The following is a 109,715-nucleotide window of genomic DNA, read 5'->3' as shown; positions in this document are numbered from 1 at the left end:
CCCTCGGCGCGCCGCCCGTCGACCGCCTGCTCGGGCGAAGCCCGCACTTCACCGGCCGCCTGTCTCAGGTCTACGACGGGTACGCGTTCGAGGGCGTGCGCCTCGAGGGCGCCCAGATGATCGCCCGCCTCGACGGCCGCGCCACCGCGCGGCTCGCCGACACCCGCCTCAACCTCGACCTCAAGGATCTCTCCGCCCTCGACCGGACCCTCGCCGGCCGCGCCACCCTGGATGGCCGCCTCACCGGCACCCTGGCGCGGCCCGATCTGGCGGCCACGCTGAGCGCCGCCGAGGCCACCGCCCTCGGACGTCCGATCCGCGACCTGCGCGTCGACACCACGATCCGCGACCTGACGGGTGCCCTCGACGGCACCCTGCGCCTCGGTGGATCGATCGGCGGGAAGCCGCTCCAGGGCGATGTGCACCTCGCCCGCCCGTCCGCGCAGAACTGGTCCCTCGATCGTCTCGCCGTCCGCCTCGGCTCGGCCGTGATCGACGGTCACGCCGCGATCGAGGCCGGGACGGGACTGGTGGAGGGGCTGCTCACCGTCGCGGCGGCCAATCTCGACGACCTGTCGGCCGTCGCCCTCAGGCCGATGGCCGGCACCGTCGAGGCCGGCCTCACCCTGACCCGCGCGGGCGGGCGCCAGGATGCGGTCCTCCGCGCGAAGGCTGGGACGATCCGGGTCGGAGACATCGGGCTCGCGCGCCTCGACGCGGACCTGCGGGGGCATGACCTCCGGAAGGCTCCGGTCATCGACGGGCACCTCGACGCCGACCGCGTGGTCGCCGCGGGCGAGAGCCTCGACACGGTGCGCCTCGCCGCGGTCGGCACGCCGGCCGCGAGCGACGTGACCGTGAGGGCCAAGGCCCGCGGCTTCGACCTCGACGGGGCCGCGCGCCTGATCCCGGCGGAGCGGATCCGGATCGAGCTGTCGCGGTTCGTGGCGGCGCGCGGGGGCGACCGGTTGGCGCTCGCGGGGCCGGCGACGATCACCCTCGATCAGGGGAGCGCCCTGATCGAGGGGCTGAGCATCAACGCCGGCGGCGGGCGCCTCGACCTCTCGGGCCGGGCGGGCGACCGTCTCGATCTCAAGCTCGGCATCCGTGCGCTTCCCCTGTCGCTCGCCCGCATCGCGAGCCCGGGCCTGGCCCTGAGCGGCACCCTCGAGGGCGAGGCGGAGATGCGCGGCGATGCCAGCCGCCCGGAGGGCCGCTACGCCCTGACGGTCAATCGTCTCGTCACACCGGAAACCCGCAAGGCCGGCCTCCCACCGATCGAGGCGCGCGCGAGCGGCACCCTTGCGGATGGCCGCGCCGGCCTCGACGGACGCGTCTCGGCGGGGCGTGGCATCGAGATGACGGTGAGCGGCTCGCTGCCGATCGAGGCGGAGGGCGCCCTCGCCCTCAAGGCCCGCGGCACGCTCGAGGCGGCACTCGCGAACAGCTTCCTGAGCGCCGGCGGGCAGCGGGTTACGGGGCGCGTCGTCTTCGATGCCGGCGTCACCGGGACGCTCGCCGCCCCCCGCGTGGAGGGCGGCGCCACGCTCACCGGCGGCAGCTTCACAGACCCGCTTCAGGGGATCCGCCTCACCGGGATCGAGGGACGGGCGACCGGGCGCGGCGACACGATCGTGCTGGAGCACCTGACGGCCGCCACCCGCAATGGCGGGACGTTGCGGGCCGCGGGCCGCGTCGCCATCGCCCCCGAGGCCGGCTTTCCGGGCATGCTCACCCTCGTCGGCGATCGGGCGGAACTCGTCGCGAGCCCGCTGATGACGGCCGTCGCGAGCCTGAACCTCGCGCTGAGCGGGCCGCTCGCCCGCACGCCGCGGGTGACGGGACGGGTCGACGTGGTCTCGATCGATGTGTCGGTGCCCGATCGCCTACCCGCGACGGTCCAGCCCTTGCCCGGCATCCGCAGGGTCAACACGCCGCCGGAACTCCGGGCCAAGCTCGGCCGGTCGTCGGAGCGCGAGGCGCAGGTCGCCGCGATCGGGCGACGCCGCGGCGTTGCCGCCGCGCCCTTCGACGCGACCCTCGACGTCGCCGTCCACGCGCCGAACCGCATCTTCGTGCGCGGGCGCGGCATCGATGCCGAACTCGGCGGCGACCTGCGGCTCACCGGATCCTCGCGCGACCCGCGGGCGATCGGCGCCTTCGAGATGCGGCGCGGGCGCCTCAGCATCATCGGCCAGCGCCTCGATTTCACGCGGGGACGCCTCACCTTCGGGGGCGAGCTGACGGCGCCGGACCTCGATTTCGCGGCCGAGACAAAGGCCGCCGAGGTCACGGCCCGGGTCGCCGTGACGGGACCGGCCAACCAGCCGGCCTTCGTCCTCACCTCGGATCCGAGCCTGCCGCAGGACGAGGTGCTGTCGCGCCTGCTGTTCAAGAAGGCGGCGGGCAAGCTCTCGGCCTTTCAGGCGCTGCAGCTGGCGCAAGGGGTGGCGCAGCTCTCCGGCGGCGCCGGCGGCATCGACGTCTTCGAGGAGGCGCGCAAGGGGCTCGGCCTCGATAGCCTCGATGTCTCGACGGGGGCGAGCGGCGGTCCGGCGGTCGGTGCCTCGCGCTACCTGAGCGACCGCCTCAGCGTCGGCGTGAAGGCCGGCGCCAAGCCCGCCGATACGGCCGCCACCGTCGATTACGAGGTGACCCGCCGGGTGAGGATCCAGGGCGAGGCCGGCAGCGATGGGCGCACCGCCGTCGGCGTCGGGGCGGAATGGGAGTACTGAACCAGAACGCGCGGTGCATGCGCCCAGCAGAAAGCCCGCTTCCGCTCGTCGCGGAAGCGGGCTTCGTCCCGGGGGTCGATCGGATCGCGCTTAGCGGATGAGCGCGAGCAGGGCCTTGCCGGCGGGGGTCTGGAGTTCCTTGGCGTCGAGGGTGCCATCGTTGTCCGGATCGGCGGCCTTGAAGCGCGCGGCCACGGCCGCGAGGTATTCCTTCTTGTCGAGGGTGCCGTCGCTGTCCGGGTCGGCCTGCTTGACGCCGGCCTTGCTGAGGCGGCCCTTCAGCTCCTTGGCGTCGAGGGTGCCGTCGGCGTCCTTCTCGAGGCGATCGAAGGTCGCGGAGGCCACGGCCTCGACTTCCTTCATGTCGATCGTGGCGTCGTTGTCAGTATCGATCATCTTGATCGCGCCGGCGCCGCTCACCGGCTTGGCGAGGACGGCGGGGGCCGCGAGGGTCGACACGGCGATGATCAGCGCCGCGAAGCTGCTGGAAACACGAAGGCTCATTGCCACTTTCTCCCGACTGGTTTGCGGGATTGTCCCTATCCCTGTCTGCCGCGTTGCACAAGGGGGAGGCGTCGGGAGAGATCGGGGACGGCGGGGAAAATTTCCGCCGCGCCCTGCGATGACACGGGAACGTGATGACCGGCCGCAAGAAGAGGGCCGGTCGCCCGGCCCGTCTCCGATCTGGTGGCGATTCGGCGTCCTCGAATCAGTAGCCGTAGCCGCGGCGTTCGTTGCGGCCGCGGCGATCGTCGTCGTAGCGCTGCGAGCGGTAGAGGCGGCGGTCGTCGTCGCGGTCGCGGCGGTATTCCTCGCGGCGGTAGTCGCGCTCGCGCTCGCCGCGGGAGCGGAGGTCGACGCTGGGGCCGCCCGGGCCGATGTCGATGCGCTGGGCGGAGGCCGGGGCGAGGCCGGCGAGGGAGAGGGCGATCACGGTTCCGGCGAGCAGGGTCTTCATGCGTTTCTCCTCGAAAGGTTGCCGTCCCAACACCGCCCGGCGACGATCGTTCCCGGAACAAATCATATGAATTGTTCATGCTGAACGGCCCTATTCTGTTGAACAAATCCAGATCAGGCCTCCCGCGTGGATGAAATCCGCCGGAATGCTTTCCCCGCTGCGCCGCAGCACGACCCCTGAATCGATCCCCGCCTCCCGGAGCCCCGTTTCGTGCCCGCCCGACCGCTGATCTACTTTCCGGATCCCCGCCTCCGCGCGCGGGCCGAGCCCGTCCTGGTCTTCGACGAGGCCCTGCGCGAGCTCGCCCTCGACATCCGCGACACCCTCGACGCCGCGCAGGCGGTCGGGCTGACCGCGCCCCATATCGGCCGGCCGCTGCGGCTGGTGGTGCTGCGGCTCGAGCCCGGCGCGCCGCACCACGTCTACGTCAATCCGGAGATCGTCTGGGCCTCGCCGGAGCGGGCCGCGGGCACCGAGGGCAGCGTCCTGATGCCGGGCGTCGCCGAGACCGTGGAGCGGGCCCGCGCCGTCCGGATCCGCTACCGGGACCTCGCGGGGGCGGAGCGGGAGGACGAGGCGGAGGGGTTCCGCGCCGCCTGCCTGCAGCACGAGATCGACCAGCTCGACGGCATCTTCTGGCTCGAGCGCCTGTCGCGGCTGCGGCGGGAGCGGGCGCTGAAGCGCTACGCCAAGCTCCGGCGCGACGCGCGGCCGGAGGCGCCGTGATGGGGCGCGGGGTGATGGCGGGGCCGCGACCGGGCGTGATAGGCAGGCCCATGCGCAGCCTCCTCCTCCCGGCGACCGTCCTGGCTCTCGCCGCGGCCTTGGCGGGGCCCGCCGCGGCCGAGGCCCAGAAGGCGGCCCCCGCCAAGGCCGCGGCCGCGCCCGATCCGAGCCCGGTGGTCGGCTGCCCGTCCCTCGCCAACCTGCGCCTGCTGCTGCGCCAGTCGCAGGGGGATGCGGGCCTCGCCGCCGCCCGCCTCGCCGACGAGAAGGCCGACCACCTCGGCTGCGGCGTCCTCAGCCGCGACAAGGTCTCGGCGCTCGCCGACCACGTCGCCCTCGACGGGCAGGCCTATGATTGCATCGGCCTCCAGGGGACCCAGGTCTGCCAGTGGACCCGCGCCGGCGCGGTGACCCCGGTGAAGCCGCCCCCCGCCGAGCCGCCCCGGCGGCCGGCGCCGGACAAGCTGCGCCGCTGAGCCCGGCCCTTCTGCCGGCCGGCGCGCCCGGTCTATGCTCCGCCGGAGGCGCGGCGCCCGAGGGCGCGCCAGGGAGGTTCCTCATGCGCAGTCCGATCGTGCCGACCATCCGGGCCGGTCTGGCCCGCCGGGCCGTGCCGGCCCGCCAGGCCGCTCTGGCCCTCCGAGCAAGCCTCGCCCTCCGAGCAAGCCTCGCCCTCCGGGCCGGCCTCGCCCTCGCGGCCGGCCTCTGGCTCGCCGGCCTCGCCGGGCCGGGCGCTCCGGCGCGGGCGCAGGACCGGACCGCCGGGCAAGGTGTCACAGGGCAAGGGGTTGCCGGGCAAGGGGTTGCCGGCCAAGCCGGCACTGGCCAAGTCGGCACTGGCCAAGTCCGCATTGGCCAAGGCGGCACTGGCCGGGTGGTCGCCGGAGAGGTGGTCGCTTGTGACTCGCTCGTCGCCCTGCGCCAGCTGATGGCGCGGGCGGCGGAGGATCGCGGCGCCGCGGCGGCCCTCCTGCCGCAGGAGCCGCGCTGCCGCGCCCTGCCCCGGTCCGGGATCGGAGCGGTCGAGCACCGCGCCATGGTGGGGGGCGCGCCCTACGAGTGCCTGAGCGTGCAATCGGCCCCGGCCTGCCTCTGGGTGCTCCCCTGATCCGGTGACCCCGGCCCTGCGGTGACGGCGCAGCGCGCCGCGGGCGGTTCGAGCTTCGCTGTGGCGCGCGGGCGCCCTATCTGTCCGGAACCGGGCCGGCGCCGCGCCCGGGCCCGCCACACCCACGCGACCGCGAGGAACCGACCTGATGCCGCCTGCCGCTGCCCGGAGCCGCCCCCAGGGTCCCGCCGATGCCCGCTCCCTGTCCCGTCGTCTGGCGCCCGCGCTCCTCGGCCTGATCCTCGCCGGCCTCGGCGGCGTCCCGGGAGCCTCCGCCCAGGGCGAGCCGCCGATCCAGAGCCCGCAGGACGCGGCCTGCCGCAACGAGGCCCGCGCCCGGGTGTTCTCGGCCCCCGACCCGCAGGGGATCGGCCTGCGCGCGGTCGGCCGGCAGATCTACACGGCCTGCATGCAGCGGGCGCAGCACCGCGCCCGCAAGCCCGCGCGGCGCCCGCGCCGGGCCCGCTGAGGCGGCGCGGATCCGCGCGGCCGGCCGGAGGCGGGCCGGCCGCGGGCCCTCGGGGGCCGGTCCCCCGAGGAGGGCCGGCCGAAGCGCCCTCAGCCGCCGAGGGGGGCGCCGATGCGGGCGCGGAGCTGGTGGCGCAGGTTCTCGTTGGCGCTGGCATCGGCATCGAGGGCCGACATCAGGCGCAGCAGGTGGCTGATCGGGGCCGCCCGGTTCTGGACGGCCTCCGAGATCTGCTGCTGCAGGGATTTCGAGGGAGACATGGACTGGGACATCGACTGGGCCGGCTGAGACATGATCCGCGCTCGTCCTCGTGGGATCTCGGGCTTATCCGCGCGGCTCGCTACGCCGTTCGGAGGCCGCGCGCCACCCATCTCGTCACCGATTGGTAGCCGGCACGTTACTGATGTCACATCACCGCAACAGGGCCGCGGGAAGACGGGGATATCGTCCCGCGCGGGCGTCTTTTCCCTGGACGTCAGCCGGAGACGGCGTGGCCCCGTGCCAGCGGCGAGGCGTCGTAGCCGTCGAGGAGGTCCTGTGGGTCGCGGTAGATCGCGATGCAGCCCGCTTCCGAGAGCTCCGCCTCCGGGAAGCCGCCGCAGAGCACCCCGAGGGTGGGCAGCCCCGCCTTGCGGGCGGCCTCGGCATCGTAGGGCGTGTCGCCCACCACGAGCATGTCGCGGGCCTTCAGGGGCGCGAGCTTCCGGAGCGCCGCCTGGAAGATGTCGGGATGGGGCTTCGAGCGGTCCGCGTCGTCGGAGCTCGTCGCCACGTCCACGAGGTCGGCGATCCCCAGGATCTCCTGGTAATGCTCGACCTCGGACCTCTTGCCCGACGAGGCGAGCGCGATGGTGTGCCCGTCCGCCCGGATCCGGGCGAACAACTCGCGCACGGCCGGGAACGGCTTCACCCTGGGCAGGTAGTCGCGCTTGAACAGGTCGGAGCGATAGGCCTCGATGGTCTCGCCCTCCCGCTCGACCCGCTCCTCGGGCAGGAAGACCGGCATGAGCTGGTCGCCGCCCTTGCCGATCTGGCCGCGGACGTCCGCGGGCTTCACCGTCACGCCGAAATGCCCGAAGGCCTCGACCCAGGCGGCGGCGTGCAGGTCCACGCTGTCGAGGAGCGTCCCGTCGATGTCGAAGATCACGGCTTTCATCGGTCCGGCCCCTTCGCGCCGATCCGCGGCGCGGGGGGCGAACGGGTGGGCGGCCCGGCGGTTCCGGCGGTCCGCCTCAGCGCGGGAACAGGTGCAGCCCGTCGTCGGGCAGGAGGTTGCGGGCGGGGCCGCCGGTCTGCTGGCCGCGGCCCTGCTGGTAATAGTCGAGCTCCGGACGGCGGTCGTTGTCGCTGCCCGAATCGTATTCCCAGGCGCGGTTCCAGGGCGCGCGCCCCCCGACCGTGATCGGGGTCTCGGGCCCAAGGAGACCCTGGGCCGGGCGCGCATAGGCGGCGGAGCCGGCCTGCGCGGCGGCGGGCGTCAGGACCGCCAGGGCGGCGAGAAGGAGGGTCGATCCGGGCCGCATGACGGGGTGCCTCGCTGACGGGGTGGGCCGGCGCCGCGGCGGCCGGGTGAAAAGCTTTGCCATACAATGGCCCGGGAGGCCGGCCTGTTCCAACGGATCCCGCTTCCAGGGATCCCGCGTGCAAGGTCCTACTTGCAAGATCCCGCCGGCGGGCGCGGCCACGAACGCCGAGAGCCCGCCCCGGCGGCCGGGACGGGCTCTCGTCGCAGGTTCGGGCGCGGGCGGGCGTCTCGGTCCGCGCCGCCGGGGCGCTCAGTGCACCGCCGGGCGGGCGCCGGCCGGGCTCTTCGCCTTGTTGCCGGCGGCGAGCTTGGCGACGGTCGCGGCCGCGGCCTTGTCGGCCTTGGGCGCCGCGGCCTTGGGCGCCGCGGCCTTCGGGGCGGGCTTCGGGGCGGCCTTGGCGGAGACCTTCGGGGCGGCAGCCTTCGGAGCCCCAGCCTTGATCGACGCAACCTTGACCGATTCAGCCTTGGCCGATTCAGCCTTGGGCGCCGCGGTTTTGGGCGCCGCGGTCTTGGCGGCGGCCGGCTTCACGGCCTCGGCCTTCGCGGACTTCGCCGCCCTGGGCTTCAGCACCTTGGCGGGGCTCGGGGCGAGGCTCGCCTCGGCGGTGGCCTGGACGACCACGGGGCCCGCCGCGCGGAACTCCGCCTCGGCCTGGAACCAGTGCGCCGCGGCGCGGCCGCAGACCCGGCCCTCGCCCTCCCAGATGTAATAGGCGCGCTCGCGCACGCGTTGCTCCAAGCGATCCATCGTCCACCTCTCCTGATCCGGCCTGCCCGGAACGATGGAAGGGCATGGTTAAGGAGAGGTTAACGCCAATCTGGGGTTGTCTTCCGCCCGGTCCGCGCCCTCCCTACGCCTGGGACAGGCGGCGGGCATTGGCCCGGACCTTCCGGCGATAGCCGGCCACCACGCGCGCGGTGGAGCCCCCGGAGGCGAGGAGGAGCGCGGTCTCCCCCGCCGCCATGATCTTCTCGTTCACCATGCGCTGCGCCTCGACCTGCGCGGCGGACCCGCCGGCGGAGAGCATCATCAGACGCATGCCGATCACCTGCTGGGATTCGATCGCCAGCATCGTGGCGTCCATCCCGAGCTTCCACCATGCACCGAACATTCAGTCACTCCACGGCGACGGCCCTCGACAAGCTCGCCGCGGCCCCGGGGTTCCGGGGCCGCGGCGGGGCATCCTCGATCGGCGCGTCCGACATCCCGGACGAAGGCCGGGCCTCAATCGAAACGGCGGCCCTTGGCGGAGGATCCGCCGAGGCTGATCTTCTTCGGGGTGCCCGGGGCCGCCGGGGTCGGGGCGGCCTTGGCGGGCTTGAGCCGGGACTGGCCGTAGATCACCGCGCCGATCTCGTCGGCGGCCTGGATCAGCTCCTCGCGCTCGCAGGCCCGCGCCACCGTGAGGCCGAGCTGGTGCATGTGGCTCTTGCCGTACAGGTAGGCGGCGAGCTTCGCCCGGGTCAGGGGCGGGATCCGGGCCAGGATCTCGGGCAGGTCGTACTCGTCGGCCCGGTAGACCGCGCCGAGGAGGTCGAGGGAGACCGGGCAGTTCGGGTCGGGCGTGGCGCCGCTGGTCGGATGGCTCTGCGTCATGGGTCACCTCGCGTGGTCGGACTGGGGGATGGTGGATCGGAGAGGGCGGCGAGGCTCGCCGGCAGGTCTCGCGATGCGCCCGACGGTTCGCCCCGCGGTTCACTCTGCGGCGCTTGCGGTCCCTCGGGCCCCGCATCCGCACGGGTCGCCGCGTTGCGCTGGACCGCCGCGGCGGGCCGCTCCGGCTGCAGGCAGCCGGTGCAGACCGACGCGATGGCGATGCGTGCCCGCACCGCCGCGCGCTCCCACACGGCCTCCCGGGCGGCGCGCGCCTGCCGGGCGGTCTCGGCATCCGAGGGCCCGTCCGGCAGGGTGCCTCCGCTGCCGAGGGCGGCGGAGGGCTGGGGCCGGATCCGCAGGAACAGGGGCGCCTCGCCGCCCCGCATGCCCGTCTCCTGCGCCCCGGCCGGCAGCGCCCCCGCGAGGCTCGCGGCGGCGGCGAGGCGCAGGAGACCCCTGAGCCGGGTGCGCATGAGCCGGGCGCGCATGGACGGGACGATCTTCGGGCAGCCGCGCGGGCGATGAGTCATCTCTGACGTCCCTCGATCCTGGGTTGCGGCTGGGTGGGGGCGGGCAGGATCGCGGCCTCATGGTTAACCGGCGCTTAAGCGCGGGGCTCCCGGTCTAGGCGACTCGCGGCCGGATCGGAAGCCGCCCGGCCCCGCGCCCGACGCCGGACCGACCGGGCGCGAATGACGGGAACCGAAGCCGGCGTCTCGCGATGGGCCCCCCGGGCCCCGCCCGCGCCGGCCATCCCGCGCCGGCCATGCCGGGCCGAACTCCGTCCCGCCGGAATCGTGCCGCCGGAATCGTGCCGCCTTGCGCCTCAGGGAATCGTGGCTAAGCTTCACCCCGCGCTCCGGCACCCCGCCTCCGATTCGTCGGTCGGGTGGTCCACGGTCCCGCCCAGCGATGGCGGCCGGTGGCGCCGGCATCCCCGGGTGCCCACGGGTCTCGATCCAGGCTGTCGAACCCAACCCGCCACAATGAACCCGTCGCCGGCCGCCACAACCCCTCCGGGGCGTGGCGCCTCAACCCCCACGCGCCGCAGCGCCCCGCCGCCGCCCGCTTCGTCACGTCGAGGGCGGCCGTTCGGCCGGCCCGGCCGCACGGCCGAACGGCTGCGCGGCGGCCCTCCCCGATCCCTGCCCGTCGCCAGCGTTTGTGCGAGAAAGGAATTGCCCATGCAGCGTCACGAGCGTCGTCTCCTCGGCAAGGCCGCCATCTCCGTCGAGGGCCGCATCTCGATCAAGCAGACCCCGGACCGCGGCTGGCCGCGGGACCATGCGCGCCTGCGCCTCCTCGAGCGGGCGGGCAGCCTGCAATGGGTCGGCACGCAGGCCGGCCCCCATATCGGCGGCACCTTCGCGACCTGGGCGATCACCGATCAGGGCCGGGCCCGCCTCGGCGACCTGGAGCCGGAGGATTCAGGCCCGTTAACGATGCGTTAACCATGCGGGCGCAGTCTTGTCTCGCTGATCGGAGGGCTGACCCATGATGATCGCCGGCATGGTCGTCGAGATCGCCGAAGCCGTCAGCGACGGCCTTGCCGGAGGCGCGGTCCTCGCCTCGATCCTGCTCGCCGGCTGGGCGCTCGGCGCCCGGCACAGGCCCCGGGTGGTGCCGGTCCGGGTGCGGGCCGGGCGGCGCTGAGCGCCGGCCTCAGGCCCGCGCCTGCGCGGGCTTCGCCTCCGTCGCCGTCCCGTCGGCCGCCCTCGCCTCGGCCGCCTCCCCTTGGGCCGCCTCCCCTTGGGCCGCTTGCGCCTCCGCGGCGGCGGCTTGCGCCTCCGCGGCGGCCGCGCGCCTCTCCTGCGCCCGGCCGAGCCAGAGGCTGTTCAGGAGCCAGGCCAGGGAGAGCGGCACCGCGGTCGCCGCCACCGCCGTCGCGCCGAGGCCGAGGGCCGCGATCCCCGTGAAGGACCAGGCCCCGACCTGATCGCCGAGGCGGTAGACCACGGTGTCGATGAAGCCCTTGGCCTTGTAGCGGTCCTCCCGCGGCACCACCGTGAACAGCACCTCGCGGATCGGGCGCGCGATGGCGAAGTTGCCCGCCCGCCGCAGCACCTGGAAGCCCACGATCGCCGCGATGGTGGGCGACAGCGCGAGCGCCGCGAACCCGGCCGCGCTCACCGCGGGCAGCAGCGCCAGGGTCCAGCCGACGCCGATCCGGCGCACGATGCGGCCGGTGAGGAAGAGCTGCACCCCGAGCGTCAGGATGTTCACCAGGAGGTCGACCTGGGCGAAGAAGGCCGTCTGCGCCCCCCGGTCCGGGAAGCTGCGCTTGGCGATGCCGGCCTGCTCGAAATACAGGAAGGTCGAGGTCACCGAGAACAGCAGCAGGAACAGGCCGATGTTCAGGAGGTAGGGGGAGGCGAGCGTCCGGGTCAGCCCGGCCCAGATGCTGCCGCCGATGGCCTCGCGGGCCTCCGCGGCCGGCACCTGGTGCAGGCGCTCCGACAGGCGCGCGAGGCCGCGCATGCTGAACACCGCCGTCTCGAGGAGCCCCACGGCGCAGAGCAGCAGGGCCCAGCTCGGCACGCTGCGCGCCAGGATCGCGGTGGTGGCCGAGCCCGCGATGGCCCCGAGGGTCGCGCCCGCCGCGATGAAGCCGAACAGGCGCTTGCCCTGCTCGGTGGTGAACACGTCCACGATGGTGGCCCAGAAGATCGACACCACGAACAGGTTGAAGATCGACAGCCAGACGAAGAACACCCGCCCGATCCAGATGTCGGCCCCGGGGGGCGCCAGGAACAGGGCGAGGGCGAAGAGCAGGATGTTGAGGGCGAAGAACCGGTAGGTCAGCGGCACGAACCGCGCCCGCGGCAGGGTCTTCACCAGCCAGCCGAACGGGATGTTGAGCGCCAGCATCCCCACCAGGGTGGCGGTGAACAGCCAGGGCAGGTTCTCGAGGCCGCTCGCCACCCCCATCTGGTCGCGGATCGGGCGCAGCACGTAATAGGCGGCGAGGAGCGAGAAGATGTAGGCCCAGGACCAGGCCAGCGCCGGCCCCTCCCCGGGCCGGATCCCGATCAGGCGGCCGAGCGCGCCTCGCCCGGCCGGCGCGGCGGGGTCCGCCGGGGCGTCCGCCGCGGGCTGCGTCACGGGGCGAGCCCGAGCATCTGGCGCAGCTCCGGCGCGGAGAGGTCGTGGCCGAAGCCCGCCGAGCCCATGGCGAACCGGTCGGCGTCCTTGAGGGGGCCGACCAGGACGGGGTCGAAGCCCGCATCCGAGACCAGCCGCCTGGCGAGCTCCAGCGCCGCCTCGTCGTCCCCCGCGATCGGGATCGCCATGCGGGGGGCGTTCCGGCCCGCGTTCTTGGCGAAGATCTTGTAGTTCGCGGCGTTGAAGGCCCGCACGATCCGGGCGCCGGGGAAGTACTTGGCGCTCGTCGCCCCGATGCCGTTGGTCTTGACCTCGGTGTAGAGGTCGCCGTCGCGGGCCTGGGTGGCGTTGCCGGCATCGATCACGACCCGGCCCTTCAGGGCCTCGCCGTAATCCCGCGACAGGTCCGGATAGGCCTTGTAGGGCACGGCGATCAGCACCGCCTCCCCGAACGCGACGGCCTCGGCCGGGGTGCCGGCCTTGGCGCGGGGCCCGAGCCCCTCGACGAGGCCCTTCAGCTCCTCGGGATGGCGGGAGGAGAACATCACCTCGTGGCCGCCCTTGACCCAGAGGCTGCCGATCGTGCCCCCGATATTGCCCGCCCCGATGATGCCGATGCGGGCGGGCTTCGCCCCCTCGGCTTGGGCGTTGCCGGTCAGCAGGCCGGCGGAGAGCGCGAGCCCGAGCCCGAGCAGGCGGCGGCGGTGGAAAGCGTCAGAGCGCATCGATCAGAGCCTCCATCTTGGCGCGGGTCGCCGCGTCGGGCAGCCGCCCGCGCGCGGCGCCGAGGTTGTCCTCGACATAGGCGGCCTTGGCCATGCCGGGGATCGGGCAGGTCACGGCCGGGTGGCCGAGGACGTATTTCAGGAAGAATTGCGGCCAGCTCGCGCAGTCGAACTCCTCCGCCCAGGGGGGCAGCGCGCGGCCCTGCACCGCCTTGAACAGGCGGTCGCGCCCGAAGGGCACGTTGACCATCACGGCCATGCCGCGTTCCTGCGCCAACGGCAGGATGCGCTCGGCCGCGGCCCGGTTGTCGATGGCGTAGTTGACCTGGACCGCGTCCAGCGCCTCCCGCCGCATCAGGGCCTCGAGGTCGGAGAACTGGCCGTCGCGCCAGACCGTGACGCCGACGTAGCGGATGCGCGTCTTCGCCTTGAGCTCGCGCAGGGTCGCGAGGTTGTTGCCGGGGTCGATCAGGTTGTGCACGGCGATGAGGTCGATCACCGGCGTGCGCAGGCGCTCGAAGGAGCGCTCGATCTGGGCCGCCCCCGCCTCGCGCCCGCTCTCGCTGACCTTGCTCGCCAGGAACACCTTGTCGCGCAGGGCCCCGGGCAGGATCATGCCGAGCACGTCCTCGGCGGTGCCGTAGCTCGGGGCGGTGTCGATCACCGTGCCGCCGAGGGCGACGAAGCGCTCCACCGCCTCCCGCAAGGGGGCGACCTTGTCGGGCACGGGCTCGACCTCGTAGCGGCGCGAGGTGCCGATGCCGATCGCCGGCAGGGTCTCCCCCGACGAGGGGATCGGCCGCCGGATCAGGCCCGCCTCGGACGCCGCGCCGGCGGGCGGCGTCCGAGGCCCGGCTTCCTGCGCCCGGGCTTCCTGCGCGCGGGACTGGAGTGCGGCCGGGAGCAGGGCGGCCCCGGCCAGGATCGTGCGTCGGGTCGGGAGCATGGCGGGCCTTCTCGCGCGATGTCGGGCCCGCTCTCAGCTAGGGCGCAACCGTCGGTTTGAAGCCTCGGGGAGGTGCCGCGGGACGGGATTTTTGTCGCGGATTGTTTCTGGTCGGCCACATCCGGTCGGCCGAGGCCGGGCGCCCGGATGCGTGCGCGGCCCGGGCGCGCCTCAATCCTCCTCGGGCGGGTCCTCGAACTCGGCGCCCTCGGTGTCCGGGGCGATCCGGTAGCGGTACTCGTCGATGGCCAGGAAGGCCCGGTGGGCGGCCTGCGGGTCGATGCCGTCGCGGACCACCAGGGTGTTGAAGGCGACGAACAGGGCGGCGATGCGCTGCGCCTCCGGCATGGCGTGGAGGGCCGCGGCGCTGGCCCCCGCGCGCATCATGAAGCGCCTGGCCGCCCCCTGCGTGTCGGGATGGGGCAGGACCGCGACCTGGCCGGCGGTCTCCGGGCGCAAATCCGCCCAGCGGGCCGGCGTCCACGCGATGATGGCCTCAAGCTGCTTCATGCCCGGTTTCGTGCGCGATCGGGCGGCGCGGCGCAAGATTCTTTCGCCCGGGTCCGGCGCGCGGGGCCTGCGCCCAGGGCCTGCGCGCGGGTCCGGGCGTCCCGGCTCAGGCCCCCTCCGTCCCGGTCGGCCGCGGCCGGAGCTGGACGACGTTGTCGGGGCCGGCCGGCTCCGACCCGGCCTGGCCTTCGCTGCGGCCGGACCCGAACGCGATCCAGCGCACCGCCAGGATGCTGCCGCGGCGCGCGATGTGCCGCTCCAGCCGGCGTGCGGTCCAGGCCGGCGGCTTCACGAACTTCTTCTGCATGGATCGGACCCCCTCGATGGCGTGACCGGACCCATCGACCGCGCCCCCGGCCCTTCGGGCTTCAGGGGGGTGCGGCGGCCGCGGGCAGACCGATCCGGCGCAACAGAGCCGCGCCGCGGAGACCGGCGCATCCCCCAAATGGGTGACGGGTGCGGGACCGGCCGGGACAACCTCAGCGAGTGACGACGAGGCCGGAGAGCAGGCGGGCGAGGTCGACCTGCCGCGACACCCCGGTCTTGGCGAAGGCGGCCTTGACCTGGCTGCGTACCGTCGCCTCGAGCACCCCCTGCCCCCGGGCCAGGGCCGCGATGGTGGCGCCCTCGGCGATGCCCCGGGCGACCCGCGCCTCCGCGGCCGTGAGGTCGAACAGGCCCTGCAGCAGCTCGGCGCCGGGCACCTGCCCGGGCACCACGGGGGTGAGGGCCAGGATGGCGGCGCTGCCTGCGAAGATGTCCCGCGCCGCGCCCCGCACGGGGACGAGGTGGGCCACCGCGGCGGGATCCTCGCCGGAGGCCGGGATCGGGATCGAGCGCGCCGCCCGGCCGGCCCCGCCGCCGAGGGCGCGGGCGAGGAGCGCGTCGGCGCGCGGATCCGCGAAGGCGACCCGGCTCTGCCCGTCCCGCACGATGCGGGGCATCATCGCCTGCAGCAGCGCGTTGGCGGATTGGAGCTTGGCGCCGTGCGTGACGAGGCCGGCCGGCAGCCCGAGCAGGGCCAGCGCCTCGACGGCGGCCCGGGCCCGCTCCAGCTGAAGCCGGGCCGAGAGCAGGGCCGCGCGTCCGAGATGCGGGCGCAGGCCGTCGAGCACCGCCACCGCCGACCGGGGCACCGGCCCGTCCGCGTGGCGCCGCTCGACGCTGAAGACCAGGGTGTCGCCGGTCGGCATCGGCAGGGCGGTGGCGGTGGCCCAGCCGAGGCCGCGCGGGCGCAGGAAGCCCTGGATGATCGGATCGCGCGCGATCTCCTCGGGGCTGTAGACGTCCTCCTCGAGGAGGAAGCCCGCATGCTGGGCCGCCAGCACCTTCGGGGTGCGGCTGTTGCGCTGCGCCCAGCCCCCGGCCAGGAACTCCTCCACGAGGCCCTCGAGGCCCGGGCTGCTGAGCCAGCGCAGGTTCTCGATGTCGGAGGCGAGCAGGATCGTGCCGGCGCCCCCGGCGATCCCGGTCATCAGGTCGAGGACGTCGATCCAGCGCTCCGGCAGGAGGGAGGCTTCGTAGATCGTGTCGACGAGGTGCGCCGTGTCGATGGCGCGCGTCATCACGCCGCCGGCCCGGCGGCGGGCGGCGGACCGGGTCTCGGCGGGGGCGCCGCGGACGGGCCCGGCTCCGGGACCGCGAGGGCCGGGCCCGGCCGGATCGACGCTCTCACCCTCACGCTGCGGCCTCGACTTTAGTACACACTCATACGAAGACTACCATAAGTTGTAATATTACCAAGAGGGCGATGCCGGACCGGGCCATCTCAGCACTCTTCCGCGGGGGACAACCGCGAGCGGCCCTGGATGCGCCGCCACCCCGGGCGGACCGGACGCCGAATCGTCGCCGCCCCGGAGGGCGGTCGCCGCGGAGAGGGGTCTGGGGCGAGTGCTCGGGGAGGCGGCTCGGGGACCTGAAGGGACCGGCCCCAGGCTTCGGCCGGCGATCAGGGATTCCGGGACTTGTCCTTGGACTGATCCCTGGGCTGGTCCCTGGGCTGATCCTTGGAGCGGCCCTCGGAGGGCGTCACCGCGAAGGGCGTCGGGCGCGGAGCGGCGGCCTGGCCGGCGTCGACGCCGGCATCCTGCGCGAGCTGCGCCTTGGCGCAGATGGCGCGCGCCGTCAGCGGGCGCGGGCTCGCGCCGAGGCCGAGGCAGTAGATGCTGGTCTCGTCCATCCCGGGCCGGTCGCCGCCGCTGCAGGTGCCGCTGACGGCGAATTCGTCCCCCGCGCAGGTGGCGACGCAGCGCCCGCCCTCCGCGCAGCTCGTGGCCTGGATCCGCAGGGCCCCGGCGGCACCGGACCTGCCCTCGGACCCCGGCTTGCCCTCCGGCCCTGCGGGACCCGCCGGGCCCGTCTTGCCCTCGGGGCCGGCGGGTCCCGCAGGGCCCGCCTCGCCGCGCGCCCCAGCCGGCCCGGCCGGCCCGGCGGGTCCCGCCGGCCCGATGGCGCCGACGGGCCCGATCGGTCCCGCAGGCCCCGCCGGTCCGGTCTCGCCCTTGGCGCCCTGCGGCCCTTCCGGACCCTGCGGGCCGGCGGTGCCCTGGGGTCCGCGCGGGCCGACCTGCGGGGGCGCCGGCGGGTGCGGCGTCGGGGCGGGCTGGACCTGCACGGCGGCCCGCTGCACCGGCGCGGCCGGCGCCGTGCCCTCGGGCCCGCGCTGGCCGCAGAAGCCGACGACCGCCTGCCGGCTCTCGTTGCCGGATTTCAGGGTCACGATGCAGTTCGCCGGGTGATAGACGAGGCGGAACAGGAAGCGCCCGTCCTTGTCGGGGGCAACCGGGTTCTTCTCGTCGAGGAGGATGGCGGCGGTCTGCCCCGGGCTGACCCGCCCGCTCACCCGCAATTCGCCCCCGGTGATCATCGCCTGGTCGATCACGAGTTCGGCCCGGGCCGGCCCGCACACCAGCACCATCAAGGCCACGAGCGGGACGAGAAGGGTCATCTGCCAAGCTCTTGCTGAGCGAAATCTATACAGCGAAACTATAGCGAACGCTCAGAACCGTCCATGAATGGTGCGGATTCATACCCTGACGGGGCCCCGGCGCGGGCGCGCGCCTCGGGGCCCGGCACGGACCCGGACATCCCGGGGCCGCGACCGCCGGCATGGGCGATCGGCCGGGACGGAGGCGGGCCCCGAGGGCTTGCCTATTGCAGGCCGCGGGCGACCACCCAGCCGACCCAGAGCAGGATGGTGACCGAGGCGAGGTTGAGGATCAGGGCGCCTGCGAGCGGCCCCTGCGTGCGGGCGAGGAATTTCCACCAGCCGAGCGTGTCGCCGTGCAGGTGGCCCGCGGGTTGCCGCAACGACCCGGCAGGCTGGTGATGGTGAAGCTTCCACATCGTCGGCGTCCCCCTGACGTCAGGAGAGAGGCCACGATTCATAGCATAACGCCGCAATGTCCGGCGAGGGTTTTCGCGGATCCTGCGAAAATCGCGCACGAAGGCTTGCGCGGCCGGTGTCGAAGCTCGGTTCCTGGCGCGAAAGGCGCCGATCTGTACTGCCGAAGACCTTGCTCAGTGCTCAGTGCTCAGTGCTCAGTGCTCAGTGCTCAGTGCTCAGTGTCCGGAGCTCAGTGCTCCGTGTCCTCGGGCCCGCGCGGCACGTAGGTGCTGAGGTCCCGCGGCGACAGGCCGAGGACCGCGCCGACCGCCTCGACCACGCGGGGGTCGAGGTCCGGCGCGCCCTCCTCGATGGCGCGGATCATGGCGGGCTCGACCCGGGCGAGACTCGCCAGGGTCTGGACGCTGAAGGCGCAGTCGAGCCTGCGGGCATGCAATCGCTTGGCGAGGCTGACGGCGAGCGGGGTCGGGAGATCAGGGACGTCGGTCATCGCATTGTGTACGGAATGATACGCTTCAGGGTTTCATATTGCGTCATGAATGCAATCGCGGTTCGCGCATCATCACTGCGTCAGTTGGCCCGCGCTGAGGATCGCGCCCCTGACGGAGAGGATCAGGCCGCCGACCAGGCCCCCGGTCGCCACGGTGACGAGGGGGGTCGGCAGGATCGCCAGCGGGCGCGGCCCTCGACCTGCCAGCGCAAGAGGTCGTCCAGGACGGCGCGGACCGCGTCGCGGTGGTCGCGGGCCGGACCGCGGCGGTCAGCCTGGACCCGGCGCGGCCGGCTCTTGCCGGCCCAGATGGTGAGCATGCTTCGGACGATCTCCGGCGAAGGGCCGCGCCGCGACACTCGAGGCCATCCGCTTAAACCAAATGAAACACCCGGAGCGTTAAGATTGCGTCTCGGGATATCGACCGAATACTGCAACAAAAAGTAGATGATGGGCGAAAATCCATCGAGGCTCGCGGGAAAGTCCATGCCGCCCCTCGCCGCCTCGGCCCGGGCCGCGCTGGCGTGGTGGCTCGCGGGGCTCGCCTTGCCGGAGGCCCGGATCGTCGGGCTCGACGTGGCCGGGGCCGGCGGCATCGCGCCCGCGGCCGCCGAGGCCCTGCTGCCCCGGATCGCGGCCTGCGCGGCGCTGCTCGTCGGCCCCGGCATCCTGGCGGACCTCGCCCCGCCGATCTGATCCGCCCCGCGGTCCGGTCCCGTGCCGGCGGCAACGAAACGTGGCCGTTGGCGTTGACGAAGTCCGCCCCACGGAGTCCTCCCTGCCCATGGCCCTTCTCGCCCTCCTGCTCGCCGGCAACATCGTGCTCGCGGGGACGTTCTCCGTCGCCGCATGGCTTGCCGACTGAGCCGCGCAGCGAAGCGGGGGAGGCCGGTGCCAGCCTGGATCGAACACGCCCTCTGGTGGCAGGTCTACCCGCTCGGCTTCCTCGGGGCCGAACCCGAGGCCGCGCCCGAGGCGCGCATCGTCCACCGCCTGCCCCAGCTCCAGGGCTGGCTCGACTACGCGGTCGAGCTCGGCGCCTCGGGGATCGCCCTCGGGCCGGTCTTCGCCGCCTCGAGCCACGGCTACGACACGGTCGACCATTACCGGATCGACCCGCGCCTCGGGGATCTCGGCGATTTCGACGCGTTCGTGGCGGCCGCCCACAAGCGGGGGTTGCGGGTGCTCCTCGACGGGGTCTTCAACCATGTGGGCCGGGCCTTCCCGGCCTTCCAGGAGGTCCTGCGCGAGGGCGCGGGGGCGCCCCTCGCCTCCTGGTTCCGCCTCTCCTGGCCGCGGGGCAGCGGCCCCGGAGCGGTGCCGGACTACGCGAATTTCGAGGGGCACGGCGCCCTCGTGGCCCTCAACCACGACGAGCCCTCGGTGGCCGATTACGTGGCGGGCGTCATGGACCACTGGTTGCGGCGCGGCGCCGACGGCTGGCGCCTCGACGCGGCCTACGCGGTGCCGGACCGGTTCTGGGCCGCGGTGCTGCCGCGGGTGCGCGCCGCCCACCCGGAGGCCTATCTGGTCGGCGAGGTCATCCACGGCGATTACGCCGGCATCGTGCGGGTGGCCGGGCTCGACGCGGTGACGCAGTACGAGCTCTGGAAGGCGATCTGGAGCGGGCTCAACGACCGCAACCTGTACGAGCTGGCCCACGCCCTCGAGCGCCACAACGGATTCCTCGACAGCTTCGTGCCCATGACCTTCGTGGGCAACCACGACGTGACCCGGATCGCGAGCCGCCTCGCCGATCCCGGGCACCTGCCACACGCGCTGGCTGTGCTGTTCTGCTGCGGCGGCACGCCCTCGATCTATGCCGGCGACGAGCAGGCCTTCCGGGGCGTGAAGGAGGAGCGCGCCGGCGGGGACGAGGCCGTCCGGCCCGCCTTCCCGGAGAGTCCGGCCGGGCTCGCCCCCTACGGCTGGCCGGTCTACCGCCTGCACCAGAGCTTGATCGGCCTGCGCCGTCGCAACCCGTGGCTGCACCGGGCCCGCACCACGCCGCTCCACCTCGCCAACGAGAGCCTCACCCTCGCCTGCCACCACGGCGGGGCCCGGCTCCTCCTCGCGCTCAATCTCGGGTCGGCGGGCTCCGACCAGCCCGCCCCCGGCGCGCGCGGGATCGAGCTCGGCGAGGGCGAACTCGTCGCCCCGGGCGGGGACGCGGCCCGGATCCGCCTGCCGCCCCGGGGCTGGGCGATCCTCACCGCCTGAGGACGGCCGCCTGCGCCGTCCGCCGAGGCTTCCGCGGCCGCGTTTACGCTTTCTTAACCCTGCGGGTGCATCCCTGGATTGTCGGAACAAATCATGAACGAATGATGATCCAGATCCAGCCCATGCCCGTCCCGCCGCTCTGCCCGGACGCCATCGCGGGCATCGGCGCCCGGCTTCGCAGGACCTACGCGGACAGCGCCTTCGCGGGCCTGCCGCGGCGCCACGTGGAGCTCATCCTGCAGTTGCGCGCCCAGGAGCGCGCCCAGGAGCGCGAGCGGGCGCGCGAGCGGGCGCGGCGGTGAGGAACCTGCCGCGCCGGCCCGCCCCAGGCCGCGCCTCTCGCGGCGTCAGGCCGCGACCTTGCGCTTGCCCCGCGCCTTCGGGGCGGCTTCGGCCGTCGCGTCCGCGGACGTCTCAGCGGCGGTCCCCGCGGCGGTCTCCGCGGTCTTGGCGCGGCGCGGGGCCTTGGCGGGCTTCCCGGCGGCGGGCGCCTTGGCGGCGGCCTTCGGGGCGCGCTTGGAGGCGCCGGACTTCGCCGAAGCCGCCTTCGGGGCGGATCTGGTGGCGGATCTCGACGCCGCCTTCGGGGCGGCTCCGACAGCCTCGGCCTCGGGGGCCTCCGGCGCCTGCACGGTCTCGGCGGCGGCGTCCGCGCCGGCGTCCTTGGCGGCGGGCTTGCGGCGCTGCTGGCCGAGGCCGAGGCTCTTGGCGAGGGAGGAGCGCTGCTCGGAATAGGCGGCGGCGACCATCGGGTAATCCACCGGCAGGCCCCACTTGGCGCGGTAGGCCTCGGGGGTGAGGTTCCGGATGGTCAGGTGGCGGCGCAGGGTCTTGTAGGGCTTGCCGTCCTCGAAGCTGATCAGCGCGTCGTGGGTGATCGACTTGCGGACCTGCGCGCCCGTCGCCTTCGGGGCCTCGGTGCCGGCGGTTCCGGTGGCGGCGGAGGCCAGGCCGGACAAAGCCGCGTGGACATTGCCGAGAAGTGCCGGGAGTTCGGCGACCGGCAGGGAGTTGTTGGATACGTAAGCGGAGACGATTTCAGACGCGAGATCGATGTAGTCGGTCTGGAAAGTGGTGGCAGGCTCTTCCATTTTTCTATTCCTCAGCCGGGGGCCTACCGTTCAGTTCATTGCCGCAGCTTGTCCGTCAATAGGCGCAAAGCTGAAATCCACTGCATCTAAGCACAATTCGCCTGAAAACCGCCATGTAACGCCGAAGATTGTCGCCCGCGTCGCCGGTTTCGCGCAACGCCGCGGTTACGCCGGCGGCGAAAACAGGCGGCGCCCGGCTGGAACCCGCTCCGGCCTGGGCGGTTGCTTCATCGGAGCCCGGCTCCAGCGTGAATCCAACCTCGGAGGTGAAGCCATGCCGCATCACGATCGATCCGACGGTGAGGAGGCTCCGCCGAATCAGGCCCGGGCATAGGGTCTTGCGCGATCGCGCATGCGGAGGCGGGACGGGAAGTCCCGCCTTTCTCGCGTCCGGGTGCCTGCGCCCGCTCTCCCGCCCTCCGGCACCCGGTCCGAGCGCTTGCGGACAGAGGCGTCCCGTCCGAACGACAGGGCGCCGCCCGGCCGGTAGGATCCGGCGCGCCGAACCCGGGCGCGCGGACGCGCAATCCCGTTCACCGCGCTTGGCGGCCGATGCCGCCGAAGCGCTCACGCGCCGCCGCGGCCGGTCCGGCCGAGGGGCGGTTTCCCACCCTGCGGCGCAGCCCCCTGCCCCGCGGGCCAACACCGAAGGACCTCCGATGAAGTACGCTGTCGCCGCCCTCGCCCTGGCTTTCCTCGCCACCCCCGCCCTCGCGCAGGGCAACGCGCCCTACAACAGCTCGGGCTCGCAGGCCGGCGGGCCGCTCGCCGGACAGGAGCGCGAGATGGGCGCCCGCGGCGGCACGCCGAGCGTGGATCCGGCCACGGGCCGGCGCTCCATGGCCAAGCCCACGCGCGCGAGCCGCAAGGCGATGAAGCGCCGCAGCAACCGGATGTGATCGGCCGCCCGCGCCGCTGAGCCCGCCCGCGGGCGCAAGAGAGGCGGCCTCGTCCGCGGGCGCAAGAGAGGCGGCCCCGTCCGCGGGCGCGAGAGAGCCGGCCCCGCCCGCTGCGGGGCCGGCTTTGGTTTGGCGACGACCCCGAAGCCAGGTCGGGGGAAGCGTTTCGCGCTCACCCGGTCTTGCGCGCACCACACGTCCCGCCATCGCGAAAGCAGGCGCGCGGTCACGGCAGGGCGTCCCGCTCGATCCTCAGGAATTCCGCGAGCCGCCCGGCGAGGTGGCTCGGCGGCCGGCCGGCCGGGCGCAGCAGCAGCGTGGCGATCGGCAGTTCGGGCCGGAACGGCCGCAGGACCACCGGGCCTCCGCCCGGCCGCCCCGCGAGTTCGCGCGCCGGCAGGGGATCGACGATCGCGATCCCGAGCCCCTCCGCGACGAGGCCGCAGCGCGCGGCCGTGTACTGCGCCGTCAGGACGAAGCGCGGCGCGACACCGGCCCCGGCGAGGATCGCCTCGAGCGCCTGCTGGAAGGCGCCGGCCCCGCCCGAGATCAGGGGCTCCCCCGCGAGGTCTTGCGCCGAGATGCTGCGCCGGCGCGCCAGCGGGTGCCGCCGGGGCAGCGCGCAGACGGCAGGGAGCGTGAGGAACGGCTCGGCCACCACCCCCGTATAGCCCGGGCGCGGCCGCACCAGGCCGATGTCGCACTGGCCCGACGACGCCCAGGACCAGATCGTGTCCGGGCTCGGCACGTGCACCGCGACGCGCACGCCCGGGCATTCCGCGTCGAGGCGCCGGATCGCCCGGGGCAGGAGCCGCGCGGCGAGCGAGGGCTGGCAGGCGACCCGCAGCGCCCCGGTGCCGCGCTCCCGGAACTGGCGGGCCGCGTGGCCGAGCTGCGCCAGCCCCGCATAGGTCTGCGCCACCGCCTGGGCGAAGGCCTCCCCTTCCGGCGTCGGCAGGGCGCTGCCGTGGCCCCGCACGAACAGGCGGAAGCCGAGATCCGCCTCGAGCTGCGCCATGGCGCGGCTGACATGCGGCTGCCCGATGCCGAGCGCCGCCGCGGCCCGCGTCATGCCCCCGTGCCGCAGCACGGCCCGGAACAGGTCGAGATGGGCGGGATTGATCATGCCCCATTCGCATGGAAACGCGCGGATGCGGCATTTGACGGCATGACCCTCCCGTGGTTGTCAAGGCCGTGCGACCTTCGAGGTCGTGCGACCTTGGAGGTCGTGCGACGGGGCGCCGGCGGCCCGAGGGCCGCCGGCGCCCCGTCCCTTGTCGTCCCCATGGGTGTGCCGGCCGATGCTCCCGATCCTGATTCCCTCCGCCCTCGCCGCCCTCGCGGGGGTCAGCATCGTGGTGCAGCAGGCCCTCAACGCAAACCTGCGGGCGGCCCTGAACTCGGCGGCGTGGTCCGGCTTCGCCAGCTACCTCGTCGGCCTCGGATGCATGGCGCTCCTGACGATCGTCCTGCGCGATCCCGTGCCGTCCGCGAGCGTGGCGCTGCGCGTCCCCTGGTGGGCCTGGAGCGGCGGCCTGTTCGGCGCGGTCTTCATCGGGCTCGCCATCCTGCTGGTGCCGCAGCTGGGGGCCGCGACCTTCATCGCCCTGCTGGTGGCGGGCCAGCTCCTCGCCTCGGTGGCGGCCGACCATTTCGGCCTGCTGGGCCTGGCGCAGCGCGCCGCCGACCTGCCGCGCCTCCTCGGCGTCGGCCTCCTCATCGCCGGCGTCGTGCTGATCCGGCGGTAGGGCCGCCCGCGAAGCCTTCCGGTGAGGCTCAGCGCCGCCCAAGGATCTCCGGCAGGCCGGTCCAGCGCAGGCCGGGATAGCGGTCGTTGTCGAGGGGCGCGAGGCGGCCCCGGCCCTCGAACATGTCGCGCAGGTATTGCAGGCCCTGCCAGGGCGGGAACACCTGGCCGCGCCCGGGCGCCAGGACCTGCGCAAGGCGGATCAGCCCGTCGAGCCGGGCGGGCGCGCCGAGCCTCAGGGTGCGGAACTGCCGCCCCGTCGCGGCGCCGGCCATCGCCGCGAGGTCCCGCGGGCTCGCCTGCGCGCCGGCGACGCGCAGGATGCGGGGCGTCTCCGGGTCGAGGGCGGCGGCCGCCGTGAAGGCCGCGACGTCGTCCATGGCGGTGAAGTCGAGCGGCTGGTCGGCCTCGCCCCAGTGGATCACCCGGCGGAGCCCGAACAGGATCAGGGGCATCGGCCCGGTCAGCAGGTCCGCGAAGGCGCCGTTGAGGATCGAGGTCGCCCGCAGCGGCGCCCGGTCGAGCTGCGCGTGGAAGGCCCGGCGCAGGTCGAGGTTGCGGTTGCGCCCCGGCGCCGTCCCGGTGAAGTCGAGGGAGAAGTCGGAGGGGATGAAGCGCGGCACCCCCGCCGCCACCGCCCCGCGCAGCAGCGCCCCTTGCGTCCCCAGCATCGTCGGCTCGAGCCCGTTCAGGGCCGAGACCACGCAGGCCGCCCCCGTCGCGCCGGCCTCCGTGCAGGCCGCCGCGACCTGACCGACATCGTCGAGGTCGAGGGCGGCCACCCGGATCCCGTCCGCCTCCAGGGCGGCGACCCGTCCGGGGGGCGTGCCGGTGCGCACGAGGGCGGTGACGGCGGCGCCCCGGCCCGCGAGCGCGCGGGCGATGCGGCCGCCGAGGGCGCCGGTCGCGCCCGCGAGGACGACGGTGTTCGCCGCTGGCCCGCGCAAGGCCTGGCCGCCTTCGTGCCCGCCGGTCCCCGTCATGGCGCCGCTCCCTGGTTCCCGCGCAGCGCCAATGGCCGGCGTGGGGCCGCGGTTCCGGGCGGCCCCGTCATCGCCCAGCGCCGCGTTCCTGCGGGGCGCCGCGTTCCTGCGGGGCGGGCGCCTCCAGGGCGCTCCGCGGCATCGGCCTGTGCACGCCGTTGTTGCCGTCGACGGTCCGGGCGATGCGCAGGTTCCGCGCGCGGGAGCACGGCATGGAGGCCTGGTTGGAGGCCTGGTTGGAGGCCTGGTTGCGGGTGAGGCGCGTGCGGGCGCAGACGTGACGGACCATCCGGGGGACCATCTGGCGCATCGCCTCGTCGAGGCTCTCGTGCAGGCCGATGCTCGTCAGGTCGGTGGGGGTGGTCGTCGCGGGGGGCGTCCCGGTGCGCTGTCTCGGGGCTCGGACCCCGATGTGCCGGGTCAGGGCCGCGCGATCGAGGCATCCCGGTCGCCGCGCTCGACCGGCCGAGCTGGCTGGCCGAAGTGGCGGGGTGAGGCGCACGGCCTCGTCGCGCGCCCGGGACCTGGCGCCGGCCTCAATGGTGCGCGACGGCCGTCCAGGTCGGCAGGAAACGGGCGTGCACGCCGCGGTCGCGCGTCCGGGCGCTGCCGCGCGCCTCGAACACCCCCGACAGGTACCCGCCCGCCGCGACCGCGAGGGTCGCGAGGCTGCCGCCGAGGGGGGCGGCGAGCAGGGCCTCGACCGCGCCGTGCGACCACATCAGGGCGGTCGTGCCGGCGGCGCCGAGGAGCGCGATGGGGATGTATCCGACGAGCATGCCTTGGCCTCGCGAAGAGTGACGTTGGGGGGCCAATGCGGGGCCCCGCCCGTCGTTGCGGCCAAGCCTCTGCACAAAGTTTCGGCAGGCGCGCGGATGCGGCGGAATCGGGCCCGCCCGGCGCCGATCGCGCTGGGACGGCCCTCCTCCCGTGCGGTCGCGTACCCGGGGCACCGGCCCGGGGCCGAAGGGCCGGGCGCGCAGGAAACACCCCGCGAGCCCTGAGGCCGCGGGGTCGAGGTCGCCCGAGGACGTCGCAGCCCCGCCGGAAGACGGGTCAGGATCGCCGGCGGAGCCCCGCCCGGGTCGGGGAAACCCGGGCCTCCGGGAAGCTGGCGCCCGGGCCCCGCCCCGGACAGGGCCGCTTCGGCAAAACAGGATTCCGTGTCCGCCCGGTCTGCCCGCGGCCCCTCAGGCCGCCCGCGGCCTCCTTAGGCCGCCCGCACGGTGGCGAGGAAGCGGGCGACCTCGGCGCCGAGATGCTCGGACTGGCGCGACAGCTCGGAGGCCGAAATCAGCACCTGGCTCGCCGCGGCCCCGGTCTCCTCGGCGGCCGAGGCCACCCCCGCGATGTTGGCCGTGACCTCGCCGGTGCCGGCCGCCGCCTGGGAGACGTTGCGCACGATCTCCTGGGTCGCCGCCCCCTGCTCCTCGACGCCCGCCGCGATCATCGTGGCGACGCTGCTGATCTCCTGGATGCGCGCCGCGATGCCGCCGATCGCCGTGACGGCCTGGCCCGTCGAGCCCTGGATCCGGCTGATCTGGCTCGTGATCTCGTCGGTGGCCCGCGCCGTCTGGTTGGCGAGCTCCTTGACCTCGGCGGCGACGACCGCGAAGCCGCGCCCCGCCTCGCCGGCCCGCGCCGCCTCGATGGTGGCGTTGAGCGCCAGCAGGTTCGTCTGCCCGGCGATGGTGGAGATGATGGCGACCACGTCGCCGATCTTGGCGGCGGCGTGGCTCAGGTCCTGGACCAGGGCGGCGGTCTGGCCGGCCTCGGTCACGGCGACCTGCGCGAGGCCCGCCGAGCCGTCGACCTGACGCCCGATCTCGGCCACCGACGAGCCGAGCTCCTCGGCCGCGGCCGCCACCGTGTTCACGTTGGAGGCGGCCTCCTCGGCGGCCGCCGCCACGGTGGTGGATTGGCTCGCGGTCTCGGTGGCGGTCGCCGTCATGGTCTGGGCCGTCGCCTGCAGCTCGGTCGCCGCGGAGGCGACGGAGCCGACGATGCCGCTCACCGCCGCCTCGAAGCCGTCCGCCATCTCGCGCATCGCGGCCTTGCGCTGGACTTCGGCCCCCGCCCGCGCCAGCGCGGTCTCGGCCTCGAGCGCGCGGGCGCGCACGAGGTTGTCCTTGAACACCTGCACGGCCGCCGCCATGGCGCCGATCTCGTCGCGCCGGCCGGTGCCCGGCACCGCCACGCCGGCGTCGCCCTCCGCCAGCCGCCCCATCGCCCGGGTCATCCCGGTGATCGGCCGCGAGATCCGGAACAGGCCGAACAGCATCGCCCCGAGGGCGACCGCGAGCGCGAGGCCGACCGCGACGGCGGTGGCCGAGGAGGCCGCGTCGGCATTCGCCACGCCCGCGTCGGCGTCCCGCTGCGCGCCCTCGCGGTTCAGGGCCACGTCCTCGGCCAGGATCTTCGAGAGGCCGGTGAAGAAGGTCACGGCCTCGGGCTTCGTCAGCTCCGCCAGGGCCTGCGCCTGCTGGCCGGCATCCACGAGCTCGATCAGGGTCAGGCCGTCCCGCTCGAACCGGCTCCAGGCCGCCACGAAGCGGTCGTAGAGCGCCCGCTCCTCCGGGGAGGAGATCAGCGGCTCGTAGCGCTTGCGGGCGCCCGCGACGCTCTCGAGGGCCTCGAGATATTGCTGGCGATAGGTGTCCTGCAGCTTCGGGTCGCGCGGCGAGGTCGTGGCGAGCCGGTACTGGCGCAGGCGCGCCTTGTCGACCGCGGAGCTGATCTCGTTGATGGTCGCGACCGAGGGCAGCCAGTTCGTCGCCACGGAGGTGACGCCCTGCCGGATCGCCGCGAGCTTGGCCAGGGTGAGGGCGCCCTGCCCCGCCACCACGAGGGCGAGGAGCGCGAACAGCGCGGTGAGGGCCGTCTTGATGGAGATGCGCATGGGGAAATCCGAGAGCCGCCGCCCGCCACGTGCGGGTCGACCGCGCCGGATGCTCCGCCATAATGGTTAGCGCATCCTGAAGTTGAATTTTTTATTCCATCACGCGACCGCTCCGGGCCGCCGCCTTTTTTCGGGGCCGCCGCGCCTCAGCGGATCGCCGCGAGGTAGCCCGAGACCGTGAGGACCGAGAGGATCGTCGAGACCAGGACCACGCGGGCCGTGACCGCCGCCTCCCGGCGGTAATGCTCGGCCAGCATGAACGGCCCGGTCCCGGTGGGCAGCGCCGCCATCAGCACCGCGTCGTGGAGGAGGAGCGGCGGCAGGTCGAAGACGAAGCGCGCGAGCAGCCAGGCGAGGACCGGGTGCACCGCGAGCTTGAGGCCGACCAGGAGGGCCGCCGCGCTCCGGTCCCCCTCCGGCCTCGCCCGCCCCTGCGCCAGGAACAGCCCGAGGCCCACGAGGGCGCAGGGCGAGGCCGCCCCGCCGAGGAGCTTCAGGAAGGTCTCGGCCGGGAGCGGCACGGCGAGGCCCGCGGCCGGGACCAGCGCCCCCAGGGCGGGCGCCACGAGGAGCGGGTTGCGCACCAGCGAGCCCGCGACCTTGCGCACGAGGGTGCCGCCCCGGGCCCGCCCCTGCAGGCCGATCTCGATCAGCACGATGGCCGCCGCGAACACGACGCAGACCGTCATGATGGCCGCGATCGTGGTGGGCGCCAGGGCGTCGCGGCCGAGCGCCACGAGGGCCAGGGGAAAGCCCATGAACCCGGTATTGGGGTAGCCGGCATTGAGGCCGTCGATGGCCGCGTCCGCGAGGGGCAGGCGGCGACGGCGGATCAGCACGGTCAGGCCGAACACCGCGAGGCTGCTGAGGCCGAAGACCGCGATGAAGCCCGGCTGCCAGATCTCGTCCCAGCGGGTGTGGGCCATCACGTCGAAGAGCAGGGCCGGCAGGGCGAGGTAGACCACGAAGCGGTTCAGCTCGGTGGTCGCGTGGGCGCTGAGCAGGCCGATCCGCCGCACCAGCCACCCGGCCAGGATCAGGGCGAAGATCGGGAGCACGACCATCAGGGTCGAGAGCATGGGGCCGACACCGCGTGAGGGAGCCGCCGGGCACGGGCCCGGGATGGCGGGAGCCCCGGAACCCCGCGGCCGGGATGTCCGCAGGCGGCTCCGGCGGTCCTAGCGCCCCGCCCCGCCGGCGCCAATGCCGAGGGCAGGACGCATCCATGCCGGGCCGGCATCACCCCGCCTCGCACGCGGCCCGGCCCGGCCGCGTCCTTGCATCGCGGCCCCGGGCCCGGCGGGGGCGCGATCCCGGCCTCCGCCGGGTCCGGATCCCGGGCGGGCGGCCCGCGGTTCCGGGTTGGATGGAACCGGTCGGACGAAACCCGGTTGCGAGGTGACCATGCACGGCTTTCCGCTCGCTGCGGCCCTGTCGATCCTCCAGTTCGCCCATTCCTGGTATCCCCTCGTCTGCTGCTCCGACGAGGATTGCGCGCCCGTCGAGGATGTGGAGCAGGTCAAGGGCGGCTACCGGACCCACGGCTACTTCATCCCGACCGCGGAGGCCCGCCCGAGCCAGGACGCGCGCTACCATCTCTGCCACCACGCGGGGCGCCTGATCTGCTTCTTCGTGCCCCTGAACGGCTGAGGCCGGCCCCGCCGGCGCCGGGTCCCCGGCGCGCCGCCCGCGCGTGGCTAGAGCCCTAGAGGGCGGCGAGGCGCGCGGCCTCCCGGGCGATGCCGCCGTCCGGCCGCATCAGGCCGTCGAGGACCGAGAAGTGCTGGGCGCCCGGAACCGCCAGGAGCGGCCCCGCGAGGCCCGCCGCGACGCGGGCGGCGTGATAGGCGGTCGATTGGCGGCGCAGCTCGGGCAGCTCCTCGGCGCCGTACACCACCGAGACCGGCGGCCCGCCCGGGGCGAGGTGGCGGATCGGCGAGAGGGCGGCGATCTCCTCCGCGCTGAGGCGCAGGGCGTCGTCGAGGCCGGTGCGGGCGATCGGCGCGAGCTCGAAGATCCCGCTGATCGCCAGCCCCGCATCGGCCGCGTCCGCGGCCAGCGCGGCGAGGTGCCCGCCCGCCGACCAGCCCGAGACCACGAGGCGGCGCCCGCGCGATTCCGAGCGCAGCAGGCGCAGGGCCGCGCGGATCTCCGCCGCGATCTCGCTCAGGCTCGCCTCGGGCGCGAGGGTGTAGCCGATCATCGCCACGTCGAGTCCGAGGGCGAGGGGGCCCGCCGCCATGCAGGAGAAGCCCTCCTTGGCGTTGCGCTGCCAGTAGCCCCCGTGGATGAAGGCGAGGAGCGGGGCGCTCGGGGCGCCGCAGCGGTAGAGGTCGAGGCGCTGGCGCGGGCCCGGCCCGTAGGCCCGCTCCGCGTCGAGCCGGGCCTCCCGGAACGCCGCGCTCTGCGCGCGCCAGGCCGCCACGGTCTCGGCGCTGCCCGGGACCGCGCCGGAATTGTCGTAGGCGCGGCTCAGCGCCGCGCGGTCGAGGCTGCGCCAGTCGGCGGCCCCGGTCTCGGGGGCGTCCGGAGCGGTGTCCATTCAGGCTGCCTTCGGGGCGTGGTGGCTGTGGAGCTGGGCCGAGAGCATCCGCCGGACGTCGTTGAAGGCCGGGCTCGACACGTCGCGCCGCCGGGCCAGGTCGATCGCGTGCACCGCCTCGATCCGGCCCGGGCCCGGCGACATCATGACGACCCGGTCGGCGAGGAAGATCGCCTCCTCGATGGCGTGGGTGACGAACAGCACGGTGAGGCCGGTGCGGCGCCACAGGTCGAGGAGCTCGTCCTGCAGCCGCTCGCGGGTCATGGCGTCGAGCGCCCCGAAGGGCTCGTCCATCAGGACGACCTCGGCGTCGTTGGCGAGGACGCGCGCGATGGCGACGCGCTGCTTCATGCCGCCCGAGAGCTGGTGCGGGTGGGCGTCGGCGAAGCGCTGGAGGCCCACGAGATCGATGTAGCGGTCCACGGTGTCGCGGATCTCCGGAGCGGGGCGGCCGCGGGATCTCGGCCCGAAGCCGATATTGTCCCGTACGCTCAGCCAGGGGAAGAGGCCGTAATCCTGGAAGACCATGCCGCGGCTCGGGCCCGGCCCCGGGATCGGCTTGCCCCACATCAGCGCCTCGCCGCCGGTCGCGGCCTCGAACCCCGCCACGATGCGCAGGAGCGTCGACTTCCCGCAGCCGGACGCGCCGAGCAGGCAGATGAACTCGCCGCGCGCGACCGTGAGGTTGGCCCCCCGCAGCGCCTCGATGCTGCGCCCGTTCGACACGAAGGTCTTCGCGACGTTGCGGATGTCGAGGATCGGGACCGTGGGGTCAGCCATGGGGGGCGTCCTTCCTGCTCATCGGTCTCCCGCTCCTCGGCTTCCCGCCCCGCGGCGCCCCGCTCCTCGGCTTGCCGCTCATCCGTGGGACGGGCTCCAGGCGAGGAGGCTCCGGCCGATCCGCATCACGATCCAGTCGGAGACGAAGCCCGCCACCCCGATCACCGCCATGCCGCAGATCACGATCTCGGTGCGGGAGAGCTGGCGGGCCTCCATGATGATCGCCCCGAGCCCGGTCTGCACCCCGGTCATCTCGCCGACGACGATCACCACCCAGGCGAAACCGAGGCCGAGGCGCAGCCCCGTGAAGATCGACGGCAGGGCCGCGGGCAGGACCACGCGGGCGAACTGCGCCGTCCCGGTGCAGCCGAGCATCGCGGCGGCCTCGAACAGGCGCGGCTCGACCGAGCGCACCCCGAAGACCGTGTTGACGAGGATCGGGTAGAAGGCGCCGAGGAAGACCAGGAAATAGGCCGAGCGGGGTCCGAGCCCGAACAGGATCATGGCCAGCGGCAGCCAGGCGGTGACGGGGATCGGCCGCAGGATCTGCAGCGTCGGGTCGAGGAGCGCCCGGACCACCGGCACCCGCCCGATCAGGAGCCCGAGGGGCAGCGCCGCGGCGGCCGCGAGGGCGAAGCCGCCGTAGACCCGCGCGAGCGAGGCGGCGAGATGCGCCCAGAGCGTGCCGCTGAAGGCGTCGTCGTTGATGCCCCCGAAGGCGAGGTCGCGCAGCTCCGTCCAGACCTCGGCGGGGGGCGGGATCAGGCTGTAGGGCCGCCCCACGGTGGCGAGGTGCCAGACGAGGCCGAGGCCCGCCGGGATCAGGAGGGCGAGCCCCGCGGCGCGCAGGCGCGCGAGGCCCGGGCCGGCCCGGCGCGCCGGCGGCGCGGCCGCGCCCGCCGGCAGGGACCCGGCCGCGAGCGGGAGCGCGCCCGCCTCCGCCCCGGTGCTCACGCGTCCCTCATCGCGTCGACGAAGCGGGTGTCGATGAAGCCGGGCCCGGGCAGGCGCTTGATCTGCTTCAGGGCCAGCATGTGCTCGGCATAGGCGTGGGCCTGCTTCACCTCGTCCGGCCCGAGCTTCCACTTCAGCTCGACGTTCGGGGCGGAGCGCTCGAGGGCCTCGCGCTTCTGGCCGAGCTTCGACACCGCCATGGCGATCATCGCCTCCTGGTCCTTGCCGGCGAAGTCCGAGGCCTTGCGGTGGATCTCCAGCATGGTGCGCACGAGGTCGGGCCGCTCCGCCAGGGTATCCCGGTGGGCCCCGAACACCATGTTGAGCGCCCCCATCTCGGTGCCGTAGGGATACTCGACGAGCTGGCCCACCCCCGAGGACAGGCTGACCCCCGGCGCCGGCTCGGCGCCCACATAGGCGTCGATGTCGCCGCGGGCGAGCGCGATGTGCATCTCCGAGAAGGAGATGCGCACGGGCACGATGTCCCGGACGCTCAACCCCTCCATGCGCATGCGCTCCAGGGCGAAGACCTCCTGGGTGCTGCCGGGCCAGATCGCCACGCGCCTGCCCTTGAGGTCCTTGATCGCCCGGATCTCGGAATCCTTCCGGGAGATGATCGCCATGCCGCGGTTGCAGGTGGAGGCGATGACCACGAGGGGCTCGCCCGCCGCCGCCCCGAGGGTCGCGGCCGCGATCCCGAAGGTGCCGAAATCGACGGATTTCGTCACGACCGCGTTCTTGCACTCGGTCGGGCTCTCGAAGGGGACGACCTCGACCTTCACCCCGGCCGGGGTGAAGCGCTCGTAGAAATGCGGCGCGATCGAGTGGATCAGCTTGAGCGAGCCCATCCGGATCAGCGTCGGGGCGGTCTCGGCGGAGGCCGCGCGGCCGACGAGCGGGGCGGCGAGGCCGGCTCCGAGCCCGGCCAGGAGGGTGCGGCGGCGGATCATGGGCGGACTCCGGATCGGACCTCGAAGTCCCGGAGGCTAGCCGCCCGGGCTGTTGCAAACGAGTGCTGATTTTCGAAGGACCCGTTGCGGTTTCGGCAACGGGCAGGCACCTTGCGCCGGTCCGTCGCCGCCCGCGCGGCGCGTCGATCCGTTGGGGCAATCCGGGCCGTGAAGCATCTGCGCACCCTCGGCTACGTGGCGGAGATCGCCCGCAGCGGCTCGATCCGCCGCGCCGCCGAGCGGCTGAACATCACGCCCTCGGCCCTGACGCGGCAGATCCAGGACATCGAGTACGAGCTCGGCACGCCGATCTTCGAACGGCTGGCGCAGGGCATGCGCCTCAACGCCGCGGGGGAATTGCTGGTCCGGCACATCCGCGACCAGATCGCCGACCTCGAGCGGGTGCGCTCGCAGATCGCCGACCTTTCCGGGGTGCGCCGCGGCCTCGTCGCCCTCGCCTGCAGCCAGGCCTTCGTCACCCGGATCGTGCCGGAGGAGGTCGAGGCCTACCGGGCCCGCCACCCGCAGGTCGGCTTCCTGGTGCAGGTGCGCGACCACATCCAGGCGGTGGCGGCGCTCACCACCTTCGAGGCCGACATCGCCCTGGTGCTGCAGCCGCCGCCCTCGGCGGAGCTGCACGTCCTGTATTCCTGCCACCAGCCCGTCTGCGCCCTGATGCGGGCCGGGCACCCGCTGGCGGGGCCGGAGGGGCCGGTGCGCCTGCGCGACTGCCTCGCCCACACCCTGGCGCTGCCCGACCGCTCCCTCGCGATCCGGCACCATCTGGAGCAGGCCCTGGCCCGGCGGGGGATCACCGCGGGGCCGGTGGTCGAGTCGAGCTCCCTCGAGCTCCTGCGCAACCTCGTCCTGCGCGAGGACGTGGTCAGCCTGCAGGTGCCGAGCGGCATCCCGGACGATCCCCGCCTGTGCAGCCGGCCGATCGACGGGCGGGACCTCGCCCCGATGACGCTGGTGCTGGCGCAGCTGCGCGGCCGCATGCTCTCGGTCGCGGCCGCCAAGTTCGCGGACCAGCTCGCCGCGAGCCTGCACCGGCGCAACGCGGCCGCAGCCGCGGACTGAGCGCCCCCTGCCCTGGTGACGACCGCCGTGCCGTGCCCTACCAGCAGGAGCGGGGCAGGCGCCGCTTCCAGCGCTCGCCGGCCCGCAGCCCGGGCAGGCCGCGGCGCTCCCGGCGCGACCGGGCGAGGGCCGCCTCGGCGCTCGCCGGCTCGGCGCCGCCCGGCGCGGGCTGGACCAGGGCCGCGGCCTGCAGGACGGCCTGCGCCTCGGCGGCGGCCCGCCCCGTGATCTCCGCGCGCACCGGCTCGGGCAGGCGTTTCGCGCGCTGGGCGTCCACCGGCTGGGTCTTCACGGCGGCGCGGCGCACGCGGGGCAGGCGCGGCTCGGGGGGCAGCTCCGGCTCGGCCTCGACCGGCTCGGGCACCAGCAGGCTCGGCAGGACCCGGCGCTTCTCGGCCGGGGCGGGCGGCTCCGGAGACCGGGACGCCAGGATGCGGGGAGCCTCGACGCGGGCCTCCGCGACGCGCGGCGCCTCGATGGTGGCGGAATCCCCGAAACGGTCCGTCCCGTCGCCCTGGAGGTTCAATCCGGCCCAGAGGCTCGACGGCGAGGGTGACGGAGACGGCGGCTGATCTTGAACTGAACCCGTTTGACGACCGCGCGACTTGATCTCAACGGTAAACGGCCGCTGAACGCGACTGCGCTTCATGTTGGTCCTGAATATCTGGCTGCTGTGCGAGCCGCGCCAACGCGCGCGGCGAGCACAAGAATGGCGGTTCCGGGCGTGGTTGTCCAGGCAAGCGGTCCGAGAAATCTACTCACGTCATCTAGGGCTATGCGTAGCCGGGGGCCGGCCGCCACAATGTTGCCGCCCTCGGCGCCGCGTTTGGAGAATAGAGGAGCGGTATCGCGCCCGCTTTCATCCGCATCGCAAGATTTCGTGAACATCTCGTCACCCGCGCCGCGGGCGGCCCGCGCGGTGGCCGGGGACGCGCGCGCCCATCCCGGCGCGCGGCGCGGCTTCGACACCGATCTCTTCAGTATCATCCCAGAGCACGCGAGCTTATTCGTCTCGACGCTGCGTATTCCCGTGCGGATCGGGGCGGGACTTCGCGTCTCGGCGCGTCGTCCGCCGGCAGCCCCCGCGGCGCCAGGGTCGCGCCGCGGGGGAAACCCGGCCTAGGCCGCGCCCGCGACCGGGTGGTTGGCCATCAGCTCCAGCGCCCGCACCATGGCGGAGTGGTCCCAATCCTGCCCGCCCTGGGCCGCGCAGGTGTTGAACAGCTCCTGGGCGGTGGCGGTGTTCGGCAGGCAGACGCCGAGCGCCCGCGCGCCCTGGAGGGCGAGGTTCAGGTCCTTCTGGTGCAGCGCGATCCGGAAGCCGGGATCGAAGCTGCGCGTCACCATGCGCTCGCCGTGGACCTCGAGGACGCGCGAGGCGGCAAAGCCCCCCATCAGGGCCTGGCGCACCCGCGCCGGGTCCGCGCCGGCCTTGGCGGCGAAGACCAGGGCCTCGGCCACCGCCCCGATGGTGAGCGCCACGATGATCTGGTTGGCGACCTTGGTGGTCTGGCCGTCGCCGTTGCGGCCCACCAAGGTGATGTTCCGTCCCATCGCCTCGAACAGGGGCCTGGCCCGCGTGAAGGCCGCCTCCGGTCCGCCCACCATGATGGTCAGCGAGCCGGCCTTGGCGCCGACCTCGCCCCCCGAGACCGGGGCGTCGAGGTAGTCGCAGCCGAGATCGTTGACGCGGCGGGCGAAGTCCTTGGTGGCGATGGGCGAGATCGAGCTCATGTCGACCACGATCTTGCCGGGGCTGAGCCCCTCGGCGACGCCGCCCGCCCCGAACAGCACCGCCTCGACCTGGGGCGTGTCGGGCACCATCAGGATGACGATGTCCGCCTGCTCGGCGACGGCGGCGGCGCTGTCGCAGGGCCGTCCTCCGGCCTCGGCCAGCGCGGCCGGGACCGGCTTCGAGCCGGATTTCAGGAAGAGGCTGTGGCCGGCCCTGATGAGGTTCAGCGCCATGGGCTGCCCCATGATGCCGAGGCCGATGAATCCGATCTTCATCCGTGTCGCTCCGTCTCGGTCCTGTGCGGAATCGGGCTTGTGGAATCGGGCTTGTGGAATCGGGGTTGCGGGATCAGGCACCGGCCCTGAACCGGGCCGCGAGGGCTTCGGAGCTGCGCGCGAGCAGGCCCATGTCGGAGCCGATCGCCGTGAAGCGGGTCCCGGCCGCGACGTAGCGCTGGGCCAGCTCCTCGTTGGCGGTCAGGATGCCGGCGGCCTTGCCCGTGAGGCGGATGCGCCGGATCGTGTCCTCGACCACCCGCACCACCTCGGGGTGGTTCTGCTGGCCGAGATAGCCGAGGCTCGTCGAGAGGTCGCCGGGCCCGATGAAGACGCCGTCGACGCCCTCGACGCCCGCGATCGCCTCGAGATTGTCCAGCGCCCGGCGGGACTCGATCTGGACCGCCACGAAGATCTCCGCCTCGCAGCGCGCGTGGTAGTCCGGGATGCGCCCGAACCGGGCGGCGCGGGGCGCCTGCGAGAAGCCGCGCACGCCGCGCGGCGCGTAGCGGGTGGCCGCGACCGCGCGGCGGGCCTGGTCGGCATCGTCGATGTTGGGGATCATCAGGGACTGCGCGCCGGTGTCGAGGATGCGCTTGATGGTGATCGGCTCGTCGCTCGGCACCCGCACCATGGCGTGGGCGCTGCCCTCGCCCATGGCCTGGAGCTGCCCGTAGATGTCGCGCAGGTCGTTGGCCGAGTGCTCCATGTCGAGGAGCAGCCAGTCGAAGCCGGAGCCCGCCACGATCTCGGTGGAGATCGGGCTGGCGAGGCTGCACCAGAGGCCGACCTGCTGGCGGTTCTCGGCGAGCGCCGCCTTGAAGCGGTTCTTCAGGATGTCCATCGGGGTTCTCCAGAGACCAGGATGCGGATCAGCGCACCAGGCAGGGGCGCTTGTTGTCGAAGGTCCAGCCGGGGATCAGCGCCTGCATCGCCTGCGCGTCGTCCCGGGCGCCGAGGCCGTGGCGCCGGTAGAGGGCGTGCGCCGCCTCGACCTCGGGCCAGTCGATCTCGATGCCGAGGCCCGGCCGCTCCGGCACCGCCACGAGGCCGCCGCGGATGCGCAGGGGCTCGCGGGTGAGGCGCTGGCCGTCCTGCCAGATCCAGTGGGTGTCGATGGCGGTGACGCGGCCCGGGGCGGCCGCCGCCACGTGGGTGAACATCGCCAGCGACACGTCGAAATGGTTGTTCGAGTGCGAGCCCCAGGTCAGGCCGTGGTCGCGGCAGAGCTGGGCCACCCGCACGGAGCCGGCCAGCGTCCAGAAATGCGGGTCGGCCAGCGGGATGTCGACCGCGCCGAGCTGGATCGCGTGGTTCATCTGGCGCCAATCCGTGGCGATCATGTTCGTGGCGGTGGGCAGGCCGGTGGCGCGCCGGAACTCGGCCATGATCTCGCGGCCCGAGAAGCCGTCCTCGGCCCCGCACGGGTCCTCCGCGTAGGCGAGCACGTCGCCCCGCCCCCTGCACAGCCGGATCGCCTCGTCGAGGGACCACGCCCCGTTCGGATCGAGGGTGACGCGGGCCTGCGGGAAGCGCGCGTGGATCGCCGTGACGGCGGCGATCTCGTCCTCCCCCGACAGCACGCCGCCCTTGAGCTTGAAGTCGTTGAAGCCGTAGGTCTCGCGGGCCGCCTCGGCGAGGCGCACCACGGCGTCCGGCGTCAGGGCCTCCTCGTCGCGCAGGCGGAACCAGCCGTCGCGGGCCTCCGGGGCGCGGTAGGGCAGGTCCGTGCGGCGGCGGTCGCCGACGTAGAACAGGTAGCCCAGCATCTCGACCGCGTCGCGCTGCTGGCCCTCGCCGAGGAGCGCGGCCACCGGCAGGTCGAGGAACTGCCCGAGGAGGTCGAGGAAGGCGGATTCCACCGCCGTCACCGCGTGGATGCTGATCCGCAGGTCGAAGGTCTGGAGGCCGCGCCCGCCCGCGTCGCGGTCGGCGAAGCGGGTGCGCATGGCGTTGAGAACCGCGTTCCAGGCGCCGAGCGGCTTGCCGAGGACGAGGTCGCGGGCATCCTCCAGGGTCTGGCGGATGCGCTCGCCGCCCGGAACCTCGCCGAGGCCGGTGGCGCCGGTCGAGTCGGTCAGGACCACGAGGTTGCGGGTGAAGAAGGGGCCGTGCGCGCCGCTGAGGTTGAGCAGCATGCTGTCGCGGCCGGCGACCGGCACGACCTTCATGGCGGTGATCGTGGGCGTGGCCGACAGGCCGCGCGACGCGGGGCGGAGGGTCTGGGTCGGCATGGGCGTTCTCCCGGTGGCGGATGCGGCCTCTGGCGTGCCGCCTTGCCTCCGTTCTAGCCCTCCGGTTCCATGTCGGTCCAAGCCAAAGGCTGGATCGATCGATGCGCGGATCGCATCGGTCGGTCAGGGGCCATCCATCGTCCCCAGGACCCGGAGCAGGCCGCCCAGGACCGGGTTGTCGTGGTCGCGCCGCCAGGTCAGGTAGAGCTCGGCCGGCCGCGGCTCGGGCAGGTCGAGGGGCCGGAAGGCGACGCCCTCGAAGCGCAGGCGCTCGGCCGCCGCCGGCACCAGGGCGAGCCCGAGCCCGGCCCGGACCAGCGCCAGGATCGAGTGGATCTGCGTCAGCTGCTGGCGCACGCTCGGCTGCACCCCGGCTTCGGCGAAGAGGCCGACGACGAGGTCGTGGAAGTAATGCGCCTCGTGCGGCGCGTAGGCGATGAAGGGCGCGCCCGAAAAGTCGCCGAGGCTGACGCTGCCCCGCGCCGCCAGGGGATCCCCGGCCGGCAGCGCGGCGATGAGCGGCTCGGCCAGCGCGCGCGTGGCGTCGAGCTCCGGATGGCTCACGGGCGGCCGGATCAGCCCGGCATCGATCTGGCCCGAGAGCAGGCCCTCGACCTGGTCCTTGGTGACCATCTCGCGCAGGGACAGGGTCACGTCGGGGAGCGCCGTCCGGCAGGCGGTGACGAGGCGGGGCAGGAAATCGTAGGCGGAGGCCGCGGTGAAGCCGAGCTTGAGCACGCCCGAGCGGCCGGCCGCCACCTGCCGGGTCACGTGGGTCGCGGTCTCGGCCAGCCGCAGGATGTGCTGGGCCTCGGGCAGGAAGCTGCGGCCCGCCGCCGTCAGCCGCACCGAGCGGCTGGTGCGCTCGAGGAGCTGCACGTCGAGGACGCGCTCCAGCACCTGGATCTGCCGCGAGAGCGGCGGCTGCGTCATGTTCAGGCGGGCCGCCGCGCGCCCGAAATGGAGCTCCTCCGCCACGGCGACGAAGCAGCGGAGCTGGCTGAAATCGAGCATGGCGCATCACGCGGGGCGCGGCGCGGCCGCGGGGACGAGCCGCGGCCGCGCGAGGATGGTCGCCGGATCAGACGATGGCTCGCGCCTCAGTGCAACGTCACCCGCCGGATCTCGCCGACGATGACGAGGTAGCAGAACACCGCCACCAGCGCGTTCAGCCCGACGAAGACGAGGGCGCCGTTGAACGAGCCGGTCTGCTGGACGATGTAGCCGATCACGATCGGAGTGGTGATGCCGGCGGTGTTGCCGAAGGTGTTGAACAGGCCGCCCGAGAGGCCGCCGGTCTCGCGGGGCGAGGTGTCGGACACGACCGCCCAGCCCAGCGCCCCGATGCCCTTGCCGAAGAAGGCCAGCGCCATCAGGCCGACCACGACGGCATCCGCCTGCACGTAGTTGCAGCCGATGATGCACATCGACAGGAGCATGCCGCCGACGATCGGGATCTTGCGGGCGGCGGTGAGCGAGTGGCCGCGCTTCAGGAGCAGGTCCGAGATCCAGCCGCCGAGGAGGCCGCCGGCGAAGCCGCAGAGGGCGGGCAGCACGGCCGCGAACCCGGCCTGCAGGATCGACAGGCCCCGCTCCTTGACGAGATAGACCGGGAACCAGGTCAGGAAGAAGTAGGTCAGCGTCGTGATGCAGTACTGGCCGATATAGATCCCGAGCAGCATGCGGTTGCGCAGCAGCTGGGCGATCGCCCGGCCGGTCTGCGCCCCCGTCCGCGTGCCGCCGCCGTCCATGTCGAGCAGAGCGCCGCCCGCCTCGATGTAGTCGCGCTCGGCCTGGTTGACGCCCGGATGCTCCTTCGGCCCGGCGACGACCTGGGTCCAGAGCAGCGCGAAGGCGATGCCGATCGTGCCCATCAGGGTGAAGACGTGGTGCCAGCCGTAATGGTGCACGACGAAGCCCATCAGCGGGGTGAACAGCACGGTGGCGAAGTATTGGGACGCGTTGAAGAAGGCCGAGGCGGTGCCGCGCTCGCTCGTGGGGAACCAGGCCGCCGTGATGCGGGCATTCGCCGGGAAGACGGGCGCCTCGGCGAGGCCGACGCAGAGGCGCAGCCCGAACAGCACCGCGACCGCCGCGAAGCCCGTGAAGAACCCGACCGCCCCCTGCAGCAGCGTGAAGGCGGACCACAGGAAGATCGCCCCGGCATAGACCCACTTGGCGCCGTAGCGGTCGAGCAGCCAGCCGCCGGGGAGCTGGGCGAGGACGTAGGACCAGGCGAAGGCCGAGAAGACGTAGCCCATCGCGACGGCGTCGAGGCCGAGGTCCTTCGCCATCGAAGGCCCGGCGATCGAGAGCGTGGCGCGGTCCGCGTAGTTGATGGTGGTCGCGATGAACAGCATCGTGACGATGAGGAGGCGCACGCGGCTCCTCCTCACGGCGGTCATGGCCAGACCGGCGCTCATGGGCGTTCTCCCTGCTGATCGACCCCCCGGCCTTTGCCGTGGCGGACATCGGTCGTTCTCTCGGGCTCGCGGAGAGCCGCCGGCGACCATTTGCGAGGATCAGCCTAGGATCGGGCCGGCCTCCCGGTCCAACTCAAAGCCTGGATGGATCGATGCCGAACGCGCATCGATGGGCGGGGTAGGCCGCCTCCGCGGCCTGGGGCGGCGGGGGGCCGCCGTCGCCTCACGGCGGCGCGGCGCCGATCCCGTGCAGGTAGGCGGCGGTCGCGGGGTGGAGCCAGGCGGCCGGGACGGCGCCCGCGAGGTTGCGCGGGTCGCTCTCGGAGCCCTGCTGATATTGCCGCGCCAGCGCCGCCTTCCCCCGGTCCACCGCCCGGACGAGGCGCGTGACCGCGGCGTCGTCGAGGCCGGCCCGCGCCACGACGAAGCTCCAGGATCCGACCGTCTCGATCGCCTCCGCCTGCGTCGGGAACGCACCGGCCGGCACGGTCAGGCGCCGCAGGGAGGGCCGCAGGGCCAGGATCCCCGGGATGGCCCCGGGGGCGGGCCCGAAGAAGCGGGCGCCGCCGGGGGCCGTGGCGAGGGTCCGGAAGCCCGGCCAGCCGACGCTCCCGCCCCAGAGGGCGTCCGCCCGCCCGTCGAGGACCATGGCGGGGCCGTCGCCGGCCCGGTCGAGGAGGATCGTCCGGACGTCGCGCTCGGGATCGAGGCCGGAGCCCTGCAGCACGGTCCGCCCCATCACGGTGAGGCCGGAGCTGTGCGTGCCGAGGGCGACCGCCTTCCCGCGCAGGCCCTCGACATCGCGGATCGGGCTCGCGGCCGGGACCACGAAGAGGCCGGGCGTGGCGTCGACGGGGGAGACCACCGTGAGCCGCCCGGACTCGGGGCCCTGCGCCGCGAGGGCCTCGTAGGCGTATTCCCCCTGCACCAGGGCGAGATCGAGGCTGCCCGCCTTCAGCAGCGTCAGGTTCTCGGTCGAGCCCTTGGTCGCGCGGAGCTCGATCGTGAGCCCCGGATCGACCTCCCGCACGGCCGCCGCGAGCGCCGCGCCGTAGGCCGGAAAGCCGCCGCCGGGCGTCGCCGTCCCCAGCACCACGCGCAGCGCCGGCTCGGGCGGCTCCGCCCGCAGAGGGGCCGCCGCGAGGATCAGCGCGAGGGCGAGGAGGCGGCGCCTCAGCATCATCGGGAATCCCTTTCGGTCACCGGCTCCGGTCACCGGCTCGGGACTATCGGCGCCGGACGGGATCGCGTCCAGGGGCGGCCCGGAGCCCGAGGCCGGCCTTGCCGCATCTCCGGCAGCTCGGGGCCGCCGTCGGGTCGATCTCGCGGTCGGGAGGGCGCATGGCCTCTTCGAAATCCTGCGGATCGCCATCACAGCGACGCGCTTCCCGTCTCGCCCGCGACGGCCCGGTGCGGCGCAGATGTGCGGCGCATGTGCGCGGGGCATGTGCGCGGGGCATGTGCGCGGGCTCACCCCGTTCCGGCCGCGTTCCTGCCAACACCTGATCCCTGCCAACACCTGATCCCTGCCAACGCTTGCGCATATCGCCGAGACCTGAGCGCCATGACCGTCACACCCTCGACTTCGCAGGCCCGCGCGGACGGCCGCTCCGCAACGCGGTCGTGGGCCGGTCCGCTGCGGATCCTGATCCTGCCGATCCTGCTCGCGGGCCTCGCCGGCGGCTGCGTCGCGGTCGAGCCGCGCGGCGAGGTCGCCAGGGCGGCCCCGAACGCCGCCTTCACGGCGATGTACGGGGCACGGCCGGACGAGCGCTTCGCGTTGCCCGCCACCGACATCGCGGGCGTCGACCCGCGCTACTTCCGGCAGGAGGTCGCCTATCCGCGCAACGATGCGCCGGGGACGCTGGTGGTCGATCCGGGCAACAAGGTCCTCTACCTGGTGCGCGAGAACGGCCGGGCCCTGCGCTACGGCGTCGGCGTCGGCAAGGCGGGGCTCGCCTGGAGCGGCAAGGCCCGGGTCGGGCGCAAGGCCGAGTGGCCGCGCTGGACGCCGACCTCCGACATGATCGCCCGCGAGCCGGAGCGCAACGCCCCCTGGCGCGGCGGCATGGCGGGGGGCCTCGCCAACCCGCTCGGGCCCCGCGCCCTCTATCTTTTCGAGGGGAACCGCGACACCCTCTACCGCATCCACGGCACGACGGAGCCGGCAACGATCGGCACCAACGTGTCCTCCGGCTGCATCCGGATGTTCAACCAGGACGTGATCGACCTCTACGGCCGCGTGCCGACCGACACGGAGGTCGTCGTCCTCGATGCCGACGACCATGTCGAGCCCGCGATGGCGGAACGCGACGTGGCCGAGGCCTCGGAGGCGACGCCGCGCCGGCGCCTGTGAGGAGCGGCGGTCGAGCCCGGCCGCGAAGGACGCCCCTGACGGAGAGGCGACGACGAGCGAGCCCGCATCCCGGCGACCGGATCGGCCGAGGCCGCGCGCTTCGACCTCGCGGCCCTCGCGGCGGAGCCGCCCGAGACCGCCGCGACGCGCCTCGTCGACCCCGACCTGACCGACCGGGAGCGCCGCCTTCCGCGTCTACAAGGGCGCGCCGCCGCATTGCCACGCCGCCTGCGACGAGGACCTCTCCGTGCTCTCGGTCCGCGCCGGCCGTCTCGGAGGATGTGGATCAGCGCGTGCGACCGACCGGTTCGCCCTGGAACCATTCGCAGGCACGGGCGAGACGACGATTGCCGTGATGGCGAGCCTGCGCCATCCACGCCGCACGGATCGGAAGCGAAGATAGTCCTTCGCGATGTGAAGATGTCCTATGGGCGAATATTATATTTCCGCGGTCTACAAAGAAATTCTATTTTCTTGACTAATTTCAATATCGCAAGAAAATAAACTCGATTGCGCTCGCATCAAATGGCCTTCGCATAACAACATTCTGTATATGTTCAGAGTATTGTTTGTATAATTGCTTTTGTCTATTTGATCATCAAAAACATCCCCGATGCGCGCAGGTGCCATGCCTGTTCGCCCGCTCGAATCGTCGTCGATGGTTTCTGGAGTTCGCCCCATGCTGAAATTGTCCACCTGCGCGCTTGCGATCCTCGTCATCGCGCTCCTGCCCGTGCCTGGCTCCGTCGCCCAGGAGCCGACGGCCAAGCAGGATAAGGCCGGGACCGTTCGGAGCGATCCGAGCAACAGCCCCCTGATCTCGACCGAGTGGCTGGAGAAGACTCTCGACGCTGGCAAACTCCGGGTCGTCGAAGTCAGCGTCGAGCCCGGTGTCTTCGAGCGCGGCCATATCCCAGGTGCGCAGAACATCGTCTGGCACACCGATCTCGTCGAGACGGTGAGCCGCGATATCGCGGGACCCGACAAGTTCGCGGCCCTCGTGCGGCGGCTCGGGATCGACCGGGACACCACCGTGGTGCTCTACGGCGACAACAACAACTGGTTCGCGGCCTGGGGAGCCTGGGTATTCGCCCAGTACGGTCTCGTCGAGAACGTGAAGCTGCTCGATGGCGGCCGCAAGAAGTGGGAGGCGGAGAAGCGGCCGCTCGATACGCGGGCCCCCGAGGTGGCCGCCTCGAACTTCAGCGCGGCAACGCCCTCCCCCGCCCTGAGGGCTCGCTTCTCCGACGTTCTCGCGGTCGCCCGCAAGGAGCGCGACGAGCAGATCCTCGACATCCGCTCACCCGACGAGTTCAGCGGCAAGATCATCGCGCCGGCCGGCGTGCAAGAACTCGCGATCCGGGCGGGCCACATCCCAGGCTCCGTCAACGTGCCCTGGGCCAAGGCCGTGAATCCGGACGGCACGCTCAAGCCCGTCGCGGAGCTGAAGGCACTCTACGCCGCGGCCGGGATCGACGGCTCGAAGCCGATCATCACCTCCTGCCGCATCGGCGAGCGCTCGAGCCATTCCTGGTTCGTGCTGAGCCGCGTCCTCGGCTACCCGGCCCGCAACTACGACGGCTCCTGGACCGAGTACGGCAACGCGGTCGGCGTGCCGGTGGTCAACCTCGCCGGGACGGTCTGGGGCGGAAAGTGACGGACCGGGTGGCGGGGGATGGCGCGCCGCTCCCGCACGCCTGGGCGCCTGCCACCCCTGCCTGGCGGACGGCAACGCAGCACTGGGGATTACCGCTCGTCATCGCCCTCGGGCTCGCCGGCACAGCCTGGTGGCTCTCGGGGCAGCCCGGCGGCGCGCGGCTCGCCCCGTCCCTCACCTTCGGCGCGCTGTTCGGCTTCGTGCTGCAGCGCAGCCGGTTCTGCTTCTACTGTCAGTGGCGGGACCTCCTCGTGGACGGCGATCCGCGCGGGTTGCTCGGCATCCTGGCGGCCCTGGCGGCGGGACTCGCCGGATACGCCATCGTCCTCGGCGCCTGGATGCCGGATCCGTCCGGCGCGCGCCTGCCGCCGGACGCGCATATCGGTCCGGTCGGTCCCGTCCTCGTCCTGGCAGGCGCGGTGTTCGGAGCCGGCATGGCGGTGTCCGGTTCCTGCATCAGCGCGCACCTCTACCGCCTCGGCGAGGGCGCGCCGATCGCACCCTTCGCGCTTCTCGGGACCGCTATGGGCTTCGTCCTCGGCTTCGCGACGTGGAACCCGCTCTATCTCGCCAGCGTCTCCGAGGCGCCGGTCATCTGGCTGCCGCGCCACCTCGGCTATGCGGGGAGCCTCGTCCTCGGGCTCGCCGTGCTCGCCGCCCTCGCCTGGCCACTCCTGAAGCGATTGCCGCGGCCGGGGCCGCTGGAGCCGCGCGGCGCGAACGATCCCCTGCGCGCGGTCTTCGCCGGACGCTGGCCGGTCTGGCTCGGGGGCATCGCGGTCGGGGCGATCGGCACCTTCGCCTACCTGCGGACCGGCCCCCTCGGCGTCACCGCGGAGATCGGCGGGCGGGCCCGGCAGGCGGCGGGCGCCGCAGGGCTGCTACCCGCCCGCCTCGAAGGGCTCGACGCCTTCCGGGGCTGCGCCACCGCCCTACGCGACGCCGTGCTCACCCCGAACGGGGTATTCGTCGCCGGCCTCGTGCTCGCCTCCTTCGCGGCCGCTCTCGCGGCCGGCCAGTTCCGGCCCGCCCGGCCGCGCCTGACCCATGCGGCCCGCGGCCTCCTCGGCGGCGTCCTCCTCGGATGGGGCGCGATGACGGGTCTCGGCTGCAGCGTGGGCACGCTGCTCTCCGGCATCATGGCGGGCGCCCTCTCGGGCTGGGTCTTCGGCATCGCGATGTTCGCGGGCGCGGCCTGCACCCTGTGGCTCGGGCGGCGCGCCGGGCTGCTGGCGTGAGGGGTCAGGCGAAGAAGCGGTTCGGGGGGCGCGGCAGGCCGAGATGGTCGCGCAAGGTCGTTCCCTCGTAGTCGCGGCGGAACAGGCCGCGGCGCTGCAACTCCGGCACCAGCCTGTCGACCACGTCGTCGAGGCCCTCCGGCACGAAGGGGAACATCAGATTGAAGCCGTCGCAGGCGCGGCCCTCGAGCCACGCCTCCATGCGGTCGGCCACCTGGGCCGGCGTGCCCACCATCTGCAGCCCGCCATAGCCGCCCACCTTGCGGGCGAGTTCGCGCACGGTCGCGCCGGTTCGGCGCGCGTAATCGACGATCTGCGCCTGGCCGCTCTTGCTGGCATTCGTCTCGGGGATCTCGGGCAACGGGGCATCGAGGTCGAAGCCGGAGGCGTCCACACCGAGACGCACCGAGAGGTTGGCAAGTCCGCTGTCGGGATGAACGAGGTCGTCGAGGCGCGCTTTCTTCGCCCTCGCCTCATCCTCCGTCTCGCCCAGCACCACGAAGCAGCCGGGCAGGATCTTCAGGTGCTCGGGGTCGCGGCCGGCCGCCGGCATCCGGCCCTTGACGTCGGCGTAGAAGGCCTGCGCGGCGTCGAGCGTCGAGCCTGAGCCGAACACCATCTCGGCGGTCTCGGCCGCGATCTGGCGACCGGCCTCCGACGCACCGGCCTGCACGATCACGGGCCAGCCCTGCAGCGGGCGCGCGATGTTGAGGGGGCCCTTCACCGTCAGGAACTCGCCCCGGTGGTCGAGGACGTGCATCCGGGCGGGGTCGAAGAACAGGCCGCTCTCCGGATCCATCAGGAAGGCGTCGTCGGCGAAGGAATCCCACAGGCCTGTCACCACGTCGAAGAACTCGCGGGCGCGGGCGTAGCGCACCGCGTGCTCGACATGCGCGTCGCGGCCGAAGTTCAGCGCCTCGTCCGGGTTGCCGGAGGTGACGAGGTTCCAGCCGGCGCGGCCCTTCGAGATGTGGTCGAGCGAGGCGAACTTGCGGGCCACATGGTAGGGCTCGTTGTAGGTCGTGGAGGCCGTGGCGATCAGGCCGATGCGCTCGGTGAGGACGGCGAGCGCCGGCAGCAGCGTCAGCGGATCGAACGAGGTCACGGTGGCCGAGCGGCGGAGCGCGGCCGTCGGCATGTTCATCACGGCGAGGTGGTCGGCCATGAAGAAGGCGTCGAACTTCGCGGCCTCGAGGCGCCGGGCGAAATGTGCCAGGTGCTCGAAGCTGAAATTCGCATCCGGGTAGCCGCCAGGATAGCGCCACCACGCGGTGTGGATCCCGACGGGGCGCATGAAGGCGCCGAGATGCAGGCGGCGGTCCCGGCTCATCCGTCTCTCCCACTGAAGAAGGTCACCTCCCGCTTCGGCATCGGGACGGTGAAGTCCACAACCGCATTACCGCCGGCCGCCCCTGCGGTCTGGAGCAAGCCTGCCCGCCGGTTGGAAGCGGCTGATCGATAAGCATTTTATCCAGTCCCGACGATGGCCGGCCTTCCGCGCACGCGGCTTGATTGCTTTCGGGATGCGGACATGCCGGAGGGGCGAGTTCCGCGCCCAACGGCGGGGGGTGCTCCAGCGCAATGTATCCGACCCTGCCGCAATGCCCTCAGTCACGATGGAGATCGTCGATTCCGCCTCACAGGAACATCGCCGATCTCCCTTTCGCGCTCGGTTCATCGGATCACTGGCAAACGGCCGGGATCGCCGGTAAACTCGGTCGTGGCATAGCACCCACGCGGCCACTCGTCGCCCCTGGTTTCGACAGGGCGTAGCAGAGGCAGTCGCATGCGTCCTCCGCGGGCGCTGTTGGTGGATGATTTCCCGATCGATACGGAAGTTTCTAAACATCACGTCAAGGAAAGAAGATCTTTCCAGAGAACCTCGGCTATATCCGGAGCAGCTGATACACAAGGGAGGATCGACATGGCTGGGTCTGTCGACAGGCGTGGGTTCCTCAAAGGATCGGCGGCTCTCGCAACCGGCGTCGTCGCTGGATTCTCCTGCGTCGAGGTCGCGGCGGCAGCCCCGATCGAGGTGCCGACAGTCGACAAGCTGGCGTTGCGCGTCCTGATCGACTCGGCCCACGATCAGTTCCTCAAGCCGTCCACCCTCCAGGGTGTGTCCCACCAGCCGCCGGGCAGCGGACGCGGCAGCGACTATCGTAAGGTTCTGCACAATCAGTGGGGCCTGTCGCTTTTTGCCGAATCCCAGCGCGCGGACGAAGGCCGCACGATCCTGCTCGATTTCGGCTACAGCCCCGATGCCCTCCTCAACAACATCGAGATTCTGAAGGTCGATCCGACCAGGGTCGATGCGCTCGTGGTCAGCCACGGCCACCACGACCATTATGGCGGTCTGACTGGATTTCTCGACCGGTACAGGAATTCGCTCGCCCCCGATCTGAAGCTTTATGCCGGAGGCGAGGATAACTTCTGCCACCGCGTGAGCCCGAGCGGTGTGCAGGGCCAGTTCACGGATTTCGGCCAGCTCGACCGGCGCGAGCTGGCTGCGCAAAGGGTCACGACTGTCTTGTGTGAGGCGCCGACTGTGATCGCCGGCCACGCCTTCACCACGGGGCAGATCAAGCGCTCTTCGATCGAGCGCATCTTGCCCAATACCTTCGTCGAGCGCGGCCTGAAGGACGGGCTGGGCTGCGACGCGACCCACTATTCGCCCGCAGAGCTGCAGGGAAAGATCATCCCGGACGAGCACGTTCACGAGCACGCCACCTGCTTCAACATCAGGGGCAAGGGTCTCGTGGTGATCAGTTCCTGCGGCCATGTGGGGATCGTCAACTCGGTCCGTCAGGCCCAAGACGTTTCCGGTGTCGAGAAGGTCCACGCCATCGTGGGCGGCTTCCACCTCGGGCCGGCGCCCAAGGACTACCTGACCCAGGTTGTGGCCGAGATCAAAAAATTGAACCCCGACGTCGTCATCCCGATGCATTGCAGCGGCCTGAACTTCGCGCTCGAGGCGCAAGCGCAGATGCCGGACCACGTGATCGTACCGACGACGGGCAGCCGGCTCACGTTCGGTGCATAGCTCCGCAGGGGCGGCGCTGCTGCTTTGCCTCCTCGGCGCCAGCCTGATCGTGCCGGCGCGGGGCGAGAGCCCACGACGGTCCGCGACCGAGTTGATGGACGTGCTGATGTGGAACCGCGAGCCGGTCGGAGGACCGTTCGGGCTTCTCGACCACGAGGGACGCGCCCGCACGCAGGACGACTTCCGCGGCAAGATCCTGATCGTCTATTTCGGATTTGCCGCCTGTCCGGACGTCTGCCCCACCGATCTCACGGAGATCGGCCGTGCCCTGACCCTGCTGGGGCCGGACGGCGAGGCGATACAGCCGATCTTCGTCACCCTCGATCCCGAGCGTGACACTGCGGCCCTTCTCGCGGAATATGTGCCGAGCTTCCATCCGCGCCTGATCGGCCTGACGGGAAGCCCGGAGGCGATCCGTCAGATGGCGGATGCCTACAAGGTCTTCTTCGAAAAGGTTGAACGTCCGGATGGTGGCTACACCATCGACCACTCGGCCTTCATTTACCTGATGGACCGCTCGGGCAATTATCTCGGTTTCTTCCCGCCGGGGACCTCGGCAGAGCGGATGTTGGCGATCATCGAGCCGCACCTCGCGCGGCCTCGCAATGGTCAGGCATCAAATTCGATGGACCGCGCGGATGACCGGACGCGGCTACCGTCGCGCTGCCGCCCGGAGAAGTAGACCGGCCGGAAGCCGAACCGCGCGTTTTCGGGATCGACGACCAGACTGCCGACGAGGTCGCGCGGAAGCGGGTCCTCGGTCAGCCGTTCGAGGGCCAGGACCAGGTCGGTCCCGCCGAGGTCGAGCCGGAATGCGCCCTGCTCCACGCGCTCCCGGCCTGTGCATTCCCAGCGGAAGCTCGGTGCGTGCACCAAGGGAGCCGGCTGGCGGGGGTCGCCGACCTTCACAAACCCGCCGACCGTCCCCTCCACGAGAAAGATACTGCTGGCGAATGGGATGAATCGCCGGGCTGCCGATGCCGTTCGCGGCCGGATCGACTGGAAGGACCTGCTCGCCCTCGAACTCCCCGATCCGGGCTTCGACGCGTCCGTCCTGAGCGAGTTCCGCACCCGCCTCGTGGTCGGCCACGCCGAGGCGCTGTTGTTCGACACGCTCCTCGCCTTGTGCCGCGACCGAGGCCTTCTGACCCGGCGCGGCCGCCAGCGCACCGACGCCACTCATGTCTTGGGCTCCGTGCGCAGCCTCAACCGGCTCGGCTGTGTCCTTGAGACGCTCCGCGCCGCCCTCAACGCCCTGGCCGTCGTCGCCCCCGATTGGCTACGTGCTCACCCACATCCGGATTGGGTCGACCGCTACACGCGGCGCGCCGACGACCTCCATGTGCCCCAGGCCGAGGCGGCCCGTCTCGCCTTCGCCGAAGCTGTGGGACACGACGGACACGCGCTTCTGACCGCGCTCACGGCGCCCGACGCGCTCCCTGGTTGCACGACGTGCCGGCCATCGCCGTGCTGCGGCGCGTCTGGATGCAGAACTTCATCTGCTCCGAGGTCGAGGGGCGATCACCGGGCTCCGGCGCCTCCTCGGTACGATGGCGGACAGCGGCGGAGGGCTTGCCGCCTTCGCTGCTCATGGTCGCCTCGCCCTACGATCCGGACATCCACGACGCCAAGAAGCGCACGACGAGCGGGGTCGGGTACAAGGTCCACCTCACCGAGACCTGCGATGATGACCGACCGCCCTTGATCACGCACGTGACGACCACGCCCGCACCCGTCGTCGATCGCGCCACCTTGGCCCCCCTGCACGCGGCACTCGCGGCGAGGAAGCTGTTGCCGGCCCGGCATCTCGTCGATGCCGCTTACCTCGACGCCGATCAACGCGTAGCCGCGGCCCGCGAACACGCCGTTGCACTCGTGGGACCGGCACCCAAGGACAACCAGTGGCAGGCCCGCACGGCAGGGGCGCTCACGATCGCGCAGTTCACCTTCGACTGGGATCGGCGGGTGGCGACTTGCCCGGCCGGGCAGACGAGCGAGAGCTGGACAGACGAGCACAACGCGGGCCGCACCGTGATGCGCGTGCGCTTCTCGACGCGGCACTGCAAGGTCTGCGCGCTCCGGCGATGGCGGCCCAATCGAGAGCGATCTTCGCCAGCAGGACACAGCAGGAGTTCCGGCTCGAGATGTCAGGCTTGCTGCCCGAACGCGGAGCGATCGCCGCGCCGGGGCCGATCCGAACCAGCAGGGTGCATGTCGTGTCCATACAACGGGAGCTGACACGCACGGTGGCTCGCGGATAGGCCGGGGCTGAGCGGTTGCCAGAGACGGGTCGTTCGCTCTGCAGGCACATCCCGCGTCAGGAAGTCTCGGACGGCCCACTCCATCGCGATGTCGGATACGACCTGGCTGCTGCTCTCAGGCGAGGTGCCAGCCCACCTCGATCTGCCCAGCCAGGTGCAGGCGAGCTTCGGGGCTCTCCGCGATCGCGATCGCAACCTCGGCTCTTGACGCGCCGTGGCTCAGCGCGCTGAGCCAATACTCTTCACCGTTTGCTTCCGCCGAGCGGCCCAGCGCATTCAGGTACAAGCTATCCACGTATTGCGCGTCGTCTTGTGCGGTCGGATGAAGGCTTGCGTACTCCGGAGAGTTGAGGAAGGACTGCGCGATAGCAGTCTCGGACGTGCCGCCGTGCGCTGCCGTCTCGAAGCTCTGCAGCCCGGCTGCGTCCGGGGCACGATCGAGCAGACCGTAGTACAACCGCGCCATGTCCGAATTCGTCGCGTCAGCCACGAACACACCGGCATTCAGCGCCGGCTGCAAATGTCCTACGAATTCGTCCGAGAATACGAAGCTGTCCGCTACGTCGGCGCGCGAGGCACCTGCATCGAGTGCGCTGACCCAACTCTGAACCCCCTCCATGTCACCATGGCGGCCTAACACTGTTTCGTAGAGCTGCTCGACATAGCCGGCGTTGTCTGCCGCGTTGAGGTGCATCTGCCCCTCCGCCGAGTTGAGAAAAGCCTGCGTGATGGCGTGCAGGCTTGCACCGTTGTTCAAGGCCGATGCCCACCCTTCCCCGCCGAGTGCATCCGGCGCACGGTCGAGAAGGGCCTCGTAGAGGGCGTACACCTCGCCGGCCATGCCGTGAATATCGTGGCTCACGGAGCCGAAGTACTGTTGATTCTGCACCTCGGCGGTGTCGCTGCCTGTCCCTGCGGTCGTGCCGTCACCCGTGGTGTCCCCACCGGCCATGCCGCCACTGGTAGACCCACCTCCCGCAGACCCGCCGCCTGTCGTGCCTCCGCCCGTGGATCCTCCTCCCGTGTCTTCCCCGCCCGTCGCCACCGTGTCGATTCCAGTGATCGTGATCGTCTCGGTCTGCGGCACGATTGCCCCATGCGCGTCCCTAACGTCGTAGGACACGACAATCGTTTCTTGTGCCCCCGCACCGAGTGCGCTGAAGGCAGCGTCCTTCGGATCGATGGTCAGCGTGTGGGCACCGTCGAAACTCAATCCTGCTGGCACCGTGGCGGATGCCGCCGCATCGCCAACCGCATAGGTGAGGTTGGCGGCGGTCAGCGTGGCGGTCTCGCCATCGTCGGGATCAGACACGCCGCCGAGCAGATCGTAGCTCGTGCTCGCCCCGCCTTCGGCAACGGACGCCGTGAGAGCAGCGGAAACCACAGGCGCGTCATTCGCTCCCGTGATCGTCAGCGTCTCCGTTTGCGCCGCCTTCGCGCCCTGAGGATCGACGACGTCATAACCCAACACGATGGTCTGCGTGACGCCCAGCGCTAAATGGCCGAAGGCGGCGTTCGTAGGATCGACCGTCAGCGTGTGCGTGGCAGCATCGTAGCTGAGGCCAGCCGGTGCGACCGAGGTAGGATCTGCCGCATCCACCGTGTAGGTGAGGTTGGCCGCAGCGAGCTTCCCAACGTCGGCAGCGTCCGGATCCGAAGCACCCAGCAAGAGGTCATAGCTCGCGGACCCTCCGCCCTCCGTCACGGCAGCTGTCAGCGGAGCGGCAACCGCCGGCGGCTGATTGGTCGGTGGTGTCGTCGGTGTCATCGTTACGGTGACCGTGTGCTCGCCGAGACCCGTCAGGGTCACCGTGAGCTGATCGCCACTTTGAACAGAAGCAAGATCAGTACCGGCTGCGCTCGTGACTTTGACGTCCTGGTTCGTCGGATCCTTAAGGTCGACAATGTAATTACCTTCGCCGACGACCTTGAACGTGAGGTTCGCTCCGTCGCCAGTAACGCTCTCAAGTTCGGCGCGGTCGGCGATCTTGGTGAGATGCGTGACATCGTCGGCCGTCGCGCCAAGACTGATTGTGAAGGTGCCCCCGTCCTTGTCGACGAAGACGCTGTCGTCGTCGTAGGCGTAGTAACCACTGACGCTCTTGATCTTGGAGCCTGCATCGACGCCGCTGAGATCAAGCGCGAACTTCCCGGCATCGGCAGTGCCCACCATGGCCGTCACGACCTTCGCCGTCGCATCGTAACTGTATTGCAGCGTCGAGGCGTCAAAGTTGGCGACGCGCTGGGCCAGATCGTCGAGCGTCACAAATTCCGCACCAGCGCGGTAGGCCTGGGCGATAAAGTCTGTGTACATCTGCATCGTATAGTTCGACGTTGCCCCTGGATCGAGCGGCCAACTCGTCGGCCCATAGTCGTGCCAGGGCCAGACCACGATCGGTAAATTGGAATGGGCTGTGTCGGTCGTCCACTCGGCGTTCCACTCCGCTTCTGCCTGGGCTACGGTGAGGTGCTGAAAGTCGATGAGCGTGTAATCGAAGGAAGTGTCGGGAGCGATGTAGACCTTCGCGTCGTCGGGCGTGAGGTGTCCAATCGCTCCGGGATATCCAGCTCCAACGAGCGTCGCTCCACCTGTGATGTAGTTGTAATACTGTTCGATGTCTTGTGAGGTTGCAACGTACTCTGGATTGCCAGGAACTGCCGCACCATCAATGTTGACGCCAAGCTGCTGTTCGATCGTCGCCTTCGAGCCTTGAAATTCGGCCTGAATTTGAGCCGCAGTCAACGAGTTCGTGTCCTCCGGATGAGTAACGGAGTGCGAACCGATCTCGTTGCCCATCGCAAGCAATTGGTCGTAGTACGGCTTGGAGACTGACCAGTTCGTTTGGCTTCCGTCAGTACCATCGCCGACGTCAATGTAGTAGGAGCCGACGAAGTTATAGTCGTGCTTCCATTGGGCAAGGATCGGAAGAAGTTTGTCGTAGATACCGGCGCTACCGTCCTCGGGCTTGACATCCGTGGACTCCTTTGCCTGATCCATGTCCGTGCGCGAAGCGACGACTGCCTTGTCGCGGCTCATGTGCAGGCTGACAGTAGGACCGCTCGTCGGATCGACGACGGACTCGATCGCGTGCTGGAGCATGTTGTTGTCGCCAAGCAGACTCTCGTTGGCGAAGTGGACATTCGTCCCGCCCGTTACGGTGCTGACGACGGCCTCGTGCGTGCTCGTGGCGCCCCCCTCGGTTACCGTCTGCGTCGCGATCACGGTGGGCGCCTTACCATCGGCGCTCGCGTACCAAGAACTGCTCATAGCGTTGTAGTGTCGGACGAGCTCGTTCGCCTGGTAGCCGGTGAAGCCGTCCCCGGTCGCAGTGATGTCGACCGGATCACCGCCGACTGTAGCGGTACCGCCCTCGCGCGTCAGGTCGAGCAGCGTCTTCATGCGGATGTAAGGGTCACCACTGAGCGCTGCGCCAGTCTCATCGTTCGTCATGAAGTCGCCGGCCGTGATCAGGCTGACGTGATAGGTGTTGACTGCCTCCGTCAGCACGTTCGTGATTTGGGCGACGTCAGCCGCCGGTACGTCTTTGAACGAGGGAAAGACGATAGCTTCGTAGCCAGCAATCTTCGAAATGTCCTTGAGATCGGACTCGGACAGCACGTCGAAAGGAACACCCGCGGCCGCCGCTTGGTTCTGCGCCGCCATAAAGAGCTGCGAGTACGCCGTTTCACCAGCTGCGCCGCCTCCAAAGTAGAGGTTGGCTGACGTTGCAGAGTAGACGATTGCGATCTTATGCGCATTCGGCGCAGCCACCGGCAGCGAAGCAGGATCGTTGATCGTGTAGGTCGTTGCAGCGTAGTCCGCCGGCAGGAAAGCCGCGTCGTTGACGTCAGCCTTGAGGTCGAGCCCGGGCGTCGTGTCTTTGATCGTGGCGAGCGGGATCGAGAACTCGATCGTCTGCTTGTTCGCGCTGAAGGCATAATCGGCGACCGGACCGATCAGTGCCGTCGTACTGTCGTAGAGGTAAGGAACTCCGCCAACGAAATTGACGTAGTACTCTGCACCGGTTCCTGCGCCTGTGTAAGCCTGAAGACCGGTGCTGCTGTCCTGATCCGTGTTGAGCCAGAAGGTCGTATTGTCCGAGATCGCGACCGGTGCTTGAAGAGCAAAGACGTAAGACTTCGTCGCCGTTGTCCCGGTGCCCTGGGTATCGATCGTGCCGTAGAGTTGGTAGCCGGTGGTCCCGGTTCCGGGCAGATCGAGCCGCTCGGCCGAGGTCCAATCACTCAGATTACCGTCCAGAGTGTGCGACATGTCTGTACTCCTCCGATCTGATCGGCATTGAGCTCGCCATGAATTGGCTAAAGAACAAACCGTTCTGATCGCGATAGATCGAGTAGAAGCTTGGGCAATGGCTGTCCAAAAATCTTCTAGATTGGTGGAGTGTCAGTCAATCGATCCAAAGGTGGTACTATGTATTTCCGATTGTTTCTGAAAACATGTGGGGAGACAAACACATTATTTCAGATTGTTTCTGGAATGACGTGGGAAATGAACACATTTGGATCCGCGGCAATCTGGATAGTTTGGCGCACCAAATCGTTAGGGCATTCCAGAGGGGCGGTCTTACGCTCGGCGATGTGCTTGATACTGCAAGAGATGCAGATTGAGCCCGGCTCCCTCAGTCAAAGGCCCGGGTGTGGTCGACTGGTTCTGGACCATGGTGATTGCGAAGATCAGTCAGGACCAAAGGAGCTCGTGCACATCCACCAACATTCTGATCAGAGACGTGTTCGCTATCCGGTTGCGATTGCACAAGAAATGACGCCGCGCGCCGTACCTTCCTAAAGCGACATCACAGGAGAGGTGTGGCGGGGGCTGAGACCGAGCGCAGATCACGTGGTGGTAATAAGGCGCCAGATTAAGAGGCAAACGGCATAGCGCACAAGCGTCGTCGTCGTGTGCAAGCAGGCGGGGTTATGCGTTCCAATGACATTCCTGCCGTGCCATCCTCGCCGAAAAGGGAGGATGACCATGACGCAGGGACTTCAGCGATTTGGGATTACGTCTGGCTTAATGGCGGTCGCGCTGGCGCTCACGGGCGCCGCTACCGCACAGGAGGTAAAGCGCACTGAGCTCGGGCGCTCACCAGTCTCGGGCGTCGAGGGCAAGGAGATCGTCGTCCAGCTTGTCGAGATCCCACCGGGCGCCACCTCCTACCGCCACTTCCACAACGGCGAAGAGGTCTTCTACGTCCTCGAGGGCGGCATCGCGCAAATGCCCGGCAAGGAAGCGAAGGAGCGTCCCGCGGGCGAACACGGCATCAACCAGCGCGAGGTGCCGCACGCCGGCTACACGGTGACCGGTGACAAGCCGGTCAAGATCCTCTCCGTCTACGTCGTCGATAAGGGAAAGGCGCTTCAGGTGCCTGTCCCATGAGGCGTCTGCATAACGAATATGGGGAGCTTCGTGGACCGGCTGATTTTCGGTTCCATAAATAGGCTTGCGCGAGGGCAATCGGTCGAATTGTGCGAATGTCGCAGTCTCGCGCTTGCCTGGGCACCATAGCGCGACCTTGGTAGTCCCGTAGACGAATTGTCCAATTCGAGATGCCGGCTATCCTCGAATGCCGAGCGATCACAGTGCAGCTGCTTGCGCGTTCCGTTGTAAGGACTCTCGATGCGTCTCGCTTTGGTGATCACATTCCTTCTCACCACCGGGTCGGTTCCGGTCCACGCAGATCTAGACCGTCAGGTGCTCTGGATCGCGCTGCAAACCTGCGTCTTGGCCAAGAAAACCACTGGCCGCACGTTTCCGTGCCTTGCCGTCGATCTCGGTAGCTCAGAACGGGCAGGCACGGCCGTTCTGAGAGCGCCAGGGCAGCCGACCCATATTGTCGTGATGCCGACCGAGCGCGTCGTGGGGCTTGAGGCCCCCGAGTTGCAGCACGAGAGCGGCAATGCCTACTGGCGCGCCGCGCTGGCGGCCCGGCACTTCGTCACCGATGCCCTGAAAGGCGCGACACCTTCCGAGGATGTGGGCTTAGCCGTAAACTCGGAGGGCGGCCGCAGCCAGGATCAGCTGCACATCCACCTCGACTGTGCGAAGCCCAGCGTGCGGGCAGCGCTGCGAGTTTATGCGCCCAGCATACACGGGAGTTGGGCTCCGATGCCGATTGCTCTTCAAGGCAGCCGCTTCTTCGCGATGCGGATCAGGGCGGCTGACGTTGAGAGCTTCAACCCTTTTGCTGCACTCGCGCGCCTGCCGGGCCGGCGGCCCGATCTGGTCCAGACGAGCTTCGGGGTCATCAGCACGCCTGCCGATGACCCGGAGACGGGCTTGTTCCTGTTGGCCTACCGGGCTCCTGACGCCCATGCAGAGATGCTGCTGGATCACTCATGCTCGACCGTTGCCAAGGCGGCTGCTCGTTGACCATCGTGGAGAACCGGGCGGACAGCGCAGTGGGTGGTGGGCCGGCGGCTCCATGATTTCCCTTACGCGAAGGAAACGGCGCGAGCTATGCCAACTCGCGCGTCACAGCTTTGCCGTCTGACCCGATCGAAGTGACGGCAAAGCCGGTCGCTTCCGCTAATGGCCGTGATCCCGGGAGTGCGCCACGCGGTGGCTGCGCCGCTCGTCGTAGAACCCGTAGCCGCGGGGATGACCGTATCCATAACCGTGATGGTGATAACCCCCACCGTGCCCACGGCCGCGGTCTGCGCCAAAGCCCCCATACTTGTCGCGGTGCCGGCTGTGTTGCCCGCTGTCGTCCTTCGCCGGATTGGCAGACGCCTCGCCCAGCGAGCCCACGAGGCTCAAGCCTACCGCGGCAGCCATCCAGAACGATCTCATGTCACGTCTCCTTTCGCTTCTCAGGGCGAAAAACGTCGAGAGCAACTGAAAAGGTCAATCTGCCAGATCTCGGCCTTCGCGGTCGCTCGGAACTGCCGCTTCCTACCGCATGTTATGCGAAGCGCCGGCTGAGCTATCTGACGGCTCCATAACACCCAATCAGCGCGAGCCGTAGGGCGGCGGGCCGCACGGCTCCATGAACGACCTTGCGCGGGCTGGGCGGCCTAACAAGGTCCAGTGTAGGTCACCGCATCGAGGATGATGTGAAGCCCTGTGTAGGTCACAGCTGCTTCCCATGGAGGTTGCAGGACCATCACGAACCCGCAGACGTTAGGTGGGGAAAAGCTACCTCATCCGGGTTGTCTCTGCGGGGTCACCGCCATGCCCCACCCGTTCATCGATCTCGCTCCAGATGTGCAGGCGGCCCTCGACGCCCGCCCCCGTCATGGCGCTCAAATCCAAGATCATCACCCACGGCATGCCCTATCCGCAGAACGTCAAGACGGCGCGCGATGTGGAGGCCGTGGTGCGCCAGAACGGGGCAGTGCCGGCCACCGTCGCGGTCATCGGCGGGCGCATCCGCGTCGGCCTACCCGATGAGGTCCTGGGCTGGCTCAGCACGGCGACGGACATCCTGAAGCTGAGCGAGCCGATCTGCCCTACGCCGTTGCGAGCAGGCGGCACAGGTCCATCACGGTCGCGGCGACCATGATCTGCGCGCACCTGGCCGGCATCCGCGTGTTGGCAACAGGTGGCATCGGGGGCGTCCATCGCGGTGTGGAGGCGACGCTTGATATCTCGGCAGACCTCGACGAGCTCGCCCGCACGCCGGTGGCGGTCGTTTGCGCTGGTGCCAAGGCGATCCTCGATCTGCCCCGCACCCGAGAGTATCTGGAGACGCGCGGGGGGCCCGTCGTAAGCTACGGCACGGATCGCTTCCCCGTCTGCCGGAGCCGCGATAGCGGGCTGCCCTCGCCGCTGCGGCTCGACACGCCGGAGGCGATCACCGAGTTGTTGCGGACCAAGGAGGCGCGAAGCTTAAGCGGCGGGATGCTCGTGGCGAACCCAGTGCCGCAGGCCGACGAGATCCCCACCGTGGAGATAGCGGGGCTGATTGAGGCGGCCCTGGCGCAGGATGATGTGGCTGGAGTCTCTGGCAAGGCCGCGACACCCATTCTGCTCTCCGGCATCCTCGCGCTGACAGGCGGCCGCAGCCTCGCCACCAACGTCGCCCTCGTCAAGAACAACGCGGCGCTCGCCGCCCGAGTCGCTGTGGCGCTCCAGGGTTCACCGACCGGATAGACCCCATCACCCTGCGGCGTGATCCACTGAACCGCGGGCATCCCTCATCTCCAGAGGCGGGCGCAGTGCTCGGCCAACTCATAGCGGCACAGGCCGATGTCTTCGAGCAGCCGGTCATCGAGTACCGCGAGCTCCTGATACGCTCTGCGCCGTTCGCGCCAGAAGTGAATGGTACGGGTGATTGAGGCCAGCATCATGGATCTCCAGACCAGTGGCCGCTAAAATGCGCTGGGCGCACGGGCTGATCTGTGAGGCTGGTCACGCTGGCGCTCATCGGCGTCGTGAGCGACGCCGGTCCGCTCCTCCTACCGAGGTGCTGTCCGAAGCGGCCGGGCTCCCGGCTCTGCCGCGTCCCGTCTCCTCCCTACGTGGCAGCAGGCCGGATTGAAAATCGTCCAGCCGACCGGGTCTGAGTGAGAGGATCCCCACGGAGAAGATCTGGCGTAGGGGTAAAGGCTTGGTCTGCCGATACCCGTCGCGTTACCCGCCTCCGAATTCAGGTTCTGGCGATTTCTGAAATTTGGATCTAAGTCTCTGATGAGATTGGTGAGCGCGCTGGGACTCGAACCCAGGACCTACAGATTAAAAGTCCGTTGCTCTACCAGCTGAGCTACGCGCTCGCATCCGCCGCGCATCGGGCCGTGGGGCCGGGCTCGGAGGAAGGCGTGGCCCGCAATAGGCGAGCGGTTCCATGGGGTCAACCGCGGGCGGATGCGACGAAGCCGCGGGCGGCGGCGGGCTGCCCTGCGGCCGCCATGCTCGCGTGACAGGGCGCTCGGGCGATGACGATTCCGATCCCGCCCGCAGGCCCGCCGGGGCCCCCGTCCCGCCGCCCCGGCGCCGCGCCCACCCAGGCGGCGTGGCGGCGCTTCGCCCTCGCCTTCGCGAGCCTTGCGGGCGCGCTCGGGCTCGGGGCGATCGGGTTCATCGCCGCCATGGACCCCTACGGTCTGCGCGCGGCGCCGGGGCGGGTGCCGGGTCCGATCATGGATCTCAACCAGCGCTTCATGTATCCGCAGATCGTGCGCGGGGGCGGCTACGACGCCGCATTGTTCGGCACCTCCACGGCGCGGCTGCTCGACCCGCGCGACCTCGACGCGGCCTTCGGGGCACGGTTCGCCAACCTCGCCATGAATGCGGCGACGCCCTTCGAGCAGCGGGAACTCGCGCGCCTGTTCCTGCGCCAGGGCCCGGCCCGCGCCGTGATCTTCGCCCTCGACTCGACCTGGTGCGCCGCCGACGCCGACCGGCACCGCCTCACCTTCCGGCCCTTCCCGCCCTGGCTCTACGCGCCCGACGCGCCCCTCGGGATGCTCCGGCAAGTCAATTGGCAGAGCCTCGGCACCGCCGCCCGCGTGGCGCTGCACCGGCTCGGCCGCGCCCCCGCCCGCATCCGGGGCGACGGCTACGCCGTGTTCACGCCCCCCGAGGCGAGCTACGACGCCGCCCGCGCCGCCGCCCACATCCACGGCGGCGGCAACCCGCTCCTGGCGGACGGACTGAGCGAGCCGGCGGAGACGGCCGCGGCCGACGCGGCGATGCCCGCCCTCGCCTGGCTCGACGCGCTCCTCGCCGCCGTGCCGCGGGAGGCCGTGACGCTCGCCGCCTTCATGCCCGTGCACGCTGCCGCGCAGGGGCGGCCCGGAACCCCGCAGGGCACGCGCGAGGCCGCCTGCAAGGCGCAGGTGGCGGAGATCGGCCGCCGTCACGGGGCGACGGTGGTGGATTTCCGCATCCCCTCCCCGGTCACGACCACGGACGCGAATTACTGGGACGCCCTGCACTATCGCCTGCCCGTGGCCGCCCGCATCGTGGCGGGGCTCCGGGCTGCCCGCGCCACGGGCCGCGACGACCCCGAGGGCTTCTACCGGGTCCTCGCGCATCCCTGAGCCGGACAGGCTCGCGGAGGGGCCTCCACCGCGAGCCGCTGAGCACAAAACGACGGCTATCCGGGCCGGATTGGACAGTTTTGCCGCAACAGTGCGCAGGTTCGGCGGCGCAGGAATGGTCCTGCTTCACCGTTCGTGAAGTCTGGCAAGAGATGATCGAAGCGTATCCAAGTTTGGGGTCACGGCAACTCTTGGTAGAAATCTCCGAATTGCAGGGATCCCGCGCGCGGGATCGCGGTCGGATGCCGGGTTTGTTGCCTGTCCCCAGCGCTGGACGTTCGGTGCCCGCGCACCCGCTGTCCGACCTTACGCCGAGAGCGAGACCATGAGAGCCGCCCAGCCAGGCGTCAGTCCCGATCCGATGTACCGGCTTCTGGTGCAGGGCGTTCGCGACTACGCGATCTACATGCTCGATCCGGACGGCGTCGTGACCAACTGGAACGCCGGCGCCGAGCGGGCCAAGGGCTACCGCGCCGAGGAGATCGTAGGGCGGACCTTCGCGTGCTTCTACGGGCCCGCGGAGCGCGCGGCGGGCGCGCCGGAGCGCAACCTCGCGGTCGCCCGGCGCGAGGGCCGCTTCGAGGACGAGGGATGGCGCCTGCGCAAGGACGGCAGCCAGTTCTGGGCGCATGTCGTGATCGACGCGATCCACGACGAGGACGGCTGCCTCGTGGGGTTTGCCAAGATCACCCGCGACCGCACCGAGCAGAGAGCGGCTGCGGAGCGGCTGCGCGAGACCTCCGAGAACCTGAACCTCGCCCTCTCCCACATGTCGCAGGGCTTGTACCTCCTGGATGCCCAGGGGCGCCTCGTGCTCTGCAACGACCGCTTCCGGGAGATTCTCGGGCTCGGCGAGGACGAGACCGCGCGAGGCACCGCCTTCCCGGGCCTCCTGCGGCGCGTCCTGGCCCGGAGCCGCGCCCTGCGCGGTCCGGCCGGGCGCGGCATGCGCCGCACGCGGCGGTCCCCCGTGATGACGGCGGTCTTCGGGAGCGACGTCGCGGAGATCGCCCTCGGCGAGCAGATCCTCCTGATCGCGACCCGGGGCCTGCCGACGGGCGGCACGGTCTCGACGATCGAGGACGTCACGGAACGGCGGCGGATCGAGAACCGGATCTTCCACCTCGCCCATCACGATTCCCTGACGGGGCTCGCCAACCGCGCCGCCTTCAACGCCTATCTGGACAACCTACTCGCCGAGACGGGCGCCGCCACCGTGCTCAGCCTCGACCTCGACCGGTTCAAGGCCGTCAACGACACGTTCGGGCATCCGGCGGGCGACGTGCTCCTCAACGCCGTGGCGGAGCGCCTGCGCGACAGCCTGCGCGAGGTCGACCTGGTCGCCCGGCTCGGCGGCGACGAGTTCGTGGTCGTGCTGGCCGATCCCGGCCCCGAGCCGGAGCGGGCGGCCCGGGCGGTCGCCGAGCGCATCATCGCGATGGTCGGACGGCCCGTCGACCTCGACGGACAGAGCGCGCAGATCGGCGTCAGCATCGGCATCGCGATCGCTCCGAGGGACGGGCGGGATGCGGGCACGCTGTTCCGGCACGCGGACATCGCGCTCTATCGGGCGAAGGCCGCGGGCCGCAACACCCACTGCTTCTACGAGGCCGGGATGAGCGCGCTGCTCGCCAGCCGCAACCGCCTCGAGCTCGACCTGCGCCAGGCCGTGAGCGCGGGCGAGTTCCAGCTGCAATACCAGCCGGCCCTGGACCTCGGGCGCCGCACCGTGAGCGGCTGCGAGGCCCTGGTGCGCTGGGTGCACCCGAGGCGCGGCCTGATCGGGCCGGGCGAGTTCATCCCGCTGGCCGAGGAGACGGGCCTGATCGTGCCCCTCGGCGCATGGATCCTGCACGAGGCCTGCCGGGAAGCCGCCGCCTGGCCGGATGCCCTGCGGGTCGCCGTCAACGTCTCGGCGGTGCAGTTCGAGCGGCCGGGCCTGGAGCACAACGTAGCCGCGGCTCTGGCCGTCTCCGGCCTCGCCCCGAACCGGCTGGAGCTCGAGATCACCGAGAGCGTGCTGATGCGCGACAGCGAGGCGGTGATCGCCTGCCTGCACCGGCTGCGGGCCCTCGGCGTGCGCATCGCCCTCGACGATTTCGGCACCGGCTACTCGTCGCTCGGCTACCTGCGCCGCTTTCCCTTCGACCGGATCAAGATCGACCGCAGCTTCATCAGCGAGATCGACGCGCGCGAGACGGCCGCGATCGTGCGCGCCATCGTGAGCCTCGGCGGCGATCTCGGCGCCCGGATCACCGCCGAGGGGGTGGAGACGCCGGACCAGCTGAACTTCGTGCACCGGATGGGCTGCCAGGAGATGCAGGGCTACCTCTTGAGCTGTCCCCTCCCGGTCCCGGAGCTGCGGTGCTTCCTCGCCCGCACGCCGGCGCTGGAGCGGGCCGCCTGAGGCCGGCCTCAAGCCCGGCGGATCGCCTTTACGGAGCGGCGCGCCCGGCTTCCGCCCGCGCCCAGTTGTCCCGGGTCTCGGCCGCGAACCCGGCGAGGCGGCCCGCCGCGATCGCGGCGCGCATCCCCGCCATCAGATCCTGGTAATAGGCGAGGTTGTTCCAGGTCAGCAGCATCATGCCGAGGATCTCGTCCGAGCGGACGAGATGGTGCAGGTAGGCGCGGGAATAGTCGCGGGCGGCGGGGCAGGACGCGGTCTCGTCGAGGGGCCGCGTGTCCTCGGCGTGGCGGGCGTTGCGCAGGTTGACCCGGCCCTGGCGCGTGTAGGCGAGGCCGTGGCGCCCGGCCCGCGTCGGCATCACGCAATCGAACATGTCGATGCCGCGCGCCACGGACCGCATCAGGTCGTCGGGGGTGCCGACGCCCATGAGGTAGCGGGGCTTGCCCGCCGGCAGGTGCGGCTCCACCGCCTCGATCATGGCGAGCATCACGGCCTGCGGCTCGCCCACCGCGAGGCCGCCGATCGCGTAGCCCTTGAGGTCGAGATCGACGAGGCCCCGGGCGCTCTCGACCCGCAGGGCCGGCACGTCGCCCCCCTGCACGATGCCGAACATCGCCTTGCCGGGCTGCTCCCCGAAGGCGGCGCGGCAGCGCTCGGCCCAGCGCAGCGACAGGCGCATGGCGCGCTCCACCTCGGCGGGCTCCGCGGGCAGCCGCACGCACTCGTCGAGCTGCATCTGGATGTCGGAGCCGAGCAGCCCCTGGATCTCGATCGAGCGCTCCGGGCTCATGTGGTGGGCCGAGCCGTCCACGTGCGAGCGGAAGGTGACGCCCTGCTCGTCGAGTTTCCGCAGGCTCGCCAGCGACATCACCTGGAAGCCGCCGGAATCCGTGAGGATCGGCCCGTCCCAGCCCATGAACCGGTGCAGGCCGCCGAGGCGGGCCATCCGCTCGGGGCCGGGCCGCAGCATCAGGTGGTAGGTGTTGCCGAGCACGACGTCGGCGCCGAGGTCGCGGACCTGCCCGGGGTACATCGCCTTGACGGTGGCGGCCGTGCCGACCGGCATGAAGGCGGGCGTGCGGACGACGCCCCGCGGCATCGTGATGGCGCCGGTGCGGGCCGCGCCGTCGGTCGCGTCGACCCGGAACGCGAAGGCGTCGGTGGGCGTGTGGTCTGACATCAGGTGGTTCCGGCCGGGAAGAGCAGGCTCGAATCGCCGTAGGAGTAGAACCGGTACTCGGACCGGATCGCGTGGGCGTAGGCCGCCCGCATGGTGTCGAGCCCCGAGAAGGCCGAGACCAGCATGAACAGGGTCGAGCGGGGCAGGTGGAAGTTCGTCATCAGGGCATCGACCGCGCGGATCGGCACGCCCGGGGTGATGAAGATCTCGGTCGGCCCCGAGAAGGCGCGCAGGCGCCCCTCCGCGTCCGCCGCGCTCTCGAGGAGCCGCAGGGCCGTGGTCCCGACCGCCACGATCCGCCCGCCCGCCGCCCGGGTCGCGTTGAGCCGCGCGGCGGTCTCCGCGTCGAGATGCCCGATCTCGGCATGCATGCGGTGGTCGGCGGTGTCGTCGGCCTTGACGGGCAGGAAGGTGCCGGCCCCCACATGCAGCGTCACGGTGTGGCGCGACAGGCCGGCGGCGTCGATCCGCGCCAGGAGGTCTTCGGAGAAGTGCAGGCCCGCGGTCGGGGCCGCGACCGCTCCGGGCTCGCGGGCGAAGACCGTCTGGTAATCGGTGGCATCCTGGGCATCGGCCGCGCGCTTGCCGGCGATGTAGGGGGGCAGCGGCAGGGTGCCGAGCGCCGCGACGCGCTCGTCGAGCACCGGTCCGGACAGGTCGAAGCGCAGGCCGATCTCGCCGCCCTCGCCCTTCTCGATCAGCGTCGCGGTGAGGCCGCCGAGCTCGCACGGGGCGCCCGCGGCCGCGTGCCCGAACCGCAGGATGTCGCCCACCGCGAGGCGCTTGCCCGGCCGCGCGAAGGCGCGCCAGCGATCGGGCGCCGCGCGCAGGTGCAGCATCACCTCGGCCCGCAGGCCGGGGGCGCCGGGGCGGGTGCGCCAGGCCGCGAGCCGGGCCGGGATCACCCGGGTGTCGTTGAAGACCAGGGCGTCGCCCGGGCGCAGCAGGTCGGGCAGGTCGCGGACCCCGCGGTCCTCCAGGGGGCCGCCGGGGCGCACCACGAGGAGGCGGCCGGCATCGCGCGGGCTGGCGGGCCGCAGCGCGATGCGTGCCTCCGGCAGCTCGAAATCGAACAGATCCACACGCATGGGGCGCCAACTGCACGGATTGGCCCGCCGGATCAATGCCGCGCGCCGACACGGCGGCGCGGACGGCCGGACCCGGCTTGACCGCGGCCCCGCCCCGGCCGCCAATGCACGCGGCAGGCGAAGAGGCCTCGGACGGGGAGTGGCAACCGTGGACGAACGCCCGACGGGACGCCGCGCCAGGGTCACCCTGGACGCGCAGCTCGTGACCTACTGGGACCGGGAGGCGGCGCGCCTCGACGCGCTGGCCGCGAAGGCCCGCTTCGGCTGGATCGCGCGTCGCTACCGGCGCAAGGCCGAGCAGGCCCGCGCCCAGGCCGCGCGCAGCCGCGCCCGCGAGGCGGCCCGGGGCGCCCCAACCGCGCTCCCCGACGAGACGGCCTGAGGCGCCCCGGGGCGGTCCGCCCTATAGCTCCGGCTAAGACCTTTGCCGTGGCCTTCCGGGGGCGTGGGCCTGTAGGGGCTCGGGCGGATCGGGCCGCCGGCCCGCGATCTCCGCCGGACACCTGTCGAACCCCATGGAACGGACCCAGAAAGCCGCCCTCACCGGTGCCCTCGTGGGCACCCTCGTGACGGGCCTGAAGTTCGGCGCCTGGTGGCTGACCGGCAGCCTCGCGCTCTACTCGGATGCCCTGGAGAGCATCATCAACGTGGTGGCCGCCGCCTGCGCCTTCGTGGCCCTGCGGGTGGCGGCCTCGCCCCCCGATGCCGACCACCCCTACGGCCACCACAAGGCCGAGTACTTCTCGGCGGTGATCGAGGGGGCGCTGATCATCGTGGCGGCGCTCCTGATCCTGCGGGAGGCCGCCGGCGGCATCCTGGCGCCGAAGGCCGTCGACGCGCCGATCCTCGGCCTCGCCGTCAACGCGCTGGCGACGCTGATCAACGGTGCCTGGGCCGTGGTGCTGATGCGCCGCGGCCGGGCCTGGCGCTCCCCCGCCCTGATGGCCGATGCCCGCCACGTGATGGCCGACGTGTTCACCTCGGGCGGCGTGCTCGTCGGCCTCGCCCTCGTGGCCGTCACGGGCGCCCTCGTGCTCGACCCGATCGTGGCGGGCCTCGTCGCCCTCAACATCCTGTGGTCGGGCTGGGGCATGGTGCGGGAATCGATCGACGGCCTGATGGACCGGGCGGCGCCGGCCGACATGGTCGCGCAGATCCGCGGCCTCATCTCGATCCACGGCGCCGGGGCCCTGGAGGCGCACGACATGCGCACCCGCCACGCGGGCCAGGCGACCTTCATCGATTTCCACCTCGTGGTGCCGGGCGAGATGAGCGTGCAGGAATCCCACGCCATCTGCGACCGGCTGGAGGACGCGATCGAGGGCGCCATCGCGGGCGCCGTGGTGGTCATCCATGTCGAGCCGGCCGAGCACGCCAAGCAGCGGGGCGTGCCGGTGCTGTGAGGCCGGGCGGCCTCAAAGGTCCGGCGGCCCCGCCGGGACGGTCTCGCCGAAGATCGGCTCGAACCGCGCGCGCAGCTGCATGTCCACCTCCGCGAGGCTCACGAGGTGGCCGAGATCGACGAGGCTCGTGACCCCGTGCCCCTGGATGCCGCAGGGGACGATGCCGGAGAAGTGCGACAGGTCGGGCTCGACATTGAGGCTGATGCCGTGGAAGCTCACCCAGCGCCGCACCCGGATGCCGATCGCCGCGATCTTGTCCTCGACGTCCGCGCCCTTCTCGGGCCGGCGCACCCAGACCCCGACCCGGTCCTCCCTCCGCTCGCCCCGCACGTTGAAGGCCTCGAGGGTCGCGATGATCCAGGCCTCGAGGGCGGCGACGTAGGCGCGCAGGTCCTGGCGGCGCCGGTTGAGGTCGAGCATCACGTAGGCCACCCGCTGCCCCGGCCCGTGATAGGTGTACTGCCCGCCCCGTCCCGTGCGGTGGACCGGGAAGCGCTCCGGCTCGACGAGATCGGCCTCCCGGGCCGAGGTGCCGGCGGTGTAGAGGGCCGGGTGCTCGAGGAGCCAGACGCATTCGGCCGCCTCCGCGCGCGCGATCGCGGCGGCGCGCGCCTCCATGGCGGCGACGGCCTCCGCGTAGGGCACGAGGCCCTCGCTGATGCGCCACTCCACCGGTCCCGAGCCGGCGCGTGGCAGGAACGGGCCGGGATCGTGGCGCGGGGCGGGTTCGTTTACCAAGGCTTCACCTTATTGCGCGGATGCTCGGCGCCGGACCGGCGGGGGCCGGACGAGCGGAAGGTGCGCGGCGCGTGGCGGTTCTCGAAGACCTCAAGGTCGACCTCTCGGTGGTGCTGGGGCGCAGCCACATGCCGCTCCACATGCTCCTGCGCATGGGGCGCGGCGCCGTGATCGAGCTCGAGGCCACCGAGAGCGATATGGTCGAGATTCTCGCAAACGACCACCCGATCGCCCGCGGCCAGATCGTGGTCACGGGCAATCGCATCTCCGTGGAGGTGACGGAACTGATCCGCAAGGCGGAGGTGCTGCGCGCCCCCGGCGTCACCATCGGCGAGGGATCGGTGCCAATCCTCGAAATGGACGACGAACCTGCCTGACGCGCAACGCGGTGCTTGTCGGGGCGGATTCGATCTGTTATCCGCTGCGCCGCTCACCACGGAAACGGCCTGCCCCGCAGGACGCGGCCGGCGGAGATGCCGGACCCGGTGGGTGCCGATGCGGCCATGGCGGAATTGGTAGACGCGCTAGCTTGAGGTGCTAGTCCCGCGAGGGGTGGAGGTTCGAGTCCTCTTGGCCGCACCAACTTGTTCTTGTTGGTGTTCTTGACGTTCGGTCGATGTTCGCGAGCTTCGCGCCGACCGCTTTTCGCACCAGATCCTGCATACACTGTCCGGCGGCTCTTCCGCTGGTGGGCCTTCAGAGCCACGAGCACCATTTCCTCGGCGATCAGAAGGTTTCGGTGCGTCCGGCCGCGATCCGATCGGGCGGAGCTCGGACCGGATCCCGAGCGGCGCTCTGGCGGAGATCCGCATGACAGGCTTCAAGGATCATTTCTCGACGAACAACGCCGGCTACGCGGCGCATCGTCCGACTTACCCGCACGCCCTCGCGGATTTCCTCGCGGACGCGGCGCCGGCCCGGACGCAGGCCTGGGATGCGGGCTGCGGCACCGGGCAACTCTCGGTGCTCCTCGCGGCGCGGTTCCGGCGGGTCCTCGCCACGGATGCGAGCGCGCAGCAGATCGCCAGCGCGACGCCGCATGAGGCGGTCACCTACCGGACGGCGCCGGCGGAGGTGAGCGGATTGTCGGCCGGAAGCACCGACCTCATCACCGTCGCGCAGGCCGCACACTGGTTCGAACTCGATGCCTTCTACGCCGAGGTGCGCCGGGTCGCGCGACCGCGCGCGATCCTCGCGCTGATCACCTACGGCGTGCTGCACGTGGCGGGCGAGGAGGTCGAGGCCGTGGTGCAGCGCTTCTACCACGCGGTGATCGGACCCTACTGGCCAACGGAGCGGCGGCACGTCGAGGACGGCTACCGCAGCCTCCCCTTCCCGTTCGAGGCCGTGGAGGCGCCGAGCCTCGCGATCGAGGTTTCGTGGGGCATGAGCGACCTGATCGGTTACATCGAGACGTGGTCGGCGGTCCGCCAGGCCGAGAAGGCGGTCGGCCGCGGACCCATCGATGCGGCCCAGGCCGAGTTGGCGCGAGCCTGGGGCGATCCCGAGGCGCGGAGAATGGTGCGCTGGCCCCTGTCGCTGAGGGTCGGCCGCCTCTGAGGTGACGCTGCCCGCCGGCGATCGCTCGCGCTGGCCCGTCGCCCGCGCGCGCTGATCAGCAGCCGGAGCAGACCGAGCCGGTCGCGCGCTTGACCTTGGCGTCGAAGAGTTGATTGCGGGCCTGCTGGTCCTTCTCGGCCTTCTGAGACCGCTGTTCCATGTCGCGCCGCTTCGCCTCGGCCGAACCGTTCGAGTTGGCGCTCGGCGTGCCCGGATCGGCTTTCGGCCCGGCCGAGGCGGGGATGCCGAGCATCACAGTCAAGCCGGCCGCAAGAAGTGCCGTGCGCGTCATGCTTCCTCCGGGCGCAGATCTTGTCTCTCGAGGGGTCGCGTTGCCCGAGTGTGTTCGCATTCACGAATGCGATTCAACGGGAAATGTACGGAACGGGACAGATTCCGTGCGGTGGCCTGCGGGGAAGCCGGACGCTCGATCGCAGCCGCCCGTGATCTCGGGTCCGGACACGATGCCGGGCCCTCCCCTGGGGCTCTCGCGCCCGATGCCAGGGGGCTGCGCGCTCACACCCCTGACAGGGCTCGGCGGGGACCCGGCGTCTCCGACCCCGTCGGGTGCGACCGTTCGCTCACGCCCCATCCATCGTGAAGCCGACCTTGAGGGTGACCTGGTAATGCTGGACCTTGCCGTCCGCGATCTGCCCCCGCGTCTCGAGGATCTCGAACCAGCGCAGGTTCCGCACGGTCTGGCTCGCCCGCGCGACCGCAGCCTGGACCGCATCCTCGATGGAGGTCGGCGACGACCCGACCAACTCGATCACCTTGTAGATATGATGCTCGGACATCCCGGTCTCCTCAGGAATGTCCCGCGGCGGCCACGGGACGGGTGGTGCGACGTGGGGTTCGGATCCGGGTGGGCCTACGCCCCTTCGGCGAGCGCCGCCGAGTCCGGAGCGACGGTTCCCGTCTCGCCCGGGTGCTTGCGCGAGACGTAGTAGAGGCCGACGGCGTGCCAGAACGCGCCCTGCTCCTCGGGCGTGCGCCGGCCGAGGGCGGCCTCCAGCACCGTCATGGCGGCCATGGCCGCGTCGTTCCGCTTCAACTCCTCCATCAGGCTGGTGAGGTCGAACATCGCGGGCACTCCTGGCGAGGTGGCGGGCAGGGTCGTCGACAGCGTCGTGCGGCGGATCCGACGCGACGGCGCACCGGGCCTCGCGACCCGAAAAGAGGTAACGCCCGAGCTTCGCTTCCGATCCAGTCAGGCTCGCGCGGGCTGACAGCCGCACCGGCCTGCACCCGGCTTCCGTGTCCGGGCTTAAACAAAGTGAAGGCAGTGGCCCACGGCCGGATCGAGGCTGCGCCCCCGAGGCATCATTCCATGCGCTCGGTTCGGCTCAGCGGGAGGTTCGTCATGGAACACAAGTCTGTGGAGCAGATGCAGGGGGTGGCCGACGTCACGCCGCGGCCGGCGCTCCTCGCCACCCGGCGCGCCCGGCTCGAACACTGGGCCGCGCTGCTGGAGCGGGAGCCGGACCGCACCTTCCCGGCCCTCCCGGAGGTCGACCTCCTGCCGCGGGCCCAGCGCCGGGCCCTGCGCGTCGAGGGCTCGGCCATCGCGTTCGCCTACGCGGACCCGCTGCTGCGCGCCAGCGGCCTGGCCGGCGACACCTACGGCGACGCCCGCAGCTTCTTCGACCTGCGGGAGGGACAGGCGCACCGGCTCCTCTGCTCCTGCATCAACGGCCGCCATGTCCGGGCCGGGCTGGCGGCCCGGCGGCTGCGCGCCATGGCCGCGCGGCGCCTCGAAACCTGGCTCGCGGCGAGCGTCGTCGGCGGGCTCGTCGGCGTGCCCGGGGCGATGCTGCTGTTCGGCTGAGGATCGCGGCGGGACCGGTCGAGCCGATCAAGCCCGCAGGAGTAGCTCGGCCCGGCCGATGTTCCTCCTGCGACAAGGCGCGCTACGCGCCCGAGGTCGTCTCGGCGTGGATCCGCGCGGCCCGGGACGGCTTGCCTCAGGGGCGTGTCGCGGGGCGCCTGCGCGGCTTCCTCGCCCGCTTCGGTTTCACGCCGGTTGCGGCCTTGGTCATCTCGGCGAGCGCCGCGCGCTGCTGGCGCCGCATCATGGCGGTCGCCGTCCCCATCCACCAGCCCGTGGCCCGGTTCGCGGCGGAGAGCCAGAGGCTTTGCGGTGTACCCTTCATGCCGGCACCTCAAAGGAACCCAACGGGCGCGCACCCCGATCGGTTCACCGCCGCCGGCGCTCCGGCTCATGGGCCGGGCCCCCGCGCCGAAACCCGCTGGTAAGGGGCGCCGGGCCATTCTCCCTCCTCAAGACCAGCTCGGGACCCGCTCATGATGACCAAGGACCAGCTCGCCGTTGAGCTGAAGCGCATCGCCACGACGCAGATCAGCGACATCACGCGGGCGGTGAAGGAGGGCCAGAAGTCCATCGCACTCAACGAGGTGCGGGACATGGCCCAGCGCCTGAACCTCCTCGCCGACGCGTTCTGCCCGAAGCCTGCCGCCGCCCAGGCCGAGCCGGTCGATGGGGCCGAGGCGGCCTGATCGGGCCGCGCTCGGATGAACAGGGAGAGCCCCGCATGGCCCGCGTCTTCTTCAACATCCGCCTCGACGACGCCTACCTGCCCGAGCGCACGGGGCAATGCGTCGCGGGAATCGAGGAGGCGCGCGCGGTGGCGCGCACGATTATCCGCGCCCTCGTGGCCCAGCACGGCGGCGAGCCGCGCCTGCTGAACGCCGCGATCGCGGTGACGGACGAGGCCGGCGCCCCGGTCTTCGACCTGTCCTTCTTCGAGGCGATCTACGTGCCGGTGGCGCCCCCCGACCGCCCGGCCCCCGTCCAGCCGGCCGGCGGCCCGGAGGCGCGGGTACCGCCGGCGCGCGCCCTCAAGGCCCGGACGCAGCGTCACGGGCTTCAAGCGCCTCTCTCCGGGGTCCGGCGGCGGCTCGGCCCGCTTCGCCGGATGCTGAAGGCCCGCTGGGCGGAGGCCGGCGAGCGGCTGCGCGGGATCCCCTGGCGTCCACCCTTCGCCTTCCCCGGCAGCTGACCCGGCGTGCCTCAGCCGAATAGGTCGACGCTGGTGAAGCCGCGCGCTTCCAACCGCTCGGCGAGGACGCGCCTGTGGCAGCGCTCCGGGTCGCGCTCGAAGCAGAGCAGGCAGGTCGGCGCGGCCGCGGCCATCTCCGCCAGGGCGTCGAGGGCGAGGGCGCCATCGGCGGTGTCGAGCACCTCCTCGCAGTAGATCCGGCGCATCAGCCCGGCATCGTGGGCGCGGGCCGCCTCGCGCCCGGCCTTCGGGGTGCCGAGGCCGCGGCTATGCGCGTAGGCGAGGCCCGCCGCCTCGAGGCCGGCCTTGAGGGCGCCCTTCGAGAAGCCGCGCTTGCGCGAATTCGCTACCGCCCGGACATCGGCGAGGAGCCCCACGCCCGCATTCCGCAGAGCCGCCACCAGACGCTCCTGGTCGAGGCCTTCGTACCCGATGGTAAACACGGTCTTGCGCACGGGCGCGGCCTTTCGAAAATCGAGGAACGACCGCAACTTAAGCATGCGGCAGCCGCTCCGGGAGTGTGGATGCCCGCCCGCTATGTCGCTCCCGCGCAACGGCTTCCGGAATTCCGCCGCATTGACCGCAAAGGTCTGTTAACCGCGCAAGGGGCATCGATGACCCAAGGTATTGGCGCGTGAGACGGTGGGCCTGGCATCGATGTCGCTGTGGAACGGGTTCCCCTTGAAATCTGCCGCCCTGCCGCCCGCCGGCCCGCGCCGCGGGCGCGCCTGGGTGAAGCGGGCCGTCTCGGCCGCCCTTCTGGCGAGCCTGGCGGCCTGCGCCTCGAACAACGACTTCTACCCGACCAAGGGTGACGCCAAGCCCCATCCGGGCGTGGCGCGGGCCAAGAGCCACCCGGTCCAGGGCATCGACATCTCGAAGTGGCAGGGGCCGATCGACTGGGCCTCCGTGCGCAGTGCCGGAACCCAGTTCGCCTTCATCAAGGCGACCGAGGGCGGCGACCATGTCGACGAGCGCTTCCGCGAGAACTGGGACGGGGCCGCCCGCGCCGGGGTGCCGCGGGGCGCCTACCATTTCGTGTTCTGGTGCCGCTCGGCCGAGGACCAGATGGTCTGGTTCAAGCGCAACGTTCCGAACGACCCGAGTGCCCTCCCCCCGGTCCTCGACGTGGAGTGGAACGGCCACTCGCAGACCTGCCCGAAGCGGCTGCCCAAGGCCCAGGCGCTCGGCATGATCCGCTCCATGCTGACCGAGATGGAGCGCTACACCGGCAAGCGCCCGATCATCTACACCGACATCACCTTCCACAAGGACGTGCTCGAGGACGAGCTGCCCGATTACCCGCACTGGGTCCGCTCCACCGCCGCCGAGCCGGAACAGCGCTTCGTCAACCGCAAGTGGATGCTCTGGCAGTTCACCTCGACGGGACGGGTCCCCGGCGTGCGCGGCGACGTGGACCGCAACGCCTTCTACGGCTCGCCCTCCGAATGGGCCTCCTTCCTCTCCACCGATTGCGATCCGCGCGATCACCGGCGGCTGGCCGGACAGGGGCTGTGCACCGGAAAGTGACCGCGATCCGCGTCGGGGCGATCCTACGCATGCCGAGAACGTAAAATTGTTCAGGCATATGTCTACAAGTAGACAGACTGGCGCCGAAGCGCTGCTTTAGGAGGAGGCAATACCCTCTTCAGCTCAGCGATCTCATGTCCTCGGCGCCGGAATCCCACTTCGAAGGCAACCTTCTCCTGAAGGCGCTGCACGACGACGACCGTGCGCTGCTGGCGCCGCATTTCGAGCGCCACACCTACCAGAAGGGCGACACCCTGTTCTCGGCCGGGAGCGAGGTGTCGTTCATCTCCTTCCCCTGCGATCAGACCGTGGCCACCCTGGTGATCGCGATGCAGGACGGGCGGAGCGCCGAGACCGCCACGATCGGGCGGGAGGGCGCGGTCGGCGGCGTCGTCAGCAACGGCTGCCTGCCCGCCTCGACCCACGCGATGGTGCAGATCGGCGGCCCGGTGATCCGGATGGACGCGGCCCGCCTGCAGGAGGCCAAGCGCCGCTCGCCGACCCTGCGGAACCTGTTCACCCGGTACTCCGACTGCCTCCTCGCGCAGGTGCTGCAATCGGTGGCCTGCAATGCCCTGCACCCGATCGAGGAGCGCTGCCTGCGCTGGCTCCTGACCCTGCAGGACCGGCTCGGCTCGGACACCCTGCCCGTGACCCACGAGCTCTTCGCCGCGATGCTCGGCGTGCAGCGCACCTATCTCACCCGCATCCTGCGCATCCTGCAGCAGCAGGGTCTGATCGAGGTGGGGCGCGGGCGCATCACCATCCTCAACCGCACCGAGATGGAGAGCGTCGCCTGCGAGTGCCACGGCAACGTCAAGCGGCATTTCGAGACGGTGCTGGGCGCGGTCTACGGCCCCGAAGGACAGCTCCTCCGGCTCCAGCCGCCCGAGGATGCGCGCGAAGCCCGCAGGCTCGACCCCGCGGCCGTGGTCGAGCGCGCCAGCCGGTGAGGGGCGCGGCGATGCCCTGTCCGGATCGCCGTGATGCCGCTGGCGACACGAGCCAAATCGTGCACAATGCAATCGTGCCGTCCGACAGGCGCCGTCCCAAGCCCTGCGGCCCTCCGTCCTGGCCGCGCCGCGCCCGCCGCGCGGAGCCGACGCGGGTCGCGCAGCTGAACGGGCGGGCCGCCGGTTCACCGCGCTCGCCTTCCGAGAAACGCCGCCGCCCGAGACGATGACCGAACCCACGGCCAGCGCAGAGACGGATGCCACGGGCGAGCGAGTCTCCGTCCTGGCCAGCTACGGCATTCTGGACACGGCGCCGGAGGTGGGCTTCGACGACGTGGTGCTGGTCGCGAGCGAGCTCTGCGCGGCGCCGGTCGCCCTGGTGAGCTTCGTCGCCGCGGACCGGCAATGGTTCAAGGCCAGGGTCGGATTCGCCGCCGCCGAGACCGGGCTCGCCTGCTCGATCTGCGCCCACGCCCTCGCGGCACCCGGCCTCCTCGTCATTGCCGACCTGACGGCCGATCCGCGCACCCGCGACAACCCCCTCGTCACGGGTCCCGAGGGCCTGCGCTTCTACGCGGGCGTCCGCCTCGACACGCCCGACGGCGTCGGCCTCGGGACCCTGTGCGTCCTCGACGTGGCCCCGCGCCCGGAGGGCCTGCCCCCGGGGCAGGCGGCGGGCCTCGCCGCCCTCGCCCGTCAGATCATGGCGCTGATGGAACTGCGCCGCACGGTGTTCCGGCGCGATGCGGACATCGTGCAGCGGCAGGAGGCGCAGGAGGTCCGGGACGCCAGCGCGGTCCGCCTCGGCGAGACCGCGCTCCTGATGCGCCTCGCCATCGAGGCGACGGATCTCGGCGTGTTCGACTACGACCTCGTGGCGGACAGGCTCGAGTGGGACGGGCGCACCCGCGCCCTGTTCGGCGCCGGTCCCGACGAGCCCGTGAGCTTCGCGGACAGCTTCCTGCCGCGCCTCCACCCGGAGGATCGCGCCCGCGTCCTCGCCGAGATCGAGGCCTGCGTCGACCCGCAGGGCGCCGGTTCGTTCGCGAGCGAGTTCCGGATCCAGTCCCCCGACGGCGCGCGGCGCTGGCTAAGCGCGCGCGGGCGCCGCGTGGTGGCGGGCGGGCGCGCCGCCCGCCTCGTCTGCACCCTGCGCGACCTCACCGGCCGCAAGGAATCCGACCTGGCCCTGCGGGCGATCCAGGACCGCTACCGCCTCGTCACCCGGGCGACGAACGACGCGATCTGGGATTGGGATCTCAGCACCGGCACGATGGTCTGGAACGAGGCGCTTCAGGCCGCCTATGGCTGGCGGCCCGAGCAGGTCGAGCCGACGGGGGCGTGGTGGATCGCCCGCGTCCATCCCGACGACCGGGCGCAGGTGGACGACGACATCCGCCGGGTGGTCGAGGGCCGGGCGAGCGAGTGGCGCCACGAGTACCGCTTCGCGCGGGCGGACGGGAGCTTCGCGGAGGTGCTCGACCGCGGCTACATGGTGCGCGACGGGGCCGGTACGCCCCTGCGCATGATCGGCGCGCTCCTCGACGTCACCGAGCGCAACCAGGCAGGGGCGCAGTTCCGGGCCGTCTTCGAGGGCGCGAATCTCGGCATCGTCCAGCTCGACCCGCGCAGCCTCAAAGCGCTCCGGGTCAACGCCAAGCTCTGCGAGATCTGGGGGGCGCCGGCGGAGGACATCCTCGGGCAGTCGGTGGCGAAGTGGACGCCGGAGGAGGATGCGGAGGCGCGCGATGCGCTGCACCGGCGCCTCGCCAACGGCGAGATCATGCAGGAGACGCTGGAGAAGCGCTACCGGCGGGCGGACGGGCGCTTGATCTGGGGGCGGGTCAACCTCGTCTCGCAGGTACTCGGCGACGCGATCCAGACGACGGCGATGATCGAGGACATCACGCAGGAACGGCTGGCCGAGGAGCGTCAGCGCGCCCTGATCGAGCTGGGCGACGCCCTGCGGGACGCGCCCGACCGCGGCGCCATGCTGAGCGCCGCGGGCGCGATCCTCGGGCGGACCCTGCGGGCGACGCGCGCGGGCTACCGCTCCGTGGATGCGGCGGCCGGCCTATTCACCCCGGAGGGCATCTGGCCGCCGTCCGCGGCCGAGGGGCCCGCCGTGCCCCGCCCCCTGTCCGACTTCCCGGCGACCGCCCGATGGTTGCGGCGGGGCGAGACCCTGGCGTTGCCCGACATCACGGCGGATCCGCGGTTCGCGGCGGATGCGGCCGGCTACGCCGATCTCCGCGTGCGCGCCCTGATCGAGGTTCCGCTGATCCAGCGGGGTAAGCTCGTCGGGATCCTCTTCGCCCACGCCTCCGAGTGGCGCGCCTGGCCGCCCGGGGAGGTCGCCTTCGCCCGCGAGGTGGCCGAGCGGGCCTGGGACGCCCTCGGGCGGTTCCAGGCGGAGGACCAGCAGCGCCTCCTCAACCGCGAGCTCAGCCACCGGCTCAAGAACACCCTCGCGATGGTCCAGGCCATCGCCTCGCAGACGCTCCGCAACGCCCCCGATTTCGAGACCGCCAAGGAATCCCTGGCCGCCCGCCTGATCGCCCTCGGCAAGGCGCACGACATCCTGCTCACGGGCGAGCGGGAGAGTGCGGACATCAACGCGGTGATCACCGGCGCCCTCTCGATTCACGACGACCGCCAGCCCGGACGCTTCGCCATCGGCGGACCCACGATCGAGATCGGCCCCAAGGCGGCGCTCTCGCTCAGCCTGATGATGCACGAGCTCGCCACCAACGCGGTGAAGTACGGGGCGCTCTCGGTTCCGGAAGGCCGCGTCGTGGTGGATTGGCAGATCGCCGGCGGGGGCGGCGAGCCGACCCTGCGCATGGCCTGGACCGAGCACGGCGGTCCCGCCGTCCTGCCGCCGGCCCGGCGGGGCTTCGGCTCGCGCCTGATCGAGCGGGGCCTCGCGGGCGCCATCGGCGGCGCGGTGGCGCTGCTCTACGAGCCCGGCGGCGTGGTCTGCCGGGTCGAGGCGCCTCTCGCGGGATTCCAGGCCGCGGATTGAGCGGCCCCGACCCGCGCCCCGCCGCATCGAGCGGGGGCGGGAGCTCCGCGCCGGCCGTCGGGCCGGCCGGCTTCGGGAATGCCGGGCTGTCGGGCCGGGGCGCCCTCAGGCGGCCCGGACGGTCGCCAGGAACCGGCTCACCTCGCCGCGCAGGTCGCGCGCCTGCGCCGACAGGTCTGTGGCGGCGCAGAGGATCTGCGCCGAGCCGGCGCTCGCGGTGCCGGCGGCCTCGCTGACGCCCGCGATATGGCCCGAGACGGCCCGGGTCCCCTCCGAGGTCTGGGCGGTGGTCCGGGCGATCTCGCCGGTCGCGGCACCCTGCTCCTCCACCGCCGCCGCGATGTCGCCGCCGATCCGCGCGAGCCGCTGGATCACCCCCGTGATGCCGTCGATGGCGGCGACCGAGGTCTGCGTCGAGGCCGTGATCTCGGCCACCTTCGCGGCGATCTCGTCGGTGGCGCGCGCGGTCTGGCCCGCGAGGTTCTTCACCTCGCTCGCCACCACGGCGAAGCCGCGGCCCGCCTCGCCGGCGCGGGCGGCCTCGATGGTGGCGTTGAGTGCCAGCAGGTTCGTCTGTCCGGCGATGTGCGAGATCAGGCCGACGATCTGGCCGATGCTGCCCGCGGCGGCGGCGAGGCGGTTGACCTCGCCGGCCATCCCCTCGGCGTCCCGCTCGGCCGCAGCGGCGAGGTCGGCGGAGGCGGTGACCTGGGTTCCGATCTCCCGCACAGAGGCGGAGAGCTCCTCGGTGGCGGCCGCGACCGTGTCGGCCGACAGGGCCGCCTCGTGGGAGGCGAGGGCGACCTGCTGGCTGAGCGAGGCCGTGTCGCCCGCCGCGCGGGCCATCCCGCTGGCCGCGGCTTCCAGCTGGGCCGCCGCGCTCGAGACTGCCTCGACGATGCAGCCGACCCGGGCCTCGAAGCTGTCCGCGAGGCCGAGGGCCGCCGCACGCTGGGCCGCGGCGCTCTGCTCGGCCATCTGTTCCTGCTCCAGGCGGATGCGGCGGCGCTCGCTCACGCTGTCGCGGAAATCGATGGCGGCGGCGGCGATGGCCCGCACCTCGCGGGGGCCGCCCTGCGGGATATCGACCGCGCTCTCGCCCCGGCCGATCGCCGTGAGCGCGCGCGACATCCGGATGAGCGGACGGGCGATGGCGGTGCCGAGCGCGAAGGCGAGGCCGCCCGAGAGCAGGAAGATGGCAAGGCCGGCCCCGGCCCACAGGGCGAGGCTGCGGTCGGCCGCGGCGCGGATCTCACCGGCGGCCTGCATCAGGTCGCCGGTGAGCCGATCCTCGACGCCCTTGAGGCCGTCGATGCGCTGGGTGGCGAGCCTGAACCAGAGGGGGCTGTCGCGGAAGGCCAGGGCCTCGCCCGGGACGGTCCCGAGGGCGAGCCTGCGCAGCCGCACGACCTCCCGCGCCGCCTCGGCCGCCTCGCTCGCCTCGAAGGCGCCGACCTGCGCCGGGTCGGCCCGCAGGCGGAACAGGCTCTCGTAGGTGGCCTGATTGGCCGAGAGGGTCGTCAGGCGCTCGAGCCCAGCGAGGTCGAGGCTGCCCATCGCGAAGGCCGCGGAGGCGGCCGCGCGCTCCTGGCCGGCGAATTCCTTCAGGGACAGGAAGGCCCCGTAGGTCGCCATCCGGTTGGCGACCCCCACGTGGCGGGCGACCTTCGCCATCTCCTGCACGATGCCGAGGCCCTGGCTGATCAGGCCCGTGTAGAACGCCATGTTCTGGGGCGGCGTCGGCTGAAGCGCGTCGATCGCCTTGCGATGGGTCTCGACCCGGGCGAGCCCGTCCCGGAACAGGGCGGCCTGGCGCGCGAAGGCCGGCCCGAAGCTGGCCACGGCCTCCTCCGAGACCGCGCCCGCGAGCTGCCCGCGCGCGGCGTCCGTCCGAGCGCGCTGGGCGTCGAGCTCCGCCCGGAACTGCGTGCCCTTCGAGCCGAGGAACAGGCTGGCGGCGCCGCGTTCCCGCTGGGCCTCTTGCACGAACGCGCTCACCTGCGAGGCGAGGCCGACGAGGCCCTGGACCTCGGCCATGTCCGACCGTTGCACCATCCGGTCGGAGACCGCGAGACCCGCGACCGCCGCGAAGGCGAGGCAGGGTGCGAGCGCGACCGCCAGAATGCGCCCACGGAGAGACGCGACGAAACCACCCGACTTCATGCCCATGCCGATCTTCGATTGCGGAGAACCGCCGCATGGTGAGGGGACGCCGTAAATGACTGGTTTCGACGATTTTTGATGATTGATATTGAAGCAAATGGACAAATAAATGTGCAGGCTTGGCCGTTGTGGTACCGGTTCCCGCCTCGGGCGCCGATCGTCCCTCTGGTTCGAATGGGCCGGCCCGGGTTGGATCGGACGCGGGCGGCCTTACATGAGGGCATGTTTCCCCATGGCTCGAACTTCGCACCGGCGTGCTGGGCGCCTTCGAGCCCGGCGGGGTGTGTAAATCCGCCGAACCCCAGGTCGGCGTCGCGCTCCCGATGGTGGAAACGCGGCACGGCCAAGTCTTCATCGGGCCAGTCTTCATCGGGCCAGAACCCTATCTCGCCGGTTCGGGTCCCGGAATCCGATCGGCTCTGTTGCCGGTGTACCGCGTTTGTTCTAGCTAAGGCCCGCTGCGACCCGGGTCGGCGCCTCGCACCGACTCGCGTTCCGCACGCTCGGCTCCCCGGCTCCAGGCCCGTTGGGCCGCCTCGCACGACCTGAAGAGACCCGTCGCCCCATGGCCAAAGCCAACGTCAAAGCCGACGCGAAGACCGCCTCCCCCAACGCTGCCGGGACCGCGGGCAAGCCCGCAGCCAAGTCCGCGGGCAAGCCCGCAGCCAAGTCCGTAGCCGAGCCGGGCGTTCAGGCGGGGGCGAAGCCTGCGAAGGCAGGCGGCAAGGTGAGCGACGGCAAGGTGAGCGGCAACAAGGTGAGCGGCAACAAGACGGGTGTTGCCAAACAGGCCGAGACGGCGGCGGCGCGGTCCGCGGAGGCCGAGGCCCGGCTCGAGAAGCTTTTCGACAACGTGCGCGACGGGCGGGTGATCTCGGTGCGGGGCGCGCGCGAGCACAATCTCAAGAACGTCGACCTGACGATTCCCCGCGACAAGCTCGTGGTGTTCACCGGGCTGTCCGGCTCGGGCAAGTCGTCGCTCGCCTTCGACACGATCTACGCCGAGGGCCAGCGCCGCTACGTCGAATCGCTCTCGGCCTATGCCCGCCAGTTCCTGGAGATGATGTCGAAGCCCGATGTCGACCAGATCGACGGGCTCTCGCCGGCGATCTCGATCGAGCAGAAGACCACCTCCAAGAACCCCCGATCGACGGTGGGCACGGTCACGGAGATCTACGACTACATGCGCCTGCTCTGGGCGCGTGTCGGCATCCCCTACTCGCCGGCCACCGGGCTGCCCATCGAGAGCCAGACGGTGAGCCAGATGGTCGACCGGGTGCTGGCGCTTCCCGAGAAGAGCCGTCTCTACCTGCTCGCCCCCGTGGTGCGCGGCCGCAAGGGCGAGTACCGCAAGGAGATCGCCGAGTTCCAGAAGAAGGGCTTCCAGCGCCTGCGCATCGACGGCGAGCAATACCCGATCGACGACGTGCCGAAGCTCGACAAGAAGCTCAAGCACGACATCGACGTCGTGGTCGACCGCATCGTGGTGCGCCCCGATATCGGCTCGCGGCTCGCCGAGTCCTTCGAGACGGCGCTGGAGCTCGCCGACGGCATCGCCCTCGTGGAGTTCGCGGACGCCCCCGAGGGCGGGGAGACGCCCGAGCCCATCACCTTCTCGTCGCGGTTCGCCTGCCCGGTCTCGGGCTTCACGATCGCCGAGATCGAGCCGCGGCTATTCTCCTTCAACAATCCCTTCGGCGCCTGCCCGACCTGTGGCGGCATCGGCCACGAGATGCGGATCGACCCCGACCTCGTGATCTCGGACCCGGCCCTGAGCCTGCGGCGCGGCGCCGTCATGCCCTGGGCGAAATCGACCTCGCCCTATTACGGGCAGACCCTCGACGCCCTCGCCAGGCATTACGGCTTCAAGGCGACGGTGCCCTGGTCCGAGCTGCCGGAGACTGCCCGCGACGTCATCCTCTACGGCTCGGGCTCGCAATCGGTCCGCTTCGCCTACAACGACGGCATGCGGGCCTACGAGGTCAACAAGCCGTTCGAGGGCGTGATCCCGAACCTCGAGCGCCGCTACAAGGAGACCGAGAGCGACGCCGCCCGCGACGAGATCGCCCGCTTCATGGGCGAGACGCCCTGCGAGGCCTGCGGCGGCAAGCGGCTCAAGCCCGAGGCCCTCGCCGTCAAGGTCGCCATGCAGGATATCGGCGCGGTGACGGCCCTCTCGGTGCGGGACGCGCATCGCTGGTTCTCCGACTTGCCCGCGATGCTGACCGAGAAGCAGAACGAGATCGCGGTGCGCATCCTCAAGGAGATCCGCGACCGCCTGACCTTCCTGGTCGATGTCGGCCTCGAATACCTCACCCTCGCGCGCGGCTCGGGCTCCCTCTCGGGCGGCGAGAGCCAGCGCATCCGCCTCGCCTCGCAGATCGGCTCCGGCCTCACCGGCGTGCTCTACGTGCTCGACGAGCCCTCGATCGGCCTGCACCAGCGCGACAACGAGCGCCTGCTCGGCACCCTCAAGCGCCTGCGGGACCTCGGAAATTCCGTGATCGTCGTCGAGCACGACGAGGACGCGATCCTGCAGGCCGACTACGTGGTCGATGTCGGGCCGGGTGCCGGCATCCACGGCGGCGAGATCATCGCGCAGGGGACCCCCGCGGAAGTCCTGAAGAACCCGGCCTCGCTCACCGCGAAGTACCTCACCGGCGAGATGACCGTGCGCACGCCGACCGCCCGGCGCAAGGCGCGCAAGGGCAAGCTCACGCTCGTCGGCGCGCGGGGCAACAACCTCAGGGACGTCTCGGTGGAGATCCCGCTCGGGACTTTCACGTGCATCACCGGCGTCTCGGGCGGCGGCAAGTCGACCCTGGTGATCGACACCCTCTACAAGGCAGTGGCCAAGAAGCTGAACGGCGCCCTCGAGCACCCCGCTCCCTACGAGCGCCTCGAGGGGCTCGAGAACCTCGACAAGGTCATCGACATCGACCAGTCGCCGATCGGGCGCACGCCGCGCTCGAACCCCGCCACCTATATCGGCGCCTTCACGCCGATCCGCGACTGGTTCGCGGGCCTGCCCGAGGCCAAGGCGCGGGGCTACCAGCCCGGGCGCTTCTCGTTCAACGTGAAGGGCGGGCGCTGCGAGGCCTGCTCGGGCGACGGCGTCATCAAGATCGAGATGCACTTCCTGCCCGACGTCTACGTCACCTGCGACGTCTGCAAGGGGCGGCGCTACGACCGCGAGACCCTGGAGGTGAAGTACCGCGGCAGGTCGATCGCCGACGTCCTCGACATGACGGTCGAGGAGGCGGCGGACCTGTTCAAGGCGGTGCCCTCGATCCGCGAGAAGATGGAGACGCTGGCGCGCGTCGGCCTGCACTACGTCCGCGTCGGCCAACAGGCCACGACGCTCTCGGGCGGCGAGGCGCAGCGGGTGAAGCTCTCGAAGGAGCTCGCCAAGCGGGCGACCGGGCGGACCCTCTACATCCTCGACGAGCCGACCACGGGACTGCATTTCCACGACGTCGCCAAGCTCATGGAGGTGCTCCACGAACTCGTCGACCAGGGCAACACCGTCGTGGTGATCGAGCACAATCTCGAGGTCATCAAGACGGCCGACTGGGTCATCGACATGGGCCCGGAGGGCGGCGACGGCGGCGGCACCCTGGTGGCCGAGGGCACGCCCGAGCAGATCGCCAAGTCGAAGGAGAGCCATACCGGTCGCTTCCTGCGCGACGTGCTCTCCCGCCGCCCGGCCGCCGAGCCGCCGATGGGACGCCGCGCCGCCGCCGAGTGACCCGCCGCCGAGTGACCCGCCGCCACGGGCGGCGCGCGTTCGATTCGGGGCCTTGGCCCGGCCTCCGATCGCCGAATCGCGGACCGGCCGCGACCCCGCCGGGTCTTCCGACGCCCGGCGAAGGCTCCGATCCGGCCCGTCCCCGGCCCCGGTGGGGACAGCCGGGCCGGCGGCCGCGGGGATCGCGTTGCGCTTTCCACAGGGCCTGATTGCGCAATCCTCCCGGGTCGGCCCCACCGGCAAGAGCTTGAGCATTCTGCGCTATTCTGCCGGCCCGCGTCTGAAGGCCCGACCTCCGATCGAGCGATAAATGCCAGAAACAGGGACGAATTCCTGTGTTGCGCTGCGCAAAAGATGCGGCTTTTGCGCAACGGTTGGGTTCTCTGTGCCGGAACGCCAGGCATTCCACTGTCTTTCGGCCGCGGTCTGTAGAATAGTTCTCGACGTTGAGACTTGAGGTGGGGCCGTAAGGGGGCGCTTGGCACCATTGGAACGGAAGCCGACTGTAACGGCAGGCCGACAATGCAGTGTGCAAGGCTACGGGGCGGACGCCTGAAATCCTTGGGAAGGAAAGATAAAATGATGAAGAACTGGCTCGCCGCAGGCGCGGTGGCGCTCTCGGTCGGCATGACGGCGACGGCCGCCTTTGCTCAGACGACCACGGTCCCGGGCGAGCAGGTCGGTCTCGCCACCGGTGCTCCGCTCCCCGAGGGCGTGTACGCACTGAATACCTTCACCTACCGCCGCACCGACGCTCCGTTCTCGCCCGATACGGCCGTGAACATCCCGGTGCTGGTGTGGTCGACCCCGCTGAAGCCCCTCGATGGCCGCATCGAGCTGCTCGTCGCTCCCCCGACCGTGTTCGCCTGGACCCGTAACCGGGCCGGCGTCGCCAACCGCGACATCTCGATCAACGTCGGTACCTTCGTCGGCGGTATCTGGGCGTTCGACCTCGGCAACAACTTCGGCGTCAGCCTCCTCGGCGGTGTCTACCTGAACGACCTGAACGGTGACCGCGGTTCGCTCGGCATCGGCCTCGCCGGCACCCCCGTGCTGCCGCAGCTCGCGTCGAACACCTACCGCTTCGGCATCGCCGGCAGCTACACCGGTGACGGCTGGAACCTCACCGCCAACCTGACCGCCAACATCTACGACTCGCCCGGCCGCTTCCCCGGTCAGGTCGGCGCTGCCATCGGCCCGATCAACATCTCCGACTCGCTGAACATCGACCTCACGGCGACGAAGAAGTTCGGCAAGTTCGAGATCGGCGCCGTCGGTTACGGCACGGTCAACTTCGACATCGGCCCGTTCAGCGCCGCTGCCGGCAACCGCGGCCGCTTCGCCCTCGGTGGCCTCATCGGCTACGACTTCGGACCCTTCACGGCGCAGTTCTACATCGCTCGCGACGTCGCCACCGGCGCCACCTACACCACGGCGTTCGGTCGGACCCGCGACAACTACTCGACGGATGGCTGGTTCCGCATCATCGCGCCGCTCTACACGGTGGCTGCTGCTCCGGCTCCGGTCCCGGCGCCGCTCATCCGCAAGTACTGAGACCCATCGGCATCCGGCCTGGAGCGATCCAGGCCGGGACCGATCCTTCGACGAGAGCCGTCCGGCCCCTGGGCCGGGCGGCTCTCTCGTTTGCGATGCCCCGTGACGCTCGATCGGCACGGATGCCGTGCCGATCGATCAATTGCGCGAAACCTTTCCGCGGACGGCCCCGTAGAGGCCGGCGTGACCCCGATGACGGGGCCAGACGAGAGGTAACGCCCATGATGAAGTCCTTGCACGGCCGCCCGCGCGCGTCCCGGTTCGCCGCTGCCGCCCTGGCGATGGCGATCGGCGCGGCCCTGCCCGCCGTGGCCCTGGCCAAGAACCCGATGGTCGGCGGAGCGCCGATGTACGCCTCGAAGACCATCGTGGAGAATGCGGTCAACTCGAAGGACCACACCACGCTGGTCGCCGCCGTGAAGGCCGCGGGTCTCGTCGAGACGCTCAGCGGCCCGGGTCCGTTCACGGTCTTCGCGCCGACCAACGCGGCCTTCGCCAAGCTGCCGCCGGGCACCGTCGAGACGCTGGTTCAGCCGCAGAACAAGGCGACGCTCACGGGTATTCTGACCTACCACGTGGTTCCGGGAGCGCTGACCGCGCGCGACCTGACGGCGCTGGTCAAGCAGGGCGGCGGCGAGGCGCAGATCAAGACGGTCCAGGGTGAGCCCCTGGTCGTGCAGGCCAAGGGCAAGAAGATCTACGTGACCGACGTCAAGGGCAACACCGCCACCGTCACGATCGCCAACGTGATGCAGTCGAACGGCGTCATCCACGTGATCAACGGCGTCCTGCAGCCCTGAGGCTCCGCCGCGCGCCCCCGGCTCTCCGAGCCGGGGGCGTTTCCGTGCCGCGATCGTGCTCAGTCGCGGATCAGCTGGCCCGTGTAGATCACCTGGCCGGTGGGCTGGCCGGTCGGCGAACCGCCCGGCGGCTCGACCGAGACGGCGAACACGCCCTGCCCCGTCCGGGCCGCGTCGGGCAGCGGGATCCGGCTCGCATCCGTGCCGATCAGGCCGAGGGGCTTCGGAGCCTCGCCCGCGCCGACGTACCAGAGCTGGAGGCTGCGCCCGGCCGGCGCCTCGGCCTTCACGGGCCGCACCGAGGCCGTGCCGGTCGCCGTGTCGATGTTGACGATGAGGGCCGGCAGGGCTCCGCCGCTCGTCACGACGGCGACGTAGCGCCCGCCTGTTGGCGGCGCCGGGGTCGGCGCGAGGCGCGGTGCGAGGGCGACGAACAACCCGAGCCCCGCCGCCACGAGGCCGGCCCCGGCCGTTGCGAGGCGCCAGCGGCCGACCTGCCGGCTGAGGTCGCGCACCCGGTTGTCGTTGGCGGCCCCGCCGGGCAGGGCCCTCACGATCGCCTCCCAGACGCGCGGGCTCGGCTGCTCCTCGGGGATCGCCAGAACGAGGGGGGCGAGGCGGTCCTCCCAGGCCCGCACCGCGGCGGCGCTCACCGGATCGATGGTGCGCTCGTGTTCGAAGGCCGCTCGCTCCGCCGCGGGCAACGTCCCGAGCACGTACTCGGCCGCCCGCAGGTCGCGGTCGTCGGGGCCCGCGGCGCCGGCGCTCACGAGACCACCTCCAGGCAGCCCTTGAGGCTCGCCAGCGCGCGGTGCAGCCAGGTCTTGATGGTGTTCACGGGGCGGTCATAGCGCTGGGCGAGCTCCTCGCGGGAGTAGCCCTGGCAATAGGCCAGCACCACGCAATCGCGATGGGCCGGATCGAGCCGCCCGAGGCAGGCCCGGAGCGCGTCGCGGCTCAGGAGGCGCGTCTCGCTGTCGCTCGGATCGGCGAGGCGCTCCAGCCAGTCTTCTCCGTCCTCGTGCACCGGGCCCTGAACCTCTCCTTTGCGGCGGACGACATCGATCGCGCGGTTCCGCGCGATGGCGCAGAGCCAGGAGAGCGGTCGGCCCGCTTCCGGTGTGTAGGATCCGGCAGCCTGCCAGACCCGCAGGTAGACGTCCTGGAGGACGTCCTCAGCCGCGGATCGGTCGCGCTGTATACGGAGGATGATCCCGTAAAGTTGCGCGGCGGTGAGGTCGTAGAGGGTCCGGAGCGCCGCCTGATCCTGGCCTGCGATGTCGCGGAGAAGCCGTGTCAGGACCGCATCGTCACGCAAGGGGACAGACCTTCTCGTTGCGCGACATGGTGTTGACCGTTCCTGCGGGGCCGTGATGGCGGGCGCCACCCTAATGCATTTTCGCGCCCTGTGGACCCGATTGCACCGAGATCCTGCGTACAATCCGGCGTCCTTGCCGCACGGCTTGCCGGCACGCGGGCGGCGGCGCGCAGGCGTCGCGTGCCGAGACGGACGCCGCTGCGCCGCGCCGGGTGTCGAGGCCGTCGCCGGCGACCTATCTGAGAATGGGGCACGCGCTCGCAAGCCGCTGCGGGCCGCCCCCAACCGGAAGGATCGGATGCCCATGGCCTCGCACGGCGACTGGAAGATCCCCGCTTCCGTGCAGCCCAAGCCGGGCGACTACGCGTACGACCTCGACCGCGCGCTGAGCGCGGTGGTGGCCCTGTCCACGCGGGTTCCGCCCGAGGCGTTCACGGCCGAGACGCTCGGCACCGAGCGGGCGGGCAACGGCGTCGTGATCCGGGCGGACGGGCTCGTCCTCACCGTCGGCTACCTGATCATGGAAGCCGAGACGGTCTGGCTCACGACCCATGACGGGCGCTCCGTGCCCGGCCATGTGGTCGGGTTCGACGCGGCCACGGGGTTCGGCCTCGTCCAGGCCCTGCAGCCCCTCGGACTTCCGGCCCTGCAGATCGGGCGCTCCGAGAGCCTCGGGGTCGGGGATCGGGCCGTTCTGGCCGGGGCCGGCGGCCGGACGCGCAGCGTCGCGGCCGAGATCATCGCCCGGCAGGAATTCGCGGGCTATTGGGAATACCTGCTCGAGGAGGCGCTGTTCTCCGCGCCCTCGCACCCCCACTGGGGTGGCACGGCCCTGATCGGGCCGACCGGTGAGCTCATGGGAATCGGCTCCCTGCAATTGCAGCAGGGGGGCGCCTCGGGCGGGCGCATGATCAACATGGTGGTGCCGATCGACCTGCTCGGTCCGATCCTCGACGACCTGACCGCGCGCGGGCGCCCGAACCGGCCGGCCCGCCCCTGGCTCGGCCTCTACGCCACCGAGAGCGACGAGGGCGTGGTGGTGATGGGCCTCGCCGACGACGGGCCGGCGGAGCACGCGGACCTGCGTGCCGGCGATATCGTGGAAGCCGTGGCGGGCGAGCCTGTCGCCGACCTCGCGGATTTCTTCCGTCGCATCTGGGCACTCGGCGAGGCTGGGGTCCGGGTGCCGTTGACCGTCCGGCGGGACGGGCAGGCCCACAAGCTCGCGGTCACCTCCGCGGACCGGGAGCGCTTCCTGATGAGTCCCCAGCTGCATTGATCGCGTGCGCTGCAGCATTCTCAAAATTCCGTAAACATCTCGGACATTCGAACCGAAATGACCTGCCTTGATCCTGTGCAGGGCCAGATTCTGTCGAATTCCTGAGCTGACGTGCCGAATCTGCATGGCAGGCCTCCAGTCGCGCCTCTGACGAAGCGGACGCCAGGCGCCTATATCGCAATGCAACATAACAAGAGGTCGCCGGCCGAAGAAGTCGACGATCCCCGCAGAGAAGAGTACCCGCCATGTCTTTCCTTGTGTCCAAGATCCGCAACTATCTCCGCTACCGCGAGACGGTGCAGGAACTCTCCCGACTGTCGAACCGCGATCTCAACGATCTCGGCATCAGCCGGAGCGAGATCCGCCGCATCGCCCGCGGTCACGCGGTCTGAGCGGTCGCCTTCGGGCAAGCTTCGGAACGTTGCGAGACCAGCGCCCGCCGATTTCGGCGGGCGTTCTCGTTTGCGGCCCCTGCCGGGCTGGGCGTCCCCGCAGACATGCGTTGACCCGCGACATGCGTTGATTTGAAACCGGCGGATCCGATATGCCGGGGCATGTCCGGATCAGCACCCATCCATGTCATCGGCGGCGGTCTCGCGGGCTCGGAGGCCGCGTGGCAGCTCGCCGAGCGCGGCCACCCGGTCGTCCTTCACGAGATGCGACCCCGGCGCGGCACCGACGCGCACCAGACGGACGGCCTCGCCGAACTCGTCTGCTCGAATTCCTTTCGTTCCGACGACGCGAACGGCAACGCCGTGGGCCTGCTGCACCAGGAGATGCGCAGTCTCGGCTCCCTGATCATGCGGGCCGGCGATGCCCATCAGGTGCCCGCGGGCGGGGCCCTGGCGGTCGACCGCGACGACTTCTCGCAGAGCGTGACGCGGGCGCTCGCGGCGCATCCGAACGTCACCCTCGCCCGCGAGGAGGTCGATGGACTGCCCCCGGCGGCGTGGGAACGCGTCATCGTGGCGACCGGTCCCCTCACCTCCCCGGCGCTCGCGGCCGCGATCGGCGCGCTGACGGGGACGCAATCCCTCGCCTTCTTCGATGCCATCGCGCCGATCGTCCACCGGGACTCGATCGACCTGGGCAAGGCCTGGTTCCAGTCCCGCTACGACAAGGCCGGGCCGGGCGGCACCGGTGCCGACTACATCAACTGTCCCCTCGACCGTGAGCAATACGACGCCTTCATCCAGGCGCTGATCGACGGGGAGAAGGCGAGCTTCAAGGAATGGGAGGCCACGACCCCCTATTTCGACGGCTGCCTGCCGATCGAGGTGATGGCCGAGCGCGGTCCCGAGACCCTGCGTCACGGGCCGATGAAGCCCGTGGGACTCACGAACCCGCACGATCCGACCGTGAAGGCCTGCGCCATCGTCCAGCTGCGCCAGGACAACGCGCTCGGCACCCTCTACAACATGGTGGGGTTCCAGACGAAGCTGCGCCATGCCGAGCAGGTCCGGATCTTCCGCACCATCCCGGGGCTTGAGAACGCGGAATTCGCCCGGCTCGGCGGCCTGCACCGCAACACCTACCTCGACTCGCCCCGCCTCCTCGACGCGACGCTGCGCCTGAAGGCCGAGCCGCGGCTCCGCTTCGCCGGCCAGATCACGGGCTGCGAGGGCTATGTCGAGAGCGCCGCGATCGGCCTGATGGCCGGGCGGTTCGCGGCCGCCGAGGCCGAGGGCCGCACGCTCCCGCCCCTGCCCCAGACCACGGCCCTCGGTGCCCTGATCGCCCACATCACCGGCGGCCATATCGCGGCCGAGGATCAGGGCGCACCCCGCTCGTTCCAGCCGATGAACGTCAATTTCGGCCTGTTCCCGCCCCTCGCCCAGGCTCCGCGCAACGAGACCGGGCGGCGGCTGCGCGGGCCCGAGAAGGCGGTGCTGAAGAAGCGGGCGATCACGGACCGGGCCCGGGCCGACCTCGCCGGGTGGATCGACGCGACGACCCCCTCTCCGCTCGCGGCGGAATGATCAGACCGGCTTGAACTCCAACAGGCGGCGCCCCGGCCGGTGGCCTTCCTCGCCGGTCTCGCGGAAGCCGAGCTTGTGCAGGAGGTCCCAGGAGGCGACGTTGCCGGGGCGGCACTCGGCGACGATCAGGCGATGCGGGAAGCGGCGCGACAGGAGCGCCAGGATGCCGTCGACCGCCTCCGACGCGAAGCCCTGGCCGCGCGCGGCGCCGCCGATCCAGTAGCCGATCTCGATCGCGCCCGGGCCGCGCAGATGCGTGCCCACGACCCCGACCAATCCCTCCCGCTGCGAGCCTTGTCTCTCCCGGAGCCAGGCTCCGAGGAAGCGGTCGCTGCCGCGATGACCGCTGCGGATCAGGTCCTGCGCATCCTCGAGGGTGAAGGGAGCGTGCAGGAAATCGACCGCCCCCGTGATGGCGGGGTCGTCGGTGAGCGTCCGCACGGCCTCGGCATCGCCCGGCGCGAGGCCCGCGATGCGCAGTCGCGCGGTTTCGAGGCCGGGCAGGTCGGCGAGACTGTCTCGCGAGGGGCGGCGACGGAAGAACATCCCGCGAGATGTGGCGTCCGCGCGCGCCGGGAAAAGTCACGTCGCCGGAGTGCCGGTTAATCCCACGCTCACGAAAGAACCCGCCCCGGCGGACCGGGACGGGCTCGATCGTCGGCGCTGCGCGGCGCGGGCCCCTACGGGACGGCCGGGTGGATCACCATGGCGGTGAACGGGTAGACGTAGGCCTGCAGCATCACCAGGCCGCCGACGAGGCAGGCGAGCGCGATCGAGTGCCAGAACACGAAGCGCAGGATCTTGCCTTCCTGGCCGAAATAGCCGGTGGCGGTCGAGGCGACGACGATCGACTGGGCGTCGATCATCTTGCCCATCACGCCGCCCGACGAGTTCGCCGAGGCCATCAGGATGCCGGACAGGCCGAGCTGCTCCGAGGTGATCTTCTGCAGGCCGCCGAAGAGCACGTTGGAGGCCGTATCCGAGCCCGTCAGCGCGACGCCGAGCCAGCCGAGCAGGGTGCCGAAGAACGGGTAGAGGATGCCGGTTCCGGCGAAGGCGAGGCCGAGCGTCGCGTCGACGCCGGCGTAACGGGTGAGCACGCCGAGCGCCAGCATCGCCGCGATGGTGATGAGCGAGTAGCGCAGCACCCAGATCGTCTCGAGATAGGCGGTGATCAGGCGCAGCGGCGAGAAGCGCATGATCAGGCCCGAGATCAGCGCCGCGATCAGCACGCCGGTGCCCGTGTAGGACATGTAGGTGAAGAGGAAGACGGCCGCTTCCGCCTTCGGCTTCGCCTCGACCGGCGGCACCTTCATGATCAGGTTGTGAAGGCCCGGCACCTCGTATTTCCAGGTGAAGAGCGGGTTCACGATGCCCTTGAACCAGCCGGTGCCCCAGATTGCCACGACCAACGAGAGGATGATCCACGGCACCCAGGCCAACAGGATCTCGCGGGAGCTGGCGGTGCGGCCGCCGACAGGGACCTTCGGCAGGTCGCCCGGCACGGCCGCGCCGACGGAGGCGGGCCGCGGCTCGCCGTAGCCGATGGACGGGTCGTTCCCGCGCAGGGCCGGGGAGGTCCAGACCTCCGCAGGCTGCCAGACCTTCAGGAACAGCACCAGCGCGCCCATCGAGACGAGGGATGCGCCGATATCGACGATCCAGGGGTTCACGTAGTTCGAGATCAGGAACTGGGCGGCCGCGAAGGAGGCGCCGCAGACCAGGATCGGCTGCCAGACCCGGAGCATGCCGCGGAAGCCCGCGAACACCCAGATCAGCCAGAAGGGCACCAGGAGCGAGAAGAAGGGCAGCTGCCGTCCGATCATCGCGCCGAGGATGTAGGGATCGTAGCCCGTGACCGAGGCGAGGCCCTGGATCGGGGCGCCGAGCGCGCCGTAGGCGACGGGCGCGGTATTGGCGATGAGCGAGAGGCCGGAGGCCGCCAGCGGCGAGAAGCCGAGGCCGATCAGGATGGCGCCCGTCACCGCCACCGGCGTGCCGAAGCCGCCGGCGCCCTCGAAGAAGGCGCCGAACGCGAAGGCGACGAGCAGGAGCTGGATGCGCCGGTCCTGCGTGATGTCCGCCACCGATTGCTGCAGCGTCGCGAACCAGCCCTTCTCCACCGTCAGGCGGTAGAGGAAGATGACGTTGAGGATGATCCAGCCGATCGGGAAGAAGCCCGTCACCATGCCGAGAAGCGACGCGCGGGTGGCGAGGCCGGCCGGCATTCCGAAGGCGAAGACCGCGACCACGAAGGCCAGGACAAGGGACAGGACGGCGGCGATATGCGCCTTGACCTTGCCGCTCGCGATCATGCCGAGCAGGGCGATGACCGGTAGCGAGGCCGCGAGCGTCGAGAGCCACGCGTTGCCGAACGGATCGTAGACTTGGTTCCAGGTTTCCACGGGCGTCGCGCTCCTCCGCGGGCCCGATCTCCGGCCGGACCCTTGGGGCGTGTGCTAGCAGAGCGGGTAATCCGGCTCAACGCGCATTTATTAAGTGTTCAAAAGGTGTTGCTTGCGTGCAGGACGGGCTGGTTCCGGCCGGGATCGGACCCCCAAACGAGCGTTGCGGCGGGTCGGATGAGCGGGAGGGTTTCTTAAGGATATTTTCCTTGAGGCGTGAATACGTCATTCCTCGGTATGAATGCGTACGCAACGATCCTTCGAGTTTACGCCGCCTTAAGCGCGCCGGCGCCCCTTGGACGCGCGGGTGGGGATCAGGGATCATGGCTGAGAAGCGCGGCGGCAGCTGGGGGGAAGGTGAGCTCTACGACGCGCTCTGCCTCCTGATGATCGGCGTCTGCTGCTGGATCATCGGAGCGCAGTTTCACGTCTTCGCTGCCCTCCACGGCTTCATCCTCGCCCATGACCTGTCGAATCAGCTGATGCTGGGCCTCGTCATGGGCTTCGCCATGATGGTGGTGAGCCTGCGCAAGTCGCTGAAGCTGCGTCAGGCCATGCTGGAGCGGGACGCCACGACCGCCCGGGCCGAATCCATCGCGCGCCACGACGCGTTGACGGGCCTCGCCAACCGGCGCCTCTTCCTCGAGGCTGTGGAGGCCCGGCGGCGCGCGACCGGGGCGGAGCCCTCCTCCGCCGTCCTCCTCGTCGACCTCGACCGCTTCAAGCCCGTGAACGATCTGTACGGCCACGCGGCGGGCAACGCAGTCCTGTGCGCGGTCGCCGAGCGTCTCGCTGGGTTGCTGCCCGCCCGCGGCGTCGCGGCCCGGATCGGCGGCGATGAATTCGCGCTGGTCGTGCCGCTCGAGGGCGGCAGCGAGGCCCTTGCCCGCCTCGCCCAGGCGATGATCGGCAGCATCGCGGCCCCGATCCTGTGGAACGACAACGCGCTGAAGGTCGGCGCGACAATCGGCATCGCGCTGATCACGCACGACGATGCCGATGCCGAGGTCGCGCTCCACGCCGCCGACCTCGCCATGTACCAGGGCAAGAAGGATGGGCGCGGAAATTATCGGGTCTTCAAGAGCGCCATGGATGTCGAGCTGAAGGCACGTGCCCAGCTCGAGAGCGAGTTGCGCGCCGCGATCATGAACGGGGAGATCGAACCGTTCTACCAGCCGGTGGTCTCGCTCCCGGAACGGACCCTGATCGGCGTCGAGGTTCTGGCCCGATGGCGCCACCCGACCCGGGGTCTGCTCGCCCCCGCCCGCTTCATCACCATCGCCGAGGAGACCGGGCTGATCGCCGATCTGAGCTACCGGCTCCTGCGCCAGGCCTGCCGCGATGCCCGGGACTGGCCGGTCCACTTGCAGATCGCCCTCAATATCTCCCCCCAGCAATTCCAGGATGCCGGGCTCTCCGAGCGCATCCTGGCCATCCTCAACGAGACCGGCCTGGCGCCGAACCGGCTCGAGGTGGAGATCACCGAGACCGCGCTGGTGCAGGATCTCGAGGCCGCCCGCACCACGCTGACGTCCTTGCAGAACCTCGGCGTGCGGATCGCCCTCGACGATTTCGGCACGGGGTATTCCAGCTTGTATCACCTGCGCGAGCTGAAGTTCGACAAGCTGAAGATCGACCGCAGCTATGTCGACACGATCACGATGAGCGACGAGCGGGCGAAGCTCGTGGACGCGATCATCAAGCTCAGCGCCAGCCTCGGCCTCGTCACCACCGCCGAAGGGATCGAGACCGACGCGAGTCTGGACTGGCTCTCGACCCAAGGCTGCGATTTCGGCCAGGGCTATCTCTTCGGCGCACCGATGCCCAAATCCGAGATCGACACCCTGGTGAGCATCGATCCGGCGGTGATCAAGGCGCGCCTCGCCGCATGAGGATTCGTCAGCGAATCCGGCGCGCCGCCCGCCACAGCCGCCACAGCCGGCGCCAGCGCGGGATCTCCACCACCGTGTTGAGCGGATCGTAGGCCGGTCGCTCCATGGCGCCGAGATAGGGCTCGACCAGCGCCATCGGCAGGAAGGCGGGCTGCGCGGCGGGCGAGATCGTGGCGCGGGCCGCCTCGTAGGCCGAGAGGTGGCGTCGGGCGAGAGCCCGCAGGTCCGCCGCAGCCCCGCGCAGGCCCGGCCCGCCCCGACCCGTGACGATGTCCTCGCGGGTCACCCCGTGGGCGCGCAGGGTGTCGGCCGGCAGGTAGACCTGCCCCCCGCGCGCGTGCCAGGGCAGCGCCCGCAGCAGGCCGGTGATGCCGTAGGCGACGCCCGCGTGACCGGCCGCCGCCGCGCCGCCGGGCTCGGCCCCATCGCACAGAATCAGGCTCGCGAGGCGGAACAGCGACGAGGCGGTCTCGCCGCAATAGCCCTCCAGGTCGTTCACCCGCGGCATCGGATCGTCGTAGAGGTCGAAGACCCGGGCATCGATCAGGTCGACGAAGGGCTGGCGTCCGAGCCGGCGCGCGACGATGGCATCGTCCAGGGCCGCCGCGACCGGGTTCGCCTTGACATCGCCGCGGGCCTCGCCCTGGAGCGCATCGCGCCACCATTGCAGGCGGATCTCGCCGGCCATCGGGTTGGCGGCGGCCTCCCGCACCCGCGCCACGGTCAGGCTGAAGGCGTAGAGGGCGAAGAGGTGCGGGCGCAGGGCGGCCGGCGCGAACAGCGTCGCAAAGTAGCGGTCCGGGTCGCCCTCGCGGATCAGTCCCTCGCAATGGCGGAAGGCGAAGTCCAGTCCGTTGCCGGTCCTGGGGCTGATCTCGGTCTCGCTCACGCGACGGCGATCAGGGCGGCGGCGACCTTGCGGTTCTCCGCCATCAGGATGTTGTAGGTGCGCGCCGCCGCTCCCGTCTGCATCACGTCGAGGCCGATGCCGTTCTGCCTGAGCCAGGCGCGCAGGTCGGGCGCGAGGGGGGCGATGTCGAGGCCGGTCCCAACGAGAAGAAGCTCGATGGCGCCGGCTTCCGTCTGGACCGGGCGCAACGCCGTCCTGTCGATAGCGCGAACCTCGTGGACGTCCCAAGCCCGGATGCCGGAGGGCAGGACCAGGATCGAGCCGCGATGCGACATCTCGGCGAAGCGGAAGCCGCCGTCGCCGTAGGCATCGATGAGGTAGCGGCCGGGGACGAAGCCGTCGTGCAGACGGCGGGGCTCGTTCATCCGGGCGTTGTCTCCTACTCCGCCGCCTGTGCCAAGCCGCCGCGCTCGCGCGCCGCGCTCTTCGCGCCCGACAGCATCAGGCCGAGATAGATCAATACCGGAGTCGAGACGAAGATCGCCGAGTAGGTGCAGATCACGACGCCGCACAGCATCACCACCGCGAAGCCGCGGATCGCCTCGCCCCCGAACAGGACCAGGGCCGTCAGCGACAGCGCGGTCGAGATCGACGTCATCACCGTGCGCGACATCGTGGAGTTGATCGAGAGATTGAGAAGCTCGACGGTCGGGATGGTCTTGTAGCGGCGCATCAGCTCGCGGGTGCGGTCGAACACCACCACGGTCTCGTTCAGCGAGTAGCCGACGATGGTCAGGATCGCGGCGATCGAGGTCATGTTGAACTCAATGCGGCTGAGGATGAAGATGCCGACGGTCAGCACGATGTCGTGCAGGGTGCCGACAATGGCGCCGAGCGCGAGCTCCCGCTCGAACCGGAACCACAGGTAGAGCAGGACCGCGATGACGGAGAGGACCACGCCGAGGGTGCCGGACTGGACCAGCTCGCCGGAGACCCGGGGGCCGACCGTCTCGGTGCGGCGGAACTCGTAATCGGTGTCGAAGGCGGCGTGCGCCTTCTGCATCACCGCGGTCTGGCCCTGCTCGCCGGCCTGAAGCGGAAAGCGCACCAGGATGTTGCCCTGGCCGCCGAGCTCCTGAACCTCGGACTCGCCGAAGCCGAAGCCGTTGGCGGTGTGGCGCACCGCGGCCACATCGGCCGTTCCGGATTTCGCCTGCAGCTCGACGAGGGTGCCGCCCTTGAAGTCGATGCCGAAGTTCAGGCCCATCGTGAGGAACAGCACGACGGTGATCACCGACATCGCCGCCGAGAGCGGGAAGCTGTAGCGGCGATACCGCATGAAGTCGAAGTGCGACTCGTCGGGCCAGAGGCGGAGCAGGCGCATGATCGGTCTCGAATTCCCTGGGAAGGTGGCCCGAGGCCCCTCCCCGCATCCATCGTTCGGCCGACACGCCGCCGGGGCGGCCATGCCTTTGAAACGGCCAGGTCCCTCGACCGGCGAGGCGTCGGCTTGGCCTCGCTTCAGAGCGGCCAAGCCTCGGAGCGGCCAAGCCTCGGAACGGCCAAGCCTCAGTACGGCCAAGCCTCAGTACGGCCAAGCCTCAGAACGGCAAGGTCTTGGGCCGGAAGGTGTTGTACCATACGGCGATCATCATCCGGGTCAGCGTCACGGCGGTGATGACGGTCGTGAGGATGCCGAGGATGAACACCACGGCGAAGCCCTTCACGGGGCCGGAGCCCAGGAAGAACAGGATGATCGCGGCGATCGCCATCGTCGAGTTGGAGTCGATGATGGTGGCGAAGGCCCGGTCGAAGCCGGCCTGGAGCGCCGAGATCAGCGAGCGTCCGGCCCGCTGCTCCTCGCGCATGCGCTCGTAGATCAGCACGTTCGAGTCGACCGCCGTCCCGATGGTGAGCACGATGCCGGCGATGCCCGGCAGCGTCATCGTGGCCTCGAGCACCGACATCAGGCCGAGGATCAGTCCGACATGGACGATGAGGGCGATGTTGGCGATGAAGCCGAACGTGCCGTAGGTCATGAACATGAAGGCGACGACGAGGGCGGCGGCCACGAGCGTCGCGAGCTTGCCGGCCTCGATCGAGTCGCGCCCGAGGCCGGGGCCGACCACGCGCCGCTCGACCACCGTGAACTTCGCCGGCAGCGCGCCGGCGCGCAGCAGCACGGCGAGGTCGTTGGCCTGCTGCACGGTGAAATTCCCCGTGATCTGCCCCGAGCCGCCCGTGATGGCGGTGCGGATCACGGGGGCCGAGACCACCTCGTTGTCGAGCACGATCGCCATGCGGCGCCCCACGTTCTCGGCGGTCGCCTGCCCGAAGCGCTGGGCGCCCTTCAGGTTGAACTTGAAGCTCACCATCGGCTCGTGGGTCTGCTGATCGAAGGCGGGCTGCGCGTCGGTGAGATCGCCGCCATCGGCCATGACGCGACGCTCGACCGGGACCTTTGCGCCCTTCTCGTCCTTCGAGGGCAGCAGGTCGACGTCGCCGGAGGGCGAATCCGCCAGCATGCGGAACTCGAGCTTCGCGGTGGAGCCGAGGAGCTTCTCGAGGCGCTCCGGGTTCTGCTCGCCGGGCACCTGGATCAGGATGCGGTCGGCGCCCTGCTGCTGGATCGATGGCTCGGTGGTGCCCGTCGAGTCGAGGCGGCGGCGGATCACCTCGATGCCCTGGGTGACGGCGCGGCGGGTGCGCTCGTTGACGCCCGCATCGGTGAGGGCGAGGCGGATCAGCCCGTCGGGCTGGTCGGTGATCTCGAGGGTGCGCCCGCCGGTCTGGCCGACCAGGGGATTGGAGATCGGCTGCGCGAGTTCCTGCAGCTTCGGCAGGATCTTGGCGCGGGCGGCCGCGTCCGGGATCCGCACCTGGATGCCGCGCTGGAGGAGCTGGATGCCGCCCTCGGCGCGCACGGTCTCCTGCTGCAGGATGCGGCGGACGTCGTCGCGCAGGGCCTTGGCCTGCGAGGCCACGAGCTCGTTCTGGTCGACCTCCAGCAGGAGCTGCGAGCCGCCCTGCAGGTCGAGGCCGAGCACGATCGCGCGCTGCGGGATGATCCAGCTCGGGAACCAGCCCGGCAGCGCGGCCATGAAGGCCTTGCGGCTCTCGGCCGGGAAGAAGCTCGGCACGGCCAGGCTCAGGCCGATGAGGATGACGGCGAGCGTCGCGATGATCTTGGTTCGAGAGAAGCGCAACATCCGCCGGTCCTGAAATTCTTGAAGCGATGCCGGTGGGTTAGGCCGGCATCTTCGAGCGGTCTATCAAGCCGCCTTGACGGGGCCGCCCTTGACGCGGACCTCGGAGATCATGGTGCGCACGACCTTCACGCGGACGTTCGGGGCGATCTCGACCTCGATCTCCGAGGCGTCGTCCGCCACCTTGACGACGCGGCCGATGAGACCCCCGTTCGTCACGATGGTGTCGTCGCGGCGCACGTTCTTGACCATGCTCTGATGATCCTTGACCCGCTTCTGCTGCGGGCGAAGGATCAGGAAGTACATGATCACGAAGATGAGGACGAACGGAACCACCTGCAAGGCGATGTCCGCTCCGCCAGCAGCAGCGGTGCCGGCCCCTTGCGCGAAGGCGGGGGTGATCAAGTGCGTAACTCCTTAAAACGGGCCGCCGCGACCGGGGCCCTGCCACCGGGGCTTGGGCGGGCCCGGCCGAAAAGCGCGCGGACTATAGCCACGGCCTAAGTGAAAGCAACGCCGCCGGGGTGAGGCGAAAGGCGCTTCCGGGCCGGTTCGGGGGCGAAATGCACCGGGATGCCGGTGATTTCCGGGCGTCTTCGCCCTACAAGCGCGGCTCGTCCCGCCTCGCGCAAGCAGAACATTTCATGAGCCGTTCCACCACTCTCGACACGCTCCTGCCGCTCCTCGAGCGCATCGCCACCGCGCTGGAGCGGGCGGCCCCGCCGGCGCGCGCGCCCGTCGACCTCACCGCCGCCGACGCCTTCCTGTGGGGGCCGGAGCGCCGCCTGATCCCGGTGCCGCGGGTCAACCGGGTCGAGATCGGGCTCCTCACCGGGATCGACCGGGCCCGCGACACGCTCGCCGAGAACACCGAGCGCTTCGCCAAGGGGCTGCCGGCCAACAACGCCCTCCTGTGGGGAGCCCGGGGCATGGGCAAGTCCTCCCTGGTCAAGGCGGTGCAGGCGGAGATCAACGCGCGGCGGCCCGGGGGGGCGCTGCCGATGAAGCTCGTGGAGATCCACCGCGAGGACATCGAGGCCCTGCCCGATCTGATGGCGACGCTCCGGGGCGACGCCCACCGCTGGATCGTGTTCTGCGACGACCTCTCGTTCGATGCCGACGACACCTCCTACAAGTCCCTCAAGACCGCCCTCGACGGCGGCATCGAGGGCCGGCCCGAGAACGTGCTGTTCTACGCCACCTCGAACCGCCGGCACCTGCTGGCCCGCGAGATGGTCGAGAACGAGCGCTCGACGGCGATCAATCCCGGGGAGGCGGTGGAGGAGAAGGTCTCGCTCTCGGACCGGTTCGGCCTCTGGCTCGGCTTCCACAAATGCAGCCAGGACGAGTACCTGGCGATGATCCGCGCCTATGCGGAGCGCTACGGCCTGAGGGCCGAGCCCGAGCGGCTGCGGGCCGAGGCGCTGGAATGGGCGGTGACCCGGGGCTCGCGCTCGGGCCGCACCGCCTTCCAGTTCATCCAGGACCTCGCCGGCCGCCTCGGGCAGCACCTCGCCTGAGCGGCGGCCGCGCCACCCGACGCGCGAAGGGGCGGCCCCGCCGGGGACCGCCCCTTCGCCCGATGGGCGCGCCCATCGGGCGCCGCCCTTCGCCTGATGGGCAGCGCCGCGCTCAGTTGCTGGCGAGCTGCGACATCGGGTCGACCGGCGCGCCGCCCTTGCGGATCTCGAAGTGGAGCTGCGGCGAGGTGACGTTGCCCGAGGCGCCGGACTTGGCGATGGTCTGGCCGCGCTTCACCTTCTCGCCCGGCTTCACGTCGATCTCGCCGTTATGGGCGTAGGCCGAGACGTAGCCGTTCTGGTGGCGCACCAGAACCAGCTTGCCGTAGCCCTTCACGTCGGAGCCCGCATAGGCCACGGTGCCGTCCTCGGCGGCCTTGACCGAGGTGCCCTCGGGCACCGCGATGTTGATGCCCTCGTTGCCGCTCGAACCGTAGCCCGAGATCACCCGGCCCTTGGCGGGCCAGCGGAAGGATTCGGACGGCGCGGCCGGGGCGGCGGCCACCGAGCCGGTGCTGGCGGGCTCGGACTTCTCCGGCGCGGCGGGCTTCACGGCGGCGACCTTCTCGGTCTTCTCGGCCTTGGCGACCTTCTCGGCGCTCTCCTTGGCGGCCTTCGCCTCGGCGAGCTTGCGGGCGGCGTCCTTGGCGGCCTCGGCCTTGGCGAGCTTGGCCTCGGACTCCGCCTTGCGGGCGGCCTCGGCCTTGGCCTTCAGGGCCTCGGCCTTCGGATCGGGCTTCTCGGACTTCACCGCCGCCTTGGTGCCGGCCTTGATCTCGGCCTTGGTCTCGCCCTTGGTCTCGACCTTGGCGGTCTGGCCCGGGCGGACGTGGCGCTTGGCGTCGGCCTCCTTGCGGGCGGCCTCCTCGTGCGCCTTCCTGTCGGCGAGCTTGCGGGCCTCGGCCTCCCTGCGGGTCTCGGCCTCCCTGCGGGTCTCGGCCTCCTTGCGCGCCTCGGCCTCCTTGCGGGCGGCCTCGGCCTGGCGCTTGGCCTCGGCGGCTTTGTCGGCCGGCTTCTCGGCCTTCTCGGTGCCCTTGGGGGCCTTGCTGAACTGCAGCCGCTCCTGCGGCGCGGCCGGCACGGCGCGGGCGCTCATCGGGGCGGCGGCGGGGTTCATGCCGGAGGCGTTGTAGACCGGGATCACGATCTGGCGGCCCGGCGTCACCTGGGCGGCGCTGGTGAGGCCGTTGGCCGACAGGATCGCGGAGGCCGGCACGCCGAAGCGGGTCGACATCTGGTTCAGGCTGTCGCCCTGCGCCACCGTGATGGCGGTGCCGCCCTGCGCGCTCCAGCCGGCGGCGCCGGTCGCGGCGACGCGGGTGGTCTGGGCCGGCGGCTGGACCGGGCGGCTCGCGAGGGTCCGGGTCGGGACCGCGGCGGCGGGGCCTGCGCCCGGCGCGCTCAGGGCCTCGGACTGGATGCGCCCGGTCCGGATCGCCGGGGCCGGGGCGATCTCGCCGTCCGGCAGGCTGCCGGTGGCGGAGGGTTCGCTCGACAGGTTCGAGGCGAAGGGGTTGGTAAAGGGCCCCCCGAGCCGCGAGGCGTCCGAGGAGCAGGCGGCTGCGCCGCCACCGATCACTCCGATGAGGGCGAAGCGCGACAACGTCCGCATCCCCCGACCAGCACCACGAACCCGCATCGACGCACCCGTTTGCCTGACGCAACTTGATGACGTCATTCAAATCGGATTCAGGTTAAGCAACCGTTCCCGTTCACCACGTTTCCCGCCAGGGTGGAACTTTCCGGATGCTCGCCGATGCAGGATCGCAACGGCCGGCGCGACGCGTGCCCTGGCCCGAACCCGGGCCCGAACCTTGGCCCGAACCCTGGCCCGAACCCATCGGGGAGGGGTGGTGCGGCCGGTCGCGCGGGGTCCGGCCCTGACCGGAAGGGGGGCGCCCCGGACGGGCGGCCCCCGCCCTCACGTCACGAGCGCCAGGCCCGGCAGCAGGGGCGCGAGGCGGAACGGGGCCCCGAGGGTCTCGGCGAGGCCGGCTTCGCCGCGCTCGACGCTCACGAGCCGGCTGCCGCCGGGACCCGCGAGGCCGGCGACGAGCCGGCCGCCGGGGGCGAGGGCCTCGATCCAGGCCGGGGCAAGGCACGGCACCGTACCGTTGACGAGGATGCGGTCGAAGGGGCCGCCGTCGAGGGGGGCGAGCCCGTCGGCCTGGACGACCCGCGCGGCGCCCCCCTCCCCCAGACGGGCGCGCGCCGCGGCCCCCAGGGTGGCGTAGCGCTCCAGGCTCAGCACCGAGGCGGCCCCGAGCGCGACCAGCAGGGCGGTGGCGTAGCCGGAGCCGGTGCCGACCTCGAGGACGCGGGCGCCGGGGGCGACCTTCAGGGCGCCCAGCATGGTGGCGACCACGATCGGCGCCGTCATGGTGGCGCCGCAGGCGAGCGGCAGGGCGAGGTCCCGGCGGGCGAGGTCGCGGAAGGCCGCCGGAGCGAAGCCCTCCCGCGGCACCCGCTCCATGGCGCTGAGGACGCTGGTCTCGCGCATCCCCCGCGCGCGCAGGGCCAGCACGAAGGCGGCGTTCTCGACGGCCCCGGAGGGGCCGTCCGGGTCACGGGGGGAAGGGGTCGTCAGCACGGCCTCACGCTCGCACGGATGCGCCCGGCGAGACCAGGAGCGCCCCGGAGCCGCCGGCCGGCCGCCGCGAGGGCCGTCCGGCTTCGTGCAGGCTCCCGGCTTCGTGCAGGTCCCTGGCTTCGTGCAGGTCCCTGGCTTCGTGCAGGTCCCTGGCTTCGTGCAGGTCCCTGGCTTCGTGCAGGTCCCTGGCTCCCCGCGGGGCCCGCACGTCCCGAAGGCGCCGGGCTCCGCGGCGTGCCTTCGCGCCGCGACGGATTCCTCACTCCGCGAAGGCCTGCGCGAAGCGGGTCAGCGTCGGCTCGTCCGTGAGGTCGAGGCGCAGGGGCGTCACCGAGATGCGGTTCTCCGCGATGGCCTTGAGGTCGGTGCCGTGGCCTGGCTCGAACCGGGCCTTGGCGAAGGCGAGCCAGAAATAGGGGTTGCCGCGCCCGTCCTGGCGGGCGTCGATGGCGAGCAGGGCCTGGTTGCGCTGGCCCTGCGCGGCGATCGCGGTGCCGACGACCGCGTCGGGCTCGCAATCGGGGAAGTTCACGTTGACGAGGATGCCGGGCTCGATGCCGGTCTCCAGGATTTTGGCGATGACCTTCGGCCCGTGATGGGCGGCGCAGTGCCACTTGATGCCGCTGCGCCCGCCCGGCCCGTAGGCCTGGCTCAGGGCGATCGACCTCACGTTGAGGATCGTGCCCTCCATCGCCCCCGCGATGGTGCCCGAGTAGGTGACGTCCTCGGCGACGTTCTGGCCGCGGTTGACGCCCGACAGGATCAGGTCCGGCCCGTGATCCTTGAGGATGTGGCGCACCCCCATGATCACGCAATCGGAGGGGGTGCCCTTCACGGCGAAGCGCTTCTCGGAGACCTGCCGCAGGCGCAGCGGGTCGTTGAGGGAGAGCGAGTGCGAGACGCCGGACTGGTCCGTCTCCGGCGCCACCACCCAGACGTCGTCCGAGAGGTGACGGGCGATGGTCTCCAGCGTCTCCAGCCCCGGGGCGTGGATGCCGTCGTCGTTGGTGACGAGAATGCGCATCAGCTCTTCGGTCCTTCCTTGGCGGCGTCCTTGGCGGCGTCCCTGGACCCGGCCGCGTCCCCGCCCGCCGGCGCCTCGATCCGGTCGAGGCCGCCCATGTAGGGCCGCAGCGCGGACGGGATCGTGACGCTGCCGTCCGGGTTCTGGTAGTTCTCCATCACGGCGATCAGCGCCCGGCCGACCGCCACGCCCGAGCCGTTCAGGGTGTGCACGAACTGGACCGCCCTGCCCTCCCGCGGGCGGAAGCGCGCGTTCATGCGCCGCGCCTGGAAGTCGCCGCAGACCGAGCAGGACGAGATCTCCCGGTAGGTCTCCTGGCCGGGCATCCAGACCTCGATGTCGTAGGTTTTGGCGCTCGCGAACCCCATGTCGCCGGTGCAGAGCGTCATCACCCGGAACGGCAGTTCGAGGGCCTTCAGCACCGCCTCCGCGCAGGCGAGCATGCGCTCGTGCTCCTCGGCCGATTTCTCCGGCGCCGTGATCGAGACGAGCTCGACCTTGTTGAACTGGTGCTGGCGCAGCATGCCGCGGGTGTCGCGGCCGGCCGCCCCGGCCTCCGCCCGGAAGCAGGGGGTCAGCGCGGTGAAGCGCAGGGGCAACGCGTCCTCGGCGAGGATCGATTCCCGCACGAGGTTGGTCAGCGGCACCTCCGCCGTGGGGATCAGCCAGTAGCCGTCGCCCGCCGCGAACTGGTCGTCGCGGAACTTCGGCAGTTGCGCCGTGCCGAACATGGCCTCGTCGCGCACCAGGATCGGCGGCGCCACCTCGGTGTAGCCGTGCTCCCCCGTATGCAGGTCGAGCATGAACTGGCCGAGCGCCCGCTCCAGCCGGGCGAGCGGGCCCTTGAGCACCACGAAGCGGGCGCCCGAGAGCCGCGCCGCCGCCTCGAAATCCATCAGGCCCGAGGCCTCGCCGATCTCGAAATGCTGGCGGCCCGTCTCCAGCCAGGGATGGGTCGGCTCGAAGCGGCGGTACTCGACGTTGCCGTGCTCGTCCGCGCCCTCTGGCACCTCCGGGTTCGGGCGGTTCGGGATCGCGGCGAGGCGCGCCTCGAGGCGCTCCCCCGCGGCGCTCTGCTCGGCCTCGAGGCCGGGCGCCTCGGCCTTGAGGCGCGCGACCTCCTCCATCAGGCCCTGGGCCCGCGCCTCGTCCTTGGCCTTCTTGGCGCCGCCGATCTCCCTGGCGAGCGCGTTGCGCCGCTCCTGGTTGGCCTGCGCGGCGGAGACCGCGCCCTTGCGGGCGTCGTCCAGGGCGAGGAGCTCGGCCGAGAGGGGCGCGAGGCCCCGGCGCTGCAGGTCGAAGTCGAATTCGGCCGGGTTGTCGCGGATGGCGCGGATGTCGTGCATGGGACGGCTCGGATGCGGGGCGAGGACGCTTTGCAGCATCGAGGACGGGCGGACAAGGGGCCGGACCAGGGCGGGAGCCTCCCTCGCCCGCTCTCCGAGGTCGCCTCGGGCTCAGGTTCGCCCAACCGGATCCGGACGGTCGCCACGATCGGGCCGGCCGCGTCGGTCGGGAGCCGTCAGGTCCTGGAAATCAGGCGGGCGCGTCGGCGCAGACGCGCCGGAGCAGGCGCGGATCGAGGCCGAGGGCGGTCGAGATGGCGTCGAGGCTCGCGAGGGACGCCGCAACCTGTCCCCGCTCGATCGCGGCGAGTTCCGCCGGAGCGATCCCGGCTTCGGCCGCGAGCTGCGCCTCGGACCGTCCGGCATGCTCCCGGGCCGCCCGCACCGGATGGCGGTGGGTGGCGAGGCCGTCGCTGAACCATGCGGGCAGGATCAGCTCGGTCCCCTCCGCGAGGGCGGCACGGGCCTCCTGTGCCAGCCGGTCGGTCATCCGATCCTCGGCCTCCTCCTCGCCGAGGCGGGCGAGCAGCACGTCGAAATCGCGGCGCGGCAGGACCACGAGTTCCTCGCCCGCTTCCGTTCTCAGGATCTGCAGGTCCACGGATCGCCTCCCACTACCGATAGATCTCGCGCCGATGACCCACCGCCAGGACGGTAAGCGTCGTCGCCGTCGCGCATCCGGACGACCTCCGAGCCGGCCATCCGCTTCACGTCGCCCTTCCCGGTCAGACCGTAGAGATAGAGCTTCCGGGTGAGGCTCTCCTGCACGGCCTCGGGGAGTCTCCAGAAGGTGCGGCCCGAACCCGTCGTGAAGACCAGCGTCTTGTTCATGGCGGCCCGCTGCCCGGCGCGTCGCCCGGACCCGATTCCGCCCGGAGCCCCACGATAGCCACGCCGGCCCGCCGGCGCAAAGCGGCCCTACGGGTCGAGCCCCTCGGCGAGGCGCCGGGCGGCGCGCAGCTTCTCGACCCGGGCGACCGAGAAGATCGAGGCCTCGTAGAGGAGGAGCATCGGCACCGCGAGGGAGAGCTGGGAGATCACGTCGGGGGGCGTCAGGATCGCGGCGGCCACGAAGACCAGCACGATGGCGTAGCGGCGCTTCTCGCGCAGGAAGGCCGCGTCGATGACGCCGATCTGGCCGAGCAGCGTCAGGATCACGGGCAGCTGGAAGGCGATCCCGAAGGCGAAGATCAGGGTCATGATCAGCGAGAGGTACTCGTCGACCTTGGGCAGCAGCGCGATGGTGGGCTCCCCAGCCACCCCGACCTGCTGCAGCGAGACCGAGAACTGGATCAGCAGCGGCATCGCCAGGAAGAACACCACCAGGGCGCCGAGGACGAAGAAGACCGGCGTGGCCACGAGGTAGGGCAGGAAGGCCTTGCGCTCGTTGCGGTAGAGGCCCGGCGCCACGAAGGCGTAGATCTGCGTCGCGATCACCGGGAAGGCCAGGAAGCCCGCCCCGAACACGCTGAGCTTGATGTTGGTGAAGACCTGCTCGAGGAAGTGCGTCGCGATCAGCTTGGCGTTCTCCGCCCCCACCACCGAGACGTAGGGATGGACCAGCACGTTGTAGATCTGGCGCGAGAAGAAGAAGCACCCGAAGAACATCACCACGAAGGCCGCGAGCGACTTGATCAGCCGCGCGCGCAGCTCGATCAGGTGCTCCAGCAGGGGGGCCCGGGAGGCTTCGATCTCGGCCTCGTCCGCCTCGTTGATCATGGTGTCACGGGCCCGGGGCCGGCGGGGCCGGCGCGGTTGCGGGGGAGGCGGCGGGCGCCAGCGGATCGGCGGCCGAGGGGAATGCTGGGCCCGCGCGCGGCACGTCGTAGCTGCCGCCGGCCTGCCCCGTCTCGGCTCGGCCCGTCCCGGCCTGACCCGTCTCGGCCCGGAGCTGGGCGGTGGCGTCGGCGAGCGACTGGGCGTCCGGCGCGGCCGGGCGGGCGGCCTCGCGCGCCTCGACGGCGCCCTTCAGCTCGTCCCGGATGGTCTGGACCGGGTTGAAGCTCGGGGTGCCGCTCACCGTGCGCTTGATGCCGTCGACCTCGCGCCGGACCTCGTCGAGCTCGGCCTCGCGGATCGCCTCGTTGAACTGCATCTGGAACTCGCCGGCCATGCGGCGCAGCTTCCCCGTGATCTGGCCGACGGTGCGCAGCGCCTTCGGCAGATCCTTCGGCCCGATGACGATGAGGGCGACGCCGCCGATCAGCATCACCTCGCCCCAGCTCATGTCCAGCATGTCGTCGACGGTCCTGCGGCCTCGAGCGGCCGGGCGAGCGGGTGTCCCGGCGGCCCGCTGGTCCTGTTACCCGCGGTCCTCGAACCGGCGCGCGCGCCGCGGGCGGAGCGCGGTGCGCGCCGGGGCTCAGACGGCCTTGCGGTCGCCGGCCGGCATGTGGCTCGCCGGGATGGCGGTGCCGGGGCTCGCCTCGCCCGCATGCGGCAGGGTGCGCACCGGCTCGGTGGCGGAGACCGGCGGAGCCTGGGTGGTCTGGGCCGGGGTCTCGTCGTCCGCCATGCCCTTCTTGAACGCCTTGATGCCCTTGGCGACGTCGCCCATCAGGTCGGAGATCTTGCCGCGCCCGAACAGCAGCATCACGATGCCCGCGACGATGACCCAGTGCCAGATACTCATGCTGCCCATGGCAACCTCCTGCGCCGCGGCCTGAAGCGGGCGCGGCGCCGTCCTTCGTGATTGGGTTGGCGCGAACCTAAGGATCGCACCCCGCGAACACAAGGCACGAATGGGCTTTGGCGGCAGTCGTTTGCGGCCCCGGCGTCGCGGGGTCTCAGGCGGCGGCCGAGAGGCCGGCCTCGAACCGGGCGCGGGCCTCGCCGACGTCGAAGGCCGCGTCGGAGCCCCCCGGCGCCGGCCCGAGCCGGGCGAGCGCGGCCTCGGCGCGGCGCAGGGCCGCCCCGGCGAGCTCGGGCGTGCCCTCGGCCACGGCGCGCATCTCCGGCGCCTCGCCGTTGCAGTGGAGCGCCACGTCGACGCCCGCCGCGAAGGCCGCCTCGGCCCGGGCCCGGAACGGCCCGGTCAGCGCGTGCATCGAGAGGTCGTCCGTCATCAGCAGCCCGTCGAAGCCGATCGCCCCGCGGATGATCTCGCGGATCACGGTGCGCGACTGGGTCGCCGGGCGCTCGGGGTCGATCCCGGTGAAGACCACGTGGGCGCTCATCGCCATCGGCAGGTCGGCGAGCGCCGCGAAGGGGCGGAAATCCTGGGCGGCCAGCGTCTCGCGGGAAGCCTCGACCACGGGCAGGCCGTGGTGGCTGTCGACCGCGGCGCGGCCGTGGCCGGGGATGTGCTTCATCACCGGCAGGACGCCCCCCGCCATCAGGCCCTCGGCCACGGCCCGGCCGATCTCCGCCACCGCCTCGGGGCGGGTGCCGTAGGCGCGGTCGCCGATGATGTCGTGGGAGCCCGCCACCGGCACGTCGAGGACGGGGGCGCAATCGACGTTGATGCCGACGCCCGCGAGGTCGTGCGCCATCAGCCGCGCCCCAAGCCACGCCATCGCGGCCCCCGAG

General features: G+C 71.4%; 109 protein-coding genes, 2 tRNA genes and 4 pseudogenes (2 of these 115 running past the window's edge). 44 read left to right on the top strand and 71 right to left on the bottom strand.

Features of this window, described 5'->3' with window-relative positions:
• Positions 1-2,735 carry the 3' portion of a translocation/assembly module TamB domain-containing protein gene (locus tag F6X51_RS08180; protein ID WP_150962737.1) on the top strand. The gene continues 1,621 nt to the left of window position 1, outside the view, so only the last 2,735 of its 4,356 coding nucleotides appear in the window; its start codon lies off the left edge, out of view; the stop codon is at positions 2,733-2,735.
• A gap of 90 nt (positions 2,736-2,825) precedes the next feature.
• Here the strand turns inward: F6X51_RS08180 and F6X51_RS08175 are convergent, their stop codons facing one another.
• Positions 2,826-3,239 carry a penta-EF hand family protein gene (locus F6X51_RS08175; protein ID WP_150962736.1) on the bottom strand — a complete coding sequence of 138 codons (414 nt, stop codon included), beginning with the start codon at positions 3,237-3,239 and terminating at the stop codon, positions 2,826-2,828.
• Positions 3,240-3,444: 205 nt separating this feature from the next.
• Positions 3,445-3,693: a hypothetical protein gene (locus tag F6X51_RS08170; RefSeq protein WP_150962735.1), complete on the bottom strand. Its 249-nt coding sequence runs from the start codon at positions 3,691-3,693 to the stop codon at positions 3,445-3,447.
• A gap of 210 nt (positions 3,694-3,903) precedes the next feature.
• Between F6X51_RS08170 and F6X51_RS08165 the strand changes: the two genes are divergently transcribed.
• From F6X51_RS08165 to F6X51_RS08150, 4 genes are all read left to right on the top strand, one after another.
• Positions 3,904-4,419, top strand: coding sequence for a peptide deformylase (locus F6X51_RS08165; protein WP_150962734.1), 516 nt, complete (start codon positions 3,904-3,906; stop codon positions 4,417-4,419).
• A 50-nt stretch (positions 4,420-4,469) separates the two neighbouring features.
• A complete protein-coding gene (locus tag F6X51_RS08160) occupies positions 4,470-4,895 on the top strand; it encodes a hypothetical protein (RefSeq protein ID WP_246696684.1) in 426 nt (141 codons plus the stop codon).
• A gap of 83 nt (positions 4,896-4,978) precedes the next feature.
• Entirely contained in the window at positions 4,979-5,527 is a 549-nt protein-coding gene (locus F6X51_RS08155) for a hypothetical protein (protein ID WP_150962733.1), read from the top strand.
• A gap of 148 nt (positions 5,528-5,675) precedes the next feature.
• A complete protein-coding gene (locus F6X51_RS08150; protein WP_246696683.1) occupies positions 5,676-5,996 on the top strand; it encodes a hypothetical protein in 321 nt (106 codons plus the stop codon).
• An 89-nt stretch (positions 5,997-6,085) separates the two neighbouring features.
• Here the strand turns inward: F6X51_RS08150 and F6X51_RS08145 are convergent, their stop codons facing one another.
• The 7 genes from F6X51_RS08145 to F6X51_RS27755 form a co-directional block, all read right to left on the bottom strand.
• Complete coding sequence (locus F6X51_RS08145; protein WP_150962732.1) at positions 6,086-6,289, bottom strand: hypothetical protein; 204 nt, start codon at positions 6,287-6,289, stop codon at positions 6,086-6,088.
• 182 nt (positions 6,290-6,471) lie between these two features.
• Positions 6,472-7,152 (bottom strand): HAD family hydrolase, encoded by a 681-nt coding sequence (locus F6X51_RS08140; RefSeq protein WP_150962731.1) that lies wholly within the window; start codon positions 7,150-7,152, stop codon positions 6,472-6,474.
• A gap of 76 nt (positions 7,153-7,228) precedes the next feature.
• Complete coding sequence (locus tag F6X51_RS08135; protein WP_150962730.1) at positions 7,229-7,519, bottom strand: hypothetical protein; 291 nt, start codon at positions 7,517-7,519, stop codon at positions 7,229-7,231.
• A 252-nt stretch (positions 7,520-7,771) separates the two neighbouring features.
• On the bottom strand, positions 7,772-8,272 hold the full coding sequence (locus tag F6X51_RS08130; protein WP_150962729.1) for a DUF2934 domain-containing protein: 501 nt from the start codon (positions 8,270-8,272) through the stop codon (positions 7,772-7,774).
• Between the two features lie 103 nt (positions 8,273-8,375).
• A complete protein-coding gene (locus F6X51_RS08125) occupies positions 8,376-8,636 on the bottom strand; it encodes a hypothetical protein (RefSeq protein WP_150962728.1) in 261 nt (86 codons plus the stop codon).
• A 113-nt stretch (positions 8,637-8,749) separates the two neighbouring features.
• Complete coding sequence (locus F6X51_RS08120; RefSeq protein ID WP_150962727.1) at positions 8,750-9,121, bottom strand: hypothetical protein; 372 nt, start codon at positions 9,119-9,121, stop codon at positions 8,750-8,752.
• The gene (locus tag F6X51_RS27755; protein WP_191970038.1) at positions 9,118-9,609 is read right to left on the bottom strand and encodes a hypothetical protein; all 492 of its coding nucleotides are present in this window, start codon (positions 9,607-9,609) and stop codon (positions 9,118-9,120) included. The genes F6X51_RS08120 and F6X51_RS27755 overlap by 4 nt, the downstream gene beginning before the upstream one ends.
• A gap of 696 nt (positions 9,610-10,305) precedes the next feature.
• Between F6X51_RS27755 and F6X51_RS08110 the strand changes: the two genes are divergently transcribed.
• Together F6X51_RS08110 and F6X51_RS27750 are read left to right on the top strand one after the other, a co-directional pair.
• Complete coding sequence (locus F6X51_RS08110; RefSeq protein ID WP_150962726.1) at positions 10,306-10,572, top strand: hypothetical protein; 267 nt, start codon at positions 10,306-10,308, stop codon at positions 10,570-10,572.
• A gap of 43 nt (positions 10,573-10,615) precedes the next feature.
• Positions 10,616-10,774: a hypothetical protein gene (locus tag F6X51_RS27750; protein WP_191970037.1), complete on the top strand. Its 159-nt coding sequence runs from the start codon at positions 10,616-10,618 to the stop codon at positions 10,772-10,774.
• 9 nt (positions 10,775-10,783) lie between these two features.
• Here F6X51_RS27750 and F6X51_RS08105 read toward each other — a convergent pair whose 3' ends face one another.
• The 10 genes from F6X51_RS08105 to F6X51_RS08055 all read right to left on the bottom strand — a co-directional run bounded on the left by F6X51_RS08105 (position 10,784) and on the right by F6X51_RS08055 (position 18,560).
• Positions 10,784-12,223, bottom strand: coding sequence for an NTP/NDP exchange transporter (locus F6X51_RS08105; protein WP_407658476.1), 1,440 nt, complete (start codon positions 12,221-12,223; stop codon positions 10,784-10,786).
• Positions 12,220-12,948 carry an NADPH-dependent F420 reductase gene (locus tag F6X51_RS08100; protein ID WP_150962725.1) on the bottom strand — a complete coding sequence of 243 codons (729 nt, stop codon included), beginning with the start codon at positions 12,946-12,948 and terminating at the stop codon, positions 12,220-12,222. The genes F6X51_RS08105 and F6X51_RS08100 overlap by 4 nt, the downstream gene beginning before the upstream one ends.
• Positions 12,938-13,894, bottom strand: coding sequence for an aldo/keto reductase (locus tag F6X51_RS08095; RefSeq protein ID WP_150962724.1), 957 nt, complete (start codon positions 13,892-13,894; stop codon positions 12,938-12,940). The genes F6X51_RS08100 and F6X51_RS08095 overlap by 11 nt, the downstream gene beginning before the upstream one ends.
• A gap of 171 nt (positions 13,895-14,065) precedes the next feature.
• Positions 14,066-14,404, bottom strand: a complete 339-nt coding sequence (locus F6X51_RS08090) for a hypothetical protein (protein ID WP_150962723.1) — start codon at positions 14,402-14,404, stop codon at positions 14,066-14,068.
• Positions 14,405-14,510: 106 nt separating this feature from the next.
• Positions 14,511-14,711 carry a hypothetical protein gene (locus F6X51_RS08085; RefSeq protein ID WP_150962722.1) on the bottom strand — a complete coding sequence of 67 codons (201 nt, stop codon included), beginning with the start codon at positions 14,709-14,711 and terminating at the stop codon, positions 14,511-14,513.
• Positions 14,712-14,883: 172 nt separating this feature from the next.
• Positions 14,884-15,969: a helix-turn-helix transcriptional regulator gene (locus tag F6X51_RS08080; protein WP_150962721.1), complete on the bottom strand. Its 1,086-nt coding sequence runs from the start codon at positions 15,967-15,969 to the stop codon at positions 14,884-14,886.
• 383 nt (positions 15,970-16,352) lie between these two features.
• Positions 16,353-17,351 (bottom strand): collagen-like domain-containing protein, encoded by a 999-nt coding sequence (locus F6X51_RS08070; protein ID WP_191970036.1) that lies wholly within the window; start codon positions 17,349-17,351, stop codon positions 16,353-16,355.
• 203 nt (positions 17,352-17,554) lie between these two features.
• Positions 17,555-17,749 carry a hypothetical protein gene (locus tag F6X51_RS08065; RefSeq protein WP_150962719.1) on the bottom strand — a complete coding sequence of 65 codons (195 nt, stop codon included), beginning with the start codon at positions 17,747-17,749 and terminating at the stop codon, positions 17,555-17,557.
• A 230-nt stretch (positions 17,750-17,979) separates the two neighbouring features.
• Entirely contained in the window at positions 17,980-18,240 is a 261-nt protein-coding gene (locus F6X51_RS08060; protein WP_150962718.1) for a helix-turn-helix domain-containing protein, read from the bottom strand.
• A gap of 122 nt (positions 18,241-18,362) precedes the next feature.
• Positions 18,363-18,560 carry a hypothetical protein gene (locus tag F6X51_RS08055; protein ID WP_150962717.1) on the bottom strand — a complete coding sequence of 66 codons (198 nt, stop codon included), beginning with the start codon at positions 18,558-18,560 and terminating at the stop codon, positions 18,363-18,365.
• Positions 18,561-18,726: 166 nt separating this feature from the next.
• Between F6X51_RS08055 and F6X51_RS08050 the strand changes: the two genes are divergently transcribed.
• From F6X51_RS08050 to F6X51_RS08040, 3 genes are all read left to right on the top strand, one after another.
• Positions 18,727-18,936 carry a hypothetical protein gene (locus F6X51_RS08050; protein ID WP_150962716.1) on the top strand — a complete coding sequence of 70 codons (210 nt, stop codon included), beginning with the start codon at positions 18,727-18,729 and terminating at the stop codon, positions 18,934-18,936.
• Between the two features lie 195 nt (positions 18,937-19,131).
• Positions 19,132-20,460: an alpha-amylase family protein gene (locus F6X51_RS08045; RefSeq protein WP_210250289.1), complete on the top strand. Its 1,329-nt coding sequence runs from the start codon at positions 19,132-19,134 to the stop codon at positions 20,458-20,460.
• A 104-nt stretch (positions 20,461-20,564) separates the two neighbouring features.
• Positions 20,565-20,762, top strand: coding sequence for a hypothetical protein (locus tag F6X51_RS08040; protein WP_150962714.1), 198 nt, complete (start codon positions 20,565-20,567; stop codon positions 20,760-20,762).
• Positions 20,763-21,035: 273 nt separating this feature from the next.
• On the opposite strand, the pseudogene F6X51_RS28540 reads toward F6X51_RS08040, so the two are convergent.
• Positions 21,036-21,551 (bottom strand): annotated as a pseudogene (locus F6X51_RS28540) (MucR family transcriptional regulator); the annotation flags it as partial.
• A gap of 55 nt (positions 21,552-21,606) precedes the next feature.
• Positions 21,607-21,834, bottom strand: a complete 228-nt coding sequence (locus F6X51_RS08030) for a hypothetical protein (protein ID WP_150962712.1) — start codon at positions 21,832-21,834, stop codon at positions 21,607-21,609.
• A gap of 376 nt (positions 21,835-22,210) precedes the next feature.
• Between F6X51_RS08030 and F6X51_RS08025 the strand changes: the two genes are divergently transcribed.
• Positions 22,211-22,450, top strand: a complete 240-nt coding sequence (locus F6X51_RS08025) for a hypothetical protein (RefSeq protein ID WP_150962711.1) — start codon at positions 22,211-22,213, stop codon at positions 22,448-22,450.
• Between the two features lie 226 nt (positions 22,451-22,676).
• On the opposite strand, the gene F6X51_RS08020 is transcribed toward F6X51_RS08025, so the two are convergent.
• Positions 22,677-23,576, bottom strand: coding sequence for a LysR family transcriptional regulator (locus tag F6X51_RS08020; protein WP_150962710.1), 900 nt, complete (start codon positions 23,574-23,576; stop codon positions 22,677-22,679).
• Positions 23,577-23,751: 175 nt separating this feature from the next.
• On the opposite strand from F6X51_RS08020, the gene F6X51_RS08015 reads away from it, so the two are divergent.
• Complete coding sequence (locus F6X51_RS08015; protein WP_150962709.1) at positions 23,752-24,198, top strand: DMT family transporter; 447 nt, start codon at positions 23,752-23,754, stop codon at positions 24,196-24,198.
• Between the two features lie 28 nt (positions 24,199-24,226).
• Here the strand turns inward: F6X51_RS08015 and F6X51_RS08010 are convergent, their stop codons facing one another.
• The 5 genes from F6X51_RS08010 to F6X51_RS07990 form a co-directional block, all read right to left on the bottom strand.
• Positions 24,227-25,180 carry an NmrA family NAD(P)-binding protein gene (locus tag F6X51_RS08010; RefSeq protein WP_150962708.1) on the bottom strand — a complete coding sequence of 318 codons (954 nt, stop codon included), beginning with the start codon at positions 25,178-25,180 and terminating at the stop codon, positions 24,227-24,229.
• Positions 25,181-25,247: 67 nt separating this feature from the next.
• Positions 25,248-25,490, bottom strand: coding sequence for a hypothetical protein (locus tag F6X51_RS08005; protein WP_322098520.1), 243 nt, complete (start codon positions 25,488-25,490; stop codon positions 25,248-25,250).
• Between the two features lie 226 nt (positions 25,491-25,716).
• Positions 25,717-25,959, bottom strand: coding sequence for a hypothetical protein (locus F6X51_RS08000; RefSeq protein ID WP_150962707.1), 243 nt, complete (start codon positions 25,957-25,959; stop codon positions 25,717-25,719).
• A 431-nt stretch (positions 25,960-26,390) separates the two neighbouring features.
• Positions 26,391-28,079, bottom strand: coding sequence for a HAMP domain-containing methyl-accepting chemotaxis protein (locus tag F6X51_RS07995; RefSeq protein ID WP_150962706.1), 1,689 nt, complete (start codon positions 28,077-28,079; stop codon positions 26,391-26,393).
• Positions 28,080-28,225: 146 nt separating this feature from the next.
• Entirely contained in the window at positions 28,226-29,158 is a 933-nt protein-coding gene (locus F6X51_RS07990; protein ID WP_150962705.1) for an AEC family transporter, read from the bottom strand.
• Positions 29,159-29,483: 325 nt separating this feature from the next.
• Between F6X51_RS07990 and F6X51_RS07985 the strand changes: the two genes are divergently transcribed.
• Positions 29,484-29,729 (top strand): hypothetical protein, encoded by a 246-nt coding sequence (locus F6X51_RS07985; protein WP_150962704.1) that lies wholly within the window; start codon positions 29,484-29,486, stop codon positions 29,727-29,729.
• A 55-nt stretch (positions 29,730-29,784) separates the two neighbouring features.
• On the opposite strand, the gene F6X51_RS07980 is transcribed toward F6X51_RS07985, so the two are convergent.
• The 4 genes from F6X51_RS07980 to F6X51_RS07965 form a co-directional block, all read right to left on the bottom strand.
• Entirely contained in the window at positions 29,785-30,621 is an 837-nt protein-coding gene (locus F6X51_RS07980; protein ID WP_150962703.1) for an alpha/beta hydrolase, read from the bottom strand.
• Complete coding sequence (locus tag F6X51_RS07975) at positions 30,622-31,401, bottom strand: ABC transporter ATP-binding protein (protein ID WP_150962702.1); 780 nt, start codon at positions 31,399-31,401, stop codon at positions 30,622-30,624.
• Between the two features lie 78 nt (positions 31,402-31,479).
• Positions 31,480-32,355 (bottom strand): ABC transporter permease, encoded by an 876-nt coding sequence (locus F6X51_RS07970; protein WP_150962701.1) that lies wholly within the window; start codon positions 32,353-32,355, stop codon positions 31,480-31,482.
• Complete coding sequence (locus tag F6X51_RS07965) at positions 32,352-33,305, bottom strand: ABC transporter substrate-binding protein (RefSeq protein WP_150962700.1); 954 nt, start codon at positions 33,303-33,305, stop codon at positions 32,352-32,354. The genes F6X51_RS07970 and F6X51_RS07965 overlap by 4 nt, the downstream gene beginning before the upstream one ends.
• Positions 33,306-33,473: 168 nt before the next feature.
• Between F6X51_RS07965 and F6X51_RS07960 the strand changes: the two genes are divergently transcribed.
• Complete coding sequence (locus tag F6X51_RS07960; RefSeq protein WP_150962699.1) at positions 33,474-34,385, top strand: LysR family transcriptional regulator; 912 nt, start codon at positions 33,474-33,476, stop codon at positions 34,383-34,385.
• Positions 34,386-34,422: 37 nt separating this feature from the next.
• Here the strand turns inward: F6X51_RS07960 and F6X51_RS07955 are convergent, their stop codons facing one another.
• From F6X51_RS07955 to F6X51_RS07925, 7 genes are all read right to left on the bottom strand, one after another.
• On the bottom strand, positions 34,423-34,911 hold the full coding sequence (locus tag F6X51_RS07955; protein ID WP_150962698.1) for a hypothetical protein: 489 nt from the start codon (positions 34,909-34,911) through the stop codon (positions 34,423-34,425).
• Between the two features lie 593 nt (positions 34,912-35,504).
• On the bottom strand, positions 35,505-36,395 hold the full coding sequence (gene glxR / locus F6X51_RS07950) for a 2-hydroxy-3-oxopropionate reductase (RefSeq protein ID WP_150962697.1): 891 nt from the start codon (positions 36,393-36,395) through the stop codon (positions 35,505-35,507).
• Positions 36,396-36,468: 73 nt separating this feature from the next.
• The gene (locus tag F6X51_RS07945) at positions 36,469-37,239 is read right to left on the bottom strand and encodes an HpcH/HpaI aldolase family protein (RefSeq protein ID WP_150962696.1); all 771 of its coding nucleotides are present in this window, start codon (positions 37,237-37,239) and stop codon (positions 36,469-36,471) included.
• Between the two features lie 28 nt (positions 37,240-37,267).
• Positions 37,268-38,629 (bottom strand): glucarate dehydratase, encoded by a 1,362-nt coding sequence (gene gudD / locus F6X51_RS07940; protein WP_150962695.1) that lies wholly within the window; start codon positions 38,627-38,629, stop codon positions 37,268-37,270.
• A 123-nt stretch (positions 38,630-38,752) separates the two neighbouring features.
• Positions 38,753-39,643 carry a LysR substrate-binding domain-containing protein gene (locus tag F6X51_RS07935; protein ID WP_150962694.1) on the bottom strand — a complete coding sequence of 297 codons (891 nt, stop codon included), beginning with the start codon at positions 39,641-39,643 and terminating at the stop codon, positions 38,753-38,755.
• 86 nt (positions 39,644-39,729) lie between these two features.
• The gene (locus F6X51_RS07930; RefSeq protein WP_150962693.1) at positions 39,730-41,052 is read right to left on the bottom strand and encodes an MFS transporter; all 1,323 of its coding nucleotides are present in this window, start codon (positions 41,050-41,052) and stop codon (positions 39,730-39,732) included.
• A 223-nt stretch (positions 41,053-41,275) separates the two neighbouring features.
• Complete coding sequence (locus tag F6X51_RS07925; RefSeq protein ID WP_246696682.1) at positions 41,276-42,235, bottom strand: TAXI family TRAP transporter solute-binding subunit; 960 nt, start codon at positions 42,233-42,235, stop codon at positions 41,276-41,278.
• Between the two features lie 381 nt (positions 42,236-42,616).
• Here F6X51_RS07925 and F6X51_RS07920 point away from each other — a divergent pair, with 381 nt between their 5' ends.
• The 3 genes from F6X51_RS07920 (at position 42,617) to F6X51_RS07910 (ending at position 46,303) form a co-directional block, all read left to right on the top strand.
• Positions 42,617-43,408, top strand: a complete 792-nt coding sequence (locus tag F6X51_RS07920; RefSeq protein ID WP_150962692.1) for a L,D-transpeptidase — start codon at positions 42,617-42,619, stop codon at positions 43,406-43,408.
• Between the two features lie 679 nt (positions 43,409-44,087).
• Positions 44,088-45,065, top strand: coding sequence for a sulfurtransferase (locus F6X51_RS07915; RefSeq protein WP_150962691.1), 978 nt, complete (start codon positions 44,088-44,090; stop codon positions 45,063-45,065).
• Positions 45,062-46,303 (top strand): YeeE/YedE thiosulfate transporter family protein, encoded by a 1,242-nt coding sequence (locus tag F6X51_RS07910; RefSeq protein ID WP_246696681.1) that lies wholly within the window; start codon positions 45,062-45,064, stop codon positions 46,301-46,303. Before F6X51_RS07915 ends, F6X51_RS07910 begins: the two co-directional genes overlap by 4 nt.
• Before the next feature lie 4 nt (positions 46,304-46,307).
• Here F6X51_RS07910 and F6X51_RS07905 read toward each other — a convergent pair whose 3' ends face one another.
• Positions 46,308-47,633, bottom strand: a complete 1,326-nt coding sequence (locus F6X51_RS07905) for an LLM class flavin-dependent oxidoreductase (RefSeq protein WP_150962690.1) — start codon at positions 47,631-47,633, stop codon at positions 46,308-46,310.
• Between the two features lie 594 nt (positions 47,634-48,227).
• Here F6X51_RS07905 and F6X51_RS07900 point away from each other — a divergent pair.
• Both F6X51_RS07900 and F6X51_RS07895 read left to right on the top strand, forming a co-directional pair.
• Positions 48,228-49,346: an MBL fold metallo-hydrolase gene (locus tag F6X51_RS07900; RefSeq protein ID WP_150962689.1), complete on the top strand. Its 1,119-nt coding sequence runs from the start codon at positions 48,228-48,230 to the stop codon at positions 49,344-49,346.
• Between the two features lie 94 nt (positions 49,347-49,440).
• Positions 49,441-50,028, top strand: coding sequence for an SCO family protein (locus F6X51_RS07895; RefSeq protein ID WP_150962688.1), 588 nt, complete (start codon positions 49,441-49,443; stop codon positions 50,026-50,028).
• Here the strand turns inward: F6X51_RS07895 and F6X51_RS07890 are convergent.
• On the bottom strand, positions 49,956-50,279 hold the full coding sequence (locus F6X51_RS07890; RefSeq protein WP_246696714.1) for a hypothetical protein: 324 nt from the start codon (positions 50,277-50,279) through the stop codon (positions 49,956-49,958). The genes F6X51_RS07895 and F6X51_RS07890 overlap by 73 nt on opposite strands.
• A gap of 19 nt (positions 50,280-50,298) precedes the next feature.
• On the opposite strand from F6X51_RS07890, the pseudogene F6X51_RS29170 reads away from it, so the two are divergent.
• Positions 50,299-51,428 (top strand): annotated as a pseudogene (locus F6X51_RS29170) (transposase); the annotation flags it as partial.
• Positions 51,429-51,722: 294 nt separating this feature from the next.
• Here F6X51_RS29170 and F6X51_RS07880 read toward each other — a convergent pair.
• The gene (locus F6X51_RS07880) at positions 51,723-55,880 is read right to left on the bottom strand and encodes a DUF4214 domain-containing protein (protein WP_150962686.1); all 4,158 of its coding nucleotides are present in this window, start codon (positions 55,878-55,880) and stop codon (positions 51,723-51,725) included.
• Positions 55,881-56,594: 714 nt separating this feature from the next.
• On the opposite strand from F6X51_RS07880, the gene F6X51_RS07875 reads away from it, so the two are divergent.
• The 3 genes and pseudogenes from F6X51_RS07875 (at position 56,595) to F6X51_RS07865 (ending at position 59,720) form a co-directional block, all read left to right on the top strand.
• Entirely contained in the window at positions 56,595-57,005 is a 411-nt protein-coding gene (locus F6X51_RS07875) for a cupin domain-containing protein (protein ID WP_246696680.1), read from the top strand.
• A 240-nt stretch (positions 57,006-57,245) separates the two neighbouring features.
• On the top strand, positions 57,246-57,998 hold the full coding sequence (locus F6X51_RS07870; RefSeq protein ID WP_150962685.1) for a CDP-diacylglycerol diphosphatase: 753 nt from the start codon (positions 57,246-57,248) through the stop codon (positions 57,996-57,998).
• 832 nt (positions 57,999-58,830) lie between these two features.
• Positions 58,831-59,720, top strand: a pseudogene (locus F6X51_RS07865) (pseudouridine-5'-phosphate glycosidase).
• A gap of 44 nt (positions 59,721-59,764) precedes the next feature.
• Here F6X51_RS07865 and F6X51_RS07860 read toward each other — a convergent pair.
• A complete protein-coding gene (locus F6X51_RS07860; RefSeq protein ID WP_150962684.1) occupies positions 59,765-59,914 on the bottom strand; it encodes a DUF1127 domain-containing protein in 150 nt (49 codons plus the stop codon).
• 350 nt (positions 59,915-60,264) lie between these two features.
• Positions 60,265-60,340 (bottom strand) — tRNA-Lys (locus F6X51_RS07855).
• Positions 60,341-60,502: 162 nt separating this feature from the next.
• Here F6X51_RS07855 and F6X51_RS07850 point away from each other — a divergent pair.
• Together F6X51_RS07850 and F6X51_RS07845 are read left to right on the top strand one after the other, a co-directional pair.
• Complete coding sequence (locus F6X51_RS07850) at positions 60,503-61,609, top strand: hypothetical protein (protein WP_150962683.1); 1,107 nt, start codon at positions 60,503-60,505, stop codon at positions 61,607-61,609.
• Between the two features lie 325 nt (positions 61,610-61,934).
• Entirely contained in the window at positions 61,935-64,016 is a 2,082-nt protein-coding gene (locus F6X51_RS07845; protein WP_150962682.1) for a putative bifunctional diguanylate cyclase/phosphodiesterase, read from the top strand.
• Positions 64,017-64,044: 28 nt separating this feature from the next.
• Here F6X51_RS07845 and tgt read toward each other — a convergent pair whose 3' ends face one another.
• Both tgt and queA read right to left on the bottom strand, forming a co-directional pair.
• Positions 64,045-65,196 carry a tRNA guanosine(34) transglycosylase Tgt gene (gene tgt / locus F6X51_RS07840; protein ID WP_150962681.1) on the bottom strand — a complete coding sequence of 384 codons (1,152 nt, stop codon included), beginning with the start codon at positions 65,194-65,196 and terminating at the stop codon, positions 64,045-64,047.
• Positions 65,196-66,284: a tRNA preQ1(34) S-adenosylmethionine ribosyltransferase-isomerase QueA gene (queA, locus tag F6X51_RS07835; RefSeq protein WP_150962680.1), complete on the bottom strand. Its 1,089-nt coding sequence runs from the start codon at positions 66,282-66,284 to the stop codon at positions 65,196-65,198. Before queA ends, tgt begins: the two co-directional genes overlap by 1 nt.
• Before the next feature lie 148 nt (positions 66,285-66,432).
• Between queA and F6X51_RS07830 the strand changes: the two genes are divergently transcribed.
• Together F6X51_RS07830 and F6X51_RS07825 are read left to right on the top strand one after the other, a co-directional pair.
• Positions 66,433-66,666 carry a hypothetical protein gene (locus tag F6X51_RS07830; RefSeq protein ID WP_150962679.1) on the top strand — a complete coding sequence of 78 codons (234 nt, stop codon included), beginning with the start codon at positions 66,433-66,435 and terminating at the stop codon, positions 66,664-66,666.
• A gap of 133 nt (positions 66,667-66,799) precedes the next feature.
• Positions 66,800-67,687: a cation diffusion facilitator family transporter gene (locus F6X51_RS07825; protein ID WP_150962678.1), complete on the top strand. Its 888-nt coding sequence runs from the start codon at positions 66,800-66,802 to the stop codon at positions 67,685-67,687.
• 12 nt (positions 67,688-67,699) lie between these two features.
• On the opposite strand, the gene lipB is transcribed toward F6X51_RS07825, so the two are convergent.
• A complete protein-coding gene (lipB, locus tag F6X51_RS07820; RefSeq protein ID WP_210250288.1) occupies positions 67,700-68,425 on the bottom strand; it encodes a lipoyl(octanoyl) transferase LipB in 726 nt (241 codons plus the stop codon).
• A 71-nt stretch (positions 68,426-68,496) separates the two neighbouring features.
• Here lipB and F6X51_RS07815 point away from each other — a divergent pair, with 71 nt between their 5' ends.
• The 3 genes from F6X51_RS07815 (at position 68,497) to F6X51_RS07805 (ending at position 69,985) form a co-directional block, all read left to right on the top strand.
• On the top strand, positions 68,497-68,802 hold the full coding sequence (locus F6X51_RS07815) for a FliM/FliN family flagellar motor switch protein (protein ID WP_150962677.1): 306 nt from the start codon (positions 68,497-68,499) through the stop codon (positions 68,800-68,802).
• Positions 68,803-68,922: 120 nt separating this feature from the next.
• A tRNA-Leu gene (locus tag F6X51_RS07810) sits at positions 68,923-69,007 on the top strand.
• A gap of 228 nt (positions 69,008-69,235) precedes the next feature.
• Entirely contained in the window at positions 69,236-69,985 is a 750-nt protein-coding gene (locus F6X51_RS07805) for a class I SAM-dependent methyltransferase (RefSeq protein WP_150962676.1), read from the top strand.
• A 55-nt stretch (positions 69,986-70,040) separates the two neighbouring features.
• Here the strand turns inward: F6X51_RS07805 and F6X51_RS07800 are convergent, their stop codons facing one another.
• The 3 genes from F6X51_RS07800 to F6X51_RS07790 all read right to left on the bottom strand — a co-directional run bounded on the left by F6X51_RS07800 (position 70,041) and on the right by F6X51_RS07790 (position 71,069).
• The gene (locus F6X51_RS07800) at positions 70,041-70,277 is read right to left on the bottom strand and encodes a hypothetical protein (RefSeq protein WP_150962675.1); all 237 of its coding nucleotides are present in this window, start codon (positions 70,275-70,277) and stop codon (positions 70,041-70,043) included.
• A 289-nt stretch (positions 70,278-70,566) separates the two neighbouring features.
• The gene (locus tag F6X51_RS07795; RefSeq protein ID WP_150962674.1) at positions 70,567-70,782 is read right to left on the bottom strand and encodes a dodecin; all 216 of its coding nucleotides are present in this window, start codon (positions 70,780-70,782) and stop codon (positions 70,567-70,569) included.
• A 74-nt stretch (positions 70,783-70,856) separates the two neighbouring features.
• Positions 70,857-71,069: a hypothetical protein gene (locus tag F6X51_RS07790; RefSeq protein ID WP_150962673.1), complete on the bottom strand. Its 213-nt coding sequence runs from the start codon at positions 71,067-71,069 to the stop codon at positions 70,857-70,859.
• A 279-nt stretch (positions 71,070-71,348) separates the two neighbouring features.
• Here F6X51_RS07790 and F6X51_RS07785 point away from each other — a divergent pair, with 279 nt between their 5' ends.
• On the top strand, positions 71,349-71,813 hold the full coding sequence (locus F6X51_RS07785; RefSeq protein WP_150962672.1) for a hypothetical protein: 465 nt from the start codon (positions 71,349-71,351) through the stop codon (positions 71,811-71,813).
• A 136-nt stretch (positions 71,814-71,949) separates the two neighbouring features.
• On the opposite strand, the gene F6X51_RS07780 is transcribed toward F6X51_RS07785, so the two are convergent.
• On the bottom strand, positions 71,950-72,138 hold the full coding sequence (locus tag F6X51_RS07780; protein WP_150962671.1) for a hypothetical protein: 189 nt from the start codon (positions 72,136-72,138) through the stop codon (positions 71,950-71,952).
• Positions 72,139-72,289: 151 nt separating this feature from the next.
• Between F6X51_RS07780 and F6X51_RS07775 the strand changes: the two genes are divergently transcribed.
• Both F6X51_RS07775 and F6X51_RS07770 read left to right on the top strand, forming a co-directional pair.
• Positions 72,290-72,502: a hypothetical protein gene (locus F6X51_RS07775; protein WP_150962670.1), complete on the top strand. Its 213-nt coding sequence runs from the start codon at positions 72,290-72,292 to the stop codon at positions 72,500-72,502.
• 35 nt (positions 72,503-72,537) lie between these two features.
• Positions 72,538-73,005, top strand: coding sequence for a DUF6894 family protein (locus tag F6X51_RS07770; RefSeq protein WP_150962669.1), 468 nt, complete (start codon positions 72,538-72,540; stop codon positions 73,003-73,005).
• 11 nt (positions 73,006-73,016) lie between these two features.
• Here F6X51_RS07770 and F6X51_RS07765 read toward each other — a convergent pair whose 3' ends face one another.
• A complete protein-coding gene (locus F6X51_RS07765) occupies positions 73,017-73,460 on the bottom strand; it encodes a DUF488 domain-containing protein (RefSeq protein ID WP_150962875.1) in 444 nt (147 codons plus the stop codon).
• A gap of 202 nt (positions 73,461-73,662) precedes the next feature.
• Between F6X51_RS07765 and F6X51_RS07760 the strand changes: the two genes are divergently transcribed.
• From F6X51_RS07760 to F6X51_RS07750, 3 genes are all read left to right on the top strand, one after another.
• Positions 73,663-74,535, top strand: a complete 873-nt coding sequence (locus F6X51_RS07760) for a glycoside hydrolase family 25 protein (protein ID WP_150962668.1) — start codon at positions 73,663-73,665, stop codon at positions 74,533-74,535.
• A 134-nt stretch (positions 74,536-74,669) separates the two neighbouring features.
• Positions 74,670-75,488, top strand: coding sequence for a Crp/Fnr family transcriptional regulator (locus F6X51_RS07755; protein WP_150962667.1), 819 nt, complete (start codon positions 74,670-74,672; stop codon positions 75,486-75,488).
• Positions 75,489-75,714: 226 nt separating this feature from the next.
• Complete coding sequence (locus F6X51_RS07750; protein WP_150962666.1) at positions 75,715-78,513, top strand: PAS domain-containing protein; 2,799 nt, start codon at positions 75,715-75,717, stop codon at positions 78,511-78,513.
• A gap of 105 nt (positions 78,514-78,618) precedes the next feature.
• Here F6X51_RS07750 and F6X51_RS07745 read toward each other — a convergent pair whose 3' ends face one another.
• Complete coding sequence (locus tag F6X51_RS07745) at positions 78,619-80,682, bottom strand: methyl-accepting chemotaxis protein (protein WP_246696679.1); 2,064 nt, start codon at positions 80,680-80,682, stop codon at positions 78,619-78,621.
• 559 nt (positions 80,683-81,241) lie between these two features.
• Between F6X51_RS07745 and uvrA the strand changes: the two genes are divergently transcribed.
• From uvrA to F6X51_RS07730, 3 genes are all read left to right on the top strand, one after another.
• On the top strand, positions 81,242-84,424 hold the full coding sequence (uvrA, locus tag F6X51_RS07740; RefSeq protein ID WP_150962665.1) for an excinuclease ABC subunit UvrA: 3,183 nt from the start codon (positions 81,242-81,244) through the stop codon (positions 84,422-84,424).
• A 579-nt stretch (positions 84,425-85,003) separates the two neighbouring features.
• Entirely contained in the window at positions 85,004-85,978 is a 975-nt protein-coding gene (locus F6X51_RS07735; protein ID WP_150962664.1) for a transporter, read from the top strand.
• A 221-nt stretch (positions 85,979-86,199) separates the two neighbouring features.
• Entirely contained in the window at positions 86,200-86,778 is a 579-nt protein-coding gene (locus F6X51_RS07730; RefSeq protein WP_191970035.1) for a fasciclin domain-containing protein, read from the top strand.
• A gap of 59 nt (positions 86,779-86,837) precedes the next feature.
• On the opposite strand, the gene F6X51_RS07725 is transcribed toward F6X51_RS07730, so the two are convergent.
• Together F6X51_RS07725 and F6X51_RS28520 are read right to left on the bottom strand one after the other, a co-directional pair.
• Entirely contained in the window at positions 86,838-87,548 is a 711-nt protein-coding gene (locus tag F6X51_RS07725) for an anti-sigma factor (protein ID WP_150962663.1), read from the bottom strand.
• A complete protein-coding gene (locus F6X51_RS28520; RefSeq protein WP_150962662.1) occupies positions 87,545-88,096 on the bottom strand; it encodes a sigma-70 family RNA polymerase sigma factor in 552 nt (183 codons plus the stop codon). The genes F6X51_RS07725 and F6X51_RS28520 overlap by 4 nt, the downstream gene beginning before the upstream one ends.
• Before the next feature lie 304 nt (positions 88,097-88,400).
• Here F6X51_RS28520 and F6X51_RS07715 point away from each other — a divergent pair, with 304 nt between their 5' ends.
• The 3 genes from F6X51_RS07715 (at position 88,401) to trmFO (ending at position 91,354) form a co-directional block, all read left to right on the top strand.
• On the top strand, positions 88,401-89,375 hold the full coding sequence (locus F6X51_RS07715) for a S1C family serine protease (protein WP_150962661.1): 975 nt from the start codon (positions 88,401-88,403) through the stop codon (positions 89,373-89,375).
• Between the two features lie 245 nt (positions 89,376-89,620).
• The gene (locus F6X51_RS07710; RefSeq protein WP_150962660.1) at positions 89,621-89,767 is read left to right on the top strand and encodes a DUF1127 domain-containing protein; all 147 of its coding nucleotides are present in this window, start codon (positions 89,621-89,623) and stop codon (positions 89,765-89,767) included.
• A 162-nt stretch (positions 89,768-89,929) separates the two neighbouring features.
• A complete protein-coding gene (trmFO, locus tag F6X51_RS07705) occupies positions 89,930-91,354 on the top strand; it encodes a methylenetetrahydrofolate--tRNA-(uracil(54)-C(5))-methyltransferase (FADH(2)-oxidizing) TrmFO (RefSeq protein WP_150962659.1) in 1,425 nt (474 codons plus the stop codon).
• On the opposite strand, the gene F6X51_RS07700 is transcribed toward trmFO, so the two are convergent.
• Entirely contained in the window at positions 91,355-91,900 is a 546-nt protein-coding gene (locus tag F6X51_RS07700) for a GNAT family N-acetyltransferase (RefSeq protein WP_150962658.1), read from the bottom strand. It abuts the gene before it with no gap.
• A 134-nt stretch (positions 91,901-92,034) separates the two neighbouring features.
• Entirely contained in the window at positions 92,035-93,759 is a 1,725-nt protein-coding gene (locus tag F6X51_RS07695) for an L-lactate permease (RefSeq protein ID WP_150962657.1), read from the bottom strand.
• Between the two features lie 323 nt (positions 93,760-94,082).
• Here F6X51_RS07695 and F6X51_RS07690 point away from each other — a divergent pair, with 323 nt between their 5' ends.
• A complete protein-coding gene (locus F6X51_RS07690; RefSeq protein WP_150962656.1) occupies positions 94,083-95,651 on the top strand; it encodes a putative bifunctional diguanylate cyclase/phosphodiesterase in 1,569 nt (522 codons plus the stop codon).
• Between the two features lie 7 nt (positions 95,652-95,658).
• Here the strand turns inward: F6X51_RS07690 and F6X51_RS07685 are convergent, their stop codons facing one another.
• The 5 genes from F6X51_RS07685 to yajC all read right to left on the bottom strand — a co-directional run bounded on the left by F6X51_RS07685 (position 95,659) and on the right by yajC (position 100,112).
• A complete protein-coding gene (locus F6X51_RS07685) occupies positions 95,659-96,540 on the bottom strand; it encodes a phytoene/squalene synthase family protein (protein ID WP_150962655.1) in 882 nt (293 codons plus the stop codon).
• Positions 96,537-96,926 carry an Mth938-like domain-containing protein gene (locus F6X51_RS07680; RefSeq protein WP_150962654.1) on the bottom strand — a complete coding sequence of 130 codons (390 nt, stop codon included), beginning with the start codon at positions 96,924-96,926 and terminating at the stop codon, positions 96,537-96,539. The genes F6X51_RS07685 and F6X51_RS07680 overlap by 4 nt, the downstream gene beginning before the upstream one ends.
• 14 nt (positions 96,927-96,940) lie before the next feature.
• The gene (secF, locus tag F6X51_RS07675) at positions 96,941-97,885 is read right to left on the bottom strand and encodes a protein translocase subunit SecF (protein ID WP_150962653.1); all 945 of its coding nucleotides are present in this window, start codon (positions 97,883-97,885) and stop codon (positions 96,941-96,943) included.
• 217 nt (positions 97,886-98,102) lie between these two features.
• Positions 98,103-99,710: a protein translocase subunit SecD gene (gene secD / locus F6X51_RS07670; protein ID WP_150962652.1), complete on the bottom strand. Its 1,608-nt coding sequence runs from the start codon at positions 99,708-99,710 to the stop codon at positions 98,103-98,105.
• A gap of 63 nt (positions 99,711-99,773) precedes the next feature.
• Positions 99,774-100,112 carry a preprotein translocase subunit YajC gene (yajC, locus tag F6X51_RS07665; protein ID WP_150962651.1) on the bottom strand — a complete coding sequence of 113 codons (339 nt, stop codon included), beginning with the start codon at positions 100,110-100,112 and terminating at the stop codon, positions 99,774-99,776.
• Between the two features lie 239 nt (positions 100,113-100,351).
• Between yajC and F6X51_RS07660 the strand changes: the two genes are divergently transcribed.
• Positions 100,352-101,227, top strand: a complete 876-nt coding sequence (locus F6X51_RS07660) for an ATP-binding protein (RefSeq protein ID WP_150962650.1) — start codon at positions 100,352-100,354, stop codon at positions 101,225-101,227.
• Positions 101,228-101,339: 112 nt separating this feature from the next.
• Here F6X51_RS07660 and F6X51_RS07655 read toward each other — a convergent pair whose 3' ends face one another.
• The 10 genes and pseudogenes from F6X51_RS07655 to nagZ form a co-directional block, all read right to left on the bottom strand.
• The gene (locus F6X51_RS07655) at positions 101,340-102,866 is read right to left on the bottom strand and encodes a peptidoglycan DD-metalloendopeptidase family protein (RefSeq protein ID WP_150962649.1); all 1,527 of its coding nucleotides are present in this window, start codon (positions 102,864-102,866) and stop codon (positions 101,340-101,342) included.
• A gap of 282 nt (positions 102,867-103,148) precedes the next feature.
• Positions 103,149-103,817: a protein-L-isoaspartate O-methyltransferase family protein gene (locus F6X51_RS07650; protein ID WP_281407632.1), complete on the bottom strand. Its 669-nt coding sequence runs from the start codon at positions 103,815-103,817 to the stop codon at positions 103,149-103,151.
• 259 nt (positions 103,818-104,076) lie between these two features.
• Entirely contained in the window at positions 104,077-104,841 is a 765-nt protein-coding gene (surE, locus tag F6X51_RS07645) for a 5'/3'-nucleotidase SurE (RefSeq protein ID WP_150962648.1), read from the bottom strand.
• Between the two features lie 68 nt (positions 104,842-104,909).
• Positions 104,910-106,187 (bottom strand): annotated as a pseudogene (gene serS, locus F6X51_RS07640) (serine--tRNA ligase); the annotation flags it as partial.
• 190 nt (positions 106,188-106,377) lie between these two features.
• The gene (locus F6X51_RS07635) at positions 106,378-106,788 is read right to left on the bottom strand and encodes a helix-turn-helix domain-containing protein (RefSeq protein WP_150962646.1); all 411 of its coding nucleotides are present in this window, start codon (positions 106,786-106,788) and stop codon (positions 106,378-106,380) included.
• Entirely contained in the window at positions 106,770-107,018 is a 249-nt protein-coding gene (locus F6X51_RS07630; RefSeq protein ID WP_150962645.1) for a hypothetical protein, read from the bottom strand. The genes F6X51_RS07635 and F6X51_RS07630 overlap by 19 nt, the downstream gene beginning before the upstream one ends.
• Positions 107,019-107,105: 87 nt before the next feature.
• Positions 107,106-107,906, bottom strand: a complete 801-nt coding sequence (gene tatC / locus F6X51_RS07625; RefSeq protein WP_150962644.1) for a twin-arginine translocase subunit TatC — start codon at positions 107,904-107,906, stop codon at positions 107,106-107,108.
• A 4-nt stretch (positions 107,907-107,910) separates the two neighbouring features.
• Positions 107,911-108,423, bottom strand: coding sequence for a Sec-independent protein translocase protein TatB (gene tatB, locus F6X51_RS07620; RefSeq protein WP_150962643.1), 513 nt, complete (start codon positions 108,421-108,423; stop codon positions 107,911-107,913).
• A 126-nt stretch (positions 108,424-108,549) separates the two neighbouring features.
• The gene (locus F6X51_RS07615) at positions 108,550-108,828 is read right to left on the bottom strand and encodes a twin-arginine translocase TatA/TatE family subunit (RefSeq protein WP_150962642.1); all 279 of its coding nucleotides are present in this window, start codon (positions 108,826-108,828) and stop codon (positions 108,550-108,552) included.
• Positions 108,829-108,973: 145 nt separating this feature from the next.
• Positions 108,974-109,715 carry the 3' portion of a beta-N-acetylhexosaminidase gene (gene nagZ / locus F6X51_RS07610; RefSeq protein WP_150962641.1) on the bottom strand. The gene runs 278 nt beyond the window's last position, so only the last 742 of its 1,020 coding nucleotides appear in the window; its start codon lies beyond the right edge, outside the window — the gene reads right to left on this strand; the stop codon is at positions 108,974-108,976.

Origin of the sequence: Methylobacterium planeticum (assembly GCF_008806345.1) — a bacterium.
Classification (GTDB): domain Bacteria; phylum Pseudomonadota; class Alphaproteobacteria; order Rhizobiales; family Beijerinckiaceae; genus Methylobacterium; species Methylobacterium planeticum.
Note: the sequence above shows the minus strand (reverse complement) of the source record. Positions and strands in the feature narration are given on the sequence as shown.

Coding starts and splice junctions, on each gene's coding strand:
- F6X51_RS08175 (WP_150962736.1), bottom strand. CDS start 3,239: ATGAGCCTTCGTGTTTCCAGCAGCTTCGCGGCGCTGATCATCGCCGTG.
- F6X51_RS08170 (WP_150962735.1), bottom strand. CDS start 3,693: ATGAAGACCCTGCTCGCCGGAACCGTGATCGCCCTCTCCCTCGCCGGC.
- F6X51_RS08160 (WP_246696684.1), top strand. CDS start 4,470: ATGCGCAGCCTCCTCCTCCCGGCGACCGTCCTGGCTCTCGCCGCGGCC.
- F6X51_RS08155 (WP_150962733.1), top strand. CDS start 4,979: ATGCGCAGTCCGATCGTGCCGACCATCCGGGCCGGTCTGGCCCGCCGG.
- F6X51_RS08150 (WP_246696683.1), top strand. CDS start 5,676: ATGCCGCCTGCCGCTGCCCGGAGCCGCCCCCAGGGTCCCGCCGATGCC.
- F6X51_RS08145 (WP_150962732.1), bottom strand. CDS start 6,289: ATGTCTCAGCCGGCCCAGTCGATGTCCCAGTCCATGTCTCCCTCGAAA.
- F6X51_RS08140 (WP_150962731.1), bottom strand. CDS start 7,152: ATGAAAGCCGTGATCTTCGACATCGACGGGACGCTCCTCGACAGCGTG.
- F6X51_RS08135 (WP_150962730.1), bottom strand. CDS start 7,519: ATGCGGCCCGGATCGACCCTCCTTCTCGCCGCCCTGGCGGTCCTGACG.
- F6X51_RS08130 (WP_150962729.1), bottom strand. CDS start 8,272: ATGGATCGCTTGGAGCAACGCGTGCGCGAGCGCGCCTATTACATCTGG.
- F6X51_RS08125 (WP_150962728.1), bottom strand. CDS start 8,636: ATGTTCGGTGCATGGTGGAAGCTCGGGATGGACGCCACGATGCTGGCG.
- F6X51_RS08120 (WP_150962727.1), bottom strand. CDS start 9,121: ATGACGCAGAGCCATCCGACCAGCGGCGCCACGCCCGACCCGAACTGC.
- F6X51_RS27755 (WP_191970038.1), bottom strand. CDS start 9,609: ATGCGCGCCCGGCTCATGCGCACCCGGCTCAGGGGTCTCCTGCGCCTC.
- F6X51_RS08110 (WP_150962726.1), top strand. CDS start 10,306: ATGCAGCGTCACGAGCGTCGTCTCCTCGGCAAGGCCGCCATCTCCGTC.
- F6X51_RS27750 (WP_191970037.1), top strand. CDS start 10,616: ATGATGATCGCCGGCATGGTCGTCGAGATCGCCGAAGCCGTCAGCGAC.
- F6X51_RS08100 (WP_150962725.1), bottom strand. CDS start 12,948: ATGCGCTCTGACGCTTTCCACCGCCGCCGCCTGCTCGGGCTCGGGCTC.
- F6X51_RS08095 (WP_150962724.1), bottom strand. CDS start 13,894: ATGCTCCCGACCCGACGCACGATCCTGGCCGGGGCCGCCCTGCTCCCG.
- F6X51_RS08090 (WP_150962723.1), bottom strand. CDS start 14,404: ATGAAGCAGCTTGAGGCCATCATCGCGTGGACGCCGGCCCGCTGGGCG.
- F6X51_RS08085 (WP_150962722.1), bottom strand. CDS start 14,711: ATGCAGAAGAAGTTCGTGAAGCCGCCGGCCTGGACCGCACGCCGGCTG.
- F6X51_RS08080 (WP_150962721.1), bottom strand. CDS start 15,969: ATGACGCGCGCCATCGACACGGCGCACCTCGTCGACACGATCTACGAA.
- F6X51_RS08070 (WP_191970036.1), bottom strand. CDS start 17,351: ATGACCCTTCTCGTCCCGCTCGTGGCCTTGATGGTGCTGGTGTGCGGG.
- F6X51_RS08065 (WP_150962719.1), bottom strand. CDS start 17,749: ATGTGGAAGCTTCACCATCACCAGCCTGCCGGGTCGTTGCGGCAACCC.
- F6X51_RS08060 (WP_150962718.1), bottom strand. CDS start 18,240: ATGACCGACGTCCCTGATCTCCCGACCCCGCTCGCCGTCAGCCTCGCC.
- F6X51_RS08055 (WP_150962717.1), bottom strand. CDS start 18,560: ATGCTCACCATCTGGGCCGGCAAGAGCCGGCCGCGCCGGGTCCAGGCT.
- F6X51_RS08050 (WP_150962716.1), top strand. CDS start 18,727: ATGCCGCCCCTCGCCGCCTCGGCCCGGGCCGCGCTGGCGTGGTGGCTC.
- F6X51_RS08040 (WP_150962714.1), top strand. CDS start 20,565: ATGATCCAGATCCAGCCCATGCCCGTCCCGCCGCTCTGCCCGGACGCC.
- F6X51_RS08030 (WP_150962712.1), bottom strand. CDS start 21,834: ATGCGGCATGGCTTCACCTCCGAGGTTGGATTCACGCTGGAGCCGGGC.
- F6X51_RS08025 (WP_150962711.1), top strand. CDS start 22,211: ATGAAGTACGCTGTCGCCGCCCTCGCCCTGGCTTTCCTCGCCACCCCC.
- F6X51_RS08020 (WP_150962710.1), bottom strand. CDS start 23,576: ATGATCAATCCCGCCCATCTCGACCTGTTCCGGGCCGTGCTGCGGCAC.
- F6X51_RS08015 (WP_150962709.1), top strand. CDS start 23,752: ATGCTCCCGATCCTGATTCCCTCCGCCCTCGCCGCCCTCGCGGGGGTC.
- F6X51_RS08010 (WP_150962708.1), bottom strand. CDS start 25,180: ATGACGGGGACCGGCGGGCACGAAGGCGGCCAGGCCTTGCGCGGGCCA.
- F6X51_RS08005 (WP_322098520.1), bottom strand. CDS start 25,490: ATGCGCCAGATGGTCCCCCGGATGGTCCGTCACGTCTGCGCCCGCACG.
- F6X51_RS08000 (WP_150962707.1), bottom strand. CDS start 25,959: ATGCTCGTCGGATACATCCCCATCGCGCTCCTCGGCGCCGCCGGCACG.
- F6X51_RS07995 (WP_150962706.1), bottom strand. CDS start 28,079: ATGCGCATCTCCATCAAGACGGCCCTCACCGCGCTGTTCGCGCTCCTC.
- F6X51_RS07990 (WP_150962705.1), bottom strand. CDS start 29,158: ATGCTCTCGACCCTGATGGTCGTGCTCCCGATCTTCGCCCTGATCCTG.
- F6X51_RS07985 (WP_150962704.1), top strand. CDS start 29,484: ATGCACGGCTTTCCGCTCGCTGCGGCCCTGTCGATCCTCCAGTTCGCC.
- F6X51_RS07980 (WP_150962703.1), bottom strand. CDS start 30,621: ATGGACACCGCTCCGGACGCCCCCGAGACCGGGGCCGCCGACTGGCGC.
- F6X51_RS07975 (WP_150962702.1), bottom strand. CDS start 31,401: ATGGCTGACCCCACGGTCCCGATCCTCGACATCCGCAACGTCGCGAAG.
- F6X51_RS07965 (WP_150962700.1), bottom strand. CDS start 33,305: ATGATCCGCCGCCGCACCCTCCTGGCCGGGCTCGGAGCCGGCCTCGCC.
- glxR (WP_150962697.1), bottom strand. CDS start 36,395: ATGAAGATCGGATTCATCGGCCTCGGCATCATGGGGCAGCCCATGGCG.
- F6X51_RS07945 (WP_150962696.1), bottom strand. CDS start 37,239: ATGGACATCCTGAAGAACCGCTTCAAGGCGGCGCTCGCCGAGAACCGC.
- gudD (WP_150962695.1), bottom strand. CDS start 38,629: ATGCCGACCCAGACCCTCCGCCCCGCGTCGCGCGGCCTGTCGGCCACG.
- F6X51_RS07935 (WP_150962694.1), bottom strand. CDS start 39,643: ATGCTCGATTTCAGCCAGCTCCGCTGCTTCGTCGCCGTGGCGGAGGAG.
- F6X51_RS07930 (WP_150962693.1), bottom strand. CDS start 41,052: ATGAGCGCCGGTCTGGCCATGACCGCCGTGAGGAGGAGCCGCGTGCGC.
- F6X51_RS07925 (WP_246696682.1), bottom strand. CDS start 42,235: ATGATGCTGAGGCGCCGCCTCCTCGCCCTCGCGCTGATCCTCGCGGCG.
- F6X51_RS07920 (WP_150962692.1), top strand. CDS start 42,617: ATGACCGTCACACCCTCGACTTCGCAGGCCCGCGCGGACGGCCGCTCC.
- F6X51_RS07915 (WP_150962691.1), top strand. CDS start 44,088: ATGCTGAAATTGTCCACCTGCGCGCTTGCGATCCTCGTCATCGCGCTC.
- F6X51_RS07905 (WP_150962690.1), bottom strand. CDS start 47,633: ATGAGCCGGGACCGCCGCCTGCATCTCGGCGCCTTCATGCGCCCCGTC.
- F6X51_RS07900 (WP_150962689.1), top strand. CDS start 48,228: ATGGCTGGGTCTGTCGACAGGCGTGGGTTCCTCAAAGGATCGGCGGCT.
- F6X51_RS07895 (WP_150962688.1), top strand. CDS start 49,441: ATGGACGTGCTGATGTGGAACCGCGAGCCGGTCGGAGGACCGTTCGGG.
- F6X51_RS07880 (WP_150962686.1), bottom strand. CDS start 55,880: ATGTCGCACACTCTGGACGGTAATCTGAGTGATTGGACCTCGGCCGAG.
- F6X51_RS07875 (WP_246696680.1), top strand. CDS start 56,595: ATGACCATGACGCAGGGACTTCAGCGATTTGGGATTACGTCTGGCTTA.
- F6X51_RS07870 (WP_150962685.1), top strand. CDS start 57,246: ATGCGTCTCGCTTTGGTGATCACATTCCTTCTCACCACCGGGTCGGTT.
- F6X51_RS07860 (WP_150962684.1), bottom strand. CDS start 59,914: ATGCTGGCCTCAATCACCCGTACCATTCACTTCTGGCGCGAACGGCGC.
- F6X51_RS07850 (WP_150962683.1), top strand. CDS start 60,503: ATGACGATTCCGATCCCGCCCGCAGGCCCGCCGGGGCCCCCGTCCCGC.
- F6X51_RS07845 (WP_150962682.1), top strand. CDS start 61,935: ATGAGAGCCGCCCAGCCAGGCGTCAGTCCCGATCCGATGTACCGGCTT.
- tgt (WP_150962681.1), bottom strand. CDS start 65,196: ATGTCAGACCACACGCCCACCGACGCCTTCGCGTTCCGGGTCGACGCG.
- queA (WP_150962680.1), bottom strand. CDS start 66,284: ATGCGTGTGGATCTGTTCGATTTCGAGCTGCCGGAGGCACGCATCGCG.
- F6X51_RS07825 (WP_150962678.1), top strand. CDS start 66,800: ATGGAACGGACCCAGAAAGCCGCCCTCACCGGTGCCCTCGTGGGCACC.
- F6X51_RS07805 (WP_150962676.1), top strand. CDS start 69,236: ATGACAGGCTTCAAGGATCATTTCTCGACGAACAACGCCGGCTACGCG.
- F6X51_RS07800 (WP_150962675.1), bottom strand. CDS start 70,277: ATGACGCGCACGGCACTTCTTGCGGCCGGCTTGACTGTGATGCTCGGC.
- F6X51_RS07795 (WP_150962674.1), bottom strand. CDS start 70,782: ATGTCCGAGCATCATATCTACAAGGTGATCGAGTTGGTCGGGTCGTCG.
- F6X51_RS07790 (WP_150962673.1), bottom strand. CDS start 71,069: ATGTTCGACCTCACCAGCCTGATGGAGGAGTTGAAGCGGAACGACGCG.
- F6X51_RS07785 (WP_150962672.1), top strand. CDS start 71,349: ATGGAACACAAGTCTGTGGAGCAGATGCAGGGGGTGGCCGACGTCACG.
- F6X51_RS07780 (WP_150962671.1), bottom strand. CDS start 72,138: ATGAAGGGTACACCGCAAAGCCTCTGGCTCTCCGCCGCGAACCGGGCC.
- F6X51_RS07775 (WP_150962670.1), top strand. CDS start 72,290: ATGATGACCAAGGACCAGCTCGCCGTTGAGCTGAAGCGCATCGCCACG.
- F6X51_RS07770 (WP_150962669.1), top strand. CDS start 72,538: ATGGCCCGCGTCTTCTTCAACATCCGCCTCGACGACGCCTACCTGCCC.
- F6X51_RS07760 (WP_150962668.1), top strand. CDS start 73,663: ATGTCGCTGTGGAACGGGTTCCCCTTGAAATCTGCCGCCCTGCCGCCC.
- F6X51_RS07755 (WP_150962667.1), top strand. CDS start 74,670: ATGTCCTCGGCGCCGGAATCCCACTTCGAAGGCAACCTTCTCCTGAAG.
- F6X51_RS07750 (WP_150962666.1), top strand. CDS start 75,715: ATGACCGAACCCACGGCCAGCGCAGAGACGGATGCCACGGGCGAGCGA.
- F6X51_RS07745 (WP_246696679.1), bottom strand. CDS start 80,682: ATGGGCATGAAGTCGGGTGGTTTCGTCGCGTCTCTCCGTGGGCGCATT.
- uvrA (WP_150962665.1), top strand. CDS start 81,242: ATGGCCAAAGCCAACGTCAAAGCCGACGCGAAGACCGCCTCCCCCAAC.
- F6X51_RS07735 (WP_150962664.1), top strand. CDS start 85,004: ATGATGAAGAACTGGCTCGCCGCAGGCGCGGTGGCGCTCTCGGTCGGC.
- F6X51_RS07730 (WP_191970035.1), top strand. CDS start 86,200: ATGATGAAGTCCTTGCACGGCCGCCCGCGCGCGTCCCGGTTCGCCGCT.
- F6X51_RS07715 (WP_150962661.1), top strand. CDS start 88,401: ATGGCCTCGCACGGCGACTGGAAGATCCCCGCTTCCGTGCAGCCCAAG.
- F6X51_RS07710 (WP_150962660.1), top strand. CDS start 89,621: ATGTCTTTCCTTGTGTCCAAGATCCGCAACTATCTCCGCTACCGCGAG.
- trmFO (WP_150962659.1), top strand. CDS start 89,930: ATGTCCGGATCAGCACCCATCCATGTCATCGGCGGCGGTCTCGCGGGC.
- F6X51_RS07700 (WP_150962658.1), bottom strand. CDS start 91,900: ATGTTCTTCCGTCGCCGCCCCTCGCGAGACAGTCTCGCCGACCTGCCC.
- F6X51_RS07690 (WP_150962656.1), top strand. CDS start 94,083: ATGGCTGAGAAGCGCGGCGGCAGCTGGGGGGAAGGTGAGCTCTACGAC.
- F6X51_RS07680 (WP_150962654.1), bottom strand. CDS start 96,926: ATGAACGAGCCCCGCCGTCTGCACGACGGCTTCGTCCCCGGCCGCTAC.
- secF (WP_150962653.1), bottom strand. CDS start 97,885: ATGCGCCTGCTCCGCCTCTGGCCCGACGAGTCGCACTTCGACTTCATG.
- secD (WP_150962652.1), bottom strand. CDS start 99,710: ATGTTGCGCTTCTCTCGAACCAAGATCATCGCGACGCTCGCCGTCATC.
- F6X51_RS07660 (WP_150962650.1), top strand. CDS start 100,352: ATGAGCCGTTCCACCACTCTCGACACGCTCCTGCCGCTCCTCGAGCGC.
- F6X51_RS07655 (WP_150962649.1), bottom strand. CDS start 102,866: ATGCGGGTTCGTGGTGCTGGTCGGGGGATGCGGACGTTGTCGCGCTTC.
- surE (WP_150962648.1), bottom strand. CDS start 104,841: ATGCGCATTCTCGTCACCAACGACGACGGCATCCACGCCCCGGGGCTG.
- F6X51_RS07630 (WP_150962645.1), bottom strand. CDS start 107,018: ATGAACAAGACGCTGGTCTTCACGACGGGTTCGGGCCGCACCTTCTGG.
- tatC (WP_150962644.1), bottom strand. CDS start 107,906: ATGATCAACGAGGCGGACGAGGCCGAGATCGAAGCCTCCCGGGCCCCC.
- tatB (WP_150962643.1), bottom strand. CDS start 108,423: ATGCTGGACATGAGCTGGGGCGAGGTGATGCTGATCGGCGGCGTCGCC.
- F6X51_RS07615 (WP_150962642.1), bottom strand. CDS start 108,828: ATGGGCAGCATGAGTATCTGGCACTGGGTCATCGTCGCGGGCATCGTG.